General features: G+C 46.4%; 99 protein-coding genes and 1 riboswitch (1 of these 100 only partly in view). Of the genes, 62 read left to right on the top strand and 37 right to left on the bottom strand.

The genetic code is table 11. The features are described from left to right. The first annotated feature begins 53 nt into the window (after positions 1-53). The 8 genes from rodZ to EAE30_RS15290 all read left to right on the top strand — a co-directional run bounded on the left by rodZ (position 54) and on the right by EAE30_RS15290 (position 8398). Positions 54-1037, top strand: a complete 984-nt coding sequence (gene rodZ / locus EAE30_RS15325; protein ID WP_123016694.1) for a cytoskeleton protein RodZ — start codon at positions 54-56, stop codon at positions 1035-1037. A 9-nt stretch (positions 1038-1046) separates the two neighbouring features. Next, complete coding sequence (gene ispG / locus EAE30_RS15320; protein WP_123016693.1) at positions 1047-2174, top strand: flavodoxin-dependent (E)-4-hydroxy-3-methylbut-2-enyl-diphosphate synthase; 1128 nt, start codon at positions 1047-1049, stop codon at positions 2172-2174. Between the two features lie 26 nt (positions 2175-2200). After that, a complete protein-coding gene (gene hisS / locus EAE30_RS15315) occupies positions 2201-3466 on the top strand; it encodes a histidine--tRNA ligase (protein WP_123016692.1) in 1266 nt (421 codons plus the stop codon). 41 nt (positions 3467-3507) lie between these two features. Next, the gene (locus EAE30_RS15310) at positions 3508-4122 is read left to right on the top strand and encodes a YfgM family protein (RefSeq protein ID WP_123016691.1); all 615 of its coding nucleotides are present in this window, start codon (positions 3508-3510) and stop codon (positions 4120-4122) included. A gap of 12 nt (positions 4123-4134) precedes the next feature. After that, positions 4135-5295 carry an outer membrane protein assembly factor BamB gene (gene bamB, locus EAE30_RS15305; protein WP_123016690.1) on the top strand — a complete coding sequence of 387 codons (1161 nt, stop codon included), beginning with the start codon at positions 4135-4137 and terminating at the stop codon, positions 5293-5295. A gap of 148 nt (positions 5296-5443) precedes the next feature. Beyond that, positions 5444-6922 carry a ribosome biogenesis GTPase Der gene (der, locus tag EAE30_RS15300; RefSeq protein ID WP_123016689.1) on the top strand — a complete coding sequence of 493 codons (1479 nt, stop codon included), beginning with the start codon at positions 5444-5446 and terminating at the stop codon, positions 6920-6922. A gap of 68 nt (positions 6923-6990) precedes the next feature. Continuing rightward, complete coding sequence (locus tag EAE30_RS15295) at positions 6991-7869, top strand: alanyl-tRNA editing protein (RefSeq protein ID WP_390258916.1); 879 nt, start codon at positions 6991-6993, stop codon at positions 7867-7869. A 301-nt stretch (positions 7870-8170) separates the two neighbouring features. Continuing rightward, the gene (locus EAE30_RS15290; RefSeq protein ID WP_123016688.1) at positions 8171-8398 is read left to right on the top strand and encodes a zinc ribbon domain-containing protein; all 228 of its coding nucleotides are present in this window, start codon (positions 8171-8173) and stop codon (positions 8396-8398) included. A 6-nt stretch (positions 8399-8404) separates the two neighbouring features. Here EAE30_RS15290 and xseA read toward each other — a convergent pair whose 3' ends face one another. Next, positions 8405-9742 carry an exodeoxyribonuclease VII large subunit gene (gene xseA / locus EAE30_RS15285; protein WP_123016687.1) on the bottom strand — a complete coding sequence of 446 codons (1338 nt, stop codon included), beginning with the start codon at positions 9740-9742 and terminating at the stop codon, positions 8405-8407. Positions 9743-9951: 209 nt separating this feature from the next. Between xseA and guaB the strand changes: the two genes are divergently transcribed. The 3 genes from guaB to EAE30_RS15270 all read left to right on the top strand — a co-directional run bounded on the left by guaB (position 9952) and on the right by EAE30_RS15270 (position 14430). Further along, positions 9952-11412: an IMP dehydrogenase gene (guaB, locus tag EAE30_RS15280; RefSeq protein ID WP_123016686.1), complete on the top strand. Its 1461-nt coding sequence runs from the start codon at positions 9952-9954 to the stop codon at positions 11410-11412. Positions 11413-11513: 101 nt separating this feature from the next. Further along, on the top strand, positions 11514-13088 hold the full coding sequence (gene guaA / locus EAE30_RS15275) for a glutamine-hydrolyzing GMP synthase (protein WP_123016685.1): 1575 nt from the start codon (positions 11514-11516) through the stop codon (positions 13086-13088). 307 nt (positions 13089-13395) lie between these two features. Then, a complete protein-coding gene (locus EAE30_RS15270) occupies positions 13396-14430 on the top strand; it encodes a tyrosine-type recombinase/integrase (protein WP_453891405.1) in 1035 nt (344 codons plus the stop codon). Here EAE30_RS15270 and tnpC read toward each other — a convergent pair. Next, positions 14422-15960 carry an IS66 family transposase gene (tnpC, locus tag EAE30_RS15265; protein WP_123017397.1) on the bottom strand — a complete coding sequence of 513 codons (1539 nt, stop codon included), beginning with the start codon at positions 15958-15960 and terminating at the stop codon, positions 14422-14424. The two genes, EAE30_RS15270 and tnpC, sit on opposite strands and share 9 nt — an antisense overlap. A 129-nt stretch (positions 15961-16089) precedes the next feature. Here tnpC and EAE30_RS15260 point away from each other — a divergent pair, with 129 nt between their 5' ends. After that, entirely contained in the window at positions 16090-17280 is a 1191-nt protein-coding gene (locus EAE30_RS15260; protein WP_123016684.1) for an ISL3 family transposase, read from the top strand. Between the two features lie 39 nt (positions 17281-17319). Here the strand turns inward: EAE30_RS15260 and tnpB are convergent, their stop codons facing one another. Both tnpB and tnpA read right to left on the bottom strand, forming a co-directional pair. After that, positions 17320-17673, bottom strand: coding sequence for an IS66 family insertion sequence element accessory protein TnpB (gene tnpB / locus EAE30_RS15255; protein WP_164711816.1), 354 nt, complete (start codon positions 17671-17673; stop codon positions 17320-17322). Next, the gene (gene tnpA / locus EAE30_RS15250) at positions 17670-17990 is read right to left on the bottom strand and encodes an IS66 family insertion sequence element accessory protein TnpA (protein WP_123016683.1); all 321 of its coding nucleotides are present in this window, start codon (positions 17988-17990) and stop codon (positions 17670-17672) included. The genes tnpB and tnpA overlap by 4 nt, the downstream gene beginning before the upstream one ends. 281 nt (positions 17991-18271) lie before the next feature. On the opposite strand from tnpA, the gene EAE30_RS15245 reads away from it, so the two are divergent. The 3 genes from EAE30_RS15245 (at position 18272) to EAE30_RS15235 (ending at position 22498) form a co-directional block, all read left to right on the top strand. After that, positions 18272-18853, top strand: coding sequence for a nucleotidyltransferase family protein (locus tag EAE30_RS15245; protein ID WP_199287068.1), 582 nt, complete (start codon positions 18272-18274; stop codon positions 18851-18853). A gap of 202 nt (positions 18854-19055) precedes the next feature. Continuing rightward, entirely contained in the window at positions 19056-20039 is a 984-nt protein-coding gene (locus EAE30_RS15240) for a cellulase family glycosylhydrolase (protein WP_123017396.1), read from the top strand. 554 nt (positions 20040-20593) lie between these two features. Then, on the top strand, positions 20594-22498 hold the full coding sequence (locus tag EAE30_RS15235) for a glycoside hydrolase family 44 protein (RefSeq protein ID WP_123016681.1): 1905 nt from the start codon (positions 20594-20596) through the stop codon (positions 22496-22498). A 117-nt stretch (positions 22499-22615) separates the two neighbouring features. On the opposite strand, the gene EAE30_RS15230 is transcribed toward EAE30_RS15235, so the two are convergent. The 4 genes from EAE30_RS15230 to EAE30_RS15215 all read right to left on the bottom strand — a co-directional run bounded on the left by EAE30_RS15230 (position 22616) and on the right by EAE30_RS15215 (position 27849). After that, on the bottom strand, positions 22616-23674 hold the full coding sequence (locus EAE30_RS15230) for an XdhC family protein (protein WP_123016680.1): 1059 nt from the start codon (positions 23672-23674) through the stop codon (positions 22616-22618). An 86-nt stretch (positions 23675-23760) separates the two neighbouring features. After that, on the bottom strand, positions 23761-26064 hold the full coding sequence (locus EAE30_RS15225) for a xanthine dehydrogenase family protein molybdopterin-binding subunit (protein WP_123016679.1): 2304 nt from the start codon (positions 26062-26064) through the stop codon (positions 23761-23763). Continuing rightward, a complete protein-coding gene (locus tag EAE30_RS15220; protein WP_123016678.1) occupies positions 26048-26536 on the bottom strand; it encodes a (2Fe-2S)-binding protein in 489 nt (162 codons plus the stop codon). The genes EAE30_RS15225 and EAE30_RS15220 overlap by 17 nt, the downstream gene beginning before the upstream one ends. Before the next feature lie 20 nt (positions 26537-26556). After that, entirely contained in the window at positions 26557-27849 is a 1293-nt protein-coding gene (locus tag EAE30_RS15215) for a c-type cytochrome (RefSeq protein WP_123016677.1), read from the bottom strand. A gap of 330 nt (positions 27850-28179) precedes the next feature. Here EAE30_RS15215 and EAE30_RS15210 point away from each other — a divergent pair, with 330 nt between their 5' ends. Then, complete coding sequence (locus tag EAE30_RS15210; protein WP_164711878.1) at positions 28180-30033, top strand: methyl-accepting chemotaxis protein; 1854 nt, start codon at positions 28180-28182, stop codon at positions 30031-30033. A 175-nt stretch (positions 30034-30208) separates the two neighbouring features. Here the strand turns inward: EAE30_RS15210 and EAE30_RS15205 are convergent, their stop codons facing one another. Further along, entirely contained in the window at positions 30209-31150 is a 942-nt protein-coding gene (locus EAE30_RS15205) for a LysR family transcriptional regulator (RefSeq protein WP_123016675.1), read from the bottom strand. Positions 31151-31211: 61 nt separating this feature from the next. Between EAE30_RS15205 and EAE30_RS15200 the strand changes: the two genes are divergently transcribed. Next, positions 31212-32195, top strand: coding sequence for an aldo/keto reductase (locus EAE30_RS15200; RefSeq protein ID WP_199287067.1), 984 nt, complete (start codon positions 31212-31214; stop codon positions 32193-32195). 139 nt (positions 32196-32334) lie between these two features. On the opposite strand, the gene EAE30_RS15195 is transcribed toward EAE30_RS15200, so the two are convergent. Next, positions 32335-32496: a hypothetical protein gene (locus EAE30_RS15195; protein WP_199287066.1), complete on the bottom strand. Its 162-nt coding sequence runs from the start codon at positions 32494-32496 to the stop codon at positions 32335-32337. A 132-nt stretch (positions 32497-32628) separates the two neighbouring features. Between EAE30_RS15195 and EAE30_RS15190 the strand changes: the two genes are divergently transcribed. After that, on the top strand, positions 32629-33576 hold the full coding sequence (locus EAE30_RS15190) for an IS30 family transposase (RefSeq protein WP_123014135.1): 948 nt from the start codon (positions 32629-32631) through the stop codon (positions 33574-33576). Between the two features lie 965 nt (positions 33577-34541). On the opposite strand, the gene EAE30_RS15185 is transcribed toward EAE30_RS15190, so the two are convergent. Further along, positions 34542-35489, bottom strand: a complete 948-nt coding sequence (locus EAE30_RS15185; RefSeq protein WP_123016673.1) for an IS30 family transposase — start codon at positions 35487-35489, stop codon at positions 34542-34544. A 184-nt stretch (positions 35490-35673) separates the two neighbouring features. On the opposite strand from EAE30_RS15185, the gene EAE30_RS15180 reads away from it, so the two are divergent. The 7 genes from EAE30_RS15180 (at position 35674) to EAE30_RS19065 (ending at position 41811) form a co-directional block, all read left to right on the top strand. Further along, the gene (locus EAE30_RS15180; RefSeq protein ID WP_199287065.1) at positions 35674-37458 is read left to right on the top strand and encodes a cellulase family glycosylhydrolase; all 1785 of its coding nucleotides are present in this window, start codon (positions 35674-35676) and stop codon (positions 37456-37458) included. A gap of 431 nt (positions 37459-37889) precedes the next feature. After that, the gene (locus tag EAE30_RS15175; RefSeq protein WP_241967682.1) at positions 37890-39809 is read left to right on the top strand and encodes a glycoside hydrolase family 3 protein; all 1920 of its coding nucleotides are present in this window, start codon (positions 37890-37892) and stop codon (positions 39807-39809) included. Positions 39810-39864: 55 nt separating this feature from the next. Further along, positions 39865-39975, top strand: a complete 111-nt coding sequence (locus tag EAE30_RS19265; RefSeq protein WP_338419007.1) for a fibronectin type III-like domain-contianing protein — start codon at positions 39865-39867, stop codon at positions 39973-39975. Further along, complete coding sequence (locus EAE30_RS19075) at positions 39932-40174, top strand: fibronectin type III-like domain-contianing protein (protein ID WP_241967680.1); 243 nt, start codon at positions 39932-39934, stop codon at positions 40172-40174. Before EAE30_RS19265 ends, EAE30_RS19075 begins: the two co-directional genes overlap by 44 nt. Positions 40175-40324: 150 nt before the next feature. Beyond that, the gene (locus EAE30_RS18900; protein ID WP_199287064.1) at positions 40325-40888 is read left to right on the top strand and encodes a metal-dependent hydrolase; all 564 of its coding nucleotides are present in this window, start codon (positions 40325-40327) and stop codon (positions 40886-40888) included. Continuing rightward, positions 40834-41571 carry a hypothetical protein gene (locus EAE30_RS19070; RefSeq protein WP_241967679.1) on the top strand — a complete coding sequence of 246 codons (738 nt, stop codon included), beginning with the start codon at positions 40834-40836 and terminating at the stop codon, positions 41569-41571. Before EAE30_RS18900 ends, EAE30_RS19070 begins: the two co-directional genes overlap by 55 nt. A 57-nt stretch (positions 41572-41628) precedes the next feature. Next, positions 41629-41811: a hypothetical protein gene (locus EAE30_RS19065; protein WP_241967678.1), complete on the top strand. Its 183-nt coding sequence runs from the start codon at positions 41629-41631 to the stop codon at positions 41809-41811. A gap of 546 nt (positions 41812-42357) precedes the next feature. On the opposite strand, the gene EAE30_RS18895 is transcribed toward EAE30_RS19065, so the two are convergent. Continuing rightward, complete coding sequence (locus tag EAE30_RS18895) at positions 42358-42771, bottom strand: MmyB family transcriptional regulator (protein WP_199287063.1); 414 nt, start codon at positions 42769-42771, stop codon at positions 42358-42360. Between the two features lie 272 nt (positions 42772-43043). Between EAE30_RS18895 and EAE30_RS18890 the strand changes: the two genes are divergently transcribed. From EAE30_RS18890 to EAE30_RS15150, 4 genes are all read left to right on the top strand, one after another. Continuing rightward, entirely contained in the window at positions 43044-43499 is a 456-nt protein-coding gene (locus tag EAE30_RS18890) for an MFS transporter (RefSeq protein WP_199287062.1), read from the top strand. Continuing rightward, complete coding sequence (locus EAE30_RS18885; RefSeq protein WP_199287061.1) at positions 43496-43792, top strand: hypothetical protein; 297 nt, start codon at positions 43496-43498, stop codon at positions 43790-43792. The genes EAE30_RS18890 and EAE30_RS18885 overlap by 4 nt, the downstream gene beginning before the upstream one ends. 3 nt (positions 43793-43795) lie before the next feature. Further along, positions 43796-44494, top strand: a complete 699-nt coding sequence (locus EAE30_RS18880; protein ID WP_199287060.1) for an MFS transporter — start codon at positions 43796-43798, stop codon at positions 44492-44494. Positions 44495-44857: 363 nt separating this feature from the next. After that, the gene (locus EAE30_RS15150) at positions 44858-45721 is read left to right on the top strand and encodes a glycosyltransferase family 9 protein (protein ID WP_123016671.1); all 864 of its coding nucleotides are present in this window, start codon (positions 44858-44860) and stop codon (positions 45719-45721) included. A gap of 70 nt (positions 45722-45791) precedes the next feature. On the opposite strand, the gene EAE30_RS15145 is transcribed toward EAE30_RS15150, so the two are convergent. Together EAE30_RS15145 and EAE30_RS15140 are read right to left on the bottom strand one after the other, a co-directional pair. Beyond that, positions 45792-46142, bottom strand: a complete 351-nt coding sequence (locus EAE30_RS15145) for a diacylglycerol kinase (protein WP_123016670.1) — start codon at positions 46140-46142, stop codon at positions 45792-45794. Positions 46143-46199: 57 nt separating this feature from the next. Then, the gene (locus EAE30_RS15140; RefSeq protein WP_123016669.1) at positions 46200-47843 is read right to left on the bottom strand and encodes a phosphoethanolamine transferase; all 1644 of its coding nucleotides are present in this window, start codon (positions 47841-47843) and stop codon (positions 46200-46202) included. A gap of 333 nt (positions 47844-48176) precedes the next feature. On the opposite strand from EAE30_RS15140, the gene EAE30_RS15135 reads away from it, so the two are divergent. The 12 genes from EAE30_RS15135 to EAE30_RS19150 all read left to right on the top strand — a co-directional run bounded on the left by EAE30_RS15135 (position 48177) and on the right by EAE30_RS19150 (position 59746). Beyond that, positions 48177-49151 (top strand): putative oxygenase MesX, encoded by a 975-nt coding sequence (locus EAE30_RS15135; protein WP_123016668.1) that lies wholly within the window; start codon positions 48177-48179, stop codon positions 49149-49151. 31 nt (positions 49152-49182) lie between these two features. Next, positions 49183-50211: a methionine synthase gene (locus tag EAE30_RS15130; protein WP_123016667.1), complete on the top strand. Its 1029-nt coding sequence runs from the start codon at positions 49183-49185 to the stop codon at positions 50209-50211. Positions 50212-50408: 197 nt separating this feature from the next. Further along, positions 50409-50519: riboswitch (TPP riboswitch) on the top strand. A 98-nt stretch (positions 50520-50617) separates the two neighbouring features. Continuing rightward, positions 50618-51475, top strand: coding sequence for a bifunctional hydroxymethylpyrimidine kinase/phosphomethylpyrimidine kinase (thiD, locus tag EAE30_RS15125; RefSeq protein WP_123016666.1), 858 nt, complete (start codon positions 50618-50620; stop codon positions 51473-51475). Beyond that, complete coding sequence (locus tag EAE30_RS15120) at positions 51465-52238, top strand: ABC transporter ATP-binding protein (RefSeq protein ID WP_123016665.1); 774 nt, start codon at positions 51465-51467, stop codon at positions 52236-52238. The genes thiD and EAE30_RS15120 overlap by 11 nt, the downstream gene beginning before the upstream one ends. Further along, complete coding sequence (locus EAE30_RS15115; protein WP_123016664.1) at positions 52231-53031, top strand: ABC transporter permease; 801 nt, start codon at positions 52231-52233, stop codon at positions 53029-53031. The genes EAE30_RS15120 and EAE30_RS15115 overlap by 8 nt, the downstream gene beginning before the upstream one ends. 33 nt (positions 53032-53064) lie before the next feature. After that, positions 53065-54018, top strand: a complete 954-nt coding sequence (locus EAE30_RS15110; RefSeq protein WP_123016663.1) for an ABC transporter substrate-binding protein — start codon at positions 53065-53067, stop codon at positions 54016-54018. A gap of 14 nt (positions 54019-54032) precedes the next feature. Continuing rightward, positions 54033-54695 (top strand): TenA family protein, encoded by a 663-nt coding sequence (locus tag EAE30_RS15105; RefSeq protein ID WP_123016662.1) that lies wholly within the window; start codon positions 54033-54035, stop codon positions 54693-54695. A 6-nt stretch (positions 54696-54701) separates the two neighbouring features. Continuing rightward, complete coding sequence (thiM, locus tag EAE30_RS15100) at positions 54702-55505, top strand: hydroxyethylthiazole kinase (protein WP_123016661.1); 804 nt, start codon at positions 54702-54704, stop codon at positions 55503-55505. A gap of 212 nt (positions 55506-55717) precedes the next feature. Continuing rightward, a complete protein-coding gene (locus EAE30_RS15095) occupies positions 55718-56278 on the top strand; it encodes an acetate uptake transporter (protein WP_123016660.1) in 561 nt (186 codons plus the stop codon). A gap of 261 nt (positions 56279-56539) precedes the next feature. Beyond that, a complete protein-coding gene (locus EAE30_RS15090) occupies positions 56540-57469 on the top strand; it encodes a bile acid:sodium symporter family protein (RefSeq protein ID WP_123016659.1) in 930 nt (309 codons plus the stop codon). A 284-nt stretch (positions 57470-57753) separates the two neighbouring features. Continuing rightward, on the top strand, positions 57754-58920 hold the full coding sequence (locus EAE30_RS15085; RefSeq protein ID WP_123016658.1) for an FIST signal transduction protein: 1167 nt from the start codon (positions 57754-57756) through the stop codon (positions 58918-58920). Continuing rightward, complete coding sequence (locus EAE30_RS19150) at positions 58895-59746, top strand: methyl-accepting chemotaxis protein (protein ID WP_123016657.1); 852 nt, start codon at positions 58895-58897, stop codon at positions 59744-59746. The genes EAE30_RS15085 and EAE30_RS19150 overlap by 26 nt, the downstream gene beginning before the upstream one ends. Positions 59747-59801: 55 nt before the next feature. Here EAE30_RS19150 and EAE30_RS15075 read toward each other — a convergent pair whose 3' ends face one another. Next, positions 59802-60482, bottom strand: coding sequence for a response regulator (locus EAE30_RS15075; RefSeq protein WP_123016656.1), 681 nt, complete (start codon positions 60480-60482; stop codon positions 59802-59804). A 595-nt stretch (positions 60483-61077) separates the two neighbouring features. On the opposite strand from EAE30_RS15075, the gene citX reads away from it, so the two are divergent. Continuing rightward, positions 61078-61614: a citrate lyase holo-[acyl-carrier protein] synthase gene (gene citX, locus EAE30_RS15070; RefSeq protein ID WP_123016655.1), complete on the top strand. Its 537-nt coding sequence runs from the start codon at positions 61078-61080 to the stop codon at positions 61612-61614. A gap of 28 nt (positions 61615-61642) precedes the next feature. Further along, complete coding sequence (citG, locus tag EAE30_RS15065; protein WP_390258593.1) at positions 61643-62542, top strand: triphosphoribosyl-dephospho-CoA synthase CitG; 900 nt, start codon at positions 61643-61645, stop codon at positions 62540-62542. 151 nt (positions 62543-62693) lie between these two features. On the opposite strand, the gene codA is transcribed toward citG, so the two are convergent. The 5 genes from codA to xylB form a co-directional block, all read right to left on the bottom strand. Then, complete coding sequence (codA, locus tag EAE30_RS15060; protein ID WP_123016654.1) at positions 62694-63944, bottom strand: cytosine deaminase; 1251 nt, start codon at positions 63942-63944, stop codon at positions 62694-62696. A 204-nt stretch (positions 63945-64148) separates the two neighbouring features. Then, on the bottom strand, positions 64149-65075 hold the full coding sequence (locus EAE30_RS15055) for a 5-oxoprolinase subunit C family protein (protein ID WP_123016653.1): 927 nt from the start codon (positions 65073-65075) through the stop codon (positions 64149-64151). Next, positions 65069-65782: a 5-oxoprolinase subunit PxpB gene (gene pxpB, locus EAE30_RS15050; protein ID WP_241967782.1), complete on the bottom strand. Its 714-nt coding sequence runs from the start codon at positions 65780-65782 to the stop codon at positions 65069-65071. Before pxpB ends, EAE30_RS15055 begins: the two co-directional genes overlap by 7 nt. Further along, positions 65782-66525: a 5-oxoprolinase subunit PxpA gene (locus tag EAE30_RS15045; protein WP_123016651.1), complete on the bottom strand. Its 744-nt coding sequence runs from the start codon at positions 66523-66525 to the stop codon at positions 65782-65784. The genes pxpB and EAE30_RS15045 overlap by 1 nt, the downstream gene beginning before the upstream one ends. Before the next feature lie 203 nt (positions 66526-66728). Further along, complete coding sequence (xylB, locus tag EAE30_RS15040) at positions 66729-68180, bottom strand: xylulokinase (RefSeq protein ID WP_123016650.1); 1452 nt, start codon at positions 68178-68180, stop codon at positions 66729-66731. Positions 68181-68377: 197 nt separating this feature from the next. Between xylB and EAE30_RS15035 the strand changes: the two genes are divergently transcribed. Continuing rightward, positions 68378-69565 (top strand): XylR family transcriptional regulator, encoded by a 1188-nt coding sequence (locus EAE30_RS15035; protein WP_123016649.1) that lies wholly within the window; start codon positions 68378-68380, stop codon positions 69563-69565. A 56-nt stretch (positions 69566-69621) separates the two neighbouring features. Here EAE30_RS15035 and EAE30_RS15030 read toward each other — a convergent pair whose 3' ends face one another. Continuing rightward, a complete protein-coding gene (locus tag EAE30_RS15030; protein ID WP_123016648.1) occupies positions 69622-71016 on the bottom strand; it encodes a sugar porter family MFS transporter in 1395 nt (464 codons plus the stop codon). Between the two features lie 285 nt (positions 71017-71301). On the opposite strand from EAE30_RS15030, the gene xylA reads away from it, so the two are divergent. From xylA to hisP, 5 genes are all read left to right on the top strand, one after another. Beyond that, on the top strand, positions 71302-72618 hold the full coding sequence (gene xylA / locus EAE30_RS15025) for a xylose isomerase (RefSeq protein WP_123016647.1): 1317 nt from the start codon (positions 71302-71304) through the stop codon (positions 72616-72618). Between the two features lie 249 nt (positions 72619-72867). Next, positions 72868-73503 carry a hypothetical protein gene (locus tag EAE30_RS15020; RefSeq protein ID WP_123016646.1) on the top strand — a complete coding sequence of 212 codons (636 nt, stop codon included), beginning with the start codon at positions 72868-72870 and terminating at the stop codon, positions 73501-73503. Between the two features lie 362 nt (positions 73504-73865). Continuing rightward, a complete protein-coding gene (locus tag EAE30_RS15015) occupies positions 73866-74552 on the top strand; it encodes an ABC transporter permease (protein ID WP_123016645.1) in 687 nt (228 codons plus the stop codon). Continuing rightward, positions 74549-75268 (top strand): ABC transporter permease, encoded by a 720-nt coding sequence (locus tag EAE30_RS15010; RefSeq protein ID WP_123016644.1) that lies wholly within the window; start codon positions 74549-74551, stop codon positions 75266-75268. Before EAE30_RS15015 ends, EAE30_RS15010 begins: the two co-directional genes overlap by 4 nt. A 10-nt stretch (positions 75269-75278) precedes the next feature. Beyond that, on the top strand, positions 75279-76052 hold the full coding sequence (gene hisP / locus EAE30_RS15005; RefSeq protein WP_123016643.1) for a histidine ABC transporter ATP-binding protein HisP: 774 nt from the start codon (positions 75279-75281) through the stop codon (positions 76050-76052). Between the two features lie 81 nt (positions 76053-76133). On the opposite strand, the gene EAE30_RS15000 is transcribed toward hisP, so the two are convergent. Next, entirely contained in the window at positions 76134-77033 is a 900-nt protein-coding gene (locus EAE30_RS15000; RefSeq protein WP_277871343.1) for a DMT family transporter, read from the bottom strand. Between the two features lie 246 nt (positions 77034-77279). Here EAE30_RS15000 and EAE30_RS14995 point away from each other — a divergent pair, with 246 nt between their 5' ends. Next, positions 77280-78680, top strand: coding sequence for a LysM peptidoglycan-binding domain-containing protein (locus EAE30_RS14995; protein ID WP_164711877.1), 1401 nt, complete (start codon positions 77280-77282; stop codon positions 78678-78680). Positions 78681-78691: 11 nt separating this feature from the next. Here EAE30_RS14995 and arfB read toward each other — a convergent pair whose 3' ends face one another. The 3 genes from arfB to hmpA all read right to left on the bottom strand — a co-directional run bounded on the left by arfB (position 78692) and on the right by hmpA (position 81861). Then, positions 78692-79105, bottom strand: a complete 414-nt coding sequence (gene arfB, locus EAE30_RS14990) for an alternative ribosome rescue aminoacyl-tRNA hydrolase ArfB (RefSeq protein WP_123016640.1) — start codon at positions 79103-79105, stop codon at positions 78692-78694. A 126-nt stretch (positions 79106-79231) separates the two neighbouring features. Beyond that, positions 79232-80500: a hypothetical protein gene (locus EAE30_RS14985; RefSeq protein ID WP_123016639.1), complete on the bottom strand. Its 1269-nt coding sequence runs from the start codon at positions 80498-80500 to the stop codon at positions 79232-79234. Between the two features lie 158 nt (positions 80501-80658). Continuing rightward, positions 80659-81861, bottom strand: a complete 1203-nt coding sequence (gene hmpA, locus EAE30_RS14980; RefSeq protein ID WP_261809134.1) for an NO-inducible flavohemoprotein — start codon at positions 81859-81861, stop codon at positions 80659-80661. Between the two features lie 169 nt (positions 81862-82030). Here hmpA and norR point away from each other — a divergent pair, with 169 nt between their 5' ends. Further along, complete coding sequence (norR, locus tag EAE30_RS14975; protein WP_123016637.1) at positions 82031-83578, top strand: nitric oxide reductase transcriptional regulator NorR; 1548 nt, start codon at positions 82031-82033, stop codon at positions 83576-83578. Between the two features lie 109 nt (positions 83579-83687). Here the strand turns inward: norR and EAE30_RS14970 are convergent, their stop codons facing one another. The 3 genes from EAE30_RS14970 to EAE30_RS14960 all read right to left on the bottom strand — a co-directional run bounded on the left by EAE30_RS14970 (position 83688) and on the right by EAE30_RS14960 (position 88845). Then, on the bottom strand, positions 83688-84503 hold the full coding sequence (locus EAE30_RS14970) for a 6-carboxytetrahydropterin synthase (protein WP_123016636.1): 816 nt from the start codon (positions 84501-84503) through the stop codon (positions 83688-83690). A gap of 305 nt (positions 84504-84808) precedes the next feature. Further along, complete coding sequence (locus tag EAE30_RS14965) at positions 84809-86458, bottom strand: methyl-accepting chemotaxis protein (protein ID WP_123016635.1); 1650 nt, start codon at positions 86456-86458, stop codon at positions 84809-84811. A 389-nt stretch (positions 86459-86847) separates the two neighbouring features. After that, positions 86848-88845 (bottom strand): methyl-accepting chemotaxis protein, encoded by a 1998-nt coding sequence (locus tag EAE30_RS14960; RefSeq protein ID WP_123016634.1) that lies wholly within the window; start codon positions 88843-88845, stop codon positions 86848-86850. A 528-nt stretch (positions 88846-89373) separates the two neighbouring features. Here EAE30_RS14960 and EAE30_RS14955 point away from each other — a divergent pair. The 5 genes from EAE30_RS14955 (at position 89374) to narI (ending at position 97723) form a co-directional block, all read left to right on the top strand. Next, on the top strand, positions 89374-90792 hold the full coding sequence (locus tag EAE30_RS14955; RefSeq protein ID WP_164711876.1) for a NarK family nitrate/nitrite MFS transporter: 1419 nt from the start codon (positions 89374-89376) through the stop codon (positions 90790-90792). A 264-nt stretch (positions 90793-91056) separates the two neighbouring features. Continuing rightward, the gene (locus EAE30_RS14950; protein WP_123016632.1) at positions 91057-94800 is read left to right on the top strand and encodes a nitrate reductase subunit alpha; all 3744 of its coding nucleotides are present in this window, start codon (positions 91057-91059) and stop codon (positions 94798-94800) included. A gap of 9 nt (positions 94801-94809) precedes the next feature. Next, positions 94810-96336, top strand: coding sequence for a nitrate reductase subunit beta (narH, locus tag EAE30_RS14945; protein WP_123016631.1), 1527 nt, complete (start codon positions 94810-94812; stop codon positions 96334-96336). Then, positions 96333-97046, top strand: coding sequence for a nitrate reductase molybdenum cofactor assembly chaperone (gene narJ, locus EAE30_RS14940; RefSeq protein ID WP_199287059.1), 714 nt, complete (start codon positions 96333-96335; stop codon positions 97044-97046). Before narH ends, narJ begins: the two co-directional genes overlap by 4 nt. Beyond that, complete coding sequence (gene narI, locus EAE30_RS14935; protein ID WP_123016630.1) at positions 97046-97723, top strand: respiratory nitrate reductase subunit gamma; 678 nt, start codon at positions 97046-97048, stop codon at positions 97721-97723. Before narJ ends, narI begins: the two co-directional genes overlap by 1 nt. Positions 97724-97776: 53 nt before the next feature. Here narI and narL read toward each other — a convergent pair whose 3' ends face one another. The 5 genes from narL to EAE30_RS14910 all read right to left on the bottom strand — a co-directional run bounded on the left by narL (position 97777) and on the right by EAE30_RS14910 (position 102245). After that, complete coding sequence (narL, locus tag EAE30_RS14930) at positions 97777-98442, bottom strand: two-component system response regulator NarL (protein ID WP_123016629.1); 666 nt, start codon at positions 98440-98442, stop codon at positions 97777-97779. After that, complete coding sequence (locus EAE30_RS14925; protein WP_123016628.1) at positions 98387-100204, bottom strand: histidine kinase; 1818 nt, start codon at positions 100202-100204, stop codon at positions 98387-98389. Before EAE30_RS14925 ends, narL begins: the two co-directional genes overlap by 56 nt. 79 nt (positions 100205-100283) lie before the next feature. Next, complete coding sequence (locus EAE30_RS14920; RefSeq protein WP_123016627.1) at positions 100284-100856, bottom strand: biotin transporter BioY; 573 nt, start codon at positions 100854-100856, stop codon at positions 100284-100286. A 17-nt stretch (positions 100857-100873) separates the two neighbouring features. Next, on the bottom strand, positions 100874-101509 hold the full coding sequence (locus EAE30_RS14915) for an energy-coupling factor transporter transmembrane component T family protein (protein ID WP_123016626.1): 636 nt from the start codon (positions 101507-101509) through the stop codon (positions 100874-100876). Beyond that, on the bottom strand, positions 101484-102245 hold the full coding sequence (locus tag EAE30_RS14910) for an energy-coupling factor ABC transporter ATP-binding protein (protein WP_123016625.1): 762 nt from the start codon (positions 102243-102245) through the stop codon (positions 101484-101486). The genes EAE30_RS14915 and EAE30_RS14910 overlap by 26 nt, the downstream gene beginning before the upstream one ends. Positions 102246-102733: 488 nt before the next feature. Between EAE30_RS14910 and EAE30_RS14905 the strand changes: the two genes are divergently transcribed. After that, entirely contained in the window at positions 102734-103747 is a 1014-nt protein-coding gene (locus tag EAE30_RS14905; protein ID WP_123016624.1) for a hypothetical protein, read from the top strand. Between the two features lie 172 nt (positions 103748-103919). Here EAE30_RS14905 and EAE30_RS14900 read toward each other — a convergent pair whose 3' ends face one another. Beyond that, positions 103920-104867, bottom strand: coding sequence for an IS30 family transposase (locus EAE30_RS14900; protein WP_123014140.1), 948 nt, complete (start codon positions 104865-104867; stop codon positions 103920-103922). Here EAE30_RS14900 and EAE30_RS14895 point away from each other — a divergent pair. Further along, a complete protein-coding gene (locus EAE30_RS14895) occupies positions 104866-105372 on the top strand; it encodes a diguanylate cyclase domain-containing protein (protein WP_123016623.1) in 507 nt (168 codons plus the stop codon). The genes EAE30_RS14900 and EAE30_RS14895 overlap by 2 nt on opposite strands. A gap of 110 nt (positions 105373-105482) precedes the next feature. Then, positions 105483-105626 carry a hypothetical protein gene (locus EAE30_RS18795; RefSeq protein ID WP_164711875.1) on the top strand — a complete coding sequence of 48 codons (144 nt, stop codon included), beginning with the start codon at positions 105483-105485 and terminating at the stop codon, positions 105624-105626. Between the two features lie 24 nt (positions 105627-105650). Here the strand turns inward: EAE30_RS18795 and EAE30_RS14890 are convergent, their stop codons facing one another. Beyond that, positions 105651-106778 carry an alkene reductase gene (locus EAE30_RS14890; RefSeq protein WP_123016622.1) on the bottom strand — a complete coding sequence of 376 codons (1128 nt, stop codon included), beginning with the start codon at positions 106776-106778 and terminating at the stop codon, positions 105651-105653. A 133-nt stretch (positions 106779-106911) separates the two neighbouring features. Here EAE30_RS14890 and EAE30_RS14885 point away from each other — a divergent pair, with 133 nt between their 5' ends. The 3 genes from EAE30_RS14885 (at position 106912) to EAE30_RS14870 (ending at position 111535) form a co-directional block, all read left to right on the top strand. After that, positions 106912-107808, top strand: a complete 897-nt coding sequence (locus EAE30_RS14885; protein ID WP_123016621.1) for a LysR family transcriptional regulator — start codon at positions 106912-106914, stop codon at positions 107806-107808. A 451-nt stretch (positions 107809-108259) separates the two neighbouring features. Next, positions 108260-110026 carry a M61 family metallopeptidase gene (locus tag EAE30_RS14875; RefSeq protein ID WP_123016619.1) on the top strand — a complete coding sequence of 589 codons (1767 nt, stop codon included), beginning with the start codon at positions 108260-108262 and terminating at the stop codon, positions 110024-110026. 369 nt (positions 110027-110395) lie between these two features. Next, complete coding sequence (locus EAE30_RS14870) at positions 110396-111535, top strand: hypothetical protein (RefSeq protein WP_123016618.1); 1140 nt, start codon at positions 110396-110398, stop codon at positions 111533-111535. An 86-nt stretch (positions 111536-111621) separates the two neighbouring features. On the opposite strand, the gene EAE30_RS14865 is transcribed toward EAE30_RS14870, so the two are convergent. After that, a complete protein-coding gene (locus tag EAE30_RS14865) occupies positions 111622-113661 on the bottom strand; it encodes a methyl-accepting chemotaxis protein (RefSeq protein ID WP_241967672.1) in 2040 nt (679 codons plus the stop codon). A gap of 484 nt (positions 113662-114145) precedes the next feature. Then, positions 114146-115343, bottom strand: the 3' portion of a protein-coding gene (locus EAE30_RS14860) for a sensor domain-containing diguanylate cyclase (RefSeq protein WP_164711874.1). It continues 470 nt past the right edge of the window; only the last 1198 of its 1668 coding nucleotides appear in the window; its start codon lies off the right edge, out of view — the gene reads right to left on this strand; it ends in the stop codon at positions 114146-114148.

The raw sequence follows: 115343 nt of genomic DNA, 5'->3' as shown, positions 1-115343 counted from the left end.
AAATCTAGCAATAGGCTTTTGACTCGAGCACTAACAAGAGATAAATATCGCGGATGAATATGGAACAAGACGACACAGTAGTAAACAGCAATAAAAGCACGCTTAAACCCGGCACGTTATTGAAAAATAAACGTGAGTCTTTGGGGTATTCTAAACAAGATGTTGCTAATAGATTGCGTCTGCGTAGTGCGATTATCGACAGTATCGAAAACGATGAGCTTGAATGTGATCAAGTCGCCACATTTACTCGGGGCTATTTGTTGTCTTATGCGAAAGCGGTCGGGGTGTCTGATGAAGAAATTTTACAGTCTTATGAAGAGCACTGTAAGGTAGCCGAACCTGACCAACAGTCGATGCAAAGCTTCTCTAAGCAAACTAAGCGCGATAAAAATGATAATCGCCTCATGACCCTCACTTGGATTATTTTACTCGTCATCGTCGGCATGTCTTCGTTGTGGTGGTATCAAAATAGCCAACAAGACACATTGTCTCCACAGCCAAGCTCGTCAAAACTTTCCGTTCCAAGTGCTTCTGAAATTAAAAAGGCCGTTGCAGATGAAGAGTTTGCCACGGTTAGCGATTTGACCAATCCTGATAATGGACAATCAGCGGCAAGTGCCGAAACTTCACCAGAGCCAAGTGCCAAAGATGACACGCAGGCAGAATCCGCGCAGAGTGCTAACCCAGCGGATAACCGCGATAGCGCAGAACCGAATACTCAGGCGAACACGTCGGCTCAAAGTACCGACTCTCCAGCGAGCCAGACGGACACGCAAGACTCTCAGCCAGCGGTTTCATCTCATTCCCAACTGACAATGCGTTTTGATGCGGATTGTTGGATCCAAATAAAAGATGCGACAGGTAAAACCTTAGCAATCGGTATCAAGAAAAAAGGACAGTCTTTAGATTTGCGTGGTGATAAACCATTCAAAGTTGTCCTCGGAGCTCCTGAAGTGGTTCACATGTCCTTTGATAATGAATCCGTTGACCTTTCCGGTTATACTTCAGGTAAAGTAGCAAGATTGACCTTACCTTAGACATTTATTATGCAACAACAAAATCCTATTAAGCGTCGTAACTCGACTCGGATTCAAGTCGGCGACGTTCCGATCGGTGGTGGGGCTCCCATCGCTGTTCAATCTATGACGAACACCAGAACAACAGATGTGGACGCCACCGTCGCGCAAATTCGTTCACTTGAGAAAGTGGGCGCGGATTTGGTGCGTGTCTCTGTCCCGACGATGGATGCGGCAGAAGCCTTTAAACAAATTCGTCAGCAGGTGAATCTTCCGCTGATCGCGGACATACATTTTGACTATCGTATTGCGTTAAAAGTCGCGGAATACGGTGCGGACTGTTTACGTATTAACCCGGGTAATATCGGTAAAGAAGAGCGTATCCGTTCCGTTGTTGATTGTGCGCGTGATAAAAACATTCCGATTCGCATTGGCGTTAATGGCGGCTCGTTAGAAAAAGAGATCCAAGAGAAGTACGGTGAACCAACGCCTGAAGCGTTAGTGGAATCGGCAATGCGCCATGTCGACATACTGGACCGTTTAAACTTCGATCAATTTAAAGTGAGCGTTAAAGCCTCGGATGTCTTTTTATCCGTAGGAGCCTATCGTCTGCTGGCTAGTCAAATCGATCAGCCGTTACACCTAGGAATTACAGAAGCAGGTGGCGCGCGTGCCGGCGCGGTTAAGTCTGCGATTGGTTTGGGCATGCTGCTTTCTGAAGGCATTGGCGATACATTGCGTGTGTCGCTTGCCGCAGACCCTGTCGAAGAAATCAAAGTTGGCTTTGATATTCTTAAATCGCTGCGTATTCGTTCTCGTGGGATCAACTTCATTGCGTGTCCAAGTTGTTCACGTCAAGAATTTGATGTGATCAATACGGTCAACCAGTTAGAGCAGCGTTTAGAAGATGTGCTCACACCGATGGACGTTTCCGTGATTGGTTGTGTGGTGAACGGTCCGGGCGAAGCAGAAGCCGCGCATTTAGGGCTGGCTGGAAGCAACAGAAAAAGTGCAATTTACGAAGATGGCGTGCGTCAAAAAGAGCGTTATGATAACGACAATCTTGTTGATCAATTGGAAGCAAGAATCCGCGCTAAAGCATCCATGCTCGATGAAAAAAATCGCATTGATGTGACTGAAGTAAGTAGTGAATCTTAAATCTCAACGGTATTACGGTAAGTATTGTGGCTAAAACAATTCAAGCAGTTCGAGGCATGAACGATTGTCTCCCAAGTCAGTCTCCACTTTGGCAGAAAGTGGAAGGTGTCATTAAAAATGTAATCAGTGCCTATGGGTACAGCGAAGTACGTATGCCGATCGTTGAGATGACTCATCTATTTAAACGTGCGATTGGTGAAGTGACTGACGTTGTTGAAAAAGAGATGTACACCTTTGACGACAATGATGAAAGCTTAACACTGCGCCCAGAAGGGACCGCAGGATGTGTGCGTTCTGGGATTCAAAACGGTTTGCTTTACAACCAAGAACAACGCCTATGGTACATGGGCCCGATGTTCCGCCATGAACGCCCACAAAAAGGCCGTTACCGTCAGTTTAATCAATGTGGTGTGGAAGTCTTCGGTATCGATGGGCCGGATGTGGATGCGGAACTGATCATGATGACGGCGCGCTTGTGGCGTGAACTTGGTATCAACGAACATCTGCGTCTAGAATTGAACTCGATTGGTTCTTTGGATGCACGTGCTCACTACCGTACCGCTTTGATTGCGTTTTTCGAACAGCACCAAGAGGTGTTGGATGAGGATGCAAAACGTCGTATGTACACCAATCCATTGCGTGTATTGGATTCAAAAAATAAAGACATTCAAGCCATTTTGACTGATGCGCCTAAATTATCAGATTACTTAGATGATGAATCGCAACAACATTTTGCTGGTTTGTGTGAACTTCTTGATGCTGCAGGCATCGAATATACCGTTAACGAACGCTTAGTCCGTGGTCTGGATTACTACAACCGCACAGTATTTGAGTGGATCACCGATAGCTTAGGTGCCCAAGGTACAGTATGTGGTGGTGGGCGTTATGATGGACTTGTTGAGCAACTCGGCGGTAAAGCAACACCGGCCGTTGGTTTTGCCATGGGTCTTGAGCGCTTAGTACTGATGATGGAAAACATGGGTAATCTAGAATTGCGCCGTGCTGTGGATGTGTACGTTGTCACCGCGGGTGAAGGTACCACGCTAGCTGGAATGAAACTGGCGGAACAACTGCGCGAGCAAATGCCAACTTTACGTGTGATGAACCATTGTGGAGGCGGCAACTTTAAGAAGCAGTTTAAACGTGCTGATAAAGTGGGGGCAGCCGTCGCTCTTGTCCTTGGTGAAGATGAAGTCACACAAGGTACAGTAGTGATAAAAGATCTTGCTGGTGGCGACCAAACAACGGTTACCCAAACAGAGGTTGTGCAAAAGCTGGCTCACCTAGTATAAACGCGCTGACTTGGCGAAATTTCATTTAAGAAGGACAAGAAGTGGAACTCTACGATACTGAAGAACAGACAGTTGAAGCGATCAGAGACTGGTGGAAAGAGAATGGTAAAGCGGTCATCGTTGGTGCCGTTCTTGGTCTCGGTGGCTTGCTAGGATGGAATTACTACCAAGATTCTCAGACGACGAAGCAAGAAAATGCGTCAACTGATTACGCGCAAACCATGCAAGTTCTATCTGAAGATAACGCGAAATCTCAAGCGCAAGTACAAGATTACATTGATGCGAACAAAGATACCGCCTACGCGGTGTTAGCATCTATGCAGTTGGCGAAAGTGCAAGTCGAGGCTGGAGAGCTGAAAAAAGCGCTCACTCAGCTTAAGTGGGCTCAGTCTCATACTGATGACCAAGCACTCAAACCTGTCATCGCTGTGCGTATTGCCCGTGTTGAGTCGGAACTGAAACAGTATGACAATGCACTCGCAACATTGAAAAATGTGAAAGCCAAAGGCTGGGAAGGGCGTATTGATGAGCTACGCGGTGATATCTTACTTGCCAAAGGTGATAAGAGCGGTGCTTACTCTGCATACTCACAAGCCCAGCAAGCGAAAGATGTTAGCCAGACTCTGCAAATGAAACTGGATGATTTAGCCAAATAAGGGCCCGAGTTGATGAGAAAGATGTTCAACAAAGTGCTGCTTTCTGCTTCTGTACTGGGCTTATTGGCTGGTTGTGCTGGAGAAGAAGACAACGTCATTATGGCGCCTGTTCCACAGGTGAAAAACCAGATTACGACAGAGTCAGATTGGAGTACCTCAATTGGTGATGGGGTGGGTGACTTTTACTCGAAGTTAAAACCTGCTTACGCCTATGACAATGTGTATGTGGCGTCGCGCGATGGCAAAGTCAAAGCGTTGAATCCTGAAACTGGCGACATTGTTTGGGAAGCCGATCTTGAAAAAGACAAACCGGCTCGCCTAGCTGGTGGTATCGGTTATGCCTACGGCCTCATTTACATTGGTAGTGAAAACGGTCTTATTTACGCGCTGGATGCCAAAACAGGCAAGCTTGAATGGACCCACGATGTCGATGCTGAAGTTCTCGCGACGCCGGTTGCGGATGATAACTTAGTGATGATCAATACGAGCCGTGGCTCGCTCATCGCGTTAGATTCCAAAACCGGAAAGCAGCGTTGGATCATCAGTACCGAAGTGCCAAACCTGACCTTACGTGGCGATAGCGAACTCGTTTCGTTTTCAGGCGGTGTGTTTTGGGGCACGCCTTCTGGGAATTTAGCCGCTGCCATTATTGAGCGTGGGCAAATGATCTGGCAACAGTCGATTGGTCAACCGAAAGGCGCGACAGAGATCGACCGTTTGGTGGATGTTGATTCCTCGCCACTGATTATTGGTACGAACTTATTCACTATTGGTTATAATGGGCAATTAGTCGCGGTCGATTTACGTTCTGGACAACCGTTGTGGAAGCGCACCTATTCTTCTGCTACCGATATTGCAACGGATGGTTCTAAGATCTTCGTGGCTACCGATGACGATCACCTTGTTGCTGTGGACGCACGCAGTGGTACCGAGTTATGGACCAATTCTAAGTTAGAGAACCGCTTAGTGACCGCACCAACCATGATTGATGGGTATTTGGTTGTCGGAGATTCTGAAGGGTATCTGTACTGGTTAGATCCCGCAACGGGGGACTTTGTTGCCAAGCAAGAAGTGGATAGCAGTGGCTTTGCTGTATCACCGCTTGCCTTGGATGACGGTTTTATTGTTGTGACACGCGATGGTTCTGTAAAGAAACTGACGCTCAACAAATAAAACGTGATATAATTCACAAATGGCTCCTGGCTGGTGACAGCTAGGGGCCGTTTTATTCTTATTGATATATGTGATTTTAGGTAAACATTATTCTATGAGAGAATCTTTCCCTATAACTACATAAAAACGAAGATGTGTTGAGGTTATTATGGTACCTGTAATTGCTCTTGTTGGGCGTCCGAATGTTGGTAAATCGACGTTATTTAACCGACTGACTCGCACTCGAGATGCATTAGTCGCTGATTTCCCTGGATTAACGCGTGACCGTAAATACGGCCAAGCGAAAGTGGGTGAAAATGAATTCATTGTGATTGATACCGGCGGTATCGATGGCACTGAAGAAGGCGTAGAGAACAAAATGGCTGAGCAATCTTTGGCGGCTATTGAAGAAGCGGATGTTGTTCTGTTCTTAGTTGATGGCCGTGCTGGCCTCACCTCATCAGATGAGATGATCGCGGATTACTTACGTAAATCGGATAAGCCCTCATTTTTAGTGGTTAACAAAGTTGACGGTGTCGATGCGGATGCCGCGAGTGCCGAATTTTGGCAGCTCGGGATTGACCATATTTTCCAGATCGCGGCAGCTCATGGACGCGGTGTCAGTGTCATGATTGATCGTGTCTTAACTCCGTTTGTGGAAGAACTGGCACAAGAAGCAGCGCTGGAAGATCTGACCGACATAGAAGACGAGTCAGAAAAACTCGACTACACCGAAGAAGAAGCGGAAGCCGCGTATAAACGTTTGCAAGATCAACCGATCAAGTTAGCGATTATTGGTCGTCCTAATGTTGGTAAATCAACGCTGATTAACCGTATTCTTGGGGAAGAGCGTGTCGTGGTTTACGATATGCCAGGGACGACGCGAGATTCTGTGTACATTCCGATGAAGCGTGATGAACGCGAATACGTATTGATCGACACCGCGGGTGTTCGTCGTCGTAAGCGTATCAACGAAACCGTCGAGAAATTCTCTGTCGTACAAACCCTGAAAGCGATTGAAGACGCTAACGTTGTCTTGGTCGTGATTGATGCCCGTGAAAACATTTCCGATCAAGATCTCAGCTTACTGGGTTTTGCATTGAACGCCGGTCGTTCTATTGTGATTGCGGTAAACAAGTGGGACGGTTTAGATAAAGACGTGAAAGAAAACGTGAAAAAAGAACTGGATCGTCGCCTCGGCTTTGTCGATTTTGCTCGTATTCACTTCATCTCAGCGCTACACGGTACGGGGGTTGGTCACTTGTATGAATCGGTGCAAGAAGCCTATAAATCCGCGACTACTCGTGTGAGCACGTCTATCTTGACTCGCATTATGAAGATGGCAACGGATGATCACCAACCACCGATGATTCGTGGTCGTCGCGTGAAAATGAAGTACGCGCACGCTGGCGGTTACAACCCACCTATTATCGTGGTGCATGGTAACTTGGTTGAAGAACTTCCTGATTCTTACAAACGCTACTTGATGAACTATTATCGTCGTTCTCTCGAAATTATGGGCACCCCGATTAAAATTCAGTTCCAAAGCAGTGAAAACCCTTATGAAAATAAAGGTGGAAAAGGAACGCTCTCCCAAGAGCGCAAACGTAAGCGTTTGATGGAAATGGTTAAATCGCGTAAGAAATAATTAAAAAAAGCCCAAGTTTTCTTGGGCTTTTTTGTTATTCTGGGCCTTATCTATTCTGATAAGGTTCGATTATGTTTCCCGCCACTCAAGTGACTTTTCCTTATTCTACAGAGCCCGTTCGTGCTATGGTCGTCGCACTTCAGACCCACGACAGTGGCCTTGATATTGTCTCAGATATCACACCATTTCATCCTGTCAGTCACATTTGGCCAGATCAACCCGCCGATAAAGGCGAACTGTGCGTAAACGGGCACGCGTTTGCCGTCATAGATTGCTTAACCGGAGTCATTGAACAGGCTTCAGGTGAGTTATACGTTGATAACGCGATTCCCGTCAAACGCGGTGAGCCGGGATGGAGTTTTGTCGTCGTGCATCGTATTGCTCAAAAAGAAGCGCCTGTCACCTGTGGTGATGCAGTGACACTTCAAGTGGATCGAGAGTATCAACGCTCTCTTAGCTTAGCTCACACCGCAGAGCACTTAGTCAGCATGGCATTGAATCAAGCCATTGAAGAGCTCGGATTGTGGCGTAAGCAGGCCGATCGTAAAGATCCCCTCGGGCATTATCATTTTCATAACTATGCTCAAGAAAAAAGTCAGATCATGCCGTATGAGGCACGGGTATTTTACCGTTTAGGAAAAACGCTGCGCAAACGCGGCTTAAATACCGATGAGCTGCTCGCACAAATGGAGACAGTGATAGCACACACGAATGCGAGACTGGCTCAGTGGGTGGCAGGAGCGGGAGCGATAAAGATGGTGTGTGAAGGGACTACATTGACGGACTCTCGCTACTGGCAATGTCATTTACAACGCAATCAGGTCGCTACAATGCCATGTGGAGGAACCCATGCCCAGAGCTTGAATGAGTATAAAACCATCGAAGCACGTATGATTCCGCATGATTCACTGCATTTCGAAATTCAAACGCATATTTGTGTAAATTGAGGAGACGATCTTTTTATTAAATTCTTATTAATCGATTTAATTCTGTCTTTATTAGTATATAAATCTTTTATAAATCCAAATACAGGATATGTAACTTATGCTTTCGGGGTGTGGTTATATAAAAGTTCTTTTAGGTACAGATCGCTGATCAAGAGGTATTAAGGAGAAGATCGTGCAATGATCCATATGTACAGAGTAGAGCATGACGCAGAAATGTGGTCTATTTCTTATAAAATGTGATTAGGGTCAATATGGTGCGGCCATTCATGGTGATAATCATAAAAAACACGAAGGAGTCTGTATGGAAAATGAGTGCCCGCAATGCAAGCAGGCGATGCAATGGCGAGAAGGGGAGTATGTATGTCAAGTTTGTCAGCAGCATTACCTGAAGCATGCGTATTGCCCAACCTGCCAAAGCCCGTTAGAAAAACTACAAGCGTGTGGTTCCGTCAGTTATTTTTGTCATACGTGTAATGAGCTGAAATCTAAATCAGCCGTACAGATCGCGTATACGGCTGTGGGGCAGTGAATACCGTTAAGATTGAATGACGGTCGAATGGACTTCTCCGTCTGAGACTCGGGTAACCAATGTATCGCCAGGTTGGACATCACGCGTGTGATGGATCACCTTTCCTTGCGCATTTTGCGTGATGGAATAGCCACGCGATAGAGTGGAGAGTGGACTCACGGTATCAAGCTTTTCCGTTAACATACTAAAGCGATAGCGGCGTTTGAGTAATTGACGTTGCATCGCCTCTTTAAGTCTGGCTTCGGCAATGGATAAGGTATGCCTTTGCGCGGTAATGCGTTCTACCGGAGATTGTAGTTGTAACCGGTATTGCTGCCGAGCAATATGCTGGCGAGTGTGAGAGAGATGCCGTTCAATCGCCCGACGCAGACGGGCTTCTTTGTCATCTAACCACTGTTGCTGACGCTGTAAGCGATGCATTGGATGCTGTTGATTGAGGCGATATTGCAGTTGCTGTAAACGATTTTTACGCTGAGAAAGATAGTAGCGCCATTCACCCAGTAATTTCTGCTGGTGGTTCACAAAAGCTTGGCGTTTATCGCTATTATCGCGGCTGACCAATTCGGCGGCGGCAGAAGGCGTTGGAGCACGGACATCGGCAACAAAATCGGCAATGGTCACATCCACTTCATGGCCGACCGCGCTGATCACAGGGATCTGGCTCGCGTAGAGGGTACGGGCGACAATTTCATTATTGAAACACCACAAATCCTCAAGTGAGCCACCGCCACGGCCGACAATCAAAACGTCACATTCATTGCGGCTGTTCGCGCAACCAATCGCTTGAGCGATATGAATGGCTGCCTCGTTCCCCTGAACCATGGTGGGATAGATGATAACCGGTAAACTGGGATCGCGCCTTTTAAGCACATTTAAAATATCGTGCAGAGCGGCCCCGGTTTTCGAAGTAATAATCCCCACACAGCGAGGATGGGTTGGCAGCGGTTTTTTATGATCTTGTGAAAAGAGTCCTTCACCAGCCAAGCGCATTTTGAGTTGTTCAAACTCTTGTTGCAGCCGGCCGTCACCCTCAGGTTGCATGCTATCAATGATGATCTGGTAATCGCCACGTGGTTCATACAAGGATAAGCGAGCTTTAATCAAGACTTGCTGACCATTCTGCGGACGAAATTGTACTAGACGATTTCGACCTTTAAACATGGCTGCTTTAACTTGAGCTCGGGAATCTTTGAGTGTGAGGTACCAGTGGCCGGAAACAGGAGCAGAAAAGTTAGAGATTTCACCGACTAACCAAACGATGCCCATTTCAGATTCAAGGATACGACGCACTTCAGCATTGAGGCGAGAAACGGTATAGATATTTTGATTTGCGAGGTTGGACAAAGCAAATTTCCGAGACGTGAGTATGGAAGTTAGCGACAAAATAATACATATCTAGGGGGGTAATGCAAATTATTTTTAAAAAAATGTGTAGCCAACCGTTTGCTTGGTGGGTATAATCCTTCCGCAATATCAAATATTGATCTTTATGGTTATGCGAAACGACGATAAAGATTGTTTACTTTACATTCCACTGCTGTGAGATATTGCACATGTTACGAATTGCAAAAGAAGCTCTGACCTTCGACGACGTTTTACTCGTTCCAGCCCATTCAACTGTTCTCCCGAATACAGCCGATCTTCGCACTCGGTTGACGAAAAACATTTCGCTAAACATTCCTATGATTTCAGCGTCTATGGATACAGTGACAGAAGCTCGCCTTGCTATCGCTCTAGCCCAAGAGGGCGGTATTGGATTTATTCATAAAAATATGTCCATTGAACAGCAAGCTGAAGAAGTTCGTCGCGTGAAGATTTTCGAAGCGGGCGTAGTCACCCATCCCGTGACTGTTCACCCAGATGCAACCATCTCTGATGTTAAAGCACTGACAGAAAAACATGGTTTTGCCGGTTTCCCCGTTGTGTCTGAAAACCACGATTTGGTCGGGATCATTACAGGGCGTGACATTCGCTTTGTTACTGACATGACCAAATTGGTTTCGGCAGTGATGACACCAAAAGAACGTTTGGTGACAGTCAGTGAAGGGGCATCACGTGAAGTGGTTCAAGAAAGCATGCACCGCGATCGTGTTGAAAAAGTACTGGTTGTGAATGATGAATTCCAACTAAAAGGCATGATTACCGCGAAAGACTTCCATAAAGCAGAACGTAAACCGAACGCCTGTAAAGACGAACAAGGCCGTTTACGCGTTGGTGCGGCTGTCGGTGCTGGTGACAGCAACGTTGAACGTGTTCAAGCGCTAGTGGATGCGGGGGTTGATGTACTCTTGATCGACTCGTCTCATGGCCACTCAGAAGGCGTGTTACAACGTATTCGCGAGACTCGTCAAGCGTTCCCTAATCTGGATATCATCGGCGGTAACGTTGCCACAGCGGCAGGGGCGAAAGCTTTGATTGACGCAGGTGTGAGCGCAGTGAAAGTCGGCATCGGCCCAGGTTCTATCTGTACGACTCGTATTGTGACTGGCGTTGGTGTTCCACAAGTGACAGCCGTTTCTGAAGCAGCAGCGGTGGCTGACGAATACAATATTCCTGTAATTGCCGATGGTGGTATTCGTTTCTCAGGCGATATCTCAAAAGCCATCGCTGCGGGCGCATCGTGTGTCATGGTTGGCTCAATGCTTGCTGGTACCGAAGAATCTCCGGGTGATGTGGTGCTTTACCAAGGCCGTTCATACAAAGCATACCGTGGTATGGGATCGTTAGGCGCCATGTCTAAAGGCTCATCCGATCGTTATTTCCAAAGCGATAACGCCGCAGACAAACTTGTTCCTGAAGGCATTGAAGGTCGTACGCCATATAAAGGTCGCCTAAAAGAAATCGTTCACCAGCAAATGGGCGGGTTACGTTCTTGTATGGGTCTGACTGGCTCACCGGACATTGAAACCTTACGCACCAAAGCCGAGTTTGTTCGCATCTCTGGCGCGGGTATTAAAGAATCTCATGTTCACGATGTACAAATCAGTAAAGAAGCACCGAACTACCGTGCTTAATAAATAACACAAGTAAACGTTTGCTTTTTGCTTGAAGACTGATGAGGAGGCGGGTAGACTCGCCTCCGTTCCCCTAATTTAGCTGGTAAAGACTCCCTAATATGACTGACATTCATGACCAACGAATTCTAATTCTAGATTTCGGCTCTCAATACACCCAACTTGTTGCTCGTCGCGTCCGTGAAATCGGCGTTTACTGCGAACTATGGAGCTGGGATGTCGAAGAATCGGATATCCGCGAATTTAATCCAGACGGAATTATTCTTTCTGGTGGCCCTGAAAGTGTTACCGCCGAACAATCCCCGCGTGCCCCGCAGTATGTGTTTGATTCCGGTGTGCCTGTACTGGGTGTGTGTTACGGCATGCAAACGATGGCAGAGCAGCTTGGCGGTAAAGTTGCTGGCTCTGACATGCGTGAATTTGGCTACGCGCAAGTAAAAGTGAACACCGATTCAACCATCTTCAATGGCTTGAAAGATGCCGAAGATGAAAACGGCAATCCATTGCTGGATGTTTGGATGAGCCATGGCGATAAAGTGGTCGAGATTCCATCGGATTTCGTTAAAGTGGCATCGACGGACACGTGTCCGTATGCGGCGATCGCGAACGAAGAGAAAAAATACTACGGCGTACAGTTTCACCCAGAAGTGACACACACGAAACAAGGTCTTCAAATGCTTGAAAACTTTGTTCTCGGTGCGTGTGGCTGTGATCGCCTATGGACACCCGCGTCTATCATCGAAGATGCGGTGGCTCGTATTAAAGAAACCGTCGGCGATGACGAAGTGATCCTTGGCCTATCAGGTGGTGTGGACTCTTCTGTTGTGGCAATGCTGGTGCACCAAGCCATTGGTAAGCAGCTGACCTGTGTGTTTGTTGATAATGGCCTGCTGCGTTTGAACGAAGCTGAGCAAGTCATGGAGATGTTTGGCGATAAATTCGGCTTAAACATCATTCATGTGAATGCGGAAGACCGTTTCCTTGATGCATTACAAGGCAAGTCTGACCCAGAAGAAAAACGTAAGACCATTGGCGGCGTATTCATCAACGTATTCGACGAAGAGTCACGTAAACTGAAAAACGCAAAATGGTTAGCGCAAGGCACCATTTACCCAGATGTGATTGAATCCGCTGCATCAAAAACTGGTAAAGCACACGTCATCAAATCTCACCATAACGTTGGCGGCTTGCCAGATGATATGGCAATGGGCTTGGTTGAACCACTACGTGAATTGTTTAAAGACGAAGTGCGTAAGATTGGTCTTGAGCTGGGTTTACCACACAACATGCTATTCCGTCACCCATTCCCTGGGCCAGGTTTAGGCGTACGTGTACTGGGTGAAATCAAGAAAGAATACTGTGATCTACTGCGCCGCGCCGATGCCATCTTCATTGAAGAGCTTCACGCCGCGGATTTGTACAACAAAGTATCACAAGCCTTTACCGTATTCTTACCGGTCCGTTCGGTTGGCGTAATGGGCGATGGCCGTAAATATGACTGGGTTGTATCACTACGAGCTGTTGAAACCATCGACTTTATGACCGCGCACTGGGCACACCTACCATACGATTTCCTAGGTAAGGTTTCTAACCGCATCATCAATGAAATCGACGGTATCTCCCGTGTGGTTTACGATATCTCAGGAAAACCACCTGCGACGATTGAGTGGGAATAATCCTCCTTTAAGAAAGGTCTGGCATTAACAGGCACTAAATCATACCTAAGTCCGCGTAATTGCGGACTTTTTTTGTTTTTGACTTAGTCATTTTTGGCAATGTCTGGCAACGCCAAGCACGGTTTGACCGTGGTATTTTGATGGGTATGATTCATCGGTAATGCCATGGATTACGCCCGATACCATGCTGAGTGTTTTTGATGGGACATGGTATTAAATTTACATATCTATCTGTTTTATAAAGATTAATCTCTATTTTTTTAGAGATTTTTCAGCATGGTATCAAACAAGAATAAAAGGTCGAAACATGCTGACTGATACCAAGCTACGCAATCTCAAACCCAAAGATAAACTTTACAAAGTCAATGACCGTGATGGCCTCTATGTTGCTGTCACTACCGCAGGCTCTATCTCATTTCGCTACAACTATTCGATCAATGGCAGACAAGAAACCATTACCTTTGGTCGCTACGGAGTAGGAGGCATCACGTTAGCAGAAGCGCGTGAGCGTCTCAATGAAGCGAAGAGAATGGTTACTGATGGAAAGTCACCGGCCAAAGAGAAAGCCCGTGCGAAGGCGAGAACGAAAGATGCTGAAACCTTTGGTGCCTGGGCTCAGAAATGGCTGCGTGGTTATCAGATGGCCGACTCTACCCGGGATATGCGTCGCTCAGTCTACGCCCGAGAGTTAGAGGGCAAATTTGGCAATCAGAAGCTGACTGAAATCACCCATGAAGATCTGCGAGCACTGACTGACGCGATAGTAGAGCGTGGAGCGCCCGCAACGGCTGTACATACGCGTGACATTGTACTCCAGGTGTATCGATGGGCGATTGAGAGAGGGCAGAAAGTTGAAAATCCGGCAGACCTGGTGAGGCCCGCAAGTATCGCTCGATTTGAACCAAGAGACCGAACGTTAACACCGGCTGAGATCGGTTTGATGTACCGCTACATGGAAAAGGTAGGAACGACACCTTCGATTCGTGCTGCGGTAAAGTTGCTATTGCTGACTATGGTACGCAAAAGCGAATTAACTAATGCTACTTGGAGTGAAATTAATTTTAGCGAAGCGCTGTGGACTATTCCAAAAGAAAGAATGAAACGACGAAAACCTCACCTGGTATTTTTGTCACGCCAGGTGATGGATATTTTGATCGCCTTGAAGACATTTGCCGGTGGATCTGATTACATTCTCCCTTCCCGTTATGACTCCGATGCCCCAATGAGCAGTGCGACGATGAACCGAGTCATGGATTTGACATACAAAGCCGCGCAAAAGGAAGGTCAGTCACTAAGTAAGTTTGGTAAGCGCCCCATGAACACACGGGGCGTTTTAGTGTGAGAAGTTCCACGGAAGAAGTGAGTCAATGTCGGGCTCTGCTTTCGCCAGCTCTTTCATGCATTTGACCATGTAATCGTAGAGAATGAGTCCATTGGCTTTAGCCGTCTCGATGATGCTATAGAGTAATGCGCTAGCATCGGCGCCTCTTGATGTGTTGGCGAAGAGCCAGTTCTTTCGGCCAATGACCATCGATTTTATCGCACGCTCTGCTCGATTGTTGTCGATGGATACGTGCCCATCATCCACATAACGCACCAACTTTGGCCATTGACCCAAGGTGTATTTAATCGCTTTACCCAGTGGGCTGGATTCGAACACTTTCTGTGTCGTGAGCCATTGATACAGGTCGTCCAATATCGGTTTGGCGTGTGATTGTCTCTCTGACCAACGCTCTTCGGCTGACGACGGTTTTAAGCGAGCTTCAAGCGCATAAAGTTTTTGGATTTTCGCCAGCGCGATATCCACTTTTCCAGTCTTGCCTTTTCCCTGGAGCTTTTTTGCCTCCATGAACTTACGGCGAGCATGAGCGAAGCAACCAACGTTTGTCACTTGAGTGAGACCATCGTACGCCACATAACCATCGGTTTGTAGGTAACCCGAGTAATCGCCCAAGAAGTCCATTGGGCACGCTCTCGCGCGACTGTTTTGATAGTCGTACAAGACGATGTTTTTCATCTCCGGTAAACCAGCTTGCGGAGAGTCAGCGCCTGAGCAGTACAGCCACATGTAACTGCGCTTCTCTTCTTGCAGCACATTCAATGGGGTTTCATCAGCATGCACCACCACTTGCTCAAGTAAGTGCGTTTTTAAGGCTTGGTACAAGGGTTGGAACTTCTCGCTCACTTGGATAACCCAGCGAGCCATAGTGGTTCTTGATAAGTCGATGCCCGATTGCGTGAACAAGGTTTCTTGTCGATACAGCGGCAAGGCGTACTGGTATTTACCTAAGATGATATTGGCCAGCAAGCTTTCTGTGGCGAAGCTTTTCGGGATAATGCTGTCGGGTACTGGCTGTTGGTGAACGGGGTTAGTCTCACTGTGTTGCTCACAATGACGGCACGCGTATTTAGGACGAACGTAGTCGATAACGTTGAGTATCGCAGGCGTGAACTCCAGTTTCTCGCTACGGTCTTCCCCGATTTGATGCAGAGAATGTTGGCAGCAAGGACACTGTTTATCGTGCTCGTCCAGGTCAAGAACCACGGTTTCGCGAGGTAAGTCTTTCGGTAATGGCTGGCGTTTACCACGGCGCTTTGGCTTTGTTGTGGTCGTCGTGGTCACCACGTCTTCGTCGACGTTCTCCGCTTCGCATTCCACTTCATTAAAGAAGTCGCCCTGAGCTTCGTTATACGGTTTTAACGCTTCAGAGCGTTTGGCGAACTGACGGTCAAGTGCCAGTTTGAACTGCTCAATCAAGGATTGGCGCTCTTGCTGCCACTCTATTTTCTCAGACATTAACGCCTTCACCATCGCTTGAAGTTCCGCGATGTTTTGGCTGTCTGGATTGATGTCGGGGGTCGTCTTTTTCATGGTCGTTATTGTACTTAATACCAATAAAAAAGGTTCATCGCGGATTAGCGGGAATTTAAAACAAAAACGGTAGAAAGTGATATGGTTTAGTCGCCAAACAAAAATCATACACAAACTACCGTTTTCATGATGAATCATACTTTTCTATCCTCTTTTTGGGAAGGCTTTCATGTCGTAAAGTCTGCTCAAACGTCTTCTCTTATCACCATTACTCTCAAACCCAGCACAACCGCTCGGTGTTCATGTGGGCAATATGTTCAAGCCATACATGATTATCAGTGGCGAACGATTAAGGAAGCGATGATGCTCGGCGTACCTGTCGAACTATCCGTACAAACAAGGCGTATCAAGTGCCCTGACTGTGGTATCAAAACCGAATCTATTTCTTGGCTTGAACCTTTTGCGCGCCTAACTAACCGCTTACGTAGTTATATTGAACAGTTGCTGCCTCTTCTTCCTATTAAGCATATTTCCCAGATGACGGGCGTTCATTGGCACACGATTAAGGAGATAGATAAGCGCCGACTAAAAAATGGGGTGCCAGAGGTCAACTGGGCCGAGCTGAAACAACTGGTCATGGATGAGTTTGCGCTCTTTAAGGGACATCGTTATGCCACCGTTATCGCGGATGCTAAGACGCATCAAGTGCTGTGGATAGGCGTTGGACGAAGTCGACAAGATATCCGTCCCTTCTTTGAGTTACTTGGTCAGTATTGCCAGAACATAGAGGCGGTTGCGATGGATATGAATACGGCTTTCGACCTCGAAGTGCAGCAACATTGCCCCAACGCTCGCATTGTGTACGACTTATTTCATGTGGTCGCCAAATTTGGTCGGGAAGTGATGGATAGAGTCAGAGTTGATCAAGCGAATCAACTCAAACAAGACAAGAAAGCACGCCAATGGATTAAGCGCTCTCGCTGGATTCTCCTTAAAAACAGAGGCAACTTAGACAGTAAGCAGGAGAGCTACCTAAGTGAGATACTGAGTATGAACAAGGACTTAATGGTGACGTATTTACTTGGCTCTCAGCTTAAAGAGTTATGGCGATGCCAGTCAGAAAGCGAAGCGAGAGACTTATGGGACGTATGGTGGGGGCAAGTTCAAGAAAGCGGGATCAAGCCGCTTATGGACTTCGCAAGAAAGCTCAAACCTTATCTTCATGGCATCGTTGCTTCTGCATGCTATCCACTCAATACCTGTACGCTCGAGGGCATAAACAACAAGATAAAGTTAATCAAGCGAATGGGTTACGGCTATCGAGATACTGATTACTTCTTTTTAAAGATAAAAGCGGCTTTCCCCGGAAAGCCGCGATGAACCATAAAAAAGGCTTGGTTTATCTGACTTTTATTGCCATTAACCCATTGTAAAACTGTCGATTTTTACCGATTTATGGCCGATTATTGTGAAGCCAGAAAGCAGTCTGTCGAGGTCAAATTGCGTTAAGGTAAACACCGTATTTTTCTCTTGCGTGGGCCACTTAAACTTGGCTTTTTCGAGGCGTTTATACCAGAGCGCATAACCCGTTTGGTCCCAATACAACACTTTTATTTTATCGCGTTGTTTATTGGTGAAGAGGAACAATGCCCCTGAGCCTAGCTCAAGGTCGGTGTCGGATTCAATCAACAGCGCCAGACCATTGATAGATTTTCTGAAATCGACAAACTCGCGGTATAAATACACCACTGGCGCGGTCATCATGCGCTTCATGACAAGGCTCCAATCAACTCAGCAAGATAGTGTGGTGGCGTGCCTTGAGGAATACTCAATTCGATGTTATTTACTATCAAAGTCATGTTGGCTACCGACGTCTGGGTCACCTTGCGACAGGTGGTTTTTTCAATCATTTCGGCCTTAACGAAGCCGCTCTGAGTTGGGGATGGGTTAACACTCAACTGCTGCCGCTTGGCGTAAAACGTCGATACGCTAATGTCGTGTTTTTGGCAAAAATCTTGTTGTGTAAGCGAACTGGCTTGGCATTGCTCAATCAGAGAAAGCCATTCTTGGTCGGTGCGTCGTTTATTCATGCCACATCTCCTTTGGATTGGAGATGTGATCATAGAGTGGGCAATGCGTGATTAGAATGTGGGGTTTGTGGTGCGCTTACAATAAACAAGCCCCACGCTATAAAGCACAATGTTATTAGCAGTCTTCTCGCTCAATCAGGCGCATTAGCTGGATTAGGGGGGCGCGATACTACCGCTCGAATCCTGCCGTAATGAGATAAGTGGTGTGTCGATGATAAATTTGCTCAAATGACTGAAGTGATAAAGTATAAAGTGAGAATGACGCGAGTATGGAAGGAAGTGTGAACACTGCAAAACAATTTGGCATTGTATTATTGGCCGCCGGTAAAGGCGAGCGTTATAGGGCGGCAGGCGGTGAGGGCAATAAGTTGCTGGCAATGTATCCCAATTCACTCGGTGAACCTATGCCGTTACTGGCACTTTCGTTATCACAAGCGGTGGCCACTGGTTTACCTGTGCGTTTGGTGACACGCCCCAATGAACGTGCGGTGATTGAGTTGGCGCGGCAGTTTGATGTTGAAATCACACTGATTGAGAGTGAAGGATCGTCTGAGACCATTGCTGCGGGAGTGCGAGATAGCCGACATTGGGATGGATGGCTGATCGCACCTACTGATATGGGGTGGATAGAGAGTCACGATTATTTACACGTTGCTGCGGCGCTTACCAGTGATGATGCACAAGCTCGAATGATGTATGACAACCTGCCGGGGCATCCTGTCGGTTTTGCCAAAAATTATGGTTGCGCGCTCAGTCAGCTCAGTGGTGATCGCGGGGCACGTCAGTTGTTGGATCGTACTAAGTTACATGTCATTGTTGGTCATCGCGGTGTGATCGCTGATGCCGACCTCCCCAAACGTTAACGATGATGGTTGTATGCTCGAGGCGCAGTGCTCGTTATGGTTTTCTATGAGCGGTGAGCCACGGTGAGTCCTCCACTTCATGGGTAACGTCGCCACGGATGTTGCTTGAATTAATATGAAACACCATCCATATTTTTACGGGATTAATGAGTACTTCTGGATTGTCGACCAGAAGACCGCCACCGATGATAAGGATATGGATATGAAATTAACTAAACTACTGTTAGCAACATTAGGGTGTATTGCGCCTTTTTCTAGTCACGCTGGATTGCATATTGCCAATGGAGTGTTATATGAAGGCAATGGACATCCGTTTGAAATTCGCGGGATCAGCCATGCTCATACTTGGTATCTCAATCAATTAGATCATGCGTTAGACGGTATTGCCGCAACGGGGGCCAATACGGTACGCATTGTATTGAGCAATGGCCAGCGTTGGAATAAAAATAGTGCTACTGATGTAGCGAATGTGATTCGCCAAGCGAAAGCTCGGCATTTAATCACGGTACTTGAAGTTCATGATACGACAGGGTTTGGTGAACAAGCGCAAGCGGCGAGTTTAGCTTCTGCAACTGACTATTGGATTGAACTTAAAGATCAACTTGTGGGTCAGGAAGATTACGTCATTATCAACATCGGTAATGAACCGATGGGCAACGGAGTCAGTGCCAATACGTGGATCGAGGGTCATATCAAGGCCATTCAACGCTTAAGACAAGCCGGGTTGACTCATACACTGATGGTTGATGCACCCAATTGGGGCCAGGACTGGCAACAAATCATGTTGAATCATGCTCAATCTGTATTTGATGCGGATCCGCTGCGCAATACGCTGTTTAGTGTTCACATGTATCAGGTTTATAAGGATTACCCCACAGTGAATCACTACCTTTCAACGTTTCTTAACAAAGGGTTGGCGCTGGTGGTTGGAGAATTTGGTGCGAACCATCAAGGAGAGGATGTCGCTGAAGGTGCGATTATGGAACGGGCGAACACTTTGAATATCGGTTATATCGGTTGGTCATGGTCGGGTAATAGTGCCGATGTTGCGGATTTGGATATCGTCAATAATTGGGATAACCATTCCTATAGCGAGTGGGGCAATATTTTGATTAATGGCGAGAACGGCATTAAATCCACGTCAACACCTGCCTCCATTTTTACGTGTGGTACGGATTGCCAGTAACTGTGTCAGACATTGATAGCCTATTTTCGCCGGACAGAGATCATCGTATCGCTGTCCGGTTTTTTTACCCGTGTACCTCGTTATTTATCATTTAGTCAACGGTTAATTGGAAGCAATAATACAGGTTAGGAATAATTATAAGCGTCAATATACTCCTTCTCGATGATATGCAATTTATTGTACTAGTATTGCAAATGATCCACTTTGTCTTGGTCGTCAGATTTTGGCGTTTGCTCTGGCTCCATTTTTCTTTAACGAGAAAATGGTGTTGATACTGACCAGTATTGTCGTGTTCGTTTAGACAAGGTCAGATGAAAAGAGAGAGACAAATAAGGGAGAACATGAATGTTGACGGATAAAACTCTTTCGTGATTAATCCTGAATATTTATCAAAGCTTGCCAGAGTAGAAAGGATGTTGGCAAGCTGTTTTGGTACGTTTTTGCCACTATTGGTATACCTGATGTTTGATGAAATTTCTGTTTGTTGAGCTGTGCTCTGATCGAGTTTTGTTACCGCAATATCACCATATCAAAAGTTGCAAGGAGAATACCTCATGATGAATGTATCAAGTCATCGACATGGACACGTCCGACCTAAGATCTTATCGGTACTGATTTTTGCTGCATTAGCCAGTAGCGCGGCGAATGCACAGGTGAGCATCGACTATTCGATTTCACCTGACGAAGAAACTCATCAAATCAGTGAGTTAATCTATGGTACCAATCATCGAATGAACATGACGGGGAATGAGAATTTTGGTTTCTATCGTCTTGGTGGTAACCGAACAACCGCCTATAACTGGGAGAATAATTACTCCAATGCAGGCTCTGACTGGGTACACTCCAGCGATACTTATATGGTACCCGAGGGGGCAGACGAAACCATTCCAGGGATTACACTGACCGATTTTGTGGATAACGATGCGCTTGGTGCAAAAGCGATGCTGACGGTACCGTTGGCTGGCTACGTTGCCGCTGACAAGAACGGGACAGTTCAGGAAGGGGAAGTCGCTCCATCATCGCGTTGGATTCCGGCAATATCGAAAAAAAATGCCCCGTTCTCATTAACTCCTGACCTCACTGATAATGCCGTTTATACCGATGAAATGGTCAACTTTCTCGTCGAGAGATACGGGCTGGCGAGTGATGGGGGTGTCTTTGCTTACTCTCTTGATAACGAACCCAGTTTATGGAGCCACACTCACTCACGAATTCATCCAGACAAACCCGGAGCAAAAGAATTGCTTGATCGCTCGGTTGAAGCGGCTCAGGCGGTGAAAGGTGTCGATCCGACGGCGATGATCTTTGGGCCTGCTTTGTATGGCTTTACTGCATTCGTCTCTTTAAATGATGCACCGGATTGGTCGAACTATTCCGATCAGTATCATTGGTTTATTGATTACTATCTGGCTGGGATGAAAGCCGCGGGTGATGCATCCGGTATGCGATTATTGGATGTGCTTGACTTGCACTGGTATTCCGAAGCCAGAGGCGATCTGCGTGTCACGGATGGCAGTGCGGACTCCTTAAAAGACAAAAATGCGCGTATGCAGGCGCCTCGGACATTATGGGATCCGGACTACCAAGAAGATAGCTGGATTGCTCAATGGAATATGGCGGAGCTACCGTTAATTCCACATATTCAAGACTCCATCGATGCACAGTATCCCGGAACCAAAATGGCCTTCACGGAATACGGCTTTGGCGGTGGTGATGATATAACCGGCGCGATTGCTGAAGCGGATGTCTTGGGGATTTTTGGTAAATATGGTGTCTATGCAGCCAACAGCTGGATTTTAAATGATGAAGAGACATATTTAGCCAGCGCTTATCGTCTCTATCGTAACTATGACGGTGAGAATAGCACCTTTGGGGATACCAGCGTCACTGCAACGATGAGCGATAAAGAAAACAGCTCTATCTACGCGTCGGTTGATTCAGAGACTGGATTGCTGCATGTCATTGTACTGAATAAAAATATGAATGAATCGATCAATGGTGTGTTCACCATCGACTCAACCACCCTTTATCAGTCAGGCAAAACTTATGTCCTGAACGCCGATTCGGTGGAAATCCAAGACAAAGGTGAGGTTGAGGTAACGAATAATCAGCTCAACTATGATATTCCAGCCTTATCGGCTTATCACTTTGTCTTTAGTACCGCAGAGGCAACCGATCCAACCGATCCCACGGACCCAGGTACCGATGGTGTGACAGTCTCTGTGAATATTCCACAAGATGGCAGCGCTTCATACTGTTCTGATATCGTGGTGACCAATGGTGGTTCTGAAGCGGTGGAATGGAATACAACTTTTGATATAGAAGGAAGTATTTATCAGCTATGGAATGCCAATTGGGAACAATCCGGTACGACAGTAACCCTTAGTGGTGTCGAATGGAACAAGGTGCTTCAGCCTGGTGCAAGTACCAGCTCTATTGGTTTCTGCGCGAATCGTTAATGGATTCTTTGCCGCAGTGATTGAGAAAAGCCAATCCCCTGTGTGACGCAGGGGATTGTTTTATAGGCGATAAAAGGGCCGTGATCGCGTTGATCAATGTGATGATGCCTAACAAGCTCAGATCGCGCAGTGCGCCCCATCGTCTTCCGAAAGCGGTGTTAATTGATTGAGAGTGCTGGGCACAGCGGACTTCGCCGTGATATGGTCTAAATTTTTCACACGGACGATGTCGGCCATGATCGCTAGCGCGATTTCTGCGGGGGTTTTACTGCCAATGGCTAACCCAATCGGTGCGTGAATACGTGCCAGTTGAGAGTCGGTCAGCTCGCCGATGCGCTCTAATCGTTCACGGCGTTTTGCGCTATTACGCACTGACCCCATCGCACCAAGATAAAACGCAGGCGTATTCACGGCCTCCATCATGGTGAGATCATCGAGGCGTGGGTCGTGAGTGAGCGAGACAATGGCAGTATTGGCATGGCAACTGTGCTGTTCTATGTATTTCGCTGGGAACGTCTCGATCAAACGGACACCTTGCGGTAAGGGTTCCATATTGGAGAGTACGTGCTCACGTGGTTCCAGTAGAATCACTTCAAAGCCCAGTGCATGGCCAAATTCCATACAGTAGTGTGCGACAGGGGAGTACCCAGCGACAAGCAAACGTGCGGCGGCTGCCATGCGAATGTCGATGGTCGGCGCTTGATAAGAAATCGCAGCGCTCGTGCCGATAAGGTTGTCTTCTACGATAGAGTGGCAAGCGTTTGGTAACTGTAACTGTTTGCGAATGGCTTGATAGCCTTGTACCGCATTGAGTTGTTGTGTGAGGTAATCGATGGTCACCGTGCCTGCGGGCAGGTATTCCACCAAAATATCTAAAATGCCCCCACAAGGTAGCCTAACTTCGGGCGCTAGCTCACCGTCACCGTAACGCACGACCTGCGATGCTTGTTGCCAGCGGCCATCGGCAATTTGCTGAATGAAGTGTTCTTCGACACAGCCACCCGATAACGATCCCTCTTGCTGCCCATCTTGCGTTGCGGCCAGTAAACTGCCTGGCGAGCGTGGTGACGACCCCCAAGTATTTAAGACCGTACATAGCCAAACCGGAGTAGACTCAGCCCAATGGATGGCTTTCTGCAGCACTCGTGCATCGAGCGGTTGCGAAAGGTGAGACATAGGATAGCTCCTGAATTCATCAGTATGATTGAGACATCACGCTAAATAAGATGAAACGGGCCCGACAGAACGTCGGGCCATACTACTTAGGCGTCGAGTGCGGCCTTAACATCATTTGGCGTCATCGGAATTTTCCGGAGACGCACGCCAACAGCATTATAGATGGCGTTGGCAATGGCTGGAGCAACTGGAGTGACGGCGGGTTCACCCAATCCAGATGGTGCATAGTCGTTTTTAACAAACTCGACTTGCAGATTTGGAGCTTGGCTAATACGCAGCGGAGTGTAAGTATCAAAGTTAGAGTCTTTGAACTTACCATCAACCAGTTTTGTCCCCTCATACAGGGCCATAGAGAGTCCCCATAGTGCGGCGCCTTGGCATTGTGCTAGCGCCCCATTTGGATCAACGATGATGCCAGCATCAACAGCAACACGCATTTTCTCTACATGGACCAAACCAGTGTCACGCTCTACCTTGACTTGCACAGCAACGGCAACCCAAGTTGGCATGTCACGCTCTTGACCAAAGGTGGAAGCGATACCAATGCCGCTGTCTTTTGGTAGCCCTTTGCCGTAGCCGATCATCTCAGCGGCTTTTTTCAGTACCGCCGCCTGACGATTTGCGCCACCTGTCGCGATCGGACCTGAGCCTGCGTTACGACCTTGCGCTTTTAAGTGCTCAAGACGAAACGCTAATGGATCGGCGCCGGCGAAGTGCGCCGCTTCATCCATAAAGCTCTCAACCGCAAAGCCGGTCCAGCCAGGAGCAACGGAGCGTAACCAACCAGGACGGAAGGTATCATTGGCTAAGTCATTGGAAACGGCGCGTACTTTCTGAGCGCCTACGCTGTACCAATGGTCAGCACCAGCAATGGAGAACGGATCGTAAGGTTCTCCGTTCGTGCCTTTTGGCATAAAGGATGGCACCATTGCCTGAGTTGGCCAGCCAGCAGTCGCGTGGTGTTCCATCGCGATGACCTGTTTGTTGTCATCAAAAGCCATTTTTAGCTGTTGTAGTGACGCTGAACGTGGACTATCAAATTGCAAGTCTTGTTCACGAGTACACACTAACTTAACAGGCTTACCACCGAGTGCTTTTGACGCCAGCGCCGCAGGCACCGTGTAGTCACCATTAAGGCGACGACCAAAGCCGCCCCCTAACATGTAGGCACGAATCACGATGTTGTCTTCAGGTTCGTTCAGTGCCGATGCCAATACTGGCAATGTTAGAGATTGCCATTGGCAGCCTGAATGGATTTCCCATACCCCTTCTTCATTTTTGAATACGGTGGCATTCAACGGTTCCATCTGCGCATGCAATACCGTATCGGTAATGTATTCGTGCTCGATGGTTGAGGCCGCTTTGCTAAAGACGGGGCCCGTGTTGGTATCGCCAGTATCTAAAATGGCGCCTTTGTTGGTATCGTCAAGCAGCTCACGACCATGGCTGATGATATCGCCTTCAGAGACGTTAGCCGCATCGCCCGCTTGCCATTTCACTTTGACCAATTCAGAGGCTTTTTTCGCTGCATAATAGCTAGTTGCGATAACAACCAACCAGCCGGGAACCGTTTTACTTGGATCGTCTAAAGTGATGACTTGTTGAAAACCTTTGACGTTTTTGGCCGCGCTATCATCGACGGACAACACTTTTGAGCCGTAACGAGTCGGTGGCAGGATAGGGGCGGCGTATACCATTCCTTCGATATTGGCATCAATACCAAAGATGGTTTGCCCAGTGGTTTTGTTATTGATGTCGAGCGCACGCACTTGTTGACCAATCAAAGTCATGTCTTGATTTGGTTTCAGTTCAAGTTTTTTCAGTTCATCTTCGGAGAATTGGCGAGTCACGCCTTGCTTAACCAGTTCGCCGTAGCTGATGGATTTTTTACCGCAGATGATCTTACCTTTGCTAGCGTGGCACAAGCGTTTTGGTACGCCCCAGAGTTTAGCCGCCGCTTCAATCAATGCCGTACGGCCAGCGGCGCCGGCTTGGCGATACACAGGCCAGCTTTTTGATACGGACCAACTGCCACCGGTGACCATCAAGCCCCATTTTTTATTGCTATCCACGTGGATGATTTCGACGTCATCCCAGTCTGCTTCTAATTCGTCAGCTAGAATACGAGCGATAGAGGTTCCGACGTGTTGCCCCATCTCGGCTCGAATGATATTGACTTTGATTTTTCCATCGCTGCCGATGGAATACCATAAAGTGGGTTCATAGACAGAACTGGCATCGGGAAGTGGCTTGCCATCCTTAGTCGCAGGATCCATCGCCGCAAAGGCGGCACGTGGAAAGCCGAAGCTGACTCCAGCCGCTGTCATCGCAACTAAAAAGCCACGACGAGTCATGCCTGCACTCTTGTCTTTATTAGGCAGTCTGCTCATCTTTACCTCCCTGTTCCATATTCATGGTATTAGCGGCTTCACGCACTGCTTCACGAATACGCACATAGGTCATACAACGACATAAGTTGCCACTCATGACTGAATCAATATCTTCATCACTCGGATTGGGAATATCTTTCAATAGCGCCGCCGCTTGCATAATTTGACCGGACTGACAGTAACCACATTGTGGCACCTGATGTTTTTGCCAAACCACTTGTATTGGATGAGACCCATCGTCAGACAATCCTTCGATCGTCGTGATCTCAGCGCCTTCCACGGCTGAAACCGGCGTCGTACAAGAACGGGTCGCGCGGCCACCCACATGGACAGTACATGCGCCACAAGTCCCGATACCACAGCCAAACTTAGTACCAGTCATGTTCAGTTCGTCACGGATCACCCACAGTAGTGGAGTGTCACTCTCTACGTCGACAGCCACTGGCTTGCCGTTTAAAATAAATTTAGTCATGTTACTCACTTCTCCCGTGATTAATGCTCGAAACGGGGCTGACGACGGATCTCACCCACATGCTTTTCTAGGTTTGGCCAAGGTTGTTCACCCGCTGCTTGACGCAGATAGGCGGCCAGTGCGGTGATATCTTCATCGCTCAGTGCATCACGGAAACCTGGCATAACAACACCTTTGATGCCTTGATCAGCACGGAAACCATCCAAAATGACGTTAATAAGGTTGGTCGGTTTATCCAAATGTACCGCGGAACCTAACGCTAACAATGGACGTCCTTTGACCAGTTTTTCTTTGCTGTAATGGCAAGATTGGCAAGAAGCGGCGTACAAACGAGCCCCTTCATGGATACGCAGATCCGGTAGTTTTTGTGCTGCAACGGCTTTTTTCAACGCCGGGCTTTGAGCTGGATCGTCGTTAACATTGCCCGCTTGATCAGCAAAGTAAGTGGCGATGGCTTGGATATCATCTTTAGACAATGCCGCTAAACCATCATGGACAACCGGTGCCATTGGGCCGCCTGCACTACCGTGAAAGATTGAGTTACCTGTACTTAGGTATTCAAAGAAATCTTGTTTGCGCCATTTTAATGGTGAGGTGCTTGATGTTGTTAGTGATGGCGCAATCCAACCATCAATCGCAGCGCCACTGTACATTTCATCACGTTTTTCGCCACCAAGAATGTTACGTGGAGTGTGGCATGCACCACAGTGAGCAATCCCTTCGGCGAGGTATGCACCGCGATTCCATTGCTCTGATTTTTGAGGATTGGGTTTAAAATCACTGGTATCAGCAAATAGCAATTTCCAACCCGCTTGTAAGAAGCGAATATTAAGAGGGAACGGAATACCATTCTCTTTTTTCGCTTGCTTTACAGGCTCAACCGACGACATGATATAAGCGTAAATGGCTTGAATATCGTCATCGGTCATTTTGTTGAAATGCTCATACGGAAACGCGGGTAATAAATGACTACCATCGCGGCTTACACCGGTGCGCATCGCACGGCTAAAGGCTTCTTCCGACCAGTTACCGATACCTGTTGTAGGATCCGGTGTGATATTACTGGAATAGATGGTACCGAAACCGGAGTGCATCTCATAGTTGCCCGCGAAAGGTTTACCGCCTGGAGCGGTATGACAAGTACTACAGTAACCTGCCGCCGCGAGTACCTTGCCTTTCGCAATCATGTCTGATGAAAACTTATCCTTGGCTGGTGGCGTTATCGGAGCGATCGATGGATGCCAAGCATAGATGCCAAAGCCTACCAATACGACGACCGCTGCGAATAACACGCTATATAGACCGCGTTTCATATCACATTGCCTCATGTATTTATTCAATTATTTTTATTTGATGGTGGGGTGGATGCCACCATCCTTGATGAACAGTCGCTTAATTATAGAAGCTCTGAACAAGCTGTGGGATGTTACTTATGTTAACGATTAAGTGCGAAGGCGTTAACATTTGAGTAGTGTACCTAGAATATCTTTGATAGTGAAGCGCTTATGACGCGCGGGAAACCATTTTTTATCGTTTGCTAATATACATTTTTAAGCGTTTTTGATGTACATTTTTTTAACAAGAGTGTTTTGTCTAGTCTAAACTTATTCAAATGCCATTAGACTACGATGAGGTTAACTCTAATGACTCTTACCAAAAAACTGCTCATAATTAGTGGGCTAATTGTTGCCGCGCTTGCGTTCATTCAGGCCAGTATTTCTTCTTCGAATATGCTGTATGGAGAAAGCGGTTCTCGGACCATCAGTGAATGGATTAATGAAAAAAAGAATATGGTGTCTGCGTTTGCTGATGCGTTGAACAGAACCGATAGCATCGAGAAAATCACTAGCCAAATTAAAACGATAGATATGGCGGGCGGTTTTGGTTCGGTACTCTATGGCACGAAAGATGGCGATACCTATCGGGCGAAAGGCATCAATACTAAGGCGGGATACGATCCGAGAATTCGACCATGGTATAAAAATGCTATTGATGGGTCAGAGGTGTATCTGAGTGAGCCTTATGTGGGGACATCAAGCGGCATGCTGATTACCACGGTATCAAAGCAAGTGGTGATTGATGGCAAGCCACAAGGGGTCGCAATGGCGACATTACCTCTTGATAAAATCAAAGCGGATATTCTCTCAATCAAGGTACCAGGAAAAGGAGAGGCTTTCTTACTTTCCTCAAGTGGCACCATCATTGCTCATCCCAATCCAGAGCTCGCTAATCAACCTCTACCTAAACTGAGTGAAGACATTACGTCGAGTGAGTTAATCAAGAATGCCAATACAAGCCATTTACTTGACGCCAATATCAATGGCACTCAGTATCTCTTAACCGTTTCTCGCGTCAAAGGAACGAATTGGTACTTGGTGCTAATGAGTCAAAAGAGTGTGTTACTTGAACCCATGAAGCAGCAACTGATGTATCAAGTGACCACTGCCGTTATTATGTTTATCTTGTCCATTATTATCCTTGGGGCGGCTCTTCGGTATATGCTTGCCGATCTCTTTTCTGTGTCGACAGCACTGCATGGTATCGCCAAAGGTGAAGGGGATTTAACGGTACATATTGATACGAAGAGCAATGACGAAGTCGGTGAGCTGGCAAAAAGCTTTAACCTGTTTGTTGAAAAGCTACATGACATTATTTCTACCGTCACTCATATATCACATAAAGTACTCAACCAATCTGAATTGAGTGCGAAAGCGTCAAGTGACAGGCAAGCAAGCATCGCCCACCAACAGAGTGAAATTACCATGGTCGCCACCGCCATGACGGAAATGGCAACCACAACTGGTGAGATTGCCAATATTGCAGAAGAAACCTCGCAAAGTGCGACCAGTACGGTCGAGATCAGTAATAAAGGTAACCGTCTTTCACAAAAAAGTGAGGACTCCATCCATAAACTATCTGAAGAGGTAAAAAGCGCCAGTGAGGTGATTGAAAACCTAAGTCAGCAAGGGGAGAAAATCACAATGATTGCTTCCTCAATTAACGATATTGCTGAACAAACCAATTTATTAGCGCTTAATGCGGCTATTGAAGCCGCTCGGGCGGGAGAGCAAGGGCGTGGTTTTGCTGTTGTTGCTGATGAAGTGCGCTCATTGTCTCAGCGAACTCGAACATCAACAGAAGAGATCAGCCAAATGATCAGTACGCTTCAAGCAACCACGTCTGAGGCGGTGAACGTCATGAATCAGTGTCATCAATTGGCGATTCAAAGCGTTGATGATACCAGTAATGCGGCGGCAAGCTTCAAAGAAATTAAAGCATCAACTGAGTCGATTAATAACATGGCCACCCAGATCGCGACAGCTGCAGAAGAGCAAGCTGTCGTGAGTAAAGAGATTAACGCCAATACTGAGTCCATCAAGGAGATCTCAGATCGTCTCAGTGAAGATTCTGAAGAAGGCGCGGTACAAGCTCAGCAACTCAATGAGATGTCCGCTAACCTCATTGCTCAAGTAGAAAAATTTAAGATTCGGGAATAGCGTTTACACGCTAAATCAATGGCGCCAGCCGAGAAGAGAAAGGGCTATTTGAGTCAGAGAGCGCGGCCTGTGTGGAACCGTCATGGCCAATGAAATATTGGCCATGAGTTGAGTTGCTGATTCACCGCAGCAGTCGATGAGCATGAGTGCGTTTTTGCAAAACGCGGGTCTTTGGTTAGCGCGCTAACGCAGCTTGGTTTTCATTGATGAGCGTCTCGAGGAAATCCGCCACCGCTCTCACTCTGCGTGAGTGGGTTAAATCGGAGTGAATCACTAACCATATCGGCTGGTCACACCCGACGTCATTTTGTACACACATCAGCCCCTTATCTTGCGCCATGAAATGGGGCAAGATGGCCATACCGAGCCCAGCCTCGACGGCAGACATTTGCGCGGACAGGCTGCTGGTGGTTAATCGGCACGGTTTACCTCTTAACGTTTTTTCTAGCCATTGAGCGGCAGGTAAATGCTGCTGAGTTTCAGACCATCCAATAAAATCATCATGTTCGAAAGATTGGCTCGTTGTCTCTGTGGATGTCCTGTTGTGCAGGTAGATTGGCGCCGCGTAAAGACCAAAGCCTAATGTGCCGAGCTTGCGTATGGTCACATTCCCACGCTCAGGTCTCACCATCCGTAACGCAATATCGGCATCACGTCGGTGCAGGTTGACGGTCGATACGCTTGTGACCATTTCGAGTGTTAAATTCGGGTGATCATTGATGAGTTTAGGCATTGCAGGGATGATGAGGTGATCCGCCAATCCTTGCGCTGTGGCGACACGGACATGACCTATGACCTCATCACGATTCGTCTTCGTTGCCTCTCCAAAGGCATAACCGGCTTGTTCCAGAGCTTCTGCGGGGGCAATCAGCTCACGCCCTTCATCGGTTAATGTATAGCCCAGTTGATCCCGAGTGAATAGGCGCATATTGAGCGCTTCTTCTAACCGCTCTAAGCGTCGAGAGGTGGTCGCAATACCCAGTCTTAATGTCTTAGCAGCACGACTGAGGGTGCCTGAGCGTGCAATAGCGAGAAAAATTCTTGCATCATCCCAATGAAAGCGTGCCGGATTGTCTAGTTTTCCATTTTCGGAAACCTGTTTGTGTTTATTATGCATATAAAACTCCATTTTCGGAAAATATACTGAATATCTCCACGTAAACCAAGGAATATGAATCATGAAGAAGCGTAAATTAGGTCACAGCTTGGAAGTCTCTGAGATTGGCTTGGGCTGTATGGGAATGAGTGAATTCTATGGCCCCAGAAATGATGCTGAGTCGAAATCTGTGCTCCACCAGGCGGTTGAGCTTGGCTGTACTTTTCTAGATACCGCAGACACTTACGGGCATTCTCATAACGAGCAGCTGATTGGCGAGTTTCTTAAAGAATGCCGTGCTGATATAAAAATTGCCACCAAATGCGGCATTGTTCGTCGTCCGGGGGAGTATCAACGTGTTATCGACAATAGCCCGGCGTATATTCGCCATGCTTGTGAAAGTTCACTACGCCGCTTAGGGGGGGAATGCATCGACTTATATTATATCCACCGCTTAGACCCCAATGTTGCGATAGAAGATACCGTCTCGGCGCTGTCTCAATTAGTGAAAGAAGGCAAAATTGCCAATATTGGTCTGTCGGAAGTGAGCGCGAATACATTGAGAAAAGCTCACGCGGTGCACCCAATTAGTGCGGTACAAACGGAATATTCGTTGTGGACCCGTGATGTGGAACGAGAAGTCCTTCCTACTTGCCGTGAGTTAGGCATTGGTTTTGTGCCTTATTCGCCATTAGGACGAGGATTCTTAACGGGAAGTATTACGCCTGATAGTGATTTTGTCGGGGAAGATGTTCGACAATCCCTACCAAGATTTACGCCAGATAATCTCGATGCGAATCGTCCGCTCGCCGAGGTTGTGGCAAGTATGGCCCAGAGTAAGTCATGTTCATCGGCGCAAATTGCGTTGGCATGGTTATTAGCACAAGGCCCGGATATTGTTCCGATTCCAGGAACCAAGAAAATGACCCATCTTAAAGACAATTTAGGCGCATCTGCGGTGAATTTAACGGCCGAGGATTTGGCTCATATTGAATCGGCAATGAGTGCTTTTCAGCCCGTAGGGGGACGTTATTCCGCCGAAGGCATGAAGGGGGTGAATGTGTGAAGTATCCATGGGAAATCAAAATTTTTCCATGCATTAAGCCATAAACCTAGCAGTGCGGAGCGGTGACATGCGCTCCGCACTCCACAAAAGGTGCTCGAAATCCATCGGCCATGTCTTGATTAGGCGACTCAAGCCTTATTTAGCTGTGCTTGTCTAGAAATAAAGCGATCCCAAAACCGATGAGAATGGCTCCAGATCCTCTTTCAACAAGATGGATGTACGCTGTTAAGTATTGCTGAACGCGAGGACGGCCAATCACAGTGGCAATCAGTAAATCCCAAAGTAAAACGCTAAGAAACATCCAAACACCACAAGAAATTTGTTGAAGCCCGATTTCAGATAATAAGTGCGACATTCATGGAAATATGTAGAAGAGGAAGCCAACTGCTGAAAGTGGTACGCTCTTCTCGCCAAAGAAACAAGCAGTACTACCATGAATTATCAACAGTTGACCGAAGGCAGAAGATACCAGATTTCTGCTCTTTTGGAACGGGGAATTTCGGTTCCTGAAATAGCTAAAACAGTTCAGTGCCACCGCTCGACGGTATACCGTGAGCTTAAACGCGGTCGGAAGGGAGAGCATTATTGCCCTAACGAAGCCCAGATGTCGTCTACCAAAAAGCGCAAAACAGCACGTAAATACCGAATACCAAAGGAACGTGTCGATTTTATCCGCCTTCTTTTAGAAACAGATTGGAGTCCAGAGCAGATTTCTAATGTATTAACGAAAATTGGTGCATCTGTCAGTCATGAGTGGATCTATCGCTTTGTTGCTCAAGATAAACGCTTGGGCGGTAAGTTATATCGTCACTTGAGACAAGGTCATAAGCGGTATCGCCGAGGTAAACAAGAGAAAGCTCCAGCGATAAAAAATGCCGTTTCGATTGATGATAGACCAAGCATCGTTGACAGTAAGGAGCGGTTTGGTGACTGGGAAATCGACACTGTGCTAGGTAAGCATGGTACAGGTGCAATGGTGACTATTTTAGAGCGTAAGACTCGATTTTACGTGGTAAAGAAAGTGCCATCTAAGTCAGCGGATGATGTCACCAAAGCGACAATAGAGCTACTGAAGCCCTATAAGAAACATGTCCATACCATTACGGCAGATAACGGGCGAGAGTTTGCAGGTCATGAAACCATCGCAAAAGAATTAAAGGCTGATGTGTACTTTGCTCATCCGTACAGTTCTTGGGAGCGTGGTGCTAATGAGAATGCGAACGGTCTTTTAAGGCAATATGTGAAGAAAGGAACCGATCTAACGACAGTGACGGACATCGATATAGAGTTCGCTTTATCGCGGATAAATTACCGTCCGAGAAAGTGTTTAGGCTTCAAGCAGGCAGCCATTATATTTGAGGAGATGGCTTTAGCTTCTTGATATTGGAGAGTGTCGCACTTCGCAGTTGAATTCGGGGCTTACCTATTGTCATGCTCAATGCAGTCTCTTGTAAAAGTTAGGACCGCCGTATAGAACCACGGCAGTATTTGAGTGTGGTTACGACATTCATTTTAAACCTTAGCGTGTTCAGTCAGTCGTAAAGGCACAAATAGCGCATGAATGTGTCGGTGCTATGAATTAATAGACTGGGTGTTGAGAGGCGACTCACAATAATGACAACTTCTCTAGAGAAGATAATTATCCTTATAAAACGACATAAATCGACGCTGTTTTAATATCATAAAATTGGGATTGTTATAATAATTATACGCTTATATCGTTAAAGCAATAATTTATTTGTTATTGGATGTTTATTGATATATTTAGTTTGTTTATTTATTCAGTGTAAATTGAATAAAAAACTATGATTTTGGTTTGTTTTTTTAATTTGAATAAAAAATTAATATAAATGAAATAATGAGTTTCATGGTTTTCATTATTTTGAAAATTTTCAGATTTATCGCATGGATATCCATAAGTATGGGCTATGTGATAGCGCGTGTTATTGAATTTCGTTGCTTTTACTTTAGATGAATAATGAACAAGTTATTATGATAACTATATTAGTTGTTTTGGTGTTTTTTTCGATGAGAATACCAGTTTAATAATTCATTATGTAAATAATTATTCCAGTTTTGACAGGTCATCATTCCATTACTAAAGATTAATGTGTCCGTGTTTGATTCTTTTTTAATTCTGTTTTTACTTTTATTTTTAATTTATCACGCTGGATTGTGATTGATTGCAAAAATATGCACGGTCTTATCTTTGAACTCAGCTTATAGTGGCTGAGTAAGCAAGTGAATGAACGCTTATTTTTATCGGAAAAATTATATTAAACAATAAAAATAAGTACCTAAAAGTGAAAACCCGAATTCAACTGCGAAGTGCGACACTCTCCAATATCAAGAAGCTAAAGCCATCTCCTCAAATATAATGGCTGCCTGCTTGAAGCCTAAACACTTTCTCGGACGGTAATTTATCCGCGATAAAGCGAACTCTATATCTATGTCAGTCACCGTCGTTAAGTCAGTTCCTTTCTTCACATATTGCCTTAAAAGACCGTTCGCATTCTCATTAGCACCACGCTCCCAAGAGCTATAAGGATGAGCAAAGTAGACATCAGCCTCTAATTCTTTTGCGATGGTTTCATGACCTGCAAACTCTCGTCCGTTATCTGCCGTAATGGTATGGACATGGTTCTTATAAGGCATGAGTAGCTCTATGGTGGCTTTGGTAACATCATTCGCTGACTTAGATGGCACTTTCTTTACTACGTAAAATCGTGTCTTACGCTCTAAAATAGTCACCATCGCACCTGTACCATGCTTACCTAGCACGGTGTCGATTTCCCAGTCACCAAACCGCTCCTTACTGTCAACGATGCTTGGTCTATCATCAATCGAAACGGCATTCTTTATCGCTGGCGCTTTCTCTTTTTTACCGCGGCGATAACGCTTGTGTCCTTGCCTCAAGTGGCGATATAACTTACCGCCCATGCGTTTATCTTGTGCGACAAAGCGATAGACCCACTCGTGACTGACAGCGGCCCCAACTTTCGTTAATACATTGGAAATCTGCTCTGGACTCCAATCTGTTTCTAAAAGAAGACGGATAAAATCCACACGCTCCTTTGGTATGCGGTATTTACGCGCTGTTTTGCGCTTTTTGGTAGACGACATCTGGGCTTCGTTAGGGCAATAATGCTCTCCCTTCCGACCGCGTTTAAGCTCACGGTATACCGTCGAGCGGTGGCACTGAACTGTTTTAGCTATTTCAGGAACCGAAATTCCCCGTTCCAAAAGAGCAGAAATCTGGTATCTTCTGCCCTCGGTCAACTGTTGATAATTCATGGTAGTACTGCTTGTTTCTTTGGCGAGAAGAGCGTACCACTTTCAGCAGTTGGCTTCCTCTTCTACATATTTCCATGAATGTCGCACTTATTATCTGAAATCGGGAAAGGAGCAACACATAAGAAAACAGCAAGTTTTCAAAAACGTCCGTTGTAAAAGGAATAAACTCAGTCTTGGTATTAGTTTGGCTTTAGCGATGTTATCTGGCTCTGCTTATGCTGAATGTACTTATGAAGTGCAGAGTGATTGGGGAAGCGGTTTTGTCGTTAACGTCACTGTAAAAAATGACACTTCAAGCGCGGTCTCAGCTTGGAATGTGGGCTGGCAGTACAGTAATGATGCAAAAATCACGAATGCATGGAACGTTGTGCTATCGGGGGATAACCCTTATACCGCCAATAATACTGCTGGTAATGGTAATTTGCAGCCCGGATCGAGTACGACATTTGGCTTCCAAGGCACAGGGTCATCACAAGTTCCAACTTTAACCGGCTCTTTATGTGATACCAGTGGTGGCGGTGATGATGACGGCGGCGATGGCGGTAATGGCGGCGGCGGTGACGATAATGCCGAAGGCAACCAAGTTGTTTTTAGAGTGAATAGTGATGGCCGCATTACAAAAGATGATGTTGTCAAACCTGTTCGCTGTGGATCATGGTTTGGTTTGGAAGGTCGTCATGAGCAGCCAAACGATTCTGTTAACCCAAGTGGCGCTCCAATGGAATTGTATATGGGGAACACCTTCTGGGCGAACAACAGTCAGGGGACCGGACGAACCATTCAACAAACCATGGATGAAATTAAAGCCAAAGGCATTAACCTAATTCGTTTACCGATTGCACCACAAACCTTGGATCCGGACGACCCTCAAGGTCAACCTCGTGTGTTTAAAAACCACCCATCGGTACGTGCTACCAGCGCGCGTCAGGCACTGGAAGACTTCATCAAACTTGCTGACAAAAATGACATCGATATCCTGTTAGATATTCACTCATGCTCGAACTATCTTGGTTGGCGTGCTGGACGTTTGGATGCAACCCCACCTTATGCAGATGCCAATCGTGATAACTACATCTACAAACGTGAAGACTACTCTTGTGGTACCGACGTTGGTCCGGGTGTCAATGTTCAGGAATACAACGAACAGAAATGGCTGGACGATCTTCGTCAATTGGCACGTTTCGCGGACGAGTTGAAAGTGAATAACATCCTTGGGATTGATATTTTCAACGAACCGTGGGACTACACATGGACAGATTGGAAAACGTTGGCTGAACATGCCTATCAAGCCATTAATGAAGAAAACAAAAATGTCTTGGTTTGGGTTGAAGGGATCAGTGGTGGCACTTCCGCTGGCGAATCAAGTCCGCATGGTGATGAAGCAACCAATCCAAACTGGGGTGAGAACTTCTACTCTATGGCGACAGCACCACTCGATATTCCAAAAGATCGTTTAGTGATTTCACCACACGCTTACGGACCGTCGGTTTCTGTACAGAAACAGTTTATGGACCCTGCACAACCTGAGTGTGCTGGCTTGTCTGAAGAAGAAGCGGCTGAAGCAAAATGTAACATTGTGATTAACCCAGAGCTGCTCAGAACCGGTTGGGAAGAGCACTTTGGTTACCTCAAAGATGAAGGCTATGCGGTTGTGATCGGTGAATTTGGTGGTCACTATGATTGGCCAGAGTCTGGTGCCGTTCGTATTCAAGACTTGTGGGGTTACCTACCTCGTTCTGATTATGATAAAAAATGGCAAAATAGCTTTGTTGATTACATGTCAGACAAAGGAATTGAAGCCTGTTACTGGAGCATTAACCCAGAATCAGACGATACCGGTGGTTTGTACAGTCACGCCTACGATGCCCGCACCAATACATCCGGTTGGGGGGAATGGACTGGCTTTGAAACTGAAAAATGGGAAATGTTACAACGGTTGTGGGATTCAAACCCAGCCATAGCGAAGTAATGATTCATCGTTAATCGCAGATTATAGTGAAGGTCGCTCCGTAAGGTCGCCTTCACTATTTTTTTGTCATACCGACAACGCGATGATGCTCTGATGGCCGATCTTCGCTGCGGCTGCCACTCTGAAACGATCTGTTCTCCAACTTGTAAGATGTGTGTCATCCCCTGTGCCCAAAACCCATTGTTGTTGCTATCGAAGCATGACACTCATTGACGCAATAAATTGCTATCCTCGACAAATTCGACCTCATCACCTCGACAGGTTAAGCACGCTTATGTCATGGTGGACTGCATAGAATCTAAGCAAAACAATGTTATGACGTGTTCGAAACCTTGTTGATTGAGCGGTATGAACGACGTTGTCGCGCTGGATTTACCAAGCCATTTGGCTTGAGTCTTTCTGCTAACCTACGTGATTAAGGTGAAAGTGCTATGGATAACCATTATCAACATCGTGCCAACGAGTTGTTGGCTCACATGTCTCTCAGTGACAAGCTCGATCTGCTTTCCGGTCCGGGGATGGATCTCACCAATTACTCGGGCAATCCAGCCATCAATCTAGACGCTGAATTGGCCGTCGAAGGCGTGGCTGGCTATATCAATGGCGTGAATAATGAAGCGGTGAATATTCCAGCGATTAAACTGGCTGATGGCCCGGCGGGGTTACGTATTGCGCCAACAAGAGAAGGGACGGATGCCACCTTTTATGCCACCAGTTGGCCGATTGGCTCCTTACTGGCATCTAGTTGGGATACGCAGTTAGTCGAAGAAGTGGGAAAAGCGGCGGGCGATGAAGTTAAACGCTACGGTGTCGATTTTCTGTTAGCGCCGGGCATGAATATTCAGCGCAATCCTCTGGCGGGACGCAATTTTGAATATTACTCTGAAGATCCTATTGTGTCCGGTGAGATGGCCGTCGCCATGGTCAAGGGCATTCAGTCGAATGGAGTGGGAGCGACGATTAAACATTTTGTCGCTAATAATGCGGAAACCAACCGGTTTTTCAGTGATTCACAAGTCTCTCCTCGGGCATTGCGCGAAATATATTTACGTGGTTTCCAAATTGCCGTGACGGAAGCTCAGCCTTGGGCGGTAATGACCTCTTATAACAAGTTAAATGGCGCTTATACTGGACATCGTCACGATCTCTTAACCGAGGTTTTGCGTGGTGAGTGGGGCTTTAAAGGCTTTGTGATGTCCGATTGGTTTGCAAGTAACGTCAGCGGATTAGCGACCGATTTTAGTCACTATGCGACTGAACCGGATCATCAGTCTGCTGCTCTGCAAATTAAAGCCGGTAACGATTTAATTGAACCGGGTGGCCTGAAGGCTGACTTGCAGGCGTCGTTTGATTGTGGCGAGTTAAGCGAGGCGGACATTGATCGGAGTGTGGTGGCGATTCTCATGCAGATTCAGAAAACGCCTTCGTTCAAGCAGCTGACTTATCACAATGATCCGGATTTAAATGCTCATGGGAAACTGGCTCGCCAAGCGGCGGCGGAAAGTATGGTATTGCTCAAAAATACTGATCAGGCTCTGCCTTATTCCGCTGGAGCGACGCTTGCGTCGTTTGGCACGGTACAGATCAATACGTTAAAGGGAGGAACGGGCAGTGGGGAAGTCAATTCTCAACAGGTCATAACGATTGCACAAGGGTTAGAGGATACCTTCCAACTCAATCAGTCTGTCATGCAATATTACCAAGAATATTGGCAGGAAAATCAATACGAGAAACAGGCGCTATTAGGGAAATACCCATTCGCTGATGAACCTCCAGTGGCGGATAATACCGTATTACAACGCTTGATTCGTGACGCAGCGCAACATGATCATGCCGCGGTCATTACGATTGGTCGTCAAGCTGGTGAAGGAGAAGATCGTACGGCGACACGTGGCGATTACCTGCTCAGCGCTCATGAATTAGCGTTAATTGAGGCGGTGTCTGAAGCGTTTCATCAGGTGAATAAAACCGTCACTGTGATTCTCAATGTCAACGGTGTGGTCGATACGTATGAGTGGCAAGATAAAGTCGATGGCATTCTCATGGCCTATATGGGGGGACAACAAACCGGATACGCGGTAGCGGATCTTTTGTCGGGCAAAGTGACCCCGAGTGGCAAGCTGGCGCAAACCATTCCGATGGCCTATCAGGACGTGCCGTCAGCACCGACGTTCCCAGGTGAAAAAGACAAGCAAAATCCAACCATGACTCAGGTTGATTACCATGAGGATATACTGGTCGGCTATCGCTATTACAGTACGAAGAAAAACCCGTTGCGTATCCATTTGGATTTGGTTTGTCTTATACGGATTTTCAGTATGACGATGTGGCAATCACTCATAACAGCTTAAATAGTAAAGAGGGACGGGCAGAACTCACGCTGAGCCACCATCACGAACTGGGAAAATGGCCGGCAAAGATGTGGTGCAATTGTATGTGGCGGCGCCACAAACCCCGTTAGGAGCCCCCGCTTATGAGCTTAAAGCCTTTACAAAACGGCGCAGCTCAGCGCGGTGAACGTTGCACTGTCACGATGAGTGTGACGCAACAACGATTAGCAAGCTTTAATCCTGAGCGGAATGTTTGGGTGCTAGTGGCGGGAGACTATCATGTGTATGTCGCCCCATCGTCGGATCTGTCTGAGGTAACAGCGTTAACCGTGCACATCGAGCACGATATCGTGGTAGAACACACGACAAAAGGTGCGCTGACCTAAGAGCACTCAGCCAGTCGATGGCAGGCACACATCCGATTAGGGCGGCGGGTCAGCGGCCCTTTTCATTGATGGTATTGTGCGGCCTGTTATCACATGGCCGATGTCGTCGCATCGACACTCACTTAAATGATGATCAATGAGGAGCATCCATTGGATTCACTGACACAAATTGCGCTAGGTAGTGCGGTTTCTTATGCGATCTTGGGGAAGTCGCTCGGGCGTAAATCGCTATTGGTGGGAGCGGCATTTGGCACGTTACCAGACTTGGATGTGTTGATTAATTTTGGCGGTGACATAGAGAATTTCGTTTATCACCGTAGCTTTAGTCATTCATTATTGATACAGCTTTTACTAAGCCCGCTATTGGCTTGGCTGTTAATGAGGATGGATTGGGCGAAAAGCGTGTCGCTGACACGTTGGTCACTTGCCATTTTTGCCATTTTAAGTACGCATGCTTTACTTGATAGCTTTACGGTTTATGGCACTCAATTGCTCTGGCCAGTGTCGACGTATCCGTTTAGTACCTCGAGCATTTTTATTATCGACCCTATTTATACTGTCCCTTTGCTACTGTCGTGTATTGCCCTATGCTTTGCTCGGATGCAGTCCTATGCGCGCTACCTCATACGGGGGCTTTACTCATCAGTTCGCTGTATTTGGTGTGGGGGCTTGCCGCGAAATGGTCGATCAACGATAAAATTCATCAGGCACTAGACGCGCAAGACATTCGGTATACACATTATGTCAGTACGCCAACCTTATTTAATACGATATTGTGGCGCGCTGTTGCGGTTACAGACCAAGGTCACTATGAAATCTATGCGTCGCTGTTTGATACGCCCGCTGACGTCGATATACAGTTTTATCCAACCGATAATGCGTTGTTAGCTCAGCTAAAAGACAGCCACCGAGTTAAGTTACTGCAATGGTTTACCAAAGGGATTTATGGTGTGTATCAACAAAATAATCAAGTTATTTTGAGTGATTTAAGATGGGATTGGAAGGGTATTATACGTTTTTCATTTGTGGTTGCTGAGCAACATCGACAACACTTCACTCTCGGTTCTTATCACAAAATCAGCCATGGTTTTCCACAAGAAAACTGCAACGGATTTGGTCACGTATCACCGATCCGAGTGTCGATTTATCAAACGCAACTCCTCCTCATTTTGAGTCACAATAAGTACTGGCGTATTCATGATGCAAACTCAACCGAACATCATTCTTGGTGTGATTTTAAATGTGATTGGCTCTGCTTGTTTTGCGTTAATGTTTGCTTATACGCCGTGGTTAAGCGCACTCAATGGCGAAGAAATCTATGGATGGCGCGTGACATTGACGCTGCCGTTATTGACGGTTTTTATCGTCATGAAGGGCTATTGGCCTCAGGTCGTTGATATCTGGACAAGGATTAAACGCGATCCCTATTTTCTGTTCTCCCGTTGCTATCCGCCTTGTTAATCGGTATTCAAATTTGGCTGTTCTTATGGGGGCCGGTCAATAATTACGCACTGGCTGTGTCTTTGGGGTATTTTATTATGCCGATGACCATGGTGTTGGTCGGGCAGTTTGCCTTCAAAGACCGTATGTCTCGCTTTCAAAAATGGGCTTGCTTATTGGCGTTAGTGGGTCACTAATCAATTAGTGATATCGCAAACCCTCAGTTGGCCAACATTGGTGGTGTGCTTGGGGTATCCTCTCTATTTTTGGATTCGAGTTAAAACCCGTACCAATCATATTGGTGGTATGTGGTTTGATACCATGCTGAGTCTCCCGGTGAGTATGTTTTTCATCGTGCGAAGTGGTGATGTAATACAAACATTGACCACTCATGGGGATTTAATATGGCTGATCGTTGGTTTAGGCGTGATAAGTACCTTAGCGCTGGCGTTTCAGTCTTTATCGGCCCCCTCACCTTAATCTCAGCTTATTTGGTTTACTGGTGTATGTTGAGCCGTTTTTATTAACATGGGTGGCGATATTACTCGGCGAAACCATTGCACCAAGTGAGTGGCCGACTTACCTTGCCATATTCTCAGCGGTGTTTGTGTTGATGATTGAAGGCATACTCAGGATGAGGCGCCCAAGAGTTTCATTAACTCATACGCTCGTTAACTTGACTCACTTTGTGCGTACACCCCCAGCGTAAATGGCGCTCGGCATCGATGGTTAATGAGGTGTGGTCAAACGTGACCTGTTTCACCATTCACTTGCAGATCGCGACGGCCAGTACACGGGGCATGCACATCGTGCTGTTGCCACCAAGTATTAAACTCCGGCGATACTTTCTTTAATTCATCCACTAACTCTCGGATATCTGCTTCCTGATTGGCTCGGGCATAGTCGCGACGAAAACTCGACAGGATACGAGGCGCTTGCTGCTCCCAACCGACAAACCGCTCACGTAAATTCGGGTCGGTAAATAGCATCCATAGTAGCGTCGTTCCACTGAGTCGAACTGAAACAGTCGTTAAACGCGAGTACTTGAGTACATAAGCAGGGTGTTGCGGTAGGTCATTCATAAGGCGGAGAATGAGCGGTGGCACCACACAAAAGGTTTTGGCGGGATCGGCCGGTGGGCGTTCATGAGCGAGCAAAAATGGGCGTTCATTCGCTCAAGGTTAGCCTGGGCTGAGACGAGCAACTTAACGTATTCGACACTTTTGCGTCGGCGGGCTATAGCCCTACATCAGTGGGCTGCAGTCGTTCGCGACGAGATCGTAAAAACGTCGCGAGCTCTTCGCGGGTTCGTTGCATGGTACGCATAGTGTTTCCTTCTCGTGCTATGACTATTAGTAATAGTATAAAGTGTTAATTGTAACAGTTTTATTGGTCGGTAGAATGAGTTTTTTATCACGTTGGACGTAAAATGAACACTCACTCTCATCAAGTCTGTTACGCCAATAGTCACATTGAACGGGCTCCGTGGCGCGGACTGTATGTGTTATTGCTAGCAGGGTTTATGACGATTTTCGATTTGTTTGTCGTTAATGTTGCCATCCCGAGTATGCAAAGGGATCTGCAGGCAAATTTTTCGCAAATCGGGCTTATTGTTGCAGGCTACGAGCTTGCTTTTGGGAGCTTGCTGATTACGGGCGGTCGACTGGGCGATATATTCGGACGCCGTCGTTTGTTCGTTATTGGTATGGCGGGCTTTACTGTGGCCTCACTGTGCTGTGGTGTCGCTCCGAGTGCGACGTTGCTGGTTGGAGCAAGAGTGTTACAAGGCTTCGCTGCGGCCTTAGTGTTCCCTCAGGTCTACGCGTTGATCCGCGTGAATTTTAAGGGGATGATAGTCGCCGAGCCTTTGGTTTACTCGGCATGACGTTGGGATTAGCGGCGATTGCCGCACAAGTTTTCGGTGGCTGGTTAGTGCAGGGCAATGTCTTCGGGCTTGGTTGGCGCAGTATCTTCTTGATCAATTTACCTATCGGTTTGCTGGCGATGATCGCCGCCCGTTTTATTCCGGAATCTTATGCGCAAACACGTCCGAATTTAGATTGGTTAGGGGTGCTTTTGGTGAGTATTGGGCTCTCATTATTACTGGTGCCTCTGCTGGAAGGCCCCGATTTGCATTGGCCTGTGTGGTGCTTTGCCGCGCTGATAGGGCAGGCCTGATATTTGGTACTCTTTTATTATCAGCAAGAGCATTATCGGCGAGCAGGGTTACTGCCGCTGGTGGACATGTCCTTATTATTTCAGACGCGGTTTGCTTTGGGGGTTGTGTTGGTGTTGCTGGTGTATTCCACATCCAGCTCATTTTTCTTAAGTTTTGCCTTGCTTGTACAAACCGGGCTCGGTCTGGATCCCTTCATTGCTGGTAGTATTTTTGCGCCATGTAGTGTGGGGTTTGTGATGGCTTCACTCGTCGCGCCCAAATGGGTCAAACAATGGCACACTCAGGCTATCGTGGTAGGCGCCATGCTTTATGCCTTGTCAATCGGTCTATTAATCATTCAGGTTGCCCTTGCTGGCTCAGCATTAGTCGCTGTTCATCTGATTCCTGTTTTGGTTGTCATTGGGTTTGGTCAGGGACTGATTATGACGCCATTATTGAATCTGGTCTTGGGATTTGTGCCGACTTATCAGGCCGGCATGGCTTCTGGTGTTGTTTCTACGGTACAACAAGTTGGCGCGGCATTAGGGGTGGCGGTCATTGGCATTTTGTTTAATTACGCACTATCAACCGCGCCCGATGGCACTGGATTAGCAGGGCAGTATGCCTCCGCGTTTGTTTCGGGAATGCTGTATAACTTTGGCGCGGCGCTTTTGGTGTGTGTGCTGTTAATGCGCGTGGTTTCTGCGGCTCGCGCGGATTGAGGGCGAGGTAGAGAACACGTGTTTGAGATTAAAGCGCTGTCTGGTGACGGCGTTTTTTGCTTTGTGAAAGTATTATGAATTCTTCATCCTTCTTAAGTTTAATTTAAGTTTCTATTTATACTATAAAGAGCACAACACGTTGCTATTGAGGTTTTATGAGTATAAATAATGTCTTACGTCAAGTTGACCATTACCGTCGTCAGAGAATGTCGCTACTTGAACCGATGTTATACAAGGCATTGGGCAATGATACCTATCGTCGTGCCGAGCTTATTCCGGCCTCACACGTACAAACGATTTTAATTGTTCGTAATAATAAGCGAATCGGTAACATGTTTTTTTCTGTTGCCATTTGTCAAACAAATGCGAGCTGCCTACCCACATGCGCATATTACCCTGCTATTGTCTCAGCCTTGGCAAGGACAAATATTTGAAGAGATTGGTATCGATAATATCGTGTACTCGCACTTTTCAGCAGGCAAGTTATGGTCTTTTTATAAACAAATGCAACAGTTGAAGACGCAAGTGTTTGATTTATTAGTGACGTCATATTCTTCTTCTGAAGACAGTTTGATCGCGTCGATGATTCCAGCCAGAAATAAAGTGGCCTCGGATCATCCAGGACGAAATAGCGCCTTTACCCATGTATTTAATAACGCTACGGCTGAAAAACATAGCGCGTTCCATAAGCTGTTTTTAGTCGAGCGTTTAACAAAGCAAAAGTTAAATCGCGCAAGCCATGAAATGGCCTTCACCGTGCAGGAGTTATCGGAAGGGATCGTTGCAAAGCACGCGCTATGTCAAGATAAAGAGCTGACGATCGCCTTCTTTAGAGGGGCTCGTGGAGCAAAGAAATTGAGTGATAAGACATGGCACGGGATTCTCGATACCCTTCAAACTTACAGTTCTGTGCCTATTCAGTGGGTTGAAATACTCAGTCCTGATATCCAGACACCGCTGATTGCCAATGGTTTAACCTATCAAAACAATAATATACGCGTTCTGGGGAGTTTTCTGAAAAACACCACGGCGTTTTTATCGTGCGATACTGGTCCATTACACCTAGCGGATGCCGCGGGTGCCAAATGTATTGGTTTGTTTACTCATACCTGTCCTAAGAAATATGGCGTGTTAGGGCAAGACAGTATTAACGTTGAGGATATTCACTCTCTGGAAATGAAAGCGTATTTAACTCGCTTGTCTCGGCCTTCTTCATTCACTCACTAAATCTAGCACATTTACGAACGCAAAAAATGGACGCCTTCTCAACCGAGAAGGCGTCCATTTTATTGTAGGGCTAGTGGGCAACGAGTAGCCAGAGAAGTGTCCCCCAAACCATGAGGGACATAATAATGCTCAGCGTGACACACGCTGAGCCGATGTTTTTTGCGACCTTAGATAAGGGGTGGAATTCTAATCCGATTCGATCCACGACGGCCTCGATGGCACTATTGACCATCTCGGCAAACAACACAAACATCATCGAAAGCACAATAAAGACCACTTGTAGGAGAGAAAACGGTAACAGACAGGCAATCACAACAAGCGGTACGAAGATCATTAACTCTTGTTGAAAGGCTGCCTCATTTTTCACTAGCCACTTCACACCGTTGTAGCTGTGTACAAACGTATAGGCAATACGGCGCAATCCTGTACGTTTATAATCGGTTCATTGTTCATTTGAATACGGCTCGTTTTCATCCTGTTATTGCGCCGACTGACGGCAGTTGGCGGTGAGATCTAACGTTGGATCCTTATCGGCTGTTTTCACACCATATAATCCCAGTAAGGTATGAAATACGTTGTCGTGACTGACTGGCTGATGTAAGGCCTTTTGTTTTAAACAGGCGAGGTTGAACTGTTTTTGTTGTGCGTATTGCTTAGGTAACCACAGTAACCAAGGCACGGTAGTTTGCTCTTTAGGGGCAATCGCGTAGGGCGTTCCATGCAAATATAAGCCGTTTTCACCCAATGATTCACCATGGTCGGAGATATAAATCATGGCCACGTTGTAATCGGATGCATTCTCTTTTAAGAGGGTAATCACACGTGAAAGAATGTAATCGGTATAGATCAAGGTATTGTCGTAGACATTGGTAATTTCTTGATCGGTGCAGTTTTCAATATCACTGCGATTACACGCCGGTTTAAACCGTGCATCTTGATCGGGGTAACGTTGCCAATAGGTTGGACCATGGCTACCGATGGAATGCAAAACCAAAAACTTATTGGTATGGTCTTGCTGAATGAACTGTTTGGCATCAGCAAACATTTCCGCGTCATAGCAGGTCGAGCCATTACAATTCTTATCTTTTTTCTCTGCGTTAATTTTTATCAGTGTCGTGTGTTTCGCGACGCCTTTATCACCGCCATCGTTATCGATCCATAGCGTTTTGACGCCACTTTTGGCAATAATATCCACAGCGTTATCACGCGCATTTGCTTTGGCTTTATTGTAATGCTGGCGTGTCATATTAGAGAACATGCACGGCACAGAAAGCGCGGTATAGGTGCCACAAGAAGACACGTGTTGAAAAGAGATTAAGCCTAGGTTTTTGGTATAAGGGTTGGTCTCGCGCGCATAACCATTTTGATGGAAGTTCATACCGCGTGCGGTTTCACCGAGTACAAACACCATTAGCGTTGGTTTTCCATTGGGGGCTGGCGTTAATGTCGCATCTTGCCCTAAATGCGTGTACTTCAACGGTGTTGTCAGGTAGTTCTTTTGTATATATCGAAACGTATTGTAAACATGGGCAGGAATGATCATTTGGCTGAGGTAGTGGTTGTTTCGACCAACCGACGCATAATCTTTATACGTCGTTAAGGCGATCACAATAATACCTACGGCGCCAATCAAAACGACCATCAAGCGGTGAGCGATCTCTTTTAGCCATGACGAATGGTAACGAAAGCGTACCATGGCAATCAGAATGGATGGCACAACGCCCAAGGCAATGACGAATAAGATAGAAGGAGCATTGACATAAAACGACACTTCGGACGTATTGGTTTCAAACACATTTTCCATCATGTCAGTACTAAACAAGACATGATAGGTTTCTGCGGCAAATAAGGCGATCGCTGACGTTAATGTCAGTATGATCATGATCGGCTTGATCAAATACGGAATCGCTAAAACAGAAAAAATAATCAGGAACGCACAAAATAACAGTAGCGGCGCGGTATAAGGAAACCAGACATCGGATACATTGTTACTGAGTTCAAAAATTTTACTCACCACAGGGTGATTGAGTACCAAAGCAAAGTAGGCTGACATAAGTACAATGAAGGTCGGTACTTTCATCTGCATACGCGCTGCAAATTTGTTGAGTGTCGTTGTAAACATAATGACTACCAATTGAGGGTAAAGTCAGTACTGTATGGTGATTAACTTAAGTTTTACTTAAGAATCTTAAGCAAACGTCATTTCCTGTTTTCTGTGCGTTTCAAGAGCTTTCGTCCCTCAACGCCCTACTGACCCGTCATTATGAATCTTCTTCATGCTGAACATTAAGTAATAACATTATTCTTTATATGTCGATCCGGTTATAAAAATAGTCAGGACATAACATTAGAACGGATGATGATCGCTTTTCGCTCGATTTTTTGCGTCAGTCTTCGATGCAATAGCAAAGCGGCATATCACCTTTTACCTCAGACAATTGGATATCGGATCGCTATGAAGACAGAATTTGCATTTAACATTAGAAGCATCACTCTCGATGAGAACTATCATCCAGCCGCGAATACGCGTACGACCACTAATTTTGCGAACTTAGCACGTGGAGAACATCGCCAGAAGAATTTGCGTAGTGCTTTAGATATGATCGACGCACGCTTCAATGAATTAGCAACGTGGGATAATCCCAATGGTGATCGCTATAGTGTGGAGCTGGAAATTATTTCAGCAGATATGGATTTGGAGGGATGCAGCGAAGTATTCCCGTCGATTGAAGTGTTGAAAACCTACATTGTCGATCGCAAGACCAATCAGCGTCTGGAAGGTATCGTCGGGAATAATTTTTCTTCTTATGTGCGTGATTACGATTTCAGTGTGTTATTGCCAGAGTATAACAAGAATAAAGAGACGTTCAGTATCCCAGAAGACTTTGGGGTATTGCATGGACGAATCTTCCAGTCATTGGTGAATTCGGATGTGTATAAAGACAACTTTTCAAAACGTCCAGTGATTTGCTTGAGTGTGTCTGACAGTAAAGTTTACCAACGCACCGACAATCATCACCCGGTATTAGGTTTTGAGTATGAGCCGAATGAATCATCATTGACTGAGCAGTATTTTAAGAAAATGGGCTTACAAGTGCGTTACTTTAAGCCTAAAAACAGCAAAGCACCGTTCGCGTTTTACTTTTTTGGTGATTTGCTGAATGACTATACTAATTTAGAGCTGATTAGCACGATCAGTACGATGGAAACTTTCCAACGCATCTATCGTCCTGAGATTTATAACGCCCATGCGGAAGCTGGCGAGCGTTATCAGCCGAATTTAAACAACCCCGAACATTCGCTTACCGATATTGTTTACGACCGTGAAGAGCGTAGCCAGTTGGCCATCGAGCAAGGCAAGTTTGTGGAAGCAAACTTCATTCAACCTTATCGGGAGTTTCTGCAACAGTCCGTGGCGAACTACGCTTAATCATTCACTCACATTGACAGTGGCTTATATTATGAAGAAATTATTTCCGACCTCAACCGCGGGCAGTTTGCCCAAGCCCACTTGGCTTGCCCAGCCCGAAGTTCTGTGGTCACCGTGGAAACTGGACGGCCAAGAATTGATTGATGGCAAACAGGACGCGCTACGTATTGGGTTACAAGAGCAACAAAGAGCGGGCATTGATATTGTGAGTGATGGTGAACAAACCCGTCAGCACTTTGTGACCACATTTATTGAACACCTTAATGGGGTCGATTTTGAACATCGTCAAACGGTGAAAATTCGCAACCGTTATGACGCCAGTGTCCCTTCTGTGGTAGGAGAAGTCTCTCGGCAAAAGCCGGTGTTTGTGGAAGATGCCAAGTTTTTACGACAGCAAACGGATCAACCGATCAAATGGGCACTGCCTGGGCCAATGACCATGGTCGACACGTTATACGATGGACATTATAAAAGCCGGGAAAAATTGGCGTGGGAATTTGCTAAAATTCTCAATCAAGAAGCGAAGGAGTTAGAGGCAGCTGGCGTCGATATCATTCAATTTGATGAGCCCGCCTTTAATGTCTTTTTTGATGAGGTCAATGAGTGGGGGATAGCGACTCTGGAAAGAGCGATCGAAGGGCTAACATGCGAGACCGCGGTCCACATTTGTTATGGCTACGGCATCAAAGCCAACACAGATTGGAAAAAAACTTTGGGTGAGGAATGGCGTCAATACGAAGCCGTGTTCCCGAAACTACAGCAATCGAACATCGATATTATTTCACTTGAATGCCACCACTCGCATGTCCCCATGGAATTAATGGAGTTGGTACGCGGTAAAAAAATCATGGTGGGCGCAATCGATGTGGCCACCGATGAAATAGAAACCCCAGAAGAGGTGGCCGCAACGCTACGAGAAGCCCTGAAGTATGTGGACGTCGATAAATTGTACCCATGTACGAACTGTGGCATGGCACCGTTGTCTCGCCATGTTGCCCGCGAAAAAATGCGCGCGTTACATGCCGGTGTCGAGATACTGCGAAGAGAATTTGCCGCTTAAATAAGGCTATCACATTGGCGATGCCCCATCGTCGTCAATGTGCTCTCGTGGTGGGCTGTCTCCAGTTGATACGCATGTCATCATAGTCTTATCAGTCATTGCTTAGCAAAGTGTTACTTCTCTCTCATAAATGGAGTGCTCAGCGAGCTGAATCAACAAAGCGATACCTTTTACTCATTTAGCCTGTTATGATTTTCACCAAATAGTCGGGGGGCCAGTACAGATTCTGTATAGGCTGAGATCGAAGTTCGAGACCCGCTGAACCTGATTCAGTTAACACTGGCGTAGGGAACTATTTGCACTTTGACTCTCACTGAGATTTTTCTGTTCGCGTTTGCGAGTCCGATCTCCGATCCCTTCGAGCATAGCCAAAGGCAGTTCCTATACGTCTGTAATAGGAGCAACCATGGCCACATCTACACCGCAACACCGACAGGATACACGCCAACACTCAATCCCCGTTGTACTGACGATCGCTGGATCCGACAGTGGTGGCGGGGCCGGCATTCAAGCTGATATTAAGACCTTATCCGCCACTGGCAGCTTTGCGTGTTCAGTCATTGCGGCCATCACCTCGCAAAATACGCAAGGCGTCTTCGCCATTTTTCCCATTCCAGTCGACCATATTGCTAGCCAGCTCGATGCGGTGTTTCTCGATTTGAACATTGTGGCGGTCAAAATTGGCATGTTGGCGGATGCCGATATCATCGACGTTGTCGCGGAGAAAATACGACAATACCAGCCCAAGCACGTGGTGCTTGATCCTGTCATGGTGTCCACTAGCGGCCACTTATTGTTGGCGCAAACAGCGCTGAATACTCTCAAAGAGAGGCTCATTCCTTTAGCGGATATTATTACCCCCAACTTACCCGAAGGTGCTGCCTTGACGGGGCAACCTATTCCGCAAACAGAAGAGCAAATGAATGACATGGTGGCTCATTTACGCACACTGGGCGCCAAAGCCATCTTGCTAAAAGGGGGTCACTTAGACGCGGATGAGAACTGCAACGACTTATTGATTCTTCCTCAATCGGTACAACGTTTTACCGCAAAACGGGTGCTGACATCTAACACGCATGGTACGGGCTGCACGTTGTCGTCGGCTATCGCTTCCTATCTTGCTCAAGGAAATGACTTACGCCAAGCGGTCATGCTGAGTAAGCAATACCTCTCTCAAGCCATTGCTCACGCTGATGAATTGCAGGTAGGGCAAGGGCATGGGCCGGTTCATCATTTTTTTGCAGGACATGACGATGTGCGCTAATGCTTTTGGTCTGGAATTAATGAACGCCAGCCTGCACTACAACGACAGTCAAGATTGGATTTTTCATAACCTGAATATGCGTATTCCTGCTCAGCAATGGACCGTCATTTTAGGACGGAGCGGTAGCGGGAAAACCACCTTATTACGCTACCTCGCTGGACTATTAGATAAGCAAGTCCAATGGCACGGACAAGTGCATAGGGTCGATGCTCACTGCTCGACCGACATTGATGGGGTGCATGGACACATTGCCTATATGGCACAGCAGGATTTACTGCTGCCATGGCTCAACGTGCTCGATAACGTCGGTTTAAGTACGCGTTTTTCGACGCGCGAGATGGCCAAGCAAGAGACATCACGGGCGATGGCGTTACTGACTCAAGTCGGGTTGGCTGATTGTGCTTACGCCATGCCTGCTCAGCTTTCCGGTGGGATGCGTCAGCGTGTGGCGCTCGCAAGAACGTTAATGCAAGACAAGCCTTTGGTCTTGATGGACGAGCCTTTTTCGGCACTCGATGCGGTGACACGACATAAGCTGCAGACGTTATCCGCTTCGTTGTTAAAAGATAAGACTGTGGTACTGATCACGCATGATCCCCAAGAAGCGGTGCGTTTGGCTGAGCAATTGTATGTGTTCTATGGCACGCCAGCACGGGCGGAACCACTGAGCGTACCAGCCGCTGCGCCACCGCGAATCATAGATGGCGAATGCGCCGCTTTACAGCAAGCGATATTGCAACAGTTGGAGAAAGATGATGAGTGATATGACGTTACATAACACCATTGCCCAGCGCTTAACAAAAAAAGAGCGCCTGACACATCCGGCGGTTCGGTTTGCCATAAGCCTTGGGGTTATTCTCAGTCTTTGGCAGCTCGTCGTCGTGGTCTTTGCTATGCCCAGTTTCATTTTGCCATCGCCGGTGGCGGTCTTTGAGCGTTTAATCGTGCGTCATGCTGTCTTGCTAAAAAATACGTGGATTACCGCGCAAGAGATGGTGTTGGGGCTGGGCATGGGGTTAGCGATGGGGTTACTGTTCGCGCTGCTGATGCTGTTGTTTACCCCGCTTAAACGATGGCTGCTCCCCATTCTTATCGCCAGCCAAGCCATTCCCGTCTTTGCTATGGCGCCAGTGCTCATGTTGTGGCTGGGCTATGGCATTGCCTCAAAGGTCGTTATTTCCGCGATCATCCTGTTTTTTCCCGTGACCACATGTTGTTACGACGGATTACGTAATACCCCAACTGGTTATCTCGACTTGGCCAAAACCATGGGAGCTTCAAAATGGCAATTATTACGAGAGATTCAATTACCCGCATCGTTGCCGACACTCGCCTCAGGGGTGCGCGTGGCGGTTGTGATGGCACCAATTGGCGCGGTGGTTGGCGAGTGGGTCGGATCCAGTGGTGGGTTGGGGTATCTCATGATCCAAGCCAATGCTCGGATGATCATTGATGAGATGTTCGCAGCATTATGTATTTTGGCCGTGTTATCGGTGACTTTGTATTTTGTGACAGACACGTTATTGAAAAAATGGATCCCTTGGGAAAACCAATAAAAATCGGATAAACGAATGAAAAGGAAAAAAGTGATGAAAAAAAATACGCTACGGCGGGCACTAATGTTACTGGCGTTGTTGGTGTCGAGTCATGTGCTGGCTGCGCAAAAAGAGATGACGTTAATGCTTGATTGGTTTGTTAATCCCAACCACGGTCCCATCATCATCGCCCAAGAACGCGGCTACTTTAAAGCTCAAGGTTTGCAGGTCACCATCCAAGAACCGGCGGACCCAAGTACACCGTCAAAGTTAGTGGCCGCTGGGAAAGTAGATATGGCGGTTTCTTATCAACCGGATTTAACCATGGATGTGGCCGCTGGTTTACCGTTGGTTCGTTCCGCCACATTGATTGCGACGCCACTTAACGCCTTAATGATGCTCGATGACGGGAAACCCCATACCATCGCCGATCTTAAAGGTAAAAAGATCGGTATTTCGACTCCAGGCAGCGAAGAAGCCTCGATTGGAGCCATGTTAGCGGAGGCGAACTTAACGTTATCTGATGTGACCATCATTAATGTTGGCTGGGCGTTATCCTCATCGCTAGCATCGGGAAAAGTCGATGCCATCTCTGGCGGATGCCGTAACTTTGAAACCAACCAACTGGCATTGGAAGGCTATAAAGTTCAACAATTTTATCCCGAAGAACATGGCATTCCCAGTTACGATGAACTGGTGTTTGTTGTTAACTCGGCACATTATGACAAGCAGGAAATCGCCGCCTTCAACACTGCACTTGAGCAAGCTACCACTTATATCATCAATCATCCTCAAAAGGCATGGCAGCAGTTTATTGCTTATGCGCCCGATACCCTTGATACCCCTTTAAACAAACAGGCTTGGCAGCAGACGTTGACACGATTTGCGCTGCGTCCTGGTGCGGTTGATCTGCAGCGTTACAACGATTATGCCGAGTTTTTGTATGACCATAAGATGATTAAAACGCGGCCGAATGCCAAAGACTATGTCTTGAATGTCGGCGAATAGAAAGGGGAGGACTAATGAACGATCAAGACTTGATTGAGGCATGCTCACAGGAGTGGCATGACTATATCAACCACACATTTGTGGAGCAATTAGCACAAGGCACGCTAGCGTCGTCTCAATATCTGCATTATCTCAAACAAGATTTTCTATTTCTAAAGCAGCGCATTAGGGCTTATGCGCTCGCTGTTTATAAATCGCGGACGTTGCACGATATGCAGTTGGCATTGCCAAGTATCGATAGCTTGCTTAACGAGGAAATGGATCACCATGTGTCTTATTGTGCTGAATGGGGGATAGCGGCAAGTGCGCTAGAACATGAACCAGAAGATGTCGCGACGATCGCTTACACACGCTATGTCTTTGATGTGGGTATGGCAGGAGATTTGGTGGATTTGTACGTTGCGCTGGCACCTTGTGCCATCGGGTACGCTGTGATCGGTCATGAACGAATGAACAGCGGCAGTACCGTACTTGTGGCGAATCCTTATCGCCGCTGGATAGAGCTGTATGCGTCAGAGAGCTTTCAAAGTGAGATAGCAAAACAAAGACACGACTTGAATCACATGCTGGCAAGCATTGATATTGCCAGCGAGCGCGGTCAGAACCTAGTGGAAATATTTCAAACTGCGACACGTATGGAAGTGGCATTTTGGCAGCAAGCTTTAGAGGTTAAGTAAGAGCAGATGATATCAACATTCTTGATAGAACAGGTTACACAAGCGTTGGCTGAAGTGCGCAAGCAAAAGCCGTTGGTGGTCAATATCACCAATTTTGTTGTCATGAATACCACGGCCAATGCGTTACTCGCATTGGGCGCCTCTCCGATCATGGCGCATTCGAGATTAGAAATGAGTGAGATGATGTCTCATGCTGGTGCGCTGGTGGTCAATATCGGTACTCTCGATCATGATTGGATCGCTCGCATGCATTTTGCGGTAGAGCAAGCGAATCGCCATGCTAAGCCCGTGGTTCTCGATCCTGTTGGCTGCGGGGCAAGCGCTGTACGAACTGAAACCTCAAAAGCGCTTGCACGCTTAGCGGATAGGCTCATTATTCGAGGGAATGCTTCCGAGATCATAGCGTTAGCGAGTGAGCAAGCCAACAGTAAAGGGGTTGACGTGCTCGATAGCAGTGAGGCGGCACTGCAGGCCGCTCGCGCGTTAGTGGCTGAGTACGCGGCAAGTGTGGTTATCTCGGGGGAGGTGGATTACGTTGTCACTCAGGACTACTCGGTTCAGTTAAAGAATGGCCATGCGTTGATGCCCTATGTGACCGGAATGGGCTGCACCTTAACGGCCTTAACCTCGGCCTTTGCGGCAATAAGCGAGCACGCTGGAGTTGCGGCGGCAGCAATATTGGGTGTGGCTGGTGAGGTAGCCGCTCAGCGAGCACAAGGGCCAGGTAGCTTCCCCATGGCATTACTGGATGAACTGTATCGATTGGATGACGGCACACTTACCCGACACCTTAAACTGCAAGTTGTATAGGAGGGCTGGTCGGTCATTTGAGATTTGATGGAGAGTGGCCATCGACGGTGATTGAAGGCTGACTGCGTTTGCCAGTGAGCCTTCTTTTTTTATGAATAATTAAAATGAAATCTTACATTTCATTTTTAATATCTATCTTTTCGATCGTCCTTCTTTACAATCCGCGCTTCATTTCCAATTCTATTTATATTTCTCTTATTCAGGTGATTTGAATGTCAACAAAATTAGCCAACCCAGCCCCTTTAGGTTTAATGGGATTTGGGATGACGACCGTATTACTTAATATTCATAATGCGGGCTTTTTTCCTTTAGATTCTATGATCTTGGCCATGGGAATTTTTTACGGTGGGTTAGGTCAAGTCTTAGTGGGTATGATGTGCTTTAAACGGGGCGATACCTTTGGGACGACCGCGTTTACGTCTTACGGATTGTTTTGGTTAACTCTCGTTGGTCTTATTGCCTTGCCTAAAATGGGCTTTGCGGCAACACCGCCTGCATTCATGGGGTGTTATTTGGCATTATGGGGTATTTTTACCGGCTTTATGTTTATCGGTTCGCTACGTTACCCGAAAGCAAAGCAAGTGGTGTTTGGTTCTCTGACTATCCTATTTGGATTATTGGCCGCTGAACACTTCACTGGCAGTCACGCGATCGGAAAAATTGCAGGGTATGAAGGTATTTTCTGTGGTTTAAGTGCGATTTATTTCGCAATGGCGACGGTTCTGAATAATGAATATGGTCGTACGATTTTGCCTGTCGGTGAAAAAAAATAATAAAAACTCCATAGAGAAGAACCGCGAGTTCGGCGCTATAGCGTTTTAAAGGTCAGCGAATGCTGGCCTTTTTATTTATGTCGATAAATTATAATGTTGACGAGCCGCTAACTATAGGCAAGGACAAGGAAAACCGTTAGGCTTAAGGTGGATTCAAGACCATGAAAATGGATAAAAATAAATTAGATTTACCGAGAATAGTCTCGATTTTGATGCGCCATTGGATTAACGCACCATGAGTAGAATGACAAGGAATGTATCATGCTTAAAAAATTGACCCACCTCTTTCCGGTATGGGCGGTAGTGTTTTCATTATGTGCCTTTTGGCAACCAGAATGGTTTACGGGGTTAAAAGGGGCCATAGTGCCGCTGCTCGTTGTCATTATGTTAGCGATGGGATTGACATTGCGTCCTGATGATTTTTTCAATGTCGTGAAAAACAAACGCGCGATTGGCGCGGGGTTAATCCTGCAGTTTAGCGTGATGCCCTTAACCGCGTTGGCGGTCAGTTTTGTTTTAGGGTTTGATCCAACGTTGACCGTTGGTATGGTATTAGTGGGGAGCGTTGCTGGTGGCACATCGTCTAATGTCATGTGTTATCTTGCCAAAGGGGATGTGGCGTTATCGATCACTATGACGGCAATATCCACCTTAGCGGGTGTTGTCGTGACGCCGTTTTTGGTTGCTGTATTGGCGGGAAAAAATGTCGATGTTCCCGTGCTCAGTATGCTAATAAGTTTGGTCAAAATCGTCTTGGTGCCAGTTGCTTTGGGCGTCATTATTAATGTGTATTTTCATTCGTTTACTACCAAGATTGAGAATGTTCTGCCGTTGGTTTCTATGATGGCGATTGTTACCATCATTGCCATTGTCGTTGCCTTAAATGCTCAGCAATTGACACAGATTGGGCCGATTGTGGCGTTGGCGGTGGTTATTCACAACAGCGTTGGATTAACGCTCGGCTTTTGGGTTTGTCGTTTTCTCGGCTTTGAAGAAAAAATCTGTCGCACGGTAGCGTTTGAAGTCGGTTTACAGAACTCCGGGTTAGCCACGGCACTGGCGATGAAATTTTTTACGCCTGCGTCTGCTGTGGCCGGGACCATTTTCTCTGTTTGGCACAATTTATCCGGGTCGGTATTAGCCGGGTACTGGGCAAAACGTCCCATAGGGCGCCGCGAGGGGACCGATTAATCCACCGAGTGAACACTGTCATGCCCTTAAAAAACCGGCTTGAACGCCGGTTTTTTTATCGCTGAAGAATTCGCGATTGGTCATTATCATCTATAATTAACTGTCATCACATCTTGGATACATCTATCTAAAATGAATAATACATTCGTTAACAACTCAATAATTAAAATAATATTTCAATGCATTTGAGCGTCGTTCATTAGCGAACGAATTGGTTGGTTCAATTTTCGCTCTATCCCTCTGTGAATTACAGAATAAAAAAAAGCTATAACAAGAGGTTATCTATGTTTTTCAAAAAGAAATCAGCACGTCAGAGCGTCGAATCTGACGGTTTAGTTACCCGGACAAAAGCGCTTAAAAGTAACGAAATACAGGCTCAATCGTTGGCTGAGTGTGAATTGGTCGGTGGCACCGCGTTAGTGTTAGCGTTCATTTCGCCACATTGTAACTTTAATGAGGTGAACCGCCGCTTAATGGATGCCATGCCTTATGCCAAACAGATCATCGGTATCATGACGGCTGGAGAGTTGGGCGGCAGCCAACAGGTTGACAAGTTATATCATGACGCCCCGAGCAGTTGGGACCGTGTGATTGTGCACGCTTTTTCGGCACGCTTATTTGAGCAATTGTCTATACACAGTGTGCCACTTTTTCCTCACGAGAAGAATGCCAGCACCAGTTTGTATGCTCAGTCGGAGCAACGCGTACAGAAAATCATTAATGAACTGAAAAAGGTCAAAGTTCCCTTTGAGATAGACAGTCGAGACACCATTTCATTGACGTATTTTGATGGGGCGATCGGTAGCGAAGATTTCTTTACTAAAGCGATGTATCAATCGAAGCAATTTCCTTGTTATTTCATCGGCGGTAGTGCGGGTGGTAAGTTGGATTTTAAAAATGCGCCCGTTGCTGTCAATGGTGAGATCAAATCTGACAGTGTGGTGATGTGTTTTGCAAAAGTGGCTCCGGGGTATCGCTATGGCATTATGAAAAGTCATAACTTTGATAATACACAGCATGGCTTTGATATTGTCGACTTTAACCCGATGACGCGCACCTTATCTTCGGTACTAAATGATCAGCTACAACTGCAAACGCCAGTGGAGTGGTTATGCCATTACTTCAACTGCACACCACAAAATCTTGAGTCCAAACTTAATGAATACTCGTTTGGCGTGGAAGTCGGTGACGAAATGTTTATTCGCTCGGTCGCGACCATCAATGCAGATGGTTCACTGAGCTTCTTTAGTGATTTCGGCTTTGGCGAACGTTTATTTTTGGTTAAGGCCAAGGATTTTGTCCAATCAACCACTGCAGACTACCGTAAGTTCTTAGCTGGAAAACCCTCTAAGCCGGTCGCGATGATTCTCAATGACTGTATTTTACGCCGCCTTAATGACCCTGAGAGTTTGAGTTGGGGGTTGCGTGTCGGGTTTCTCCACGTTTGGTGAATTCTTAGGGTTGCACCAGAATCAGACGGTGACGGCGATTGCCTTTTTTAAAGTCGGTGAGAATGAGCGTTTTCACGATGATTACGCCGATAACTTTGGGTTTCATTTGGCCTCGTTTATCAGTTATTACGTACAAATGCAGTTAGTCGGAGAGCGGAAAATCAGTTCATTACAGCGTAGTGTGATAGAGCATATGACGCACATTAATCCGATGCTGCAAAGTGCCATTGAACAACTGGAAAGTAGCGCTATTCATTCTTCGACGGCCGCCGGTCAGCAAAGTGAACTGGCCTCGCAGTTTTCTCAATTTATGAGGCAAATTCATCAGCAACAGGCTGAGCGAGAAAACTTAATGCAAGGGATGGCAAATCTAAAAGACAGTGCCGAACGCATCGTTCATATTATTCAATCGATCAGTGGTATTGCCGATCAAACTAACTTGCTTGCCCTGAACGCAGCGATAGAAGCCGCCCGTGCTGGAGAGGCGGGACGAGGATTTGCGGTGGTGGCCGATGAAGTTCGCGCGCTCTCTAAGCGCACTCAAACCAGCGTGCATGAAACAGGCAATACGATTGAGGAAGTGACGAAAGCGATTACGGATATCAGTCACGGCATTGAAAGTATTAGTCATGTTCTCACGCAAGTGGAAACGGATTCTGACCAATTTCGTAATGAGTTGAATTCGATGTCTGAGGATTCGAAAAATATCGCACAGGTCGCCGAGCAAGATATCCAGCAAGCGCAAGAGGCGCATGAGCGTATTGCCGAAATCGAGAAAGAAACGCAGTTAATCGATAAGCTAGATAGGATTGCAAAGCACCGTTAATGGGCGACATGTTAGGGTGTGGGGCAGCGAGGAGGTTGCCCCATATCTCACAAGGTCAGTGTTTTCTTTGATACATACGTTCTGGTCTGCCGACTTTTCCATGCACGATATGGGCTTCTAAAAAACCACTCTCGACTCCAAACTCCAAATAACGGCGAGCCGTTGTTTTACTGATACCTAAGGCGCTGCCCAATGACTCGGCGGTATAAGCCTCATCCGAGTGTTTATATAACGCTTTCAATTTATCCAGCGTCAACTCATCAATGCCTTTCGGTAAACTTTCTATATGGGTATGTTTGGCTTGAAAATTAAATAAATCATCGACGTGTCTTTGACTGACATTATCGCTGGCTTTGAGTGAACTGGTGTACTTAAGGTAACGATCAAGCGAATCGGCCATGCGTTCATAGGCGATGGGTTTCAATAGATAGTCAAACACCCCACAGCGTACCGCTTCACGTACGGTCTCTATATCGGTCGCTGCGGTAATGAAAATTACATCGGGGGGCGTGTCCTGAGTATTCAATGTTTTCAATAACTCAATGCCCTTGCCATCCGGTAAGAAATTATCGAGAAGAATGAGTTGAGGTTTCATAATCCTGATGATTTTTCGAGCTTCGGCGATGGATTTGGCAACGCCTGTGGCACGGAAGCGGTGGGTACGCTGCAGATAATAGCTGTGTAACTCCGCAATCGTCGGCTCATCTTCAACAATCAGTACATCTATGAATTCCATTGTGCATCGGCTCTATTGAGGGTGAAAATTGAACAGAGGTATCGAGTGGCCCAGTTGTTTGCAAAGCGACCCCATAAATCTGATTAACATATTGGTTGTTAACTATAAATTAATCAATGTTTATTGTAACCCTCATTATAGAGTTTGTTGATGGAATGACGCGGTTATTGGCGTCTCTTCGAGGTTTATCATGGTTCGATGCGATGTCTATTATCCCCGCTTCATTTTTCCTTTTTCTTGATTGCCTATTTGAAGGTTATTTATTTTTTATCTATTATTTCATTAGCTTATTAATTAACGCTATAAAATTCATAAACAGTATTAAGATCTTGTTTGAAAGTGATATACGTCGCTATGCCATGATAAAAAAACTCTCATCATCGGTGAAGGCATCTTATAAACAACGCTCCGTATCTTGACGAATATGACCGCTAATTGACGAAGCGCATAGATTGTCACCTTTCTTCGCGCGACATTAAAGTGACGAGCGAATGTGTTCATGCACACAAGCTCGCAGTATTGATGTCTGTTCTTTTCATTAAAGCAACACTATTGGCAATTTGCAGCCAACTCTAGCAAAAAATAGGTAATACACATGGCGATACCCATCGACGTTGAAGTCGGTTTAAGTGATTTAATGAAACGCAGAGCCGTTCGCGGTGAGCAACAGTTAACTTGGATTAAGCGACATTCTCTTCCTGTGGTCTCTTTTCGCATTAATATGCCAGGGCCCGTAAAAATGAATCGTCCGAGTTTGAAAGTCATGAATGCGGGCCTGCAAGCCGTACGAAAAATGTGTGCTGAAAACGGTTGGAAAATTCTTGGCAGTCAGAAAATCAATGAGAAAACCGGCCCAGAAACGATGATCTGCATTCAGGCCCCTTCGGCGACGTTGCTTAAAAAAGCCATGATGAAGATTGAAAATCACCATCCGTTAGGGCGTTTAATGGACTTGGATGTTATTGATGTAGATGGAAAAGTTATCTCACGCCAAGGTGTTCAGTTACCAAGAAGACGGTGTTTCTTGTGTGAAAAAGATGCCAAATTGTGCGCCCGTTCACGACGTCATGATTTAAGTGAATTGATGAGGTTCATTGAAGAAATGACCAGTGACTATGAGTGCTACTCTTAATGGAACATAACGCTATTTAGTCGAGGTAATCGTGGCGACTCCTTCTCCCAGTCAGAAACCGGTATTTAGCTTACCAAAGTTAGTGGCTAACTTGGCTTATCACGCCATGAATGTCGAAGTCTATTTGACGCCAAAACCGGGGTTAGTGGATAAGCGAAATAATGGGGCTCACCATGATATGAACCTTGCGCTCTTTCTCACGAGTGCCGATGCCATTGCCCCTTACATGGAACGCTTCGTGGTCGCAGGCAGAGCCAGTGCCAAGCAAAATGTGAGTCAGTTACTTCGGCAACTTCGTCCCATTGGTCAGGAAGCCGAACGGGTGATGTTTCGCGCGACAAAAGGCGTGAATACCCATAAAGGCATGATCTTTAACCTTGGTTTAATTTGTGGGGCAGTAGGGTGGTTAGAGGCCAAGCATCTTAAAGTGGATGCATTGCATATCAAAGAGGTGATACGGCAGTCCTGTGAGGGATTGGTCTATGACGAACTGAAAGCTCGAGTTGAGTTGCCTGCCGCCACCGCAGGAGAGCGTATCTATCAACAGTATGGATTATGCGGCGCTCGGGGAGAGGCGGCATCAGGGATGGCGACTGTCATGAATTATGCTTTGCCAACGTATCAAGAATGTTTGCAAACCGGGTGCTCAGAAGAGGAATCTTTGTTGCGTACATTATTGGTCATTATGACGCAGAATGATGATACTAATGTAGTTTCTCGCGGTGGAATCGAGGAATTGCGATTTTTACAAAATTATGCCGCTCAAATACTGGAAAATATCGCGATTAGAGACCACACTTTAGAGGCTGAGTTAATCAAATTTGACGACGAGCTTATCGCTCGTAATCTCAGCCCCGGCGGGGCTGCAGACTTGTTGTCAGCGACTTGGTTAATTCATGAAATAGTGCAATTATTTGCAAATAAATAACATTGAAGCGTTCATCTATTGAAGTGGCACTTTTATATGCTTGCCTCCCCCAAGAAAAGCTATCAGAGTGCCACTTTTTGTTATTGAAGCGCGGTTTTTCCCCACCTGATGTTCGCAGTTGTTTAGCTCATCTCTCTTAGACTGCTTAGACTCATCCTTTTGACAGCTCAATGGTTTTGGTCAGTCGGCTTGGTTGGCGTTCCACAATCACTGTGCCGTGACGAACAGACCACAGCACCTCCGCTTGATGGCGAATGACATCGAGATCGTCACTTCCCTCTAAAATAATGAAATTCGCTGGCTTACCAACCTCAATGCCGTAGTGCTGTTGAATGTTGAGCACTCTCGCCCCGTTGTCGGTAATCAAATCTAGCCCAGAGGTGAAGTCATCGTATCCCATCATATGGCAAGCATGCAGCGCAAAATCTAACTCACGGATTAACTTGCCATTGCCTAAGCTGTACCACGGATCTTGGATGGAATCTTGAGCAAGAGCCACATTGATCCCCTCGGCCGTCAGCTCTTTTATTCGAGTAATACCGCGACGTTTAGGGTGGGTGTCGAATCGGCCTTGCAAGTGAATATTGGACGTTGGGCAAGAGACAACATTGATATTGGACATTTTTAATAATCGAAACAGCTTTGAGCAGTAGGCTTGATTATAAGAGTGCATCGCGGTGGTATGACTGGCTGTGACTTTATCTCCCATCCCTGACTCAAGTGCCGCAGTCGCCAGCACTTCGAGAAACCGTGAAGCGTCATCATCAATTTCATCACAGTGTACATCGACTAATTTGTGATGGTGTTTGGCAAAGTCCATCACCCAACGCATCGACTCGACTCCGTATTCACGGGTAAATTCGAAGTGGGGAATACCACCAATCACATCGGCCCCCAAAGTAACGGCCTGTTCCATCAGCGCCTTACCATTGGGGTAAGAGAAAATACCTTCTTGGGGAAAGGCCACAATTTGTAAGTCGATGTATGGCGTCAGCTCAGGTTTGAGTGCCACTATCGCTTTGAGCGCAGTGAGATCGGGGTCAGTAACATCAATGTGAGTACGTATATGCTGAACGCCATTCTCAACGAGAAGTTGCACCGCTTTTCTCACGCGAGACTGGACATCCTCTTTCGTTAACATCGGTTTACGTTCAGACCAACAGGCGATGCCCTCAAATAACGTGCCGCTCTGGTTCCAGCGAGGTTCACCGACCGTCATGACCGCATCAAGGTGAATGTGCGGCTCGACAAAAGGCGCGCACAGTAAGTGTCCGTTGGCATTGATATCAGCTGGCTCGGCACTGAATCCGGTTTGTTTATCGATCGATTGAATATGACCATTGTGACAGACTAACGTAAATAGCGAGTCTTGATGGCGAAGTCGAGCATTGATGATTTTCATAGTCGTCCTTGTTGATGCGTACGCGGATAGTGACTCTGCCTCCGCGAATGTGAGCGATAATTCGTTATGTGCGCCTGTTAAGCGTAGAGCATGAATCCAATATCCGTCATCCTTCCTGTGTTAGGCGCCGTCGTAAAGAATCAGCCGCGGAAGTTTGGTTATGAGGCTACTATTATACGAGGCCAATAAGGCACTGCGTGTCCGTTACTCCCAACCTTGACGGAAGAATTGTTGGAACTCTCGCTGCTGTTCAATGGCCTGCTCTAATGGCAGTAAGCGAAAGGTGATGGTGGTGCCGGGTTGGCATTGCGCGAGCGTATTGATACTCCGTGCACTTAAACCCCCCAACTTTGGATAGCCGCCAATGGTTTGTCGGTCACGCATTAAAATAATTGGTTGGCCATCCGGCGGAATTTGCACAGAACCCAGAGCGATGCCTTCCGATACCAGCCGTTGCTGATGACATGGAATCGGCGCTCCAGACAGGCGCGCCCCCATGCGATCACTGTGGTTGGTGAGCGTATACTCACTATGGAAAAATTGGTGGTGCTGGTCGCTAGAAAACCACGCAAATTGATAGCTAGCAATGCAATCCAGTACCACTTGCGAAGGATAATCTGGAATAAAAACGGCGGGCACCTGGCGACGAATGATAGGCGGCGTGGCGGAGTAGGGAAGGGTATCTTGCGCGCAAAGCGCTTTACCACGAGTATCTAATCCACCAAGCTCATCGCGTATGACCGTTGCTGTGCTCTGCAACACTGTCGGCACGTTAAATCCGGCTTTAACCGCCAAGTAAGCGCGCAACCCAAAGCGTGTTCCCTTTAACACCAAGACATCGCCAGGGCTGGCGTGGTAACTCTGCCATGCGGATATCGGTGTACCGTTAAGCGTGGCATTCATATCGGCGCCGGTTAAGGCAAAGGTGGTGTCTTGCTCAAACCGAGCATTAAACATACCGACGGTGATTTCGATACACGACGTGTTCATCGGGTTATCGAGCAGTCGGTTAGCCCACAAAAAGGCGTGCATGTCCATTGGCCCGCCGGGACTCACTCCGAGGTGCTGATGGCCAGTTCGGCCGAGATCTTGGATTAAGCTGAGTGGGCCGGCAGATAATAGGGTTAACATCGTGTTCCCTCCACTAAGGAAGAATCGAGTTGTCCGCCCATGGCTAAAAACGTGGCTTGGGATATCGGCACAAAGCGCACTTTGGCCGCGGGGGTGAATAAGGTCAGCGTCTGACGCTGATAATCAATCAGATCAACAGGCGTTCGCCCAATGACGTGCCAACCACCCGGTGACGCTTTGGGATACACCGCGGTTTGCTGATCTGCAATGGCAACACTGCCCTTGGGAATACGAAAACTGGGTGAGGTCTTGCGTGGTATGGTGAGGCGGTCATCAAGTTGACCTAAATAGGCAAAACCTGGCAGAAAGCCTAACGCATAAACACGATAGGTTTGCTGGGTATGCAATCGTACGATGTCCTCGAATGATAAGCCGGTATGAGTGCATATTGCATGCTGATCAAGCGCAACGTCTTCTCCGTAATACACAGGAATCTCTAGCGTGTCTTGATTGGGCGCTGTCGTACCGAGCTCGTTATCACGTGATAGTTGCTGGTCAAGGGCGTGAATGCACGATGTCATCGCCATGATTCCATTATCAAACTCAATGAGTATCGAGCTGTATGAGGGGATCATATCGATTAAACTGTTCCCCATGACTTGACGAATAATGGGTAACGCCGCCGCAATGGTATCGGCCACCTTAGGCGTAATGGTTTGACCGAATGAAATCAGGAACGTTGTCTCACTGACCGGAGTTATTGTCATCACTGCTTCGCCTCATCGCGCAATAGATTGGCCAGTAATTGGGCAGTGGGTAATGCGAGGTTCCCATCGCCATGGACACACAGGGTATCCGCCTGTATCGGAATGAGGCGCCCCGTTAATGTGGTCACTTGTTGATGTTCGATGAGTGAGATGGCTTGGGCGCGGATGGTGTCAAGATCTTGGTAGGTCGAGCCCGCTATACTGCGATCAACCAGTCGGCCATCCTCATTGTAGGCTCGGTCGACAAAGGCCTCGAACCACAAATGAATACCGTGCTTGTGTGCTTGCTGTTGGTATTTTTCTTGATTGGGCACCGCCATGCATACCAAAGGGAGCGAGGGCATCGCGTGTTTCATCGCTTGCAGTAACACCTCAAAGGTATGATCGTCTTTCATCATGGTGTTGTATAGTGCGCCGTGCGGCTTCACATAGCGTAATGATTGTCCTTCACTGGCACACATCAGTTGCAGCGCCCCGATTTGGTAGACAAATAATCCATACAGCTCGTCATCAGACAGTGTCAGGTTTCTACGCCCAAATCCCTGTAGATCGTGATATCCGGGATGCGCGCCAATCGCGACGCCATGCTGTTTGGCTAGGCGAATGGTATTGAGCATCACCAAGGGATCGGAAGCATGCATACCACATGCGATGTTGGCCATATCGAGAAAAGGCATGATAGCGGAGTCTTGCCCCATAACCCACGGGCCGAAACTTTCTCCCATATCACAGTTAATCTTCATTCTTTCATCCCTGTTTTTCACTCCATGAATGTTCACTGTATAGCAAGAGGGAGGATCACTTGAAGCGAAACTTTACAGGGGTGTGATGATTTACCTGATTGGTGATACGCAGCGAGGTGAGCGCGGTAAGTTGGCAGTCACAGTAAAGCCTTGAGTGACTGCCTATAGATTAAGGTGGGGGATTGCTCAGAGATGACCTGCGCTTAAAATACCGTTTTGAGTTGACGATATAGGGTTTTAAATTGCTGGTATTTCTCTTGGTAATACTTGTGATGCTCCGCATCAGGCGTACTTTTTTCCACTACGGGAGGTTTAGGGAAGATACTGGTTATCGAGGTTCCCTTCGGTGCCATCGCATAGTGAGCTAAGCGAGCGGCGCCCAGTGCAGGGCCAACATCGCCACCTTGGCGGTAAGTCAGTGGTTGGTTCATAATATCGGCTAGGATCTGACGCCAGTAACTGCTACGCGCCCCACCACCAATTAACGTGATATCAGTCGGGATATGATGAGTACTATGTAAGGCTTCTAAGCCATCGGCTAACGCAAACCCGACCCCTTCTAAGACCGCTTGCACCAAGTCATACCGGGTGGTTTCGTGGGTCATGCCAAAAAATACGCCCTTAGCGTTGGGATCATTGTGCGGCGTCCGTTCCCCAGAGAGGTAAGGGAGGAAGATCACGTCGGTATGAGGATGCTGCGCTTCACACGACGACATCATGTCGGCGACGTTGGCAAAGTTTGTCAGTTTGGCTACCCAGTCTAAACACGATGCGGCACTTAAAATCACCGACATGGTGTGCCAAGTGTGTGGCAGTGCATGACAGAAACTGTGTAACGCTGCATCTGGGTTGGTAATCATACCGTCACTCACCGCAAAGTAGACCCCAGACGTGCCCAATGAAATCATCGCTTCACCGGGTTGAGTGATACCGACGCCCAATGCGCCAGCGGCATTATCGCCCCCACCTCCGACGACAGGGACACAGGGCAGTCCGAGCATCTCAGCCACGTCAGGACGCAGCTCTCCGGTAATGTCTGTTCCTTCATACAACGTTGGCATCGCAGAGCGGGTTAAGCCAGTCGCGGCGAGGAGTTCATCGTTCCAATCCCGTTGATGAACGTCTAGCCATAATGTGCCAGCGGCATCGGACATTTCAGAAGCATAGACACCGGTCAGTTTGTAACGCAAATAGTCTTTAGGCAGTAGGACTTTGGCAATTTTTTTAAACACGTCAGGTTCATGATTTTGTACCCATTTTACTTTTGGTGCACTGAACCCTGGCATCATGAGGTTGCCCGTGATCTCGCGGCTTTCAGGAACGTGTTCTTCAAGCCACTGACATTCTGCAGCGCTGCGACCGTCGTTCCACAGAATCGCTGGGCGTAATAGGTTGGCGTCTTGATCGAGTAATGTCACGCCGTGCATTTGTCCTGACAGCCCAATGGCTTGCACTTTATCGAGAGGATGAATATCACCGAGTGCTTTGAGTGAATCACAGGTGGCTTGCCACCACTGTTGGGGATCTTGCTCCGACCACAGAGGGTGAGGACGTTCCACAGTCATTGATTGGTTTGTGGATGCAATGACCGCACCCTCTGCATCCATAAGAATACTTTTTACACCCGATGTACCTAAATCAATACCAATAAACATAATTCATCCCTTAGCAAAAGTTGACATGAACGGCGTCATAATTGTCTTAAGTTACGATTGTAACGCCTAGTAGCGTGACCACAATTACGTTTTTTAGTATCCAAATTCATTGATTTAGCTGCTGAGTGAAGGATCACAATAGAACCACTCACGTATTGATAGACTGAGTCATTTTACCCAGTAAGTTGAGACGAAGTATGGATAAGAACTACCAAGTATCATTATTGTTTAACGCGAACAAAGCGTACGATCGACAAGTGATGGAAGGTATTGGCGATTATCTACATGCCAATCAATGTTGTTGGAATATTTATATTGAAGAGGACTTTACGACGAGCATTGAGCAGTTCAAATCCTGGAAGGGAGATGGCGTCATTGCTGATTTCGATAATCCTGCTTTGGAACAATTAATGATGGAAGCCGATATGCCTGTGGTTGGGGTCGGCGGCTCCTATGCGAACCCAGATCATTATCCGAAGGTTCCGTATGTGGCGACCGATAATAAGCAATTGGTGGTCATGGCATTCGAACATTTAAAAAGTAAAGGGTTGGAGCAATTTGCTTTTTATGGGATTCCTCAAGATTCATGGGAACGCTGGGCGATTGAGCGCGAAAATACGTTTATCGAGTTGATGGAGAATGAATCTTATGAGTATTCCATTTTTCACGGTAGCTCAACCAACTCTAAAACGTGGCAAGAGGATATGAACAACCTTGAAAGCTGGTTAAAAGGATTACCGATTCCAGTGGGTATCATTGCGGTGACCGATGCTCGGGCAAGGCATATTCTGCAAGTGTGTGACCAACTGAAAATACTGGTGCCTGAGCAGGTGGCGGTGATTGGTATTGATAATGAAGAAATGACCCGTTATCTGACGCGCGTCTCACTGAGCTCCGTGGCGCAAGGTACGCGAAGAATGGGCTATCAAGCGGCCAAGCTGCTCCATAATCTGTTAAACAAAACGCCCAATCGCTCAGGACAGCTACCGCGTATTTTGGTGCCACCAACGAAGGTGCTTCAACGGCAAAGTTCCGATTATCAAGGGGTGGACGATCCATACGTTGCCAACGCGTTGCATTACATTCGCCATCATGCGTGCAAAGGCATTAAGGTTGAACAGGTGCTCGATTATATCGGCATTTCTCGCACCAATTTGGAGGGGCGTTTTAAATCCTTACGGCAACACTCCATTCATCAAGAAATTCATCAAGCCAAACTGGAGCGAGCAGCGCAATTATTACGGGAAAGTGAATTACCGATTGCTGATATTTCTGAAGCGTGTGGCTACCCATCGATTCAATATCTGTATTCGGTCTTTAAAAAACATTACAGCCAAACACCGAAAGAATATCGGGTTTACTATCAAACTCAGAAAAACGTATAAACCATGCGAACGGTGATGGATGCCCTCCCATTGAAGGGCATCGTGAGTGGCTGCGGTTAGTGGTGAGCAACGACATCACTCGATTGATGATGCTGTTTGTCCCATAGTTGCTCAAGTTCTTCCAAGGAACGGCCTTTGGTTTCTGGTACCCAGCGGTAGATGAAGAACACGGTAAAGACCCCCATGGCGCCATAGAACCAGAATGGGAAACCGCCATTAAAGCTTTGGTAAATCATGCTGTCATGGTCATTCATCATCGGGAAGGTTTGTGATACGGCAAAGTTGGCGATCCACTGAGCGAATACGGCAATCGAGAGGGCTTTAGAGCGGATTTTATTCGGGAATATTTCCGATAAAAGTACCCACACAACGGGGCCCAGTGAGAGCGCAAATGCGGCGATGTAGAGTAATACGAAAATTAACAGGTAGCCACCAATGGCATTCATATAGGCGGCTGTGCCGATAGCAAACATACTGAGTGCCATCAAGGTGGCACCGATCATCATTAATGGTCGGCGACCAAATTTATCCACGGTAATGATGGCAATGACCGTAAACGTTAAATTGACCGCTCCGACCAGAATGGTTTGCAGTAACGCGATGTCGATGCTCGATGAACTGAACCCCTTCAGAATGGTAGGCGCATAGTAGAGAAACACGTTAATCCCAGTCACTTGTTGCAGCACACTTAGCATGATACCGATGACCAATACGCCCATGAAGCCACTGGCGGCAATCGAGACTCGGCTTTTGTCTTTCAGCGAGTCTTTGATGTCTTTCCATTGTGAATCGATATTACGACCGCTATTGAGCGCTTTTAGTAAATAATGCGCTTCATTATCGCGACCTTTCATAGCCAGCCAGCGTGGGGTTTCAGGAATGAAATACAAGAAGATTAAGAAAAAACCGGCTGGGATGGTTTCTGAGGCAAACATGTAGCGCCAGCCCGTGTTATAGAGCCAGGTTTCAGTACCTAGGAGCGCAATGCCGTAATTGACAAAGTAGACCACCAGCATACCAAAAATGATCGCAAACTGATTACACGCGACCAATCCGCCGCGACGATCGGGCGGCGACACTTCAGCGATATACATGGGCGACACCATGGACGCGAGACCGACACCGATACCACCGATGATGCGATAAATCACAAAGGTCCAGTAGTCATCAGGGATGGCCGAACCAATCGCAGAAATGAGAAAGAGTATGGCGGCGAGAATCAGAGCGCCGCGTCTTCCCCAGCGAGAGCTTGTCACACCAGATAGGATGGCGCCGACCACACAACCAATTAAGGCTGAGGATGCCGCAAAACCCAACTCGGTTGAGGTTAACTGAAAATAATTTTGTAGCGCGTCAGTAGCACCAGAGATTACCGCGGTATCATAACCGAATAGTAACCCCCCGAGAGCCACAACACTCGTCAATTGCATTACGCTTACCTTGGTGTTCATACTGTGAACCTCATTATTGTTTTGTATAGGGCTTGATGATTCTCAATGGGTTACGGGTGGAATGGTATTGCTGAAAAAAACATCGCTATTACGATATTTCACAAATGTGAATGAAGTGTAAAAATACAGCTTTTGTTGGCGAGAAGGACAATAAAACCATCAAAATGTGGCGCCATTCACGGTTGATAAATATATGAAATTTTATGAGAAAAAACGTAATTGTGATAATCCGTGATGACGACGACTATGAAGGTCAGTTAACCTAATAACGCAGAGGACATAGCGATGACTGACTTTTTCTCCAAGGTGAAACCTATTCAATTTGAAGGGACAGAAACCGATAACCCATTAGCATTTCGTCACTACGATGCCGACAAAATGATCTTAGGTAAATCCATGAAGGAACATTTACGGTTTGCCGTTTGTTATTGGCATAACATGACTTGGCCAGGTTCCGATGTGTTTGGTCAAGGCACCTTTGAGCGTCCATGGATGCGTGCCGGTGATGAAATGGAGTTAGCTCGCATGAAAGCCGATGCGGCGTTTGAGTTTTTTGCGAAACTCGGCACTCCTTATTACTGTTTTCATGATGTCGATGTGGCCCCTGAAGGACAATCCATTAAAGAATACGTTAATAATTTTGCAAAAATGGTGGATGTCTTAGGCAATAAACAAGAGGAAACGGGTCTCAAATTATTGTGGGGAACGGCGAACGCGTTTTCTAATCCTCGTTACATGGCTGGAGCAGGAAGTAACCCTGATCCTAAAGTGTTTGCCTACGCTGCGACTCAAATTTTCAATGCGATGAATGCAACGCAAAAACTGGGTGGTGAAAACTACGTACTTTGGGGGGGCCGTGAAGGATACGAAACCCTATTGAACACCAATCTGCGTCAAGAACGTCAGCAGCTCGGTCGTTTGATGCAAATGGTGGTTGAGCATAAACATAAAATTGGTTTCAAAGGCGCCATCTTAATCGAACCTAAACCGCAAGAACCGACCAAACATCAGTACGATTATGACGTTGCGTCTGTATATGGTTTCTTGAAAGATTTTGGATTAGAGAAAGAAATTCGTGTGAACATTGAGGCGAATCATGCCACGCTAGCGGGACACTCATTCCAACACGAAGTAGCTTATGCGGCTTCTCTGGATATTTTAGGCTCGATTGATGCAAACCGAGGTGACCCTCAACTAGGCTGGGATACGGATCAATTCCCAAATAGTGTGGAAGAAAATACCTTGGTCATGTACGAAATCCTCAAAGCGGGTGGCTTTACTACTGGTGGCTTTAACTTTGACGCACGTTTACGTCGTCCATCGATTGACGCAGAAGACTTGTTCCATGGTCATATCGGCGGTATGGATACAATGGCGCTGTCGTTAGAAAAAGCAGCCAAAATGATCGAGAACGACAAGTTGGCACATCTCGTTGCTCAGCGTTATGCTGGATGGAATGATACTTTAGGCCAAGACATTTTGAAGGGAGATTACTCGCTTGAGTCACTTGCTCAGTATGCGGTCGACAACAATATTCAGCCAGAAAAACACTCTGGTCAGCAAGAATACTTAGAAAATATCGTCAATAGCTACATTTATTAATCTTACCTCTTCATCTCCTCCCTGACATTGACGATAGGGAGGAGATGCCGTGTTCAGCAACGCCGACTTTTTACTTATATATGAAACTCATTGAGTTGCATTCAGACTGTGAATGAGTGATATGTGATCTCTTACCCAAAAAAAAGCCTTTTATTGAATGATTGATTAACGGTTTATGACCTCTGTGTAACAATCACCTGACATTGCTGTGTATAAAAATTAACCATAATTGGCAAGGGCACATTCCTCATGACGACTCCAAGTATTAACGGTGGGGATCTCAAAGCGACCGCATGGGAGCGACGTTTTGACTTGTTCGACCGTCTAGAAGCAAATAAAAAGGGACGAGTAGAAGTATTACAATCGGCAGCTTATAAAAGTTTGAATTGGCGTGAGCGCTGGTTAATCGGTTTTAATGCTTATGCGTTATTCGGTGGTTTCTTTTTTTATGTCATGAAGGGCATGCACATAAAAGCAGGCATCATGGCTTCGATGACCCTGCTCTGGGCTGCGTTACTTTCATGGCTCGAATATACGCTCGGCGTGACATTTCCATTACTGTGTTATTGGCTTCCTCTTAGTGTCATTGTCTCGCAATGGGCAAACTTTGATTATTATCGCAAGGTCACCATTGGCGAATCGTTATGGCCTAGTTGGCAGTCGATTCGGAGGGCCTCTCGTCACAAGGTCGTGATCAGTTTATTCATCGTCGCGGTACTATTGTTAAGTGGTGTCAGAGTATTTAGCCATTTTTATCAGCACGCTACGGCTCAAGCGATGAGCTCTGAGGATGCGATTGCAATTGAGTGCGGGATTAATAAAGTGTATGTGATGCCTCATGAACTCAATTTATTCGGTAAGGATGCCATCTGTAGCAATTTTTAGAACTCGCTAAGCACACTCAGGTTGAAACAATGCGCGCTGAAATGTGTAAAATGTCACCAACTGAATGATTATTTGAAGAGACCGCAGCTTTTTAAGTTGCGGTTTTTTTGTTGTTGATTGTTCTGTAAGTGGCAGAGATAGCAGGTGATTTTTATTTTTATTGAATTTATATGCAGAGTTGTAATGGTTTTTATAGAGAAGAAAGACATTAAATTACTTTAATCATTAAAAAATACTGTGATAAACTCTCATCCATACTTCATTGTTTTGCAATTATTTGCATTTTTAGTCATTTATCTTGTGTGGTGTCACATCCTGTTTCCGATACCCCACAGACCAATTTTCGTCAGGAGCTTTCCCCGATGTTTTACGGATATGGAGGCATAATTTGGCAAGGTACGTTAGTAACTATTCAATTATCGTTGTTATCGATGTTGGTTGCTTTTGTCCTTGGGCTGATTGCCGCAATTGCTAAATTATTTGGTTCTAGAATACTCGCTTGGGTTGCGGATGTGTACACCACACTGATCCGGGGTATTCCTGATCTGGTATTGATGCTGGTGATTTTCTATGGCTTGCAAATTGGCTTAAACCATATCACCGAGTATTTCCATCTGGATCAAATTGATATTGATCCATTTTCTGCCGGCGTGATCACCATTGGGTTTATTTACGGTGCGTATTTTACCGAGACATTCCGTGGGGCATTTTTGACGGTCGGTAAAGGGCAAATCGAAGCGGGGACGGCTTATGGTTTTACGCCTCGCCAAGTGTTTCAAAAAATCATCTTTCCACAAATGATGCGCTTTGCGCTCCCCGGCTTATCCAATAATTGGCTGATTACCATGAAAGCGACTGCATTAGTCTCAATCATTGGCTTACAAGATGTGGTCAAAGTGACTCAAGATGCAGGAAAAGGAACATATCAGTTCTTTTATTTTACTGTGGTGGCTGGCGCGATTTATTTGGCGTTTACCACGTTATCAAATCTGGTGTTTTGGTGGCTAGGACGAGTGTATTCTACCGGTAAGAAAAAGGCTGAGTTATGATTGAGATTCTCCAACAATATGGCCTGAGCTTTCTGTGGACCGACGGTTATAAATTTACCGGGGTGGCCGTGACGTTATGGCTTTTAGTGATTTCTGTATCGATTGGTTTTTGTATCTCGGTACCACTATCCGTCGCGCGTGTGTCGAAATATAAGTTATTGTCTTGGCCAGTATGGTTATTTTCTTATGTGTTTCGTGGTACGCCGCTCTATGTACAATTGCTGATTTGTTACTCTGGCATGTACACCTTGGGGTTTGTGCGCGATTCCGAATTTTTAAGCTGGTTTTTCCGCAGTGGTTATAACTGTGCGCTATTGGCGTTGGTACTCAATACCTGCGCTTACACCACAGAAATCTTTGCCGGTTCGATTCGTGAAACCGATGCAGGCGAAGTCGAAGCGGCACGCGCCTACGGTTTCTCGACTTGGAAACTCTACGTTAAAATTATTTTACCGGCATCGTTACGCCGCGCGATGCCCGCGTATAGCAACGAAGTGATCATGATGTTGCACTCTACATCATTGGCGTTCGCCGCTACGGTTCCGGATATTTTAAAAATTGCCCGTGACGTTAACTCAGCAACCTATATGCCGTTTCATGCCTATGGGATAGCGGCCGTTATTTACTTAGTGATTTCTTTTGTTTTAATTCGTTTATTTAAACGCGCAGAAAAACGGTGGCTGAAACACCTAGCGCCCGCGTCACAGAAGGCATAGTGAGGATATAATGACAACTTCAAAACTCGCAGTCACCGATCTGCACAAAAAATATGGTAGCCATGAAGTCCTAAAAGGCATCTCGTTAGAAGCGAAAGCGGGCGATGTGATCAGCATCATTGGTTCATCGGGTTCCGGTAAAAGTACTTTTCTACGCTGTTTGAACTTTTTAGAAAAGCCAAGTAGCGGTAGCATTTATATCAATGGCAATGAGATTGCCATGAAAAAAGACGCCAATGGTGAGTTAAATGTTCTGAATAAAAAAGAGCTGCAAAAAATGCGGACTCAGCTCACCATGGTATTCCAGCACTTTAATTTGTGGGAACACATGACCGTGTTGGAAAATGTCATCGCTGCTCCTGTCAACGTATTAAAGATGTCGAAACCGGCTGCGATTGAACGTGCTAAGGCATACTTACAAGAAGTGGGCATTGATGAGCGAGCACATGATCAATATCCTGCCCAGTTATCGGGTGGGCAACAACAACGGGTGTCTATTGCTCGAGCGCTGACCATGGAGCCGGAAGTGTTATTGTTTGATGAGCCGACGTCTGCGCTGGATCCTGAGCTGGTGGGAGAAGTGCTAAAAATCATGCAAAAACTTGCGGAAGAAGGGAAAACGATGGTGGTGGTGACTCATGAAATGGGCTTCGCTCGCCATGTGTCTAATCACGTTGTCTTTTTGCATCAAGGTAAAATTGAAGAACAAGGCGCTCCGCAAGATGTGTTAGAAAATCCGCAGAGTGAGCGTTTACAGCAATTTTTATCGGGCGCACTAAAGTAAGTAAAGTAATACGTTTAGGCGCGAGAGTAAAAAGGCCTGACACACGGTGTCAGGCCTTTTTTCGTGCAATTCAACCGAGGGTTAGCGCGTTTTACGCCGGAAGAGATGCAAGCGTTGACCAAATACGTTAATCAACGCTCCAGAGACAATCAATGCGCCGCCGATATAGGTCCAGCCAGATGGGATTTCCTTAAACCAAACGATGCCTATCAAAATGGAAAAAACAATTTGGATATAAGCAAAGGCTGACGCCCGCCCAGCATCTTGAGTTTGCATCGCTTTGGTAAATCCTAATTGGCCAATTTGCGTGCAGACGCCAACCATAATAAGCATGAGCGATACATGCCATTCTGGCCATACAAAATCGGGTAGCATGATGACAGTCGAAATGGGAAGCGCCACCAGTGGGAAATAAAAAATAATGACCGAACTGTCTTCCGTGTTGCTGAGTTTTTTGACAATCACATAGGCGATAGAGCTACCAAATGCCCCAATAATGGCAATGCCGACACTAAATAAAGAGACAGGGATCGCGGCAGATCCTTGAAGGTCAGGTTGCAACATGGCATAGAGCCCGAGAAGACACAGTGCAATACAAATAAGGGTCGGCGCATGGATACGTTCTTTGAGAAAAATAACCGCGAGTATCGCCGTAAAAACAGGGTGTGTGTATTGCAAAATTGTGGCTTGTGCTAAGGGCAGATTAGAGATGGCGTAATAGACACACATCAAAGACATGGTGCCCACCGCCCCCCGAGCAAACAGCAATGGCTTGTTATTGCCCCAAATCGAAATGCCTTTACGGCGCACATCGGTATAACTAATGATGAGCGACACTAAGGCACGGGCGGCAACAATCTCGAAAACAGGAATGCCATAGTTATGGACGCCTTTCACAAAGGCAGACATAAAAGAAAACCCCAAAGCGGAGAAAAAGATAAAACGCACGCCAATGGGGAACAGGGGCGCTTTTGAGTTCACGGGATCCATATAATTACAATTCGGCTATAAAAAAACGCTACTTTAGCTGGGATGGCAGAAAATGTCTTGTTTTTTCCCTGTCACATTGACCGCATCTGCAAAGACGGTTTTTGGAAAAAATGTGACCTTGCTCCACTTGAATGGCACTCTGACATACCTATGACGGCAAAAAAGAGGAATTATTACAAAACCTAGGTAAAATCCACACCGTCAATAAAACAGTTAATGGTTAGGCACGACATAACAATGATGTATCAAACGACTCGGCAAGCAGAGCAGGCTTACTCTGATTTTAGCCAAGTTGAAGAGAATGAGCATTCGTCCACGGCATCCCAAACTTTGTCATCACAAGGTTATAACACCTCAAATAATGTCCGTAGTTTAAGCAATGATGCGCCTCTTTTACTTCACAATCAGAATCCTAAACCCACATTGCTTACCTCTGTGGAGGAGACGCGTGCGCGCAGTTCACACATAACTCATCATGACGCGGCTTCACACCCGCAGGTGGTAAAGGGCGCATTGCGCTCACACCAACAGGATCACCCACACACGACACCGTCAGTTCGGCCGGATTTCACCGATGAAGTCAAACCGCTGCGCTATGAGTTTAGTTTTGAAGTGGCGTGTTCTGAGCAAGCGCTCATCAATAACGTCGGTTGCTCTTTTATGATTGGTAAGACGGTTCGAGAGCCGATGCTGGGCCAATGGCACAAAGCGCCATCCAGCTTTGGCACTAAGTATACCATTCATACCGCCTACAATGAGCCGAAGCAGTTAATGGTACAAGTCGGTTCTGCGCCGATGGGGCTGACCATTAACCACAGTGTGAGGCTGGAAGAAGTCGGTGCTGACCGAGTGCGTGATAGCTTTGTTCCTGTGATTCCGGCTGTTCAGCATGGTGATTACTTAGGGTTGCCAACCAAAGGCTATTATTATCACATATGTAACCGTCGTTTGATTCAAGAGTATAAAATCCTAGGTGGAGAGAAGTGGAGCTTTTATGCGACGCGTTCGACTCATGAGGTCCTTGACCAGCGCCGAGGTTACAATCGTTATCAAAATGCCATTTTACTGTTTTGGAAGTTACGGGGTCATCTCGTGCGTCAGCAGCACTTGGTGTACTTAGAGAAGCAAATCACGCGAGACCAACTTGATAACCTGGATGAAGATTGGTTGAACACTCACGGCGTTCCGATTGATGTGCCAGCCTTGCTGAAATCTCATCATTCAACCTACGAACGCCCAAGAATGACCACCTCCGGTGACGTTGCCAGTGTCGGCACCATAAGCCACTTTGTACAAAATAAACTCGGTACCAATGAGCGTGAAGGTTGGAATGACATTGCGCAAAAGTACGGTTTATCACCCAAAGAATTGTTGGATCTGAACCCGAAATACCAAGCGAACCCCGGTGCATTGCAAGTCGGTGATGAGATTTTGATTGCGGATGCAACAGAAAAAGCGATGCAGGGCTATAACGCGTATTCGTTACCCAAGCATCCGCCCCAGCGTTATAACCGAGCGAGCCATTCACGCTATCGGTATCCCTCGTCTTTGCTTGAAGGGACACACCTACGCTCGATCAATAACAGCAGTGTGATTGATGATGAACTGCCTATCGTGAATGTTCGGCAATGGCACTAAGGCAGAGCCCGTTACATATTCAGCTTACCGCGCAGTGATTTCTTTTCACTGCGTTTTTTTTTGTTATCAACCCGACGGATTTTTGAAGCGCGTGTCGGCCGGGTAGGTCGACGGGTTTTTTGTACCACCATCGCCGCTTGAATGAATTCAACCAGCCGTTTTTGCGCGTCTTCGCGGTTTTGTTCTTGAGTGCGAAAGGACTGGGCTTTAATCACCAGCACGCCGTCTTTGGAGAGGCGGGAATCGTTGGATGCCAGTAAGCGTTGTTTGTAGACATCGGGCAAGGTCGAATGGGCAATATCAAAGCGTAAATGGATCGCGGTCGCCACTTTATTGACGTTTTGTCCACCATTGCCCGCAGAGCGAATCGCGGTCATTTGTATTTCCCAATCTGCTAACGAGACGGTATTTGAAATTTTCAGCATAGGGACACAGTGTAAAGAGAAAACGCGATTGTATAGTGTCGTGTTTCAATGGTCAAAACGGCGGGAGTGGCAGAAAGGCCCTACACGAGAGTAACCAAGTAGGGCACGAAGACATAAGGTTCTGAATTAGCAAGGCAACGCTTGCCCGGTTCCTGACAGATCACGTAAATTCACGACAATCATGTCGTCTTTCAGTAATGATGGCGTATTGATGGATTTCAATTGGCCTGAAATCAGATACCGCTCATTGAGTGAATAGTGGACATGACGAGGATGGTTGAGTGTCGCAGGGGGTGTTTCTGGTCGTTCTAATTGGCGACTCTGCGGTGTCTGGTCCGAGGTTGTCGAATGTTGGAGTTCAAGGAGCTTCGCTGGATCAATACTGACGGCATATTGCGCCAGCCATTCCGGTGTGACCGCGTGCAGTTGTTCGTAGGTGAGGGGCGCTAGCGTATACAAGAGCGATTGCCCGCTAACCTTTTGCCCGTCTCGCTGCCAATATAATAAAATCGCGGATTGATATTTATTGGCGCCTGCTTCAGAGTCGAGATGATGGGCGTTGGAGTGCGTTGCAAAAAAACTCCAGTTGCCACGGCCAACAATTTTATACTCTTGAATCAATGTATTATGCAAAAAATGATAATAATATCCGACAGTAGGTAAGCCCAAACGAGGCCCGAATTGGACAGCGGGCACCACGGGAATAAAGGCCTCTTTGACATGTTGAGACCCCACTTTATGTAATTGAACCGGAGAGCAGGAGATGCCCAGTTGCATGGGACCTAAGGTCGCGAGCAATTTGCGAGGCTCGTCTTCAAACGCTGTTGCGGTGTAGCGAGTCCCTCTGGGAGTGGTTGTTTTCTCCCAATGACTAATGGTCGATTCATGGGTGGAGCGACTGAGTGCGAACGAGCAACATACATTGGTGACAAAAGAATGATCAGAGCAGCCAACTTCAAAACAATATTCGAAGTCGGCTTTAGGCGGGCTAGTATTACGCGCGAGCTGCACTGGCTCTGGCTCATATTCCGCAACAGGATCATTGGTTAAAGGAACAGGCGTGGCTTCTTTACTGGCTTGCTCTTTCTCTTGTGCCGCATTAATACAATGCTGGAGCGCATTTTGAACGGCTTTATCCACGGCGGGGCGAGCTTTTTCGTTAATGCACCACACTTGTTTATCTTCGGTGTTTTTCTTGCGATGTAATAGGGGTAACACTGGGCTTTTACATAAGAGGACGTAATCTCCGGATTGTAGTTGCTCGCGGAGCACAGGCACATCACCCTGGGGGGCAATAGACGTCAGCACATCATCGTGGAGCGCTTCAAACCCTGCTTCAATCATATCGAACTCATAAGTCATCAGTTCGCTCACAGGTACAACTCGATAGGTCACAGCATGTACTCTTTATTTCCAAACATTGTACTAACTTAACAAACCAAAGTATGGGTAATACCAGAGTAATGTCGGGGCTGTGTAGTTTTAAGATAAAACTATCGCCTGCCTATTGATAGATGTCATAACGGGCACTGATGGGTGCCCGGTACTCCCAGTTATGACTCTACGCCACCAGAACCAAATGCTTCGCTATGTATCCGCGCTTCATCGATCCCCAATTGACGTAACTCGGTTAGGTAGCGTTGCATGAACCCAGTTGGGCCGCACACATAAAAATCGGCGTTGTGATAATCACTCGGGAGCACGGTTTCTAATGTAAACGGCCCAGGTTCAGCGTGATTTTGTGGCGCGGCGCCATCATCATAAAAATAGCGCACTGAGAATTGTGGCGTGGGGAGGTTGTCTGTCCATGCTTTAAAGGCATGCACATGCTCTGAACGTGCACGGTGAATAAAGTGTACTTGTTGCTGACTCTCGCTTGCGTTAATGGCGTCACTGATGGCTATCATCGGCGTGATACCGACGCCGCCGCTTAACAAAACGACGGGCCGCTGCGAGGTGTTGTCCCAAAAGAACTCGCCATAAGGGGCGGAAACATCGATGATGGCACCCTCTGTATACTCATTATGCAAGCGATTAGACACCACGCCTTTGGGGTGATTATCAAGCGCGGGCTCTTTTTTGACTGAGATACGTAAGTGTTCATGATTCGGCGCTTGCGAAAGGCTATATTGGCGAGGCTGATACAGGCCAGTTTCGTTAATAAAGAGCCGGATACTAATGTATTGCCCTGGCCGATAGGCAGGGAGTGTGCCTTGATCGCATGGTGTGAGATAGAAAGAGGTGATTTCGTCACTTTCTTTCACCTTTTTCGCGATTTTGAACGGACGCCACCCTGTCCATCCGTAGTTATCACTGATCGATGTTTGATACAGTTGCGCTTCGACCTGAATAAATAAATCCGCCAGTTGTTGATAGGCCGCCGTCCATGCGTCGAGTAATTCTTGGCTAGCGGCATCGCCCAGCACTTCTTCGATCGAGGCTAATAAGTGCTTACCGACAATCGAATATTGCTCAGCACGAATACCTAAGCTGGTGTGTTTATGGGCAATCCGCTGGACAACGTGGTTGAGCACCGAGGGATCATCGATGTTTTCGGCATACGCGAGGACGGCATTCGCCAATGCGCGTTGTTGGCGACCTTGTTGTTGATGCACTTGGTTAAAGATATTTTTGAGTTCAGGGTTATGTGTCAACATGCGCTGATAAAAGTGACTGGTTAGCGCAACACCATTGTCACGTAATACGGGGACCGTCGCTTTGACTAGAGCAATCTGTTGTTCGTTCATTGAAGGCATCCTGTGATTGGTAAGAAAGTCATGATGCGTGTTCCATCATGTTACTACTTTGAATACTCAAGCTTTGTGCCATGTTATAAGTAATTAATTTTATTTGATTTTATTAAATTAAATGGTATTTTTTACCTTAACTAATGCGGTAAAAAATACCCTAAAGGTAAAAAAGACCATGCTGGAAATATTCAATGCTCAATTACTGAACCAAGATCGCCTGCTTACCGAGCGCTTACAACAATTGGTGACTGACATTCAAGAGTCGTTAGCGTGCAGTGCGGTGGGCGTGTTACAGCTTGATGGCGAGCAATTAAAACCGCTCGCTTTGACTGGCGTGGTATCGACCACCATGGGACGACGTTTTACCATTCAAGAGCATCCTCGGTTGGCGCGTATTCTCGCGAGTCGCGAGTTAGTGCATTTTACTGAGCAATGCGTGTTACCCGATCCTTATGATGGATTACTCGATACCTATCAAGGTCGCCCGTTGCCTGTGCATGATTGTATGGGGATCAGTTTATGGTTAAATGATGCCTTGTGGGGCGTGTTAACGTTAGATTCGCTCGAACGAGGCCACTTTACCGAGGCGCAGCGAGCTTTGATCCCCGCGGTAGCGCGCTATTGTGAAGCCATCATCAAAGTTGGGGAGTTGGAACGTGAAGTGCAAGCGTTACGGCGTTACCAAGGGAAAGTCATACCAGAAAAGTTGACGACAGAGAGTGCGCCTGAATTGATTGGTGACGATGACTGTATCCGCACCTTATTAAAAGAGCTTGATATTGTGGCCGATTCGGAATTGTCTGTGTTGTTAACCGGTGAGACTGGCGTCGGGAAAGAACTGTTTGCTCACCGGCTACATCGCCACTCGCCGCGTGCCAACCAACGATTAGTGCATGTTAATTGCGCCGCCATTCCGGATAATTTAGTTGAAAGTGAACTCTTTGGTCACAAAAAAGGCGCGTTTTCAGGGGCTTTGCTCGATCGTGCTGGGCGGATCGAAGCTGCCCATGGCAGTACGTTATTTTTGGATGAAATCGGCGAGCTACCACTGTTAGCACAGGCGAAACTATTGCGCGTATTACAAAATGGTGAGATTCAACGAGTCGGCGCGGATCAGATAAAAAAAGTGGACGTTCGCGTGGTCGCGGCGACTAATCGTGATTTACAGGCCATGGTGAAAAGCGGCGATTTTCGAGCTGATCTCTATCACAGATTATCGGTATACCCTGTCGACATTCCGCCTTTAAGGCAGCGCGGCAACGATATTTTATTATTGGCGGGTTACTTTATTGAGCTTAATCGTAGCCGTTTTGGATTTCGCAGTTTACGCATCTCGCCAGACGCTGAGCAGATGCTTTTGCACTATCGCTGGCCGGGAAACATTCGTGAACTCGAGCACGTGATCAGTCGCGCGGCGTTAAGAACGGTGAGTGAAGGGGCGGATAAACGCACCATCGTCACGATAACGCCATTACACCTAGATAACGAGTTACGTGCGCCATCGGGATTGATGGCTATAGATGATATGCCGCTGCGTGAACCATCATCGGCAGGTGATATGTTACCTTTGAAAGCGGCGACGGACCGTTTTCAAGCTACCCATATCAGGCGGGCGTTAGGGTATACCCAAGACAACTGGGCGCAAGCCGCCAAATTATTAGGAATAGATGCCAGTAACTTACACAAATTAGCCAAACGTCTGGCGCTTAAGTCGTCACGATGAGTGCGGTTAACTAAGTTATTGAACAGCTCTCGACGAACGGGCAAAGAGAGCGGAGAGCAAAGTCGGCGTGAAGACAGTGAGTACAAAGAGATTGCACTCACTAGAATCATTAAGCGAGCGTCACCGCACCTTTTGATAACCCTTCACTCACGCGCACACGCACGGACTGGGCTTCTGGGTTATGATCTTTCACCAGCGTTGCAATATGCTTAGAAATGTTTTCGATGGAGGGTTCACCTTGCACCGCTTCAACTAATTGGTTGGGAATGTGCACTTCAAACTCACCCTGAGAGGCGTGATAACGCACTGTTGAACGCTCGTCACCCACCACCACATCGTTACGATTAAAAAAGTGTTTACCGTTAAGCGAGCTCGCTATCCAATCGTGATTTTTGCGACATGGTTGACCATCAATTTGAATCTCGAGATCGGAGCTATGGCCATGAATGATACGCTGGCAATTACCATCATGTAACTTGAGTCCATGATTATATTGGAAACTTGCAGTCGTGCTGCGCGTTAACGTAATCTCAAATTCAAATTCAGGCATCGCTTGCGAAAATTTGCTCAATAGATAGTGTTTAATATCCGTAATGTAGTCTGCAGAAGCCATCGGAATTGCACAAAACATGACACTTGGGCCTTGGGCATTAATCATCCCACCCGATACTGGAAACTCCCCTAAGCTGCGATCATTATGATGGGTTAGATAGCGACTATCACACACTAAACGGTGATCCACTTCTTCATCACAAATATACTTCAGTTTTGGTTTAATTTTTCCAAAATCAGAGATCATCCCTGTCTCGTTTTCCTCTCCGGTCACCATGACACTAAGAGAAATGCTATCTCCCTTGATATCTGTACCGTCATACACCGAAAAGTCGATAGCGGTCAGATCATCAATATACATCGCAGTTTTCACACGAATACCTCTCTTAAAAAATAGCTCGCAAGCTAAAACGCAAGCGATTGTGGATAAACTTACGGTGTTTTTCAAGTTAGTTCTAAGTGCAAAAGTGGCAAACGCCTTAAATAGCAAGGCTTATACCGAAGAAAAATCATAACTATCAATAGGTTTAGCTAAATTGCTAAGGCGGGATAATAAATACTGATAATCGAAACGCGGCGCAACATAGTGGCAAGCCAATGATGCAATTTCGCGCTGAGTGTGTCTATGAGCCACAAGAAGACCGCGTAATGACAAGGGTGACATTACGCGGATCGTTGCTAGAGCTTAAATTTTTTGACTAAGGTGTCGAGGCTGTTGGAGAGTGATTGCAAACTTTCGCTCGATTCTGTCAACTGATCAGCAATGTGTGTGGTTTCTGTCGATAATTGATTAATTTCCATAATATGCGTGTTCATTTGATTCACGACCATGGATTGTTCCTCTGTCGCAGTGGCAACTTGAATATTCATATCGCTGATTTGACTCACATTGTCAGTAATGCTTTGTAAAATGACACTGGCTTTTTCCGCTTGCTCAACCACTTCCGACCCTTGTTTTTGGCTCGCTTCGGTTGCCGCAAAGGTTTTTTTCGAGGTGACTTGCAGTTCACCGATCATGTCTTTGATTTGATTGGCTGATTGCGCCGAGCGCGTGGCGAGGTTGCGGACTTCATCGGCAACCACGGCAAATCCTCGGCCTTGCTCTCCAGCGCGCGCCGCTTCAATCGCCGCATTGAGTGCCAGTAAATTCGTTTGCTCAGAAATACCTTGAATCGTATCGAGGATACTGCCAATCGAGTCGGTTTTTTGCGCCAGTGAGTCAATCTCGGTTCCAACGTTATTGAGCCGGTCTGAAAGCACCATAATCTCACTACGCGCACTGTTCACTTGGTTGGCGCCTTCATGAGCATTACTATCCGCTTGTTTCGCAGCGTCCGAGGCTTGCGAGGCGTTATGAGCAATGTCACTAATCGACACACCCATTTGGTTAATCGCGGTGGCAATCATGGTGGCGCGCTCATTTTCATGAACACAGTTTTTATGAGTCAGGTTCGCGCGCTCTGACACTTCAAGCGCGGTTTGAGCCAGCGCGCGGGAGTTATTCATAACGCTAGTAATTACTTCATTAAAGCTGGACATAAAGCGATTGAATGAATGCGCAATATCGACAAACTCGTCACTACCAGACAAGGTAATTTGGGTGGTAAGATCCAAGTTTTTTGATGCTTGGCTAATATTGGTTTGCAGCACTTTAACGCGTTTATTCAAGCGTCTAGTAATCAATCCAACGAACAATAATGAAGCCGCTAGCGCGATGCCAGTGAATAGCCACATACGCAAACGAGAATCTTGGTATTGTTGCTCACTATTTTGAAAGCTTTGCTGGCCATTTGCCAATAGTCGATCGAGGATATCATCCGCTTGCTTGCGCATATCGCCGTAGGCATCGCGATATTTGTCCATATAAATTTTGCGAGCTAATGTAATATCATTGTTATCAAAAGCTTGGATCATCGGTAAAAACACTTCTTGGCGTGCCCGTTCAAAGCGTTCTTGCAATGTTTTCATCATTTTTTGCGCTTGCGGATCGACTTGGGCATCGTAAGCATCTTGCATCGCTTTGGCAACGGCAGGAAGATCTTCATTTCTTAAATCATTTAAGTGAGGAAGAATGCCTTCTTTTCGCTCCATTCCTGGTAGCGGATTTAAAAACATGACATCAATACCCACGCGCATGCGGGGAATCAACGACGCAACACTCGCCATGGAGCGCATCGGCTTGTTGGTATTTTTGGTGAGCAGACGAGTTTCATTTTGTAAGTTTTCCATACTGTGTATGCCCGACATACTGACCACGATCAGAATGGCGCAAGGGATCGCTACTAACGCCATTAACTGAGTTTTCAAGTTCATTTTATTGATAATCACGTTTCTCTCCAATGCTCAACGTCTGCACATGTTGGGCTGTACGTTGATTGGTTATCTTATCCATATCCAATATCGACACGACGCGTAATGATGGCGTGTATACGTATCGACATAACCTTTCATTTAGTATCGATCATAATTTGGATATTGCTCTATAATCTGCACGTCTTTTTTATAACTACTTGAAAATATTGTATTTCATTTATATGATATAAATCATGAAGTTACTGTTTTTTAAAAGGTTTGAAGAGCAAATGTGATCGTCATCTCACTATATTGCGTGTGGGTAGGAGCGGCATAGAATTAAGCGTACGTCATTCACTTTATTTGGCGCGAGGGCAACGCCAAATAAAGTGAGTCAATCAAGGTGAATCCTTGTATCTTTCGAATTAGAGCTTAAATTGGGCCACTAATTCATGCTGCTGGCTGGAAAGTTGGGCTTGTTCTTTCGCTGCCAGTGTAATTTGTTTGCTCGTTTCCGCACTGACATCGGCAAGATCATTAATGGTACGAATGTTGATCGCAATCTCATTGGTGGCGGCCACTTGTTGATTGGCTGCAGCCGACACCTGATTACACATATCCGTAATGGAGTCGATGGCACGGTTGATTGCTTCGAGATTTTCTTTGACTGAATGAGTTTGTTGCGATGAGTGCTTAACATGCTCAAACGAGGCTTCGATAATCTCAGACACTTGGCCTGCTTCGGATTGAAAACGCGCGACCATATCGGCAATTTGCTGCGTCGATTTTTGCGTGCGCTGCGCCAGACTGCGCACTTCATCAGCAACCACGGCAAAACCCCGTCCTTGCTCACCTGCGCGAGCCGCCTCGATTGCCGCATTTAGCGCCAGTAAGTTCGTTTGTTCTGCAATGCCTTTGATGACATCGACAATATTATTGATTTCTTGGCTAGCGTCGCGTAGCTCAATAACCTGCGTATTCGCGCCAGACATTTGTTCATGCAGCGTATTCATGTTTTGCGCGTTGCTTTCCACTATATCCATACCGTTATGGGACAGTTGGGAGGCCTCATTGGCGGCATCAGCGGTGTGAGTGGTATTGGTCGCAATTTCATTGACTGTGGCGGTCATTTCTTCCGTTGCGGTGGCCGCTTGTGAGGTTTCTAAGCTTTGTTTTTCTAAGCTATTGGTATTCTCAGCGATTGAAATACTGGTTTGCTCGGCTGCGGCGGATAACTGTACGCTGCTGTCGGTAATCTGCTTGAGCATATGACGAATAATTGCCAGCATGTCATTAAACCCTTGTGCGCTGCGCCCAAGTTCATCGGTTGAGTTAACATCGGCCTGTAAAGTCAGATCTTTGGTTTGCGAAACCGTATTGATGGTGTTGGCTAAGCTCATTGTCTGATGAATTAACAGGCGCGCGACATACACACACAATACCGTGGTGATGATGATTAATACGCCGATAAATATCAGGCTAAAATAGATGAATCGCTGCGCTTGGCTGTGAATCGATTGCACCATAGTGCTGGCTTCTTGCGCTAAGCCATCTTCTAACGCTTTCATTTGATTGATTCTGTCCGTTGCTGCGTCAAACCATTCTGGACCTGAAACGCCAAAATTACCGGTGACAAATTTATCATTGGCGATGGCGCGGATCGCTTTGACTCGCTTACCTGCGGGGCTAGAGCGTAGGTTTTCAAGTTGTTGTAATTGACTTGGTGAGGCAAATTGCTCAAATGATGTCAGGTACGCATTTTGATAAGACTCTAAGGTGACAAATTTTTGATAAGCGCCGGGGTTAAATGCGTCATTGGATAACGCGATATTGAGTAATGCGCGCTCTTTACCCGCCGCTTCTTTGGCTTGTAAAAAGGTATAATAATTACGCAATTTACTGGTGAGTTGCCCATAGGTGGACATGTCAGCAATGGTACCACTGAGCGCTAACAGTGATGTGTTGAGATCAGTATAAAACTGCGCCGCTTGCGCCGCGGATAGTGACAGTGCGTCAACCTGTTTACGTAGTTCAGGTAAGCGTTCTAAACCGCGTAACACGCTTTGCATGCTTTGTGTGACTTGAGGATAGGCCGAGCGTAAACGCTCAGTGATTGCCTCATTCAGTGCGGTGGCTTGCAAAATCGTGTCGGTCGCTTGGCGTTGTTGCTGCATTTTATTGGCAAAGCTCTTGCCGTTGGAGCCCACAAAGCCTGACGTGGTACCTCGTTCTTTTTGTAATTCATGCACAATGAGATTGCCCTTAATCGATAGCCGCACTAACGCTTGGATATCGTTGGCTAACTGATTATCTTGATAAGCATTTTTTAATATCATCCCAGAAAATACGATGGCGCCGATGATAGGGGGTATGATTAATAATAAAAGTTTTTTTCTAAACGATAGGTTTTTTATAATATCCATAATAACTCGTAGAAATTTAAGAAATACGCTGTCCTATTGTTAATATAACGCATAGTTGGTTAGTTTCTATATGTTTGTTAAAAAATATTGTTTTTTATGGTCACGTTCTAAATGGTCTATGGCTTAGCTTGATATTTAATGATGAATAAGTTGTTAACAAGATATCATAATGTGAAGAAAATCATGGTTTATATTTATCAACTAGTTAGTCAATGTGGGAGGTTATTTTTGTCAATGAATGACGCACAAATAGCGCTGAATATTGCGTTACATTAGGTATCAATAAAAGCGATTAAGTTAACTACTCCCAAATAAAACATTTGTGTTAATGTAAGCTCTCCTTAAATATTTATTTATAGAAAATTAATAAAAATCAACTAGTAATGATTAACTGTCTAATACTACTTAGGGAGTATATGCATCATTAAGGTCAGCGCTTATTCATAATAATATTGATATGTATCAATAAGTCTATTGCTTGGAATCGATAAAAGTTCTTCATAATTAATCAATAGGAAGGACGCTACCATGTCTCGTACCAAGCATGATGATACTCACTCCAGTAAAATATTAACGCGTTGGCAACCCGATGATACGCAGTTTTGGGAAGAGCAAGGTGCGCACATTGCTAAACGCAATTTATGGATCTCCATACCCTGCTTACTGCTGTCATTTTGTGTGTGGATGTTATTTTCAGCCGTGGCCGTTAATCTCAATCAAGTCGGCTTTAATTTCACCACGGATCAATTGTTTTTATTGACGGCGTTGCCAGCCGTGACCGGAGCGATTGGTCGGATACCGTATTCATTTATTGTGCCCGTCGTAGGGGGGCGCAGATGGACCGTATTCAGTACGCTTATTTTGACTGTGCCTTGTTTATGGCTTGCCTATGCCATCGAACACCCACAAACGCCTTTTGAGCAGTTTGTCCTCATCGCCTTATTGTGTGGGATTGCTGGGGCAAATTTTGCGTCGAGTATGTCAAATATTAGCTTTTTCTATCCCAAAGCTCAGCAAGGCAAAGCGCTGGGGCTCAATGGCGGACTTGGTAACCTTGGGGTCAGTGTGATGCAGCTTTTGGTGCCTCTTGTGGTCTCGATAGGCCTGTTTGGTGGCATGACATCGGGCATCTTACAGCCATCTGGCAAGGTGTTATATTTAGCCAATGCCGCATTGGTTTGGGTGCCGTTTCTGATTGTCGTGTCGTTGTGTGCTTGGTTTGGCATGAATGATATTCAATCGGCACAAGCTTCCATTCGCCAGCAGCTCCCCGTTCTCAAAGAGCCACATTTGTGGGGCTTAAGTCTGCTTTATTTGGCAACGTTTGGCTCCTTTATTGGCTTTTCCGCCGGGTTTTCAATGCTTTCAAAAACCCAATTTCCTCAGCATGACATTCTGTCGTATATGTTTTTAGGACCTTTGGTTGGCGCTTTGGCACGGCCTTTAGGAGGCACGCTTTCTGACCGCTTAGGTGGCATCCGCGTGACACTCGTGAACTTTATTGCCATGGCGCTCCTAACCGCGGCGGTATTTATGACTCTGCCGTCGGCCTCTAACGCCGGATCATTTTATCTTTTCTTTATTATTTTCATGGGCTTGTTCATTACTTCCGGCTTAGGCAGTGGCTCAACCTTTCAGATGATTGCGGTCATTTTTCGTCAAATTTCGACCGACAAAGCGCGTATCGCTGGATTAGCAGCAGAGGCCGCGCAGCGTAAAGCGAGTACGGATTCGGCCGCTGCATTAGGTTTTATTTCAGCCATCGGCGCGATTGGCGGATTCTTCATTCCGCGCGCGTTCGGCTTATCCCTTGCCATGACTGGCTCACCATTGACCGCGATGAAAATCTTTCTTGGTTTCTATATCAGTTGCATTTTTATCACTTGGTGGGTGTATGGGCGGCGGTTAGATCGTTTAGCCACCAAAAAAACCCGGGTTGAATCGTAACTACTCCCTAATAGCTGTGCGCGTTTCTGTACACCTCTTTGCGTGAAAAAATTTTCTTTAAATTTTATTAAAATCAAGTATTTAAATAAAAATAGCACACTACTTCTTAAGGAGTAGTGTGCACGCAGGGAGCGTGATAAGCACGGGTGGGTTTGATGTGTATCAAAAAGTCATAGAGGTCGACGTTTATTCTTACCGGCATCGTTCATTTCATTAATTATTACGTAGCAACTCGCTACCACTCGATATAAAGGAGAAAGCGCCATGAGTAAATTTCTGGATCGTTTTCGCTATTTTAAACAGCGCGGTACGACATTTTCTAACGGTCATGGGCAATCCTATGATGTAAACCGTGACTGGGAAAATGCCTATCGTCATCGTTGGCAGCACGATAAAGTGGTGCGTTCAACTCATGGTGTTAACTGTACGGGATCATGCAGTTGGCAAATCTTTGTCAAAAATGGCTTAGTGACATGGGAAATGCAGCAAACCGATTACCCACGCACCCGGCCCGATATGCCCAACCATGAGCCGCGCGGTTGCCCGCGTGGGGCAAGTTATTCTTGGTACCTCTACAGCGCTAACCGTGTGAAATACCCCATGATTCGGCAAGAATTGTTAGAGTTGTGGCGTGATGCTCAGCGTGAACATGCGGATCCTGTGGATGCATGGGCGTCCATTGTTGAAGACCCATGCAAAACCTCACGTTATAAAAAAGCCCGTGGCCGCGGGGGTATGATTCGTGCCACTTGGCAAGAAATGAATGAGTTGATTGCCGCATCGAATGTGTATACGGCCAAAACACACGGCCCGGATCGCGTGGTGGGATTTTCGCCGATCCCTGCCATGTCGATGGTCTCGTATTCGTCTGGCGCGCGATATTTATCGTTAATTGGTGGCACCACCTTAAGTTTTTACGATTGGTACTGTGACTTACCGCCCGCCTCGCCGATGACGTGGGGAGAGCAGACCGATGTTCCCGAATCTGCAGATTGGTATAACTCAAGCTTTATCATGGCGTGGGGCTCTAACGTGCCGCAAACGCGCACGCCCGATGCGCACTTTTTTACAGAGGTGCGTTATAAAGGCACGAAAACCGTTGCTGTCAGCCCAGATTATTCAGAAGTGGCGAAATTATCCGATGAGTGGCTAAACCCTAAGCAAGGCACGGATAGCGCACTGGCATTAGCCATGGGGCACGTTATTCTCACTGAGTTTCATCACCAGCGAACCGTCCCTTACTTTCGCGAGTATCTGCGCCGTTACTCCGATATGCCCATGCTGGTTATGTTAGAGGAAACCACACCAGGGGCGTATACCGCAGGGCGTTTCTTACGCGCTGCGGATATAGACGATGCCTTAGGCGAGCACAATAATCCAGAATGGAAAACCCTAGCGCTGACCGAGCACACCCAACAGCTAGTGGTGCCGCAAGGGTCGATTGGCTTTCGTTGGGGAGAAAAAGGCCGCTGGAATTTAGAAACCGTGACTGGGCCGGATCAGCAAGAGCGGGTGTTAGCTTTAGGGATTGAGTCGCCCGATGATTATGCCTGCGTTCAGTTTCCATACTTTGGTGGCAATGAATCGGATCATTTTGATTCAGTGACGTTATCGGATGTCATTGATCACCAAGTGCCGTATACATACATCACGCTCGCCGATGGAAAACGCGCCAAAGTCACCACCGTATACGATTTGATGCTGGCAAATTATGGCGTGGAACGCGGGTTTGATGATGCCGCGTGCGCAAAACAGTATGACGACATCAAGGCATATTCGCCCGCGTGGGGAGAGGCGATTACTGGCGTGGACCGCAAGCGGATCATTCAGTTGGCACGCGAGTTTGCCAGTAACGCGGAAAAAACACGCGGCCGTTCGATGATTATTGTCGGTGCTGGCGTCAATCACTGGTATCACATGGATATGTCATACCGCGCCATGATTAACATGCTGGTATTTTGTGGGTGTGTCGGTCAAAGTGGCGGTGGCTGGGCTCACTATGTGGGCCAAGAAAAACTGCGCCCACAAACTGGATGGCTACCGCTAAGCTTTGCACTAGATTGGCAAAAGCCGCCTCGTCAGATGAACTCTACGTCTTATTTTTACAATCATTCCAGCCAATGGCGCTATGAAACCGTTAATACGAGCGATTTGTTATCCCCACTCGCCGATAAGCAGCGTTACAGCGCGCACTTAATTGATCTTAATATTAAGTCAGAACGTATGGGGTGGTTACCGTCCGCTCCGCAACTCAATGTCAATCCGCTCACCATTGCCAAGCAAGCACAAACCGCGGGGATGGATCCGGTCGATTATACGGTCGCGTCATTAAAAGATGGCTCGATCCGTTTTGCCTGTGAGCAGCCCGAACAACACTATCCGCGTAATATGTTCATTTGGCGCAGTAACTTACTGGGATCGTCCGGTAAAGGGCATGAATATATGCTCAAATATTTATTGGGCACTGAACATGGTATTCAAGGCAAAGATTTAGGCAGCTACGCCGACACTCGCCCCCACGAACTTGATTGGCAAGACACGGCAACAGAAGGTAAGTTAGATTTAGTCGTGACACTGGATTTTCGCATGTCGAGCACCTGCCTTTATTCTGACATCGTGTTACCAACCGCAACATGGTATGAAAAAAACGACATGAATACCTCGGATATGCATCCCTTTATTCATCCGTTTTCAAAAGCCGTGGATCCGGCTTGGGAAGCGAAATCCGATTGGGATATTTATCGGGATATTGCCAAGAGTTTCTCGCAAGTGTGCCAAGGGCATTTGGGCGTAGAAACGGATATGGTGACGTTAGCCAACCAGCATGATAGTGACAGTGAAATTGCCCAAGCCTATACGGGGGCCGATTGGCGGCATGGGGAATGCGAGCTTATTCCGGGCAAAACAGGGCCTAAGATCATTCCCGTGCAACGTGATTACCCCAATACAGGCGCGCGTTTTTGTTCTGTGGGGCCACTACTTGATGAGCAAGGAAATGGTGGCAAAGGCATTCGCTGGAATACGCAAACAGAAATTGAGTTACTGAAAAAGCTCAATCGCGTGCACACCTCGGGCGCCACAGCAGGAAGACCAAAACTGGAATCGGCCATTGATGCCGCAGAAATGATCCTCACGTTGGCACCAGAAACCAATGGCGAAGTCGCGGTTAAAGCGTGGCAAGCGTTGAGTGATATTACAGGGCGTGAGCATACGCATTTAGCGCGCAGCAAAGCCGATGAAAAAATTCGCTTTCACGACATTCAAGCGCAGCCACGCAAAATCATTTCCAGCCCAACGTGGTCAGGGCTAGAAGATGAACACGTCTCATACAATGCCTGTTATACCAATGTGCATGAACTCATTCCGTGGCGCACACTCACCGGTCGCCAACAATTATATCAAGATCATCAGTGGATGCGTGATTTTGGGGAAAGCTTAGTCGTTTATCGGCCACCGATTGATACGCAAGCGATCCGCCAAGTTGAGCAGCGTCGTGATAATGGTCAACCTGAGTTAGCACTGAACTTTATTACGCCGCACCAAAAGTGGGGAATCCATTCCACCTATAGCGATAACTTGCTGATGCTGACGCTCTCGCGCGGGGGACCGATTGTGTGGATAAGTGAAGTGGATGCACAAACGCTCAATATTCAAGATAACGATTGGCTCGAAGCTTATAACGCCAATGGGGCATTAACCGCACGCGCGGTGGTCAGTCAGCGGGTGCCGCAAGGTATGGTGATGATGTATCACGCTCAAGAACGCTTGGTCAATATTCCCGGCTCAGAAGTGACAGGGCAACGAGGTGGCATTCATAACTCGGTGACCCGGATTTGTCCCAAACCTACCCATATGATTGGCGGCTATGCCCAGCAAAGCTATGGCTTTAATTATTATGGAACGGTGGGCTCAAACCGCGATGAATTTGTGGTGATTCGCCGCATGCACCGTGTCGATTGGTTGGATGACGAGTACTCGTCAAGCCAGACACAACCCACCTGTCAGTAGGAGAACGCTATGAAAATTCGTGCGCAAGTTGCGATGGTACTGAATCTGGATAAGTGTATTGGCTGCCATACCTGTTCGGTAACCTGTAAAAATGTATGGACCAGCCGAGAAGGCATGGAATACGCCTGGTTTAATAATGTCGAAAGTAAGCCTGGTGTCGGATATCCCAATGAGTGGGAGAATCAAACACGTTGGCAAGGTGGTTGGATTCGCGGTGTGAAAGGCCAGCTCACGCTACGCCAAGGCTCAAAAGTGGGCGTATTATCCAAGTTGTTTAATAACCCGCATATGCCGGAAATAGATGATTATTATGAACCGTTTACTTTTGATTACGATCATCTGCAAAACGCGCCTAAAAGTCGTCATCAGCCGATTGCGCGGCCCCGCTCTTTAATCACTGGGCAGCGCATGGAAAAAATTACCCAAGGCCCTAACTGGGAAGAAATCCTTGGCGGTGAATTTGCCAAACGCTCGGTAGATTACAACTTTCACGACATGCAAAAGCAGATGTACGGCGAATTTGAACATACGTTTATGATGTATTTGCCGCGTTTATGTGAACATTGTTTAAACCCGGCCTGTGTCGCCAGTTGCCCAAGCGGAACCATTTATAAACGTGAAGAAGATGGCATTGTGCTGATTGATCAGGATAAATGCCGTGGATGGCGTATGTGTATTAGTGGCTGCCCGTATAAGAAAATCTATTTTAATTGGAAAAGCGGCAAATCAGAAAAATGCATTTTTTGTTATCCACGCATTGAAGCTGGGATGCCAACCGCATGCTCGGAGTCTTGTGTCGGGCGGATCCGTTATTTGGGCGTCATGCTCTATGATGCGGATCGTATTCATGAAGCCGCCTCAGTGGAGCATGAACACGACTTATATGAAAGACAACTGGATATTTTTTTGGATCCCCATGATCCCGAGGTGATTCGCGAAGCGAAGGCGCAAGGCATCAGTCAAACGGTTTTAGAGTCCGCTCAGCAATCCCCAGTGTATAAAATGGCGGTCGAGTGGAAGCTCGCGTTACCCTTGCATCCAGAATATCGCACGCTACCCATGGTGTGGTATGTGCCGCCGCTCTCGCCCATTCAATCGGCGGTTGATGCGGGCTACATTCCCACTAAAAATGGTTTGCCGGACATCGAAACGCTGCGCATCCCTATACAATATCTAGCCAATCTATTGACTGCCGGTGATACCCAACCGGTATTGCGAGCTCTCAAACGGCTGATGGCAATGCGTCACTACAAACGCAGTGAAACCGTTGAACAGAGCATAGATACCACGGCCATTGATGAGGTAGGGCTGAGTATTCACAACGTCGAAGAGATGTATCGTTATCTTGCTATTGCCAATTATGAAGATCGCTTTGTCGTCCCGGCGGGCATGCGTCAAGAAGCGGATAGCGCGTTTGCTGAATCAAATGGTTGTGGGTTTAGTTTCGGCGATGGCTGCCATGGCAGCGATAACCGCGTCAATTTATTCAACAGTCAGCGCATTGATGCGATTGATATTATGGCGGAGAAAAAATGATGCTGAGTTTACGAATTATTTCTCGCTTATTGGAGTACCCCAGTGACGAGCTATGGCAACATTGTGATGAATTAGTGGCGGCAATCAGCCGCTGCACTGAGCTTAGCGACGTCCAGCGCGACACGCTGCGTCGCTGGATTGGTGAGTATCGCCAGCAAGCCCTGTTCGATGCGCAAGCGCAGTATTGCGGACTGTTCGATCGTGGACGCTCATTATCATTACTACTGTTTGAGCACGTCCACGGTCAATCGCGCGATCGTGGCCAAGCCATGATTGATTTACTCAACCAATATCAACAGGTTGGCTTAGAGCTGAATGCCAAAGAACTGCCCGATCATCTCCCCTTATATTTGGAATATTTAGCGGTGGTTGAGCCCAGCGAAGCGGTGCAAGGTTTAGATGATATTGTCCCGATCGTGAGTTTATTGGGCGAGCGCTTAAAACATCGTCACAGCCGTTATGCCGATTTGATGGTCTTACTCTTAGAGCTCGCCTCGCTAGATGTCAATCTTGCCTCGATTTGTGACAAAGTGCGGCAAGAAGCCCGCGATGATACCCCGCAAGCGCTGGATCAGGTATGGGAAGAAGAGCAGGTGACATTTATAGGTAATGCCAGTTGCGATGCACAGACGAAGCAGCATCAACGCCGTTTTGCCGATCGTATTCAGCCACAATATTTGGATGTTGGCCAATTAACCGGAGGTCAGTAATGTCGATACTTAATCAGTTTTTATTTGGAATTTATCCGTATATCGCCGCGGTGATTTTTTTACTCGGCAGTTGGCTGCGTTATGACTACGCGCAGTACTCGTGGCGCGCTGGCTCTAGCCAATTAATGGATAATAAAGGCATGGGTTTTGCCTCGAATATGTTTCATATTGGCATTATTGGCGTATTAGGGGGACACGCGGTAGGGCTATTAACGCCGCACTGGGTATACGAAGGGTTTCTTTCGATAGCGCTCAAGCAAAAGCTGGCTATGTTTGGTGGTGGGATCTTTGGATTAATGACCTTAGTGGGGGGCGCATTATTGCTCAAACGCCGTCTCTATAATCCGCGAGTGAGGGCGACCTCCTCATTGGCCGATATCGTGATTTTATGTTTGCTGGTGGCACAAGTGTGTCTTGGGTTGTTCACCATCCCATTTTCGGCTCAGCATATGGACGGGTCTGAAATGGTTAAATTTATGGATTGGGCGCAAGCCGTGGTGTATTTTCACGGTGGCGCCGCTGCGCATTTAGACGGAGTGGCATGGATATTTAAATGTCATATTGTGCTGGGCATGAGCCTATTTGTCGCCTTCCCATTTTGTCGCCTTGTGCATATTTGGAGCGCACCGATTGAATATGTGACGCGCCGTTATCAAGTCGTGAGATCGCGCCGCTAACGTAGAAGGTTAGCGACGAACCGTGTCGCCGCTAGCCTTTATTTCACACCCCTTTATTTCACACCCTGTTGATGTGCCCACACCGCCGCTTCTACTCGTGAGCGCAACTGCAGTTTTTTGAGTAGATGTTTAACGTGAACTTTGACCGTGGTTTCCGCAATATCTAATTTCTTGGCAATGGTTTTATTGGGCAAGCTTTTAGCCAGCAATTTGAGAATATCCAACTCGCGCGCGGTTAAAGCATCGATTTCGCGCGTGACAGGCGTGGGTTTACTGCGCAATTGTTTGGCGAGTAAATTGGCAAGTTTAGGACTCACCACTAACTCGCCTAAACAGATTTGCTCAATGGCATGGAGTAAGTCTTCGGCTTCCATATCTTTGAGTAAGTAGCCATCGGCCCCGGCTTGGATAGCTTTGACTAAATCTTCTTCATAATTGGAAACGGTAAACATAATAATGCGACTGGTAATATTATTTTCGCGCATGAGTTTTAGCGTTTGCAATCCATCGATATCAGGCATGTTGATGTCTAATAAAATTACATCCGGCTCATCGCTTAAAGCCAGCTCTAAGGCGTGTTGCCCATGGTGACTTTCAGTCACGACCTGAATTTGTGGATTCAACTGTAAAAGCTGTTTTAAGCCTTGACGCAACATGGGGTGATCATCGACTAACATGACAGTCGATGGTGATGTTTTCACTGCACTTGGAGTATTCATATTCATCCTTGTGTGACGGGGAAAAGCGAATCAAGAGCCTTGTCCCTTGTTGTTCTTGTGAGTCTATGTTGAGTTGACCGGGCAGTGCGTTAACGCGATCGGCAATAATGGTGAGGCCATAATGATGACCCCGTGCCTGATGGTGCTGGGAAATACCTACACCGTTATCACTAATAGTGAGAGTGCATTGTTTATCGCGTTGTGTCTCGCGATCATAGCGTAAACTCACCATTACCTCGGTCGCGCCTGAGTGTTTGTAGATATTACTCAATGCTTCACGAATAATATGCAAGATATGAATGGCTTGCTGTGGCTGTATACCATGCTCTGGCCACTCATTACGTAGATTTATCGCAAAGCCCAGTTTCTCATTATACTCAGTAATGGTGTTTTGTATGGCATTGGCTAAGCACCCTTCATCGAGTTTGAGACGAAAGGTTACCAGCAGTTCTCTTAATTGGTGATAAGCCGACGTGATCTCTTGGCTGATTTCTTCCAATAACTGATGTTGTAGTGGCGTTAAGTTGTCACTTTGTATCCGCAAGATACCACTTTTGATTTTTAAAAAAGACAGAGACTGTGCAATAGAATCATGCAGTTCGCGAGCAATCGTCTGGCGCTCCTCGAGTACGAGTAATTGATGGGTTTGCTGCTCTTGAATAAAAGCGCCTAAGTACTGGGTGAAGCTATCACAAAAGGTGGCAATTAATTGTTTTTGCGCGGTTGGAATAGCGTGGGCACTCATGGTTTCGAGCCGACCGTACTCGCGTGAGTCATCACTGACCGGCCACGATTGAGTCATCAGGCTTAGCGTCGCGTGTTGGCACGTCGCTGATTGATAGTCCATTTTCTTATCAAGCACATAGCGCAAATGCTCACCTGGGTAAAACGTGACTCTTTGCAGATTTGTGATGAGCATTAACTCGTTAAATAATGACGCCAGCGCATCCACGCTCAGTCGATGACGATTAAAACTGCGCCCGCTGCGATATAAAAAGTCCAAGTATTGATTTTGTCGCTCGAGTTCTTGCGTTTTGGTGTGAACGCGCTGCTCAAGGTCATCATAAGTTTGTTTCAGTTGGCTCGACATATCGTTGAGCGCATTTCCAAGCACGGCCATTTCATCGCGGTCATAACGCGATTGAAATCGCTGGTTAAAATCGCCCTCGCGCACGGCGTTAGCGATATGCAGTAATGCGCGCCATGGCGTAAATAAGTGTTTATGTAACGCCGAAAACGCTAAAAACAAAAAGACTAAGGTGAGTAAAAAAAACACATGCTGCGTAGTGGCGATCGCGCGAATATTGTTTTCCGTATGCTGATCAATTTGTGAAATCAGCACATTAAGCTTCGCGATCAATGCTTCTACGGCTTGACGTTTTTGTGTTGAATCGGCAGAAGATAATAAGATGTTTTTGGTGTCGGACTGCCATAATTGGAGAATGGCATCATACGCCTCGACAAAATGTTCATCAGCGATGAAGGTGGTAAAGGTCGGGGCCGTGAGCGCGGCTTGTAAGCGCTGCACCTCGGCTCGCGCTTGATTACGCGAGGCCGGCTCGCTAAAGGCTAATATGCGATAACTCTGCATACGCATTGCCCCGACACGATTAATCATATGGGCATTGCCTTGAATGCTTTTACTGGTTTGGGCACTGATTATCATTCCCGTCGTCGATAATAACGAGAAGGCCACAATGATGATGCTGATTTTTTTGACAAATGAGCATTGGCACCAAGCCTGAAAGCGATCAATGAACATAACACCGTTGCATGCGAGAAATGAGTGAAAAATTATACCATTACCCCTACAAACTGTGTAAGTTTATAATGTGACCTCCCTATAATTGTGGCGGTTGTTGACGAGAAAGTACGCTACTCGGCCGAGCTTTGGCGATAGATGAGGTCAGTAGGCCGGCGATGATCGCTTTGATAATATCGCCAGGCAGAAAAATGCTCGCCATGATTGCGCATTCCCAGAGGTTTTTCTTTAGCACAATGCTCATACCGACGATACCGAATATATAAACAACGATAATGCCGCCAATTACGGACGCGAGGCCAGCAACCAGAGCTAATGAGCCTGTGTGGCATTTCTCGACGATCCACCCGATGATGAAAGCCGCAATGGGCCAGCTCAGTAAGAAGCCGCCGGAAACGGAAAAAAACACGCCGAGCCCTCCATTTCCCCCAGCGAGCAATGGTAAGCCGATCGCGACCAGCAACAAAAATAACAGTACGGCTTGCGCGCCGCGTTTCGCGCCTAATATTGTGCCACACAGCATAATGCCTAAGGTTTGCGCGGTAATCGGGACGCCAAATCCCAGAGTTAATTTGGGGACTAAGCCTAGAGCGGCAATGAATGCGGCAAAAAGTGCCACGTAAGCGATGTGTTTTTCCGTGTTATTGTGCATGTGAGTTCCTGTGTACGTCATGAATCCGATGGGGGAGTGTCATCATTATTAATGGCATTAATGCCGCCGCGGGCGCGGATCGCCTCAGCAACATGATCGGCGTCATCGAGAGCGAGCACGGTAAAGGGCAGTAAAATCCGCCACCCCGCACGTTTACATGAGCGTGCTTGCCACGCCCAAGTTAACGAGCGTCCTTTGGTGATTAATACTGGCGTCATACGAATGACTAACGCGATCGCGAGCTCTAACCCGCGTGGGTTGAGGCCGACTTTTTGCAGTGGCCGAGTGATCACGCTGACAACATCCACCATATCTGATAGCTGAGTTGTCATGGTGACTAAATTCGCCAGTGCTACGGTTGAGAGAAGGCGAAGAATTAAAATCCCGCCTTCTTGATACTCGCCAATCCACACATGCCAAACGCCGACAAGCGCAATAAACGGCAGTAACAGCGACAGCGCCTTCCAACCATGTTGAAAAAAACGCCAGCCGGGTAAGGCATATAAACACATGACGCCCAATAACACACCGGCCTGAATCATCAAGTTCTCAATGAAAAATAAGGTCAGTGTGGTCACACATAAAGCGGCCAATTTGAGTCCCGCGGGCCAATGGTGCGCGCGCGTGTTAACCGGCGAGGTCAGAGATATCATCACTGTCTCCTAACGTATTCATGGCGGTGAGATAGTGTGGTAGCACTTCACTCGGGCTACCGGCTTGCGCCAGTTGGCCGGCTTCTAACCATACGATTTGATCGTAATGTTCGATATCACTGGGATCATGGCTGATGTGGACAAGTTTGCCAGGAAAGCCATCAAGATAGCGTTGTAACTGTTTTTTCGTCGGGATATCTAACCCTGCGAAGGGTTCATCAAGAATAATAAGCTTGGGGCGCATGGCCACCACCGCCATCAAACATAACAAATGTTTTTGACCTTGGGATAACGCACTGGTGTGGGCGTGTTGCCAATGGCTTTTGCCAAATTGCGCTAAGATGTCGATAGCCTGTTGGGTTGCGTCGGCCTTATTGTGTCCTAATTGACGCAAACCAAAGACCATTTCTTCGATAACGGTCGGGAAAATAATCTGATGATCAGGATTTTGAAACAATAATCCCACTTCTTTGATGGCCTGTTTACGTTGCGTCGCTGGGTTAATGTTGGACAGGATCGCCGTGCCGGAATCAACGGCCACTAATCCGGACAGTACCCGTGAGAGAGTGGATTTTCCCGATCCATTGCGGCCAATGATCCCTAATCGAGCGACGTTAGATTGAAACGATAAGTGGTTTAGTATGGTTTTGCCTTGAAGATTTAAACATACATCTTCAAGGTAAATACCAGCGTTTGATGGCAAGTCTTGGTTCTTTGATAGCGAATTCACAGTCATACTTATGGCACGTAAAGGTAATGCTTAAGCTGCGTGGTTAATTTGTGCGCACTTGTAAACATTGGTTTGTTTGTTATTGTTGACATGCTAGCAAGTTAGTCGAAAGGGGTAAATATTTTATTTCGTTATCTGGCTTATCTAAATGCCACTCAGTGCCCTAAACAAGCTTGTGATAGCGCTGATAAAACCGGTGGAGGTATTGGGTAAATGAATCGGCACTTGTTAGATAACGATGTATCGGTATGTCGCCGTCTCTTGGGGAGTCATGGAAGGCCGCACTAACGCGTGTCAATTGGCAATCATTGGCGAACGCTTCAAGTGGAGACCACTGTGATGGATGGCGAATGGGTCTATTTCATCGTTGATCATTGATTTATCTTATAAAATTTGTGTGATTTTGCTTCCATTTGTAGTAGGTTCATCCGTCTGTCGCTGAGTCGCCGTTTGTGATTTTGTTACGGCAAGGCATATGGAATAGGAAGTGTAGAATGATATTGAATATAGAGCCTTGGCTTATTTTCATTGGCATCGTCATGATAATGATTATGCAAGGCGTGTCGTTATGGCTACAAAGCCGTCGGCGTAAGCTTGAAAACTCACAATCTCGCCAGCATGACGACGCGTTACTCAAGCGCTGGCAAGAGTTTGATGTGCACTTTGCCCAAACGCATCAATACCTCAATAATGAACTGACATTGATACGTAACACGTTGCAATCTCAAATGGCATTATTAGAGCATATTCAAGACTTAGTCGACGCATCAATTGAAATGCCGACGATTGTTCGTGATAGTGTCAAAGCGCAATTGGATACCACAGCTTATGGGTTAACAACATCACTGCAAACGTTCATCTCGCAAAGCTGTCACAATTTAGCTCAGCAGCACCAACAGTTCAGTCAAGAATTGAGTAAGACCTTGCAAGAGCAAGGCTTTGCAATGCACCGGCAATACAAAAAAATCAGTGACGAAACGCAAAATAAACTCATGGCGGTTAATGACAGCGTGCAGCATACTATCATTAAAACCAACGAGTATATTGAATCTGAAGTGCGTAATAGTCGTGATTATATTGAAAATCAAATGCTGGCCAGCTCTCACAAGGCAGAAGACGCCCTTGGGAATATGCAATCTGCACTTACGCAAGCGCTGGATACATCATTACACACTTGGCAACAGCACTATCAGCAAGATCGCCATGCAGACAATGTGGCTTACGCGGTTGTGACTGAGAAATTATCAGAGCTTTATGAGTTAATCAGTGCTAATGAACGTCATGTGATCTCTCATGTCAGTGACACTCATGAGCAGCAATTTCCTCGCATTAAAAAAGTCATTGTCCAGGCTTATCAGGCGTTAAAATCACAGCATATAGAGATGAAATCCGCTGCGAGCGCGACGCAGCAACAATCGCAAGCGGAGTTATTACAGCAGGTGATACCATTGCTGCAAGCATTATCTATGCAAAATTCACACAGCGTGGAACCGGCGGCGGTGGAGTGACCCCATACCAATGTAAGGGCTAGGGAGCGGTGTAACCGGAGTATCAACTCGAAAATCCTATCCTAGTCGTGGCTATTTCTCCGTACCCAGTGTTATGTGTGATGCATGAGATTTTAATATATAAAAGTATATTAATCCCGAATTCAACTGCGAAGTGCGACACTCTCCAATATCAAGAAGCTAAAGCCATCTCCTCAAATATAATGGCTGCCTGCTTGAAGCCTAAACACTTTCTCGGACGGTAATTTATCCGCGATAAAGCGAACTCTATATCGATGTCCGTCACTGTCGTTAGATCGGTTCCTTTCTTCACATATTGCCTTAAAAGACCGTTCGCATTCTCATTAGCACCACGCTCCCAAGAACTGTACGGATGAGCAAAGTACACATCAGCCTTTAATTCTTTTGCGATGGTTTCATGACCTGCAAACTCTCGCCCGTTATCTGCCGTAATGGTATGGACATGTTTCTTATAGGGCTTCAGTAGCTCTATTGTCGCTTTGGTGACATCATCCGCTGACTTAGATGGCACTTTCTTTACCACGTAAAATCGAGTCTTACGCTCTAAAATAGTCACCATTGCACCTGTACCATGCTTACCTAGCACAGTGTCGATTTCCCAGTCACCAAACCGCTCCTTACTGTCAACGATGCTTGGTCTATCATCAATCGAAACGGCATTTTTTATCGCTGGAGCTTTCTCTTGTTTACCTCGGCGATACCGCTTATGACCTTGTCTCAAGTGACGATATAACTTACCGCCCAAGCGTTTATCTTGAGCAACAAAGCGATAGATCCACTCATGACTGACAGATGCACCAATTTTCGTTAATACATTAGAAATCTGCTTTGGACTCCAATCTGTTTCTAAAAGAAGGCGGATAAAATCGACACGTTCCTTTGGTATTCGGTATTTACGTGCTGTTTTGCGCTTTTTGGTAGACGACATCTGGGCTTCGTTAGGGCAATAATGCTCTCCCTTCCGACCGCGTTTAAGCTCACGGTATACCGTCGAGCGGTGGCACTGAACTGTTTTAGCTATTTCAGGAACCGAAATTCCCCGTTCCAAAAGAGCAGAAATCTGGTATCTTCTGCCTTCGGTCAACTGTTGATAATTCATGGTAGTACTGCTTGTTTCTTTGGCGAGAAGAGCGTACCACTTTCAGCAGTTGGCTTCCTCTTCTACATATTTCCATGAATGTCGCACTTATTATCTGAAATTGGGTGATACTTATGGTCATAATTTTGGTGATCAATTATTGCAGCAAGTTGCAGCTCGGCTCGCAGGCGCCTTACAAGGTAATGAAATGATTGCTCGTTTAGGTGGTGATGAATTTTTATTTGTGTCCTCAATTAAGGATATCTCTGAGATTTCCGATTTAGTGGTACGTTTGAAAGTGACGCGCAATACCCCTTTTACGATTCAAAATATATCAATCAACTTGAAATATAGTATCGGCGTGGCGGTATACCCAGATAATGGTGATACGGTGGAAGCTTTGATACATGCAGCAGATACGGCCATGTATCATGCTAAATTACAAGGGAAAACTTATTGTGTGGCCAGCAATACAGGAATTGAAGACATCATTCCATTACAAGAATCTGTTAAAATAGTGAGTTAATTTGACCCGATTTCAGATAATAAGTGCGACATTCATGGCAAGGTGTAGAAGAGGAAGCCAACTGCTGAAAGTGGTATGCTCTTCTCGCCAAAGAAACAAGCAGTACTACCATGAATTATCAGCAGTTGACCGAGGGCAGAAGAGACCAGATTTCTGCTCTTTTGGAACGGGGAATTATTATTGCTGTGTCGCTAGTGTTAAAAACCGATATAACATTTCATAACGAACGTTATATCGGCATCATAGGGGCTTAAATAAGCTCAATGTATCGGTTTATATTATTGCTCTTGATAAGTTGGGTAATCGCTATAGCCAATATCGGTACCACCATACATGGTGGCTGAATCCACATCATTGAGTGGCCAGCCGTGACGAAAACGCTCAGGCAAATCAGGATTGGCAATAAACGGGCGACCAAAGCCAAATAAATCGCCATAATTATTATCGAGCATCCATTGTGCTTTTTGCTGGGTATAACGACCCGCATAGAGGATACGACCAGAAAAGTGGCGACGCGCTGCTTGATAGAAGGTTTCCGGTAAGTCTGGTGCATTATCCCAATCGGCCTCTGCGAGTGATAAATAGGCAATGCCGGCCGCGTCTAAGCGTTTAATGGCCTCGATGTAGGTGGTCAGTGGATCGCTTTCCACTAAGCCTAGGTATACTCGGTCATCATTAGTGCTCTCAAACAATGGTGCAAACCGTACACCCACTTTATCTTGACCAAAGACGTCCACGACGGCATCGACAATCTCAACGAGAAATTGTAAGCGATTATCCAAAGTGCCACCATATTGGTCGTTACGTTGATTGGTATGCTCAGAGATGAATTGATTGACGAGGTAACCATTGGCACAGTGTAATTCAACCCCATCAAATCCGGCCTCTTTAGCATTGCGCGCCGCTTGCGCATACATTTCTACCAATTGTTGCACCTCGGCGGTTTCTAAGGCGCGCGGAGTACTCGGATTGGTCAACATACCTTCACCAGGGGCGGTTTCAACAAACACTTTCACCGCGTTGGTTTTGATTGCCGATGGCGCAACGGGTGCATCTTGATTGGGTTGTAAACTGGTGTGTGATACGCGGCCCACGTGCCAAAGCTGTGAGAAAATGATGCCGCCATTATCATGCACACTTTGCGTAACTTTTTTCCAGCCTTCAATTTGCGCTTGGCTATGAATACCCGGAGTCCACGCATAGCCTTGGCCACGAGGTTCAATTTGTGTGCCTTCCGTGACCATGAAACCAGCGCCAGTACGTTGTGAGTAATAGTCGACCATGATTTCATTGGGAATATTACCGGGTTGTGTGCTGCGTGAGCGTGTTAACGGCGGGAGAAAAATACGATTTTTTAAGGTGTAGTCGCCAAGGGTTACGGTGTCAAATAAGTGTTTTTCCGTCATAAAGTGTTCTCATTATTGTAAGTATAGTTTAAGCAGTCCACCGCTTAGGCTGGGGCTGTCTATGGAAGAGGTGCGCAGCATAAGCAATCTAGGATACAATCTGAAACAAGATATTATTGTTTAGGTTACAATTATGAATGGTATGAAAAAGCTGGATATTAAGCAGCTGCGCATCCTGAATGCTTTGTTGGCGGAAAAAAACTTATCGCGGGTGGCCGATAATATGGGATTAACCCAACAAGCCATTAGTGAGCAGTTACGCAAATTAAGAGAAGTTTTTGCCGATCGTTTGTTCGTGCGGCAAGGTAACCAAATGGTGCCAACGCCACTGGCATTAGAGCTCGGGACCAAAATTCAAACCATTTTATCGGACATTGAATCCTTGTCGCAGGTAAATGAGTTTTCGCCAGCGACTTATACGGGCGTGATTACTATTAGCGCCACGGATTATGCTATTGAAGCCATCTTGCCGCGGTTTTTACGCATTGTGCGTGAGCAAGCGCCTCATTTAAAAATTATTGTCACGGATTTTGAATCGGATCAATTGGGCGCTAAGCTCACTTCGGGAGAACTGGATCTAGCCTTGACCTTTCCGCCGTTTGTCCCTGCGGATATTCCGTGGTTGCACCTGTTTGATGAGCAGCATATTTGTGTGGCAAGTGCCTGTTCGCCATTATGTCATCAAGCGCCACTGTCACTCGCACAGGTAGCCGCTTTGCCTCAATTAGTGATATCTCCCTCCAAAGCGAATCTGAAAGGCTCCCATGATAGTTGGTTTGCCGAGCAAGGCTTGCAGCGTAATATTGTGATGTCTTTGCCAAGCTTTAAAGGCGCGCCAGATGTGCTTTATGCCACGGATATGATTGCGTTTTATCCGGCGCGCTTGCTGCCTAATCGTAAAGTTGATGTTATTGCATTGGATGTCCAACCGCCTAAATTTGAAGTGATTGTTGCTTGGCACCCGCGTACGCAGCACAGCCAAATTCACCAATGGCTCATTAATCAATTACAAAATATATGTGGCGAATAGCCGCTGAGCACGCGGTGAGGTGCCAGTGAATATGAAGGGGGGTCACATCGATAATGCCAGCCCAAGATTCGGCAATTTGTGCGTTTTTAAACATTGGCCAAGCGTGACTTAGGTTGTGCATCGCTTCTTGATTGAGCTTGGGGTTGTGCGCCGGATCCATGGTGTGAATTTTTCAAACGGCGTGATCTTGGTTGGTTTCCAGCGCCGTCTTAACGCCAAATCCGAAAACCGGGTTTGCCAAACGAGACTCGTAAAATATCCAATTGATGTGCTAACTGGTTAAAGTAACGGTGCCCAATTAAGAGATGATCGAGAGTGATTGGCGCATCTAATGCGCCGCGCTGTGATGAGACTCGTGCGCGCGCCATTTTAGCTTAAGATTCGCGCGGAGCATTGTATTTCACACGGTTTATCTGCATAGTCACTATTTTTGATTTGAGGCCATGCATTTATGATTCATTATCACATTACGGTGATTGATCCCGTCGCGCATTTATTTGCGGTTACCATGGAAATTGACGCGCCTGATGCGCAGACCGAGCTCTGGCTACCGGCTTGGTTACCTGGAAGTTATATGATTCGTGATTTTGCGAAAAACATCATTGATTTGAAAGCGTATGACGAGCGTATGACCCCGGTTGCGATCAGCCAATTAGATAAGCAGCGTTGGCGAATTGAATCAGAGTGTGCCAAGTTACATGTGAGCTACCAAGTCTATGCATGGGATATGTCAGTACGTACGGCGCACTTAGATCAAACCCATGGTTTCTTTAATGGCAGTAGTGTGTTTTTGGCGGTAACAGGTCGTGAGGAATGGCGTCATACGGTGGATATCACCGCCCCGCAAGGGCTCGAGCATTGGCAAGTTGCGACGACGCTCCCGCGCGATACCGGTGAGGATTTTGCCTTTGGTCAATTCCATGCCGATAACTATGACGCCTTGATTGATCACCCGGTAGAAATGGGCGATTTTACCGTTGATAGCTTTGAGGCTGGTGGCGTGCGTCATGATGTGGTTTTAACTGGGCGTCATTATTGCTATATGCCGCGTTTGTTAAGCGATCTCAAAGCCATTTGCGAAACAGAAATTCAATTCTTCGGCACGCCCGCACCGTTTGAGCGCTATGTATTTATGACCCATGTGGCCAACAATGCCGGGGGCGGGTTAGAACATCGTGATTCAACCGCACTGCATTGTTCGCGTCATGAGCTGCCAAGCAGTGATGATGAGCCGATGAACGATGATTATCGTAACTATCTGACGCTATGTTGTCATGAGTATTTTCATGCTTGGAATGTCAAACGAATTAAACCGGCGGCGTTTACACCTTTTGAGTTACAAGCGGAAACCTATACGCCACAACTGTGGGCGTATGAGGGCATTACGTCATACTATGAGGAGTTGCTGACCTATCGCAGTGGATGCGTGGATAAAGCTGGCTATCTGGATTTACTCGCAAAAACGTTTACCCGTGTGTACCGCGGGGCGGGGCGCTTGAAACAAAGTTTGCATGACTCAAGCTTTAACGCGTGGACTAAGTTTTATCAGCAAAATGAAAACGCGATTAATGCCATTGTTAGCTATTACACCAAAGGTGCGCTGTTTGCGCTATTTTTAGATTTGACGATTCGCAAAGAAACGCAAGGTCGTCAGTCCTTAGACGATGTGATGCGCGTGCTCTGGCATCAGTATGGCCTTACTGGCGTGGGAACCGATGATGATACGCATCTTCATATCGTGAGTGACATCCTTGGACGCGATGCCACCCCAGAGTTTGCGTGGCTCGATAGAGCCCAAGATTTGCCCTTAGAGCCGCTATTGGCCGAGTTTGGTGTGACCATGACGTTACGCGCCAGTAAAGGTAATAGCGATCAAGGCGGCGGTGATGAGCAAGGGCTCACGTTCGGGTTTGGCGCGCGTTATCGCGCGGAAGCTATGGGAGTGCGTATCATCAATGTAGCGCATGGCTCGCCTGCTCATCAGTGTGGTTTAAGTCAAGGTGACTTACTGATGGCTGTAGATGGTTTACGAGTAAATAGTGGCTTTGAACAATCATTATCGCGCTTTAAAGATAGCGCCCATATCACGCTGCATTGGTTCCGGGATGATGTGCTAATGAGTGGAGATATGCCGATAGAAAGTGCGAAGAAAGATACGGTTTATTTAGCGATACACGACGAATCTAAAGCTAAGCATTGGTTAGATGGCACGCTGTAATGACCCTGTAAGCATAGATAAGATTACTGTGATAAAGGTCAGTCTTTAGTTATTCACGCTGTAAATAGGTAAGAAGTCAATCACATTCTTTAGGTGTTTGGCTTGTTGTGGTGAATGTTTCACCTTATGTTGATTTCACCGCATAGGATTGTCACTGCATCAGCAGGCAAGACCTGATAGCCCTCTCATCACGCGCTGCACGCAGCGTTTGAGCATGAGAAGGCTGTCAGGTCTTTTTATTTTATGCCAATAAAAACAGGATTGTTACCTACAAAAGGGCAAAACCTGAATTCACATAGCGCGAGCTATGGGGGTTCAGGTTTTTTTATTTCTATAAAAACCGATAAACGTGAAAGCAGAGGTCCACCCATGAAGACATTACTCTCAACCTCAATAATATTAGCCTTATCCAGTGTCAGTGTTGCGGCTCATAGTGCGCCGCACGATGATGGTAACTGGATTGAAAGTTACGCGGATCCAAACTATGGCAGCACTTTAGAGCAGTTTACAGACTTAGATAATAACTCACGTTGGTATTATAACCTGCGTTTGCAAGGCACCGCCTCGGCGGGAGAATCACTGGATACGAATGCCAATAAAATCGAAGCCAGCTTACGTTTACGTGGTAAAACCATGTTTACTGATGATCTCGGATTTATGGGCGACTTTTGGCTCAAAGCGCGTGAAAACTATAATCAACAAGATGGTGTTACCACCAATGCCTACGATGATTTGGATGAAGATGCGGCTTGGGAAAACCTGATTTTTGGTATTGAATCCAATAAATATGGTGCCATTGCCTATGCCAAACATACCTCAAATTGGGCGATTTTTGCTGCAGATATGGGTATGCATGGTCAGTTTAATATTCAAGGTGAAGCGGGCGGTAAAAACGCGGGCAAGATCATTTATAAAAACTTTTTTGCCAATAATTTGTTTGTACATACCAGTTACGATCGTAATTCCGATATTGTCGGGCTTGATATTGGTTATCAAACCGCGAATATTTATCCTTTTTATCCTGATTCTTATGGTATTTATGCGTCCGTGCACAATGGTCAGCCGTCGTTAAATAATGGCTATCAAAAAACCATTATAGGTAACGTTGATCCAAGCAAAGACATTAAATCGGATACGGACCTCAATCGTCATAGTGAAGACTTGTATACCTACTCAATCTCGGGCTACAAACAATTTGGTATGAACGGTCGGTTTGGATCCGTGCTCGCGTATTCAGAACGAGATGATGGCGAAACCAAGCGTGAAATACGCGCGCGGGGCTACACCAAAGGTGGTTTAGGTTTCTCTGCTTCGGCGACCTATCAATACTTCCCTGATAATATACAAGGATGGGGCGCAGCCGTCACGGCGTCACATGATGAGTTTAGCGATCAATTTGTGCCGCAAGTGTACTACTGGTTCCACCCGCAAATGCGCATGTGGGCAGGGCATGTCTTTACGTCACACGGTGAAGAATCGACGCAAATCGAATTTCAAATCGATTACTAATGGCGCGGGTGATGAATCACCATTTGTCCTATCCTATACAAAAGCCACCGACGTGCGGTGGCTTTTTTTGATGAAGGGCGATGTGGTTATACTTTGAACTTAGATACTTGATCATCGAGTTCATGATATAGCTGGTTCAATGCAGTAAATTGCGAGCGAATGTTACCCGCCGCATCATTGACGCCATCTGTTTGATCTTTCATGTTCACTAGGTTTTTACTAATTTCATTGGACACTTCCGATTGTTCGTTCGTCGACAATGCGGTTTGTTCTGATAAATCACGTACTGCGTTGAGCGAGGTATTCAAGGCGTCAAATACCGCAATCACATGGTCAAAGTTATTTGCCGCATCGCTGGCATTATCTTTGCTCATTTTGATCGCATCAAACGCATCGTTAACGCTTTGTGTAAATTGATTAATCATTTCTTCAATCTTATTGGTACTTTCACCCGTTTGCGTTGCTAACGTCCGTACTTCATCGGCAACCACGGCAAATCCACGGCCAAATTCTCCGGCGCGCGCCGCTTCTATGGCCGCATTCAACGCCAAAAGATTGGTTTGCTCAGAAATACCGCGAATCACTTCGAGCACCGAGTAGATAGACTGGGTATTCTTCTCGAGCTCTTCGGCTTTGGTCATGGTGTTCTCAATATTACCCACCAACGAATCAATGGTGGTGTGTGAGGACGTAATCGCTTGCCGTCCCTGCTCAACGCTATCAGACGCTTTATTCGATTCTTCCGATGTATTGCTCGCCACATTGGCCATTTGGTCTGTCGACATGGACATCTCATTGGCGGCGGTCACAATCGAATCACAAGATTCTGCTAATACTTTCGTGATGCCACTCACCGAGTGTGCCACTTTATCCAATTGCTGTGTTGATTCACCCAATGCCGCACTTTTTTGTTTCACAATACGTATGGTGCTTTGCAGCTTATCTAAGAACCCATCAAACTCTTTTGATAAGTCCCCCAGCTCGTCTGCAGAATCTGAATTGATACGTGCGGTAAGATCGCCGTCCCCTTGCGATATTTCTTTAATGCGTTGCGATAAGTTTTTAACATTAGTCGTGATTTTTTTCGGAATAAGATAGCCAATCGTAAATGCGAAGATAAAGCCGATCATGATGACAATCATCGCAACTTTTTGAACACGTTCTGTCGTCTCAGAGACTTCTTGCTCCATTTTTCGACCATGTGCGCGCACCGTTTCACCCGCTTTGTCTAAAATGTCGCGAATATTATCAAAGGCTTTGTCCGCTTCAGTGAGCGTGTCATAGCGATCTAACGTTTGTTTAAATTCATCCGATTGCAGCATGACAAGGCTTTGGTTAAACCACTCGGTAAAAATGCCATTAAACTCATCGTAACGATTGGTGTAATTGGGATCGGCTTTCATTAACGATTGAAATGCTTGAAAGCGCGTGATGGCTTGCAACGCATTTTCTTCGAATTGTTTTTTATTTTCTGCATAATCACCAATATTTGAAAGAATGTGTTGCTGCGCGAGTCTCGCTTGATACATGTCTCTATCGGCATTTAACACTTTGGCAATGGCGTTTAAATAGCGTTCCATTACGATAGGTTCGACAGGGGCATCGGATTCTTTCCAATTATTAACCGTACGGCGTAGCTCGGCCTCCATTTGATCCAGCATGTTTCTTAATGCATTAAATTTAGGATTTAAGGCGCTTAATTGATTATCAATATGCAGTTTAGATTGATAGCTACGCGTGACATCTTTACTGCGGTTGACCCACTGTTGATAGTGCTGATCAAAATCTTTAAACGGTTCGAGTAACTGTGGTTCGTTTTCGAGGTATTTGCGATATTTATAAAATCTGTCATATACCTGCTGAGCATTTTCATCGAAGGTTTTTTGTTGGTTGGCTTTATCCCCGTAATCGGTGAGCATTTCTGCTTGCGCAAGACGGGCTTGATAAATGTCTCTATCCGCATTTAATACCACGGCAATCGCTTCAAAATACGATTGCGTTTGTGTTTTCATGGCATCACTTTCGTATTTCAGTAATAGCTGCATAAAAATGAATAGCCCTAAAAGTAGTACAGCTAATAAAATGATCGGAGACATCATTTTTAATCGGATAGAGTGTATTCTCATATCGTCCTCGTTTATTAACGAATATTGTTCGAAAGGGGGATTAAACTGAGTTTAGGTGCTGTTTTTGAAGTTATCAAATAGGGCTAGATGAGATAAAGCCTGTCACCTCACAAAGTATAGGAAACAAGCGAGGTTATTTTGCATCTAATCGTTAGAGCGATAATTAACGTATTGTATTTTAAGGAAATAGAGTGTTATTTTTTGCCCTGATTTAGAGTGAAGTTTTTACTTTAATTATTCAAAAATATAAAAAATTGCGAGGTTATACTTATCTAAACAATCAGGTTACGTCAATGATATAAATAATAATATTATTATTTATCATAAGGTTAGTTTTAATTTTTATTGCACGTGTATAAAAACGTTAATTGAGTCGCAAAACTTATTCAATAGAGGCGCTTTTATCTTACTGTCATAAAGGGAGCGGGCACACTCCGATAGAGTCAGTGACCAGCTTCACGCGTCAAGATGCCACAGCACTGCGTTAGAGTTTATGGGTATATTGTTTCCAGCAGTTTCGTCCAGCGCCTTTGGCTTGGTATAAGGCTTGATCCGCTTCGTTGAGGGTCGGAGGGATCAGGTCTTGCCCCTCCTGATGACTGATCGCAATACCAATGCTAATGGTGACATGCTTTTCTATCTGGCTGAAATGATGTGGAATACGTCGATGATTAAAGGCATTCAGAATATTATCAGCGACCACTCGAACCCCTTCTTCTGGTGTGTTGGGTAAAAGAATCACAAATTCTTCTCCGCCGTAACGAGCAACAAGATCGGATTTTCGAGGGACTTGATTTTGTAACAGAGCCGCGACTTGTTGTAAGCAACGGTCGCCTTCTACATGCCCATAGTTGTCGTTAAATGCTTTAAAATAATCGACATCTAACAGCATGATTGCTAAAGGTTGTTGTTGCCTTTGACATAAGTTCGCTGTTTGCGTGTAGTACGCATCAAACGCTCTACGATTGGCAATACCAGTGAGCTGATCCCGTTGCGTCATGCTTTGTAGCGTTGTCTTTTGTTGCTCTATTGTCTGGGCATATTTTAGAAAGCTTTTAGCTAATTGAGTAATCTCATCTTGTCCTGATATGGTGATCTCTTGCGTTTTATTTCGTCTTCTTAGATAGACTTCCTCATTCAGTTTTTTTAGACGCTTAATTAAAAAGTGATGAATAAAAAAGGCAAAGAGGATATAAGCAATAAACACGCCAGTAAATGTCAGGCTTGCTTGTTTAAGGTGTTGTTTTACCAGGGATGTGTTTTTCGACACATTGGCCAATACTTTTTGATTCAATTGGTAAGATTGAAACTCCATTAGGCGTGAGTAATCGTTGATAAGATTGCTAATGAGGTTGCCCAGTCCACGAATTCTCCCTCTTAACTTCAATTGTTCGATGCGCAATGCTAAGACACCGTTTTTTTCCGACATGACAATCGATTGCAGGTTTTGATACGGCTGTTTAAATAGGCGTTGGATGTCTGGCGTTTGCGTATCAATGAGCGTGTTTAAATCCGCTAATTGGAGAGCCAACTGCTGACGTTGTTGCTGAATGGAGTGCAACTTATCTAAGGTCAGTGTTTTGCCTGTCAAAATAAGCATATTCGCAAAAGCCATTTGAATTTGTCTAATTGCCGTTTTGTGTTGAAAACGATCAAGTGGCAGGTTTACCACATCATGTAAC

It is taken from the genome of Vibrio zhugei (assembly GCF_003716875.1).
In the GTDB taxonomy this organism is placed as follows: domain Bacteria; phylum Pseudomonadota; class Gammaproteobacteria; order Enterobacterales; family Vibrionaceae; genus Vibrio; species Vibrio zhugei.
This window is presented reverse-complemented; position numbering and strand designations above follow the sequence as displayed.

Excerpts from the sequence above, each read along its gene's own strand:
- rodZ (WP_123016694.1), top strand. The coding sequence starts at position 54 with ATGAATATGGAACAAGACGACACAGTAGTAAACAGCAATAAAAGCACG.
- ispG (WP_123016693.1), top strand. The coding sequence starts at position 1,047 with ATGCAACAACAAAATCCTATTAAGCGTCGTAACTCGACTCGGATTCAA.
- bamB (WP_123016690.1), top strand. The coding sequence starts at position 4,135 with ATGAGAAAGATGTTCAACAAAGTGCTGCTTTCTGCTTCTGTACTGGGC.
- der (WP_123016689.1), top strand. The coding sequence starts at position 5,444 with ATGGTACCTGTAATTGCTCTTGTTGGGCGTCCGAATGTTGGTAAATCG.
- EAE30_RS15290 (WP_123016688.1), top strand. The coding sequence starts at position 8,171 with ATGGAAAATGAGTGCCCGCAATGCAAGCAGGCGATGCAATGGCGAGAA.
- guaB (WP_123016686.1), top strand. The coding sequence starts at position 9,952 with ATGTTACGAATTGCAAAAGAAGCTCTGACCTTCGACGACGTTTTACTC.
- guaA (WP_123016685.1), top strand. The coding sequence starts at position 11,514 with ATGACTGACATTCATGACCAACGAATTCTAATTCTAGATTTCGGCTCT.
- EAE30_RS15270 (WP_453891405.1), top strand. The coding sequence starts at position 13,396 with ATGCTGACTGATACCAAGCTACGCAATCTCAAACCCAAAGATAAACTT.
- tnpC (WP_123017397.1), bottom strand. The coding sequence starts at position 15,960 with ATGAAAAAGACGACCCCCGACATCAATCCAGACAGCCAAAACATCGCG.
- EAE30_RS15260 (WP_123016684.1), top strand. The coding sequence starts at position 16,090 with ATGAATCATACTTTTCTATCCTCTTTTTGGGAAGGCTTTCATGTCGTA.
- tnpB (WP_164711816.1), bottom strand. The coding sequence starts at position 17,673 with ATGAAGCGCATGATGACCGCGCCAGTGGTGTATTTATACCGCGAGTTT.
- tnpA (WP_123016683.1), bottom strand. The coding sequence starts at position 17,990 with ATGAATAAACGACGCACCGACCAAGAATGGCTTTCTCTGATTGAGCAA.
- EAE30_RS15240 (WP_123017396.1), top strand. The coding sequence starts at position 19,056 with ATGAAATTAACTAAACTACTGTTAGCAACATTAGGGTGTATTGCGCCT.
- EAE30_RS15235 (WP_123016681.1), top strand. The coding sequence starts at position 20,594 with ATGATGAATGTATCAAGTCATCGACATGGACACGTCCGACCTAAGATC.
- EAE30_RS15230 (WP_123016680.1), bottom strand. The coding sequence starts at position 23,674 with ATGTCTCACCTTTCGCAACCGCTCGATGCACGAGTGCTGCAGAAAGCC.
- EAE30_RS15225 (WP_123016679.1), bottom strand. The coding sequence starts at position 26,064 with ATGAGCAGACTGCCTAATAAAGACAAGAGTGCAGGCATGACTCGTCGT.
- EAE30_RS15220 (WP_123016678.1), bottom strand. The coding sequence starts at position 26,536 with ATGACTAAATTTATTTTAAACGGCAAGCCAGTGGCTGTCGACGTAGAG.
- EAE30_RS15215 (WP_123016677.1), bottom strand. The coding sequence starts at position 27,849 with ATGAAACGCGGTCTATATAGCGTGTTATTCGCAGCGGTCGTCGTATTG.
- EAE30_RS15210 (WP_164711878.1), top strand. The coding sequence starts at position 28,180 with ATGACTCTTACCAAAAAACTGCTCATAATTAGTGGGCTAATTGTTGCC.
- EAE30_RS15205 (WP_123016675.1), bottom strand. The coding sequence starts at position 31,150 with ATGCATAATAAACACAAACAGGTTTCCGAAAATGGAAAACTAGACAAT.
- EAE30_RS15200 (WP_199287067.1), top strand. The coding sequence starts at position 31,212 with ATGAAGAAGCGTAAATTAGGTCACAGCTTGGAAGTCTCTGAGATTGGC.
- EAE30_RS15195 (WP_199287066.1), bottom strand. The coding sequence starts at position 32,496 with ATGTTTCTTAGCGTTTTACTTTGGGATTTACTGATTGCCACTGTGATT.
- EAE30_RS15190 (WP_123014135.1), top strand. The coding sequence starts at position 32,629 with ATGAATTATCAACAGTTGACCGAAGGCAGAAGATACCAGATTTCTGCT.
- EAE30_RS15185 (WP_123016673.1), bottom strand. The coding sequence starts at position 35,489 with ATGAATTATCAACAGTTGACCGAGGGCAGAAGATACCAGATTTCTGCT.
- EAE30_RS15175 (WP_241967682.1), top strand. The coding sequence starts at position 37,890 with ATGGATAACCATTATCAACATCGTGCCAACGAGTTGTTGGCTCACATG.
- EAE30_RS19265 (WP_338419007.1), top strand. The coding sequence starts at position 39,865 with ATGGCCGGCAAAGATGTGGTGCAATTGTATGTGGCGGCGCCACAAACC.
- EAE30_RS19075 (WP_241967680.1), top strand. The coding sequence starts at position 39,932 with ATGAGCTTAAAGCCTTTACAAAACGGCGCAGCTCAGCGCGGTGAACGT.
- EAE30_RS18890 (WP_199287062.1), top strand. The coding sequence starts at position 43,044 with ATGAACACTCACTCTCATCAAGTCTGTTACGCCAATAGTCACATTGAA.
- EAE30_RS18885 (WP_199287061.1), top strand. The coding sequence starts at position 43,496 with ATGACGTTGGGATTAGCGGCGATTGCCGCACAAGTTTTCGGTGGCTGG.
- EAE30_RS15150 (WP_123016671.1), top strand. The coding sequence starts at position 44,858 with ATGCGAGCTGCCTACCCACATGCGCATATTACCCTGCTATTGTCTCAG.
- EAE30_RS15140 (WP_123016669.1), bottom strand. The coding sequence starts at position 47,843 with ATGTTTACAACGACACTCAACAAATTTGCAGCGCGTATGCAGATGAAA.
- EAE30_RS15135 (WP_123016668.1), top strand. The coding sequence starts at position 48,177 with ATGAAGACAGAATTTGCATTTAACATTAGAAGCATCACTCTCGATGAG.
- EAE30_RS15130 (WP_123016667.1), top strand. The coding sequence starts at position 49,183 with ATGAAGAAATTATTTCCGACCTCAACCGCGGGCAGTTTGCCCAAGCCC.
- thiD (WP_123016666.1), top strand. The coding sequence starts at position 50,618 with ATGGCCACATCTACACCGCAACACCGACAGGATACACGCCAACACTCA.
- EAE30_RS15120 (WP_123016665.1), top strand. The coding sequence starts at position 51,465 with ATGTGCGCTAATGCTTTTGGTCTGGAATTAATGAACGCCAGCCTGCAC.
- EAE30_RS15115 (WP_123016664.1), top strand. The coding sequence starts at position 52,231 with ATGAGTGATATGACGTTACATAACACCATTGCCCAGCGCTTAACAAAA.
- EAE30_RS15110 (WP_123016663.1), top strand. The coding sequence starts at position 53,065 with ATGAAAAAAAATACGCTACGGCGGGCACTAATGTTACTGGCGTTGTTG.
- EAE30_RS15105 (WP_123016662.1), top strand. The coding sequence starts at position 54,033 with ATGAACGATCAAGACTTGATTGAGGCATGCTCACAGGAGTGGCATGAC.
- thiM (WP_123016661.1), top strand. The coding sequence starts at position 54,702 with ATGATATCAACATTCTTGATAGAACAGGTTACACAAGCGTTGGCTGAA.
- EAE30_RS15095 (WP_123016660.1), top strand. The coding sequence starts at position 55,718 with ATGTCAACAAAATTAGCCAACCCAGCCCCTTTAGGTTTAATGGGATTT.
- EAE30_RS15090 (WP_123016659.1), top strand. The coding sequence starts at position 56,540 with ATGCTTAAAAAATTGACCCACCTCTTTCCGGTATGGGCGGTAGTGTTT.
- EAE30_RS15085 (WP_123016658.1), top strand. The coding sequence starts at position 57,754 with ATGTTTTTCAAAAAGAAATCAGCACGTCAGAGCGTCGAATCTGACGGT.
- EAE30_RS15075 (WP_123016656.1), bottom strand. The coding sequence starts at position 60,482 with ATGGAATTCATAGATGTACTGATTGTTGAAGATGAGCCGACGATTGCG.
- citX (WP_123016655.1), top strand. The coding sequence starts at position 61,078 with ATGGCGATACCCATCGACGTTGAAGTCGGTTTAAGTGATTTAATGAAA.
- codA (WP_123016654.1), bottom strand. The coding sequence starts at position 63,944 with ATGAAAATCATCAATGCTCGACTTCGCCATCAAGACTCGCTATTTACG.
- EAE30_RS15055 (WP_123016653.1), bottom strand. The coding sequence starts at position 65,075 with ATGTTAACCCTATTATCTGCCGGCCCACTCAGCTTAATCCAAGATCTC.
- pxpB (WP_241967782.1), bottom strand. The coding sequence starts at position 65,782 with ATGACAATAACTCCGGTCAGTGAGACAACGTTCCTGATTTCATTCGGT.
- EAE30_RS15045 (WP_123016651.1), bottom strand. The coding sequence starts at position 66,525 with ATGAAGATTAACTGTGATATGGGAGAAAGTTTCGGCCCGTGGGTTATG.
- xylB (WP_123016650.1), bottom strand. The coding sequence starts at position 68,180 with ATGTTTATTGGTATTGATTTAGGTACATCGGGTGTAAAAAGTATTCTT.
- EAE30_RS15035 (WP_123016649.1), top strand. The coding sequence starts at position 68,378 with ATGGATAAGAACTACCAAGTATCATTATTGTTTAACGCGAACAAAGCG.
- EAE30_RS15030 (WP_123016648.1), bottom strand. The coding sequence starts at position 71,016 with ATGAACACCAAGGTAAGCGTAATGCAATTGACGAGTGTTGTGGCTCTC.
- xylA (WP_123016647.1), top strand. The coding sequence starts at position 71,302 with ATGACTGACTTTTTCTCCAAGGTGAAACCTATTCAATTTGAAGGGACA.
- EAE30_RS15020 (WP_123016646.1), top strand. The coding sequence starts at position 72,868 with ATGACGACTCCAAGTATTAACGGTGGGGATCTCAAAGCGACCGCATGG.
- EAE30_RS15015 (WP_123016645.1), top strand. The coding sequence starts at position 73,866 with ATGTTTTACGGATATGGAGGCATAATTTGGCAAGGTACGTTAGTAACT.
- EAE30_RS15010 (WP_123016644.1), top strand. The coding sequence starts at position 74,549 with ATGATTGAGATTCTCCAACAATATGGCCTGAGCTTTCTGTGGACCGAC.
- hisP (WP_123016643.1), top strand. The coding sequence starts at position 75,279 with ATGACAACTTCAAAACTCGCAGTCACCGATCTGCACAAAAAATATGGT.
- EAE30_RS14995 (WP_164711877.1), top strand. The coding sequence starts at position 77,280 with ATGATGTATCAAACGACTCGGCAAGCAGAGCAGGCTTACTCTGATTTT.
- arfB (WP_123016640.1), bottom strand. The coding sequence starts at position 79,105 with ATGCTGAAAATTTCAAATACCGTCTCGTTAGCAGATTGGGAAATACAA.
- hmpA (WP_261809134.1), bottom strand. The coding sequence starts at position 81,861 with ATGCCTTCAATGAACGAACAACAGATTGCTCTAGTCAAAGCGACGGTC.
- norR (WP_123016637.1), top strand. The coding sequence starts at position 82,031 with ATGCTGGAAATATTCAATGCTCAATTACTGAACCAAGATCGCCTGCTT.
- EAE30_RS14960 (WP_123016634.1), bottom strand. The coding sequence starts at position 88,845 with ATGGATATTATAAAAAACCTATCGTTTAGAAAAAAACTTTTATTATTA.
- EAE30_RS14955 (WP_164711876.1), top strand. The coding sequence starts at position 89,374 with ATGTCTCGTACCAAGCATGATGATACTCACTCCAGTAAAATATTAACG.
- EAE30_RS14950 (WP_123016632.1), top strand. The coding sequence starts at position 91,057 with ATGAGTAAATTTCTGGATCGTTTTCGCTATTTTAAACAGCGCGGTACG.
- narH (WP_123016631.1), top strand. The coding sequence starts at position 94,810 with ATGAAAATTCGTGCGCAAGTTGCGATGGTACTGAATCTGGATAAGTGT.
- narJ (WP_199287059.1), top strand. The coding sequence starts at position 96,333 with ATGATGCTGAGTTTACGAATTATTTCTCGCTTATTGGAGTACCCCAGT.
- narI (WP_123016630.1), top strand. The coding sequence starts at position 97,046 with ATGTCGATACTTAATCAGTTTTTATTTGGAATTTATCCGTATATCGCC.
- narL (WP_123016629.1), bottom strand. The coding sequence starts at position 98,442 with ATGAATACTCCAAGTGCAGTGAAAACATCACCATCGACTGTCATGTTA.
- EAE30_RS14925 (WP_123016628.1), bottom strand. The coding sequence starts at position 100,204 with ATGTTCATTGATCGCTTTCAGGCTTGGTGCCAATGCTCATTTGTCAAA.
- EAE30_RS14920 (WP_123016627.1), bottom strand. The coding sequence starts at position 100,856 with ATGCACAATAACACGGAAAAACACATCGCTTACGTGGCACTTTTTGCC.
- EAE30_RS14915 (WP_123016626.1), bottom strand. The coding sequence starts at position 101,509 with ATGATATCTCTGACCTCGCCGGTTAACACGCGCGCGCACCATTGGCCC.
- EAE30_RS14910 (WP_123016625.1), bottom strand. The coding sequence starts at position 102,245 with ATGACTGTGAATTCGCTATCAAAGAACCAAGACTTGCCATCAAACGCT.
- EAE30_RS14905 (WP_123016624.1), top strand. The coding sequence starts at position 102,734 with ATGATATTGAATATAGAGCCTTGGCTTATTTTCATTGGCATCGTCATG.
- EAE30_RS14895 (WP_123016623.1), top strand. The coding sequence starts at position 104,866 with ATGGTAGTACTGCTTGTTTCTTTGGCGAGAAGAGCGTACCACTTTCAG.
- EAE30_RS14900 (WP_123014140.1), bottom strand. The coding sequence starts at position 104,867 with ATGAATTATCAACAGTTGACCGAAGGCAGAAGATACCAGATTTCTGCT.
- EAE30_RS18795 (WP_164711875.1), top strand. The coding sequence starts at position 105,483 with ATGAATTATCAGCAGTTGACCGAGGGCAGAAGAGACCAGATTTCTGCT.
- EAE30_RS14890 (WP_123016622.1), bottom strand. The coding sequence starts at position 106,778 with ATGACGGAAAAACACTTATTTGACACCGTAACCCTTGGCGACTACACC.
- EAE30_RS14885 (WP_123016621.1), top strand. The coding sequence starts at position 106,912 with ATGAATGGTATGAAAAAGCTGGATATTAAGCAGCTGCGCATCCTGAAT.
- EAE30_RS14875 (WP_123016619.1), top strand. The coding sequence starts at position 108,260 with ATGATTCATTATCACATTACGGTGATTGATCCCGTCGCGCATTTATTT.
- EAE30_RS14870 (WP_123016618.1), top strand. The coding sequence starts at position 110,396 with ATGAAGACATTACTCTCAACCTCAATAATATTAGCCTTATCCAGTGTC.
- EAE30_RS14865 (WP_241967672.1), bottom strand. The coding sequence starts at position 113,661 with ATGAGAATACACTCTATCCGATTAAAAATGATGTCTCCGATCATTTTA.